Genomic DNA, 98,437 nt, shown 5'->3' with positions numbered 1-98,437 from the left:
TGTCCAAAGTGGGACATACTTTTATTCGCAAAGCGCTCTACATGCCTGCCATGGTGGCTTTGTATAAAACAACATGGGGCAAGGCTTTCCGCCAGCGTCTAGCGGCATCCGGGAAACCTCCCATGGTGATTATTGGTGCCATGATGAGAAAACTCATTCATGTCGCATTTGGCGTACTAAAATCCGGCAAGCCTTTCGATTCAAGCTTGCATTCTGCTTGACTCGGATAACAGTATCTACGCAAGTAGGCTCCACCCAGCACAGTTTTGTGTAAGTCCTACTATGCGAGCAATAAAATTTATCGTGAACTTGCCCACGAGCAATGCATGTTCACGCACGACCAATTTAACCTCACTTAGTTCAGGTCTGAAGCAGAAATAAATATTTCAGTTTTTTCAAATCAGACTGAACTTCCCGCTACAAATTTTCTCCAACTCCGCATATGTATTTCATTTGCTTCAATCAGTTTTCTAAGACCATTAAGTCATAACTAAGGCGCAATAGAATCTAAAACAGAACATAAGCCAGTACATAAAAAAACAAAATAATTTTGCTGGTGTGGAGCTCTCTTCGCCAGCGCAGGGACATCATGAATCCATCAAATAACAATCCAGTCGACACACATTCCTGGCTGCAGCGGGTAGTCTTGTTGCGTGTTGGCGAAGGGCGCGCTTTGTTATGGGCTGCGGCTTATTTTTTCTTTCTCCTATTGAGTTTCTATTTCCTGCGCCCGGTGCGGGAAGCAATGGGGATTGCCAAAGGCGTTGATAAATTGCCGTGGCTGATGACAGCAACGATGTTGGCGATGCTGGTCGCGAATCCTGTGTATGCGATGTTGGTGTCTAAGTTGGCGCGGCGACGCTTTATTCCTATCGTTAGTCATTTTTTCGCCGCAAATCTTTTGCTATTTGTGCTCTTGTTCAAGTTCTTGCCAGAACACGGAGGCGCTATATTAGGCTATGTGTTTTACGTCTGGTTGAGCGTGTTCAATTTGTTTGTTGTCTCGATTTTCTGGAGCCTGATGACTGATGTGTTCAATGAGGATCAGGGTAAGCGTTTATTCGGCATGATTTCTATGGGCGGGACCCTAGGAGCGATAGTGGGGGCGGCGACCACAGAGGCTTTGAGTCGCGGCAGTTGGGGTGTGAAGTTCGAGCCAGTTGGACTGATGGTATTAGCTTGTGTAGGTTTGGAATTGGCAGTGCTGTGCATGACACGTCTGGCAGCTAATTTTTCGTTGGAGAATATCAAGCAAACGGTGAGGGAGCCCGGACCTGATTTTCGTCAAGGTTTTCGTTCCATTATGCAGTCCTCTTATCTACAGATGATTTGTCTGTTTATCTTGCTTTTTGCTGTGACCTCGACATTTCTATATTTGATGCAAGCCGATATCGTAGCGCGCAGTTTTACCGACAATGCGATGAGAACGGCGGCTTTCGCCCGTATGGATTTATGGGGCAATGTGTTGACCTTAAGTTTGCAATTATTTGTGACTAGTCGCTTATTGCGCGGCTTGGGTGTATCGGGCGTTTTATTGATTTTGCCCCTGGTGACGATAACAGGATTCGGTGCCTTGCTGATTTGGCCTGGCTTTGCTGCGTTGGCGATCGTACAGGTGCTTAGACGCGGTTTGCATTATGCAGTTGATCGTCCTGCCCGTGAAATTTTATATATTAATCTTGGGCCAGATGAGCGTTACAAGTCCAAAGCATTTATTGATACTTTTATTTATCGTGGTGGTGATATGTTGGGCGTTTGGATACCCAGTCTGCTGACATGGCTGGCAATTCCTTTAGGATTAGTCGCGTTATCAACAGCGACCGTGTGGTTGTGGGTCAGTGCCGCTTTAGGGCGGAGTTTAAAAAGAAGATCATCAGAATGATCGTATGGTGTTTCCGGTGGAGACTTAAATTTAGGAGCTAATGATGTCTAATTCACGTCGTCAATTTATTCAAATGAGTGCTGCTGCAGGCGCGGCTGTTAGTGTCACAGGTTTAGCCAATGCTGCAGGTCTTGGTGCCGCATCTGCCCCATTTTCTGCGCCTTTTTCTGCAGCACAGCCAGCGACCGCACCTAAGCGGATCCTGGTGCTCGGAGGTACGGGATTTTTAGGCCCGGCAATCGTTGCCGTGGCAAGCGCCCGCGGTCATACACTGACCTTATTTAATCGCGGCAAGACCCGTCCCGGTTTATTTCCGAACATAGAAAAGCGCCAGGGTGATCGTGATCCGAATAAAGGCGAAGGTATTAAATCTTTAGAGAGCGGCGAGTGGGATGCTGTGATCGATGATTCTGGTTACTATCCGCGCATGGTCGCTGCCTCTGCGCAATTGCTGGCACCACGCGTCAAGCAATACATTTATATTTCTAGTATCAGTTGCTATAAAGAGCCAGTGCCTATGCATGGTGATGAAGATACGCCGCTGGCGGTGCTGTCGAATCCTGCCGTCGAAGAGATGGGCAAAAATTTTGAAAACTATGGTGGCTTAAAAGCCGCCTGTGAAAAAGCCGCTGAACAAGCGATGCCGGGCAAAACGACGATAGTACGTCCTGGCTATATTGTCGGGCCGGATGACCCTAGTGGTCGCTTTACTTATTGGCCAGTGCGCTTCGATCAAGGCGGTGAAATCGCGGTGCCCGGCGCGCCTACCGATCCTTTCCAAATTATCGATGTGCGTGATTTGGCAGAGTGGTTAGTGTTGATGGTAGAAACGCAAACGGTAGGCAAATTTAATGCACTGGGACCAGAGAAAACGATGCCGTGGGGACGTGTCATCGAAGCCTGCAAAAAAGCGACGAAAGCAACTAGCAATTTGAGCTGGATACCGAGCGAATTTATGGCGAAACAAACGGATATGGAATTCCCAATCTGGTCACCTTATTTCGGTGATACCAAGGGCTTCCACACTTTTAGCAATGCACGTGCGGTCAAGGCTGGTATGCGTTTCCGCCCGGTTGAGCAAACGGTAAACGATACGCTGGCATGGTATAAAACTCAGTTAACGGAAGAAAAAGGGCGCACCAAACTGGCTTTCAGTGCTGAGCAAGAAGCGACGATACTGAAGCGCTGGAAAGACGCCAAAGCTTAAATCAAGCTTGTTCAAATCTAGAATGCAAAATGAAAAGGACAGCGCCGATCAAAGAGGTCTGCGCTGTTTTTTATTTGGCTTCACGCAAGCACCACTTGCGTTTCAAATTTACTGCGCGAAATCGAAAAGAAACTACGCACATTGCGCACATTCGATTGCGTCGCAAATAAGCGATGTGCCAGTGCATGATAAGCCGCCATATCCGCCACCTGGATGATCACCACAAAGTCTGGTCCGGGCGAGACCCGATAGCATTGCTGTACCGCGATTTCCTTCGCAACCAATTGCTCAAACGCGATTTGATGTTCAGTCGCTTGATGATCGAGCGTGATTTCTACAATCGCTGTTAAACCAGCGCCGACTTTTTCTGGCGACAAAATTGCCACTTGCTTGGCGATCACACCTTCTTTCTTGAGACGATGTACGCGACGTAGGCATGTCGGTGGCGAAGCATGCACACGTTGCGCCAATTCTTGATTGCTGAGTGAGGCATCAAGTTGCAGAGTTTGCAATATGCGTTTGTCCAGTTCATCTAAGTTCGTCATAAAATTTTGAATTGATGTGATTAAAAATTCCACAAACTATAGTTAAGTGAAATTTTTAGTTGATATGATAGATTGATGGTCTATTTAAGCATTTTTACGAATATTTTGAAAGAAAATTTCATTCAGTCTGGATTAGCATGAGTGCTTATCAGTCAGTGGTGACTAAATTTTTCAATAGAGGTCTCTATGTGTGGCATCGTCGGCGCAGTAGCACAACGCAATATCACTCCCATTTTGTTAGAAGGCCTCAAGCGCCTCGAATACCGCGGCTATGATTCTTGCGGAGTCGCTTTGCATGTTGACGGCAAATTACAGCGCTCACGCAGCACCTCACGCGTCGCCGAATTGCAGGCGCAAGTTGAACAAACTGGCTTGGCAGGCTTCACAGGCATCGCCCACACCCGCTGGGCAACGCACGGCGCACCATCTTCAGCGAATGCGCATCCACACTTTTCACCTGATGGCGAGAACGCACGTATTGCGCTCGTTCATAACGGCATCATAGAAAACCACGAAGAATTGCGCGCCGAATTAAGCCGCGCTGGTTACGTGTTCCAAAGTCAAACCGACACTGAAGTCATCGCCCACTTAGTTGATCATTTATACAGCGGCGATTTATTCGACACCGTTCAACAAGCAGTTAAGCGCTTAACCGGCGCGTATGCGATTGCCGTATTCTGCCGCGATGAGCCACACCGCGTGGTAGGTGCACGTCAAGGTTCTCCTCTCATCGTCGGCGTCGGCAAAGGCGAAAACTTCTTAGCGTCGGATGCAATGGCGCTCGCAGGTACCACCGATCAAATTATTTATTTAGAAGAAGGCGATGTCGTCGATCTGCAATTGCAACGCGTGTGGATCGCCGATGTGAACGGCAAACAAGTCGAACGCGAAGTCCGCACTGTGCACGCCCACACTGGCGCGGCAGAACTCGGCCCGTATCGCCATTACATGCAAAAAGAAATCTTCGAACAAGCACGTGCATTAGGTGACACTTTGGAAGGCATCACCAACATCATGCCTGAGCTGTTTGGCGACAAGGCATATCGCGTTTTTAAAGACATCGACAATGTCTTAATCCTCGCTTGTGGCACCAGCTATTACGCAGGCATGACAGCCAAATACTGGATAGAATCCATCGCTAAAATTTCGGTCAACGTAGAAATCGCCAGTGAATACCGCTACCGCGACAGCGTGCCAAATCCCAAGAGCTTAGTCGTCACGATTTCACAAAGCGGCGAAACAGCGGATACGCTTGCTGCACTCAAACACGCCCGCGAACTCGGCATGCCACACAGTCTGACGATCTGTAATGTTTCCACCAGCGCCATGGTACGCGAATGCGAACTCGCCTACATCACACGTGCCGGCGTCGAAGTCGGCGTGGCATCGACTAAGGCTTTCACCACGCAACTTGCGGCACTATTTTTGTTGGCATTAACCTTGGCACAAAGCAAAGGCCGACTCAGCGAAACCGAAGAACAAGACCACATCAAAGATCTGCGCCATTTACCAGTCGCCATCACCGCGGTACTCGCACTAGAGCCACAAATCATCGCTTGGGCAGACGAATTCGCCCGCAAAGAAAACGCACTTTTCTTAGGTCGCGGTTTGCACTATCCCATCGCTTTAGAAGGCGCATTAAAACTCAAAGAAATTTCTTACATCCACGCCGAAGCTTATCCAGCAGGCGAGCTCAAACATGGACCATTAGCCTTAGTCACGAAAGACATGCCAGTAGTAACAGTCGCACCGAACGACACGCTCATCGAAAAACTGAAATCCAACATGCAAGAAGTCCGCGCCCGCGGCGGCGAACTCTACGTCTTCGCCGACGCCGATTCTCGCATCACCCCAAGTGAAGGGGTACACGTGATTCGCCTGCCAGAACACTACGGCATGCTGTCCCCGATTTTGCACACGGTGCCTTTGCAGTTGCTCGCGTATCACACGGCGTTGGCGCGGGGGACGGATGTTGATAAGCCTAGGAATTTGGCGAAGTCGGTCACAGTCGAGTAAGACCATATGCATAACTTTTTTGATTTTTTTTGTCTAAGTTAACTTTGCAAACGTCGAGTTCTTACATTGCGTTGATTCTATTTCTAAATTCATGATCCCTCAGTTATGCCTGTTAATAGAGAGGTAAAACAAAAAAGAGATAAATGAGATGCGGCTTACGAGATGCTTGGAACTTTGTTGATAGATTTTTAAGAATGTGTTAACTTCGTTTTTTGCTTTTAAACAAATTAGGTATGCCGTATGACCCAATGACACCCTGATTCTGTTTCTCATGCAATTGCAAAGTATGTGCAGAATTTGCCAACACAAAAACAAATTTTGCGCGCTTTTCAATCTTTCGGGATGTTGCGAACGCTAAGGCGATAAAGCACAAAAATAGTAGGCGATTGAATTGTCTGGTGATTAGAAGCAGTAAATGATGCTCGTTTGAATTAAATCAATTTATATATAAAAGTCGATTAGGGGAAACGGAATGAAGAATGCGGTACAAGATTTAGTAGTGAGTTTTTTCGGATTTGTCTCAAGTACACTCACAGCATTCTTACTTTGGAAAATAGAGGAAATATTGGGGTTTTCCATTTATTCTTTTAGCCTTTGGTTCATTATTCCTATAGGTGCAATTGGCTGCGGATTTCTTGCTGCTAGTGGCTATTATTTAGGATCTGTTCTGTTTGGCCATAGGCCAAGCAAGATGTTGATGTTCAATATGGTTCTGATTTCTATAAGTACATTTTTTATGGTGCATTGGTTTTCTTATGCATCCATTGAAATAGAAGGGAAGCTATTGAGCGACTATATTTCCTTAATCGACTATCTGAAATACATACTCCAGCACCAATCTATGGAGTTTAGAGTGCATGCTGTAAAAGTTGGCGAATCTGGGGAATTAGGAAGCATTGGTTTTTTCACTGCGTTTCTTCAAATCGTTGGGTTTGCAATTGGTGGCTTTGTAGTTTACGGATATCTTTCAAATCTTCCATACTGCACCAGTTGCGCAGTCTATCTAAAGTCGAAAATGAAAAATGTGCGTTACTTTGGAAGTGCTGACACTTTCGCAAAAATGTTCGATGAGTTGATAGACTATTTTAAAAATTCCGAATTGCAAAACGCAATCACATTGCATAAAAATGCTGGTGAGCCAGAACATTTTTCCGATGCCTATTTAATTGCAACGCTTCATCGAAAACAGTGTACTAAATGTCAGCAAAATTGGTTAAGCTTTTCTGCGCACAAAAAAAATGGCAATGAATGGAACGAGATAGAGGATGTAAAGGTTTCGAAATTTTATGCAGGTGAACTCCACGACTAAGTAAAAAGAGTCACAACGCCCTTATTCGTGGGGTAAATAGGCAATGACGATTGCGATGAATTCGATAAGAATTTCAATATTAATTGTCGACACCGAATGGATTCTAAGGCAAGCACCTGACATGACAGTCGGAAATGACAACGAAATAATGTTGAATATTTTGGCAGGTCGCATGTTGCTGCGTCACTCACTTTTACCTTATGTGGTTTAGCTATGGATGATTTACCGATAAAGTACAAATGCCCTGCTTGTAAGCAAGCGGTATTGAACCGGAGAGTAGGACACTGCTTATATTGCAGTGCCAACTTGCCTCTCGAGTTCCTATTTTCAAATGAGAAAATAGCACGCCTGGACGAAGAACAACGCAAACGAGATGAGCTAAGAAAATGGACGAACCCTGGGCAAACCGTCGAGCGCTCAGACGCTGTGGGCCGTTTCATTGAAGGCGCTGAGGTGATTGGCGATATTGGTGAACTATTTTGACTGGTTCGTATAAAATGTCATTCGTTATAGACGCCTCGCGTCGGTCAAATTAATCGGCTAAGTACATGAAAAATATTTCACCACTTTTAGTTCTCGCTTTGCTCTCCACCACGGTCATATCGTCGCCTGCGTGCGCCGCATGCCTCGATCCTAAAACATTGGTGTCCGGGTATCGTGTGCCGTTAGAAAGTGAGATACGCTCTAGTCAAGCAATCGTGATTGGTAAGCTTATAAAAACCTCTCCGCTACAAGAAGATCATGATGATCCGGACGGGGTCACGGCACACTTGCACACGATTCGTGTCGTTCGCCAACTCAAAGGCCATCTCCCAGCCGTCGTTACCGTCAGGGAAGAGAATGATTCCAGCAGATACACGATGCGCTCTGGAGAAAAGCATCTATTCTTTTTCACTAAATCTGGCAGCACTTTCCGCATAGATAGCTGTGGCAACTCGTGGCAATTGCCACAGGGGGCAGACGTATTGAAGCAAGTCGAGGCACAGTTGCGCAGTAAGTCAATGCACTCGAATAATTCATTCAAATCGAAGCCGCTTCCTAGCGCGTCTTAATTTGGGCGTTAGCGGTCATCAGTCAGGTCAGAAAAGGCAAATATCTCAAACGCAAGTAAGGAGGGTGATTTTTTCGAGAGCCGTAGTTTTCATACCTGCTTGTGTATTTCCTTTGATGAGACAGATTGGCATATTCAGGGCATATCTTCAGTAAATGATGTTGTACATAACTGTAATTTTGCCTCTGTTGGGATGTTCATTTTGCTGCGGTTTGCATAAGTTCATCTGATTGCACCGCGTGGTGCAACATTGCTTATGTTCTGAGTCGGCTGTGTACTGATACTTGTGAAGAAACGCCTTAATAAATAGACTTCCCCGTCAAATTGCAGTGTGGATCGCATTGCCTTTAAAGGACGACCAACCTGAACTGAAAGAAAAAATGACACCAAACTTACTCACCAGATTCGCAATTCGCTTACACGCATTTCGATGGTCTTTGCTTGCTGCAGCTTTGACGGGAATCGTAACTTTTTGGGCTGCAGTTTTTATATTTGTGATTCCCGGAAAAGTACGACTGGGGATGTTTGTCGGTATTGCTGCTCCTCCTATTTTTTTGACTTGGGCAGCTTTGTGTTGCGCGTTTTGGTTTCATCCAACACGTGGTTTTCTGCGATCAGACAATAGCGCGATGAGTCGCCTGCCCGTTAGTGCCGCCGCGGGAATACGCTGGTATGCAAGTATTTTTCTGAGTCTCTTTGTCGTGGCAAGTGTTCTTGTTCCGCTATTTGTGTTGACTTCGTTTTGACGTGAACTAGCGTCTTAGGTACGAACAGCAAAAGCGTATCCATATGAATGTAGTTTTCAAATTAGCGTCGAAAAAACAAAGTGAAGTTCCATGTTGAGCTTCACTTTGTTCCGCCGTAACCTACCCGTAGATTCAGACGATCCACAATCCTCTATCCAGCAACTGCAATTGCTGTCTAAGAATTTTCTTCAAACGATATAGTTGTGCTGGCCTACGTGCGCCAGCTGTTTTAAATTGACCTGGAATCGCTTCTAACAAATCCATCAAAGTGATTTTTCTGCGAAAGCTGACTTTGTTGAGTGACTTTCCCATCAAAAATTCATAGACGCGTTGTAGTTGCGGTAATGTGAATGTCTCGCCTGCGAGATAGCAGGGAAAAGATGATTATTGACTTTTGCTACGCAAGCGTGAAAGGGCTATTTCTATCGCGCCATTTCGAAACTGCGCCTTGGATCGGCATTAATGAGTGCCTTTGTTATACCTGCACAAGGGGGGTATAGCTAGAAAGAGTAAGTCGTGGTGCGGCTTCCCAGAGGACTGGCACTTTGTTGAAGGATTTTTAAGAATGTGTTAACGTCGGTTTTTTCACTTTAGAACAAGTCAAATGCCGATGAAGAAACCACCACGCTACTGGATCGAATATGCGGAAGATTGGCGAGATGAACCAATGGCTTATTGGGTACACATAGAAAAAGAAGGGACGACGTGGCGCGATTCGCAAGAATACGATCCGCCGGCGCCCAAACCAGAAGGCAAAAAAGGATTTCGTGTCTTGTGTGTGGAATTTTCTGATATGGTGTTTCGGTTTTCCTCTCGTGCTCAAATCGATGAGTGCGTTCGAGTGCTTCAAATGAAACCGTTGAAATCATCGGAGCGCCTGACAGTTTTGAGGGGCAGTAAAGCGGGACCGAATAGCAATTGGCTGAGTCGACTGCCCGCGCACGTAAAGGCACCAAAAAATCGGGAGCTAGTTGTCGAAAAACTTTTAAAGGTTGCACATGAAATTGGCATTTAACAAGACAGTCCAGTTCGCTCCACTTTGTTTCGCCGGACGCCCAAGCGCGTGTCTCTGAATTTTGCGTTAGCCATCATGAAAAATAATGTCGTCGCTATCGGCGAGAATGGTTTTTTTCAACTGTCCGAAGAACTGAGCAAGAAAGTTCGCGGAAGTGCGTTGGGATTTCACAAATCGTGGTGGAGAGATGTACAGTTTTTCAATCGAGATGGATATAAATACGTGGTTGAGAATGTAATGCCCGAGCGTCAATTAGGATCTTTTTCGAAATTGCTTTCTCAAACAATATACAACCCAACTTTATTATTCGAGTACAGCTATTCAAGAGTTGGAAAATATGAAGTTTCAGCTCTTCAAGCTGCAATCAGAAAAAGTGTCGAGAAGGATGAAGATATCTTCACTCAACTTATGGAGAAAGAAGAGCTTCTGCAGCTTTTGACAATGTCGAATGACTTTGACTCAATTGTGGCAATTTTGGTGCGTTGCTGCGAGGGAAATGATAATGGTTAACAAAATGGTCGATCGGACTGGTCGCAAAATGGCGAAGTTTTTTATTAATTTGTGTGCGGTCATCAGCTCGCCGTTACGTTATGCATCAAAATGCAGATAATCAAAGTGATCGTCGTAATCATTGGCCTAGTAGCCTTATTGGGCTTTGTGTCGCTGAATATTATTTGGGTAGTTGCCTATGGACGTTTCTTAAAGCATCTTAAATTGAACCATTACGAACATTGGAATACAGTCGGTTCTCCAACGCAGTTTGAAGATGAACCTCTGTATGGATCAGTCGGTTACGTAAGATATTTTTGGGGAAGAAAGTATGCTGAACTTGGCGATTCGGAACTAACTGGTTTGGGCGATAAATTGCTCGGTAAACAAAAGTTAATGCTTTTCTGTATTTTGGTCAGTGGCGTTTGCGTGGTAGTCGCATTGGAAGGCACAGGATAACCTTGACTAATGAAATGTCGCGCAAAGAAATGCCTAGCATGACATTCGTGACAGACGCGTGGGTTAGCGTTTCGCCCTATTTTAATAATTCGTTGGTGCAACACACAATTAAACGTTATGACTATCAAAGTTCAACCAATCGTTGGAGGTGAAACGGGAAGTCGTTCCACAGATATTGCGGAATTGACTCTTGGGGCATCTGGACTTCGGATCGTTATCCAGATTTTGGCAAAAGATGCTGAAGAGGAAGAATATTTAGAAGTACTTTTCACTCAAATGAGAGGCTTTCGCTTTCTGGATGAGGGTGATTTAATTCCATATTGGAGAAGTGGTGAAACCTCATGGCATGAAAACATCGTTTACGAAATAGAGAGCGGAGGTTGGATGATGCAAGAGTTACAGACCGAGGGGATGCTGATGGTAACTCACTCTTTCGGTGGATTCTCGGAATGGTTCATTGCTACGAGCAATGGATGCGTTAATGTGATCTCAAGAAATGCCCCGTTACTACGCAGGTTTTAGTGTCTGCTGTGTCGAAACATGACTTATTAAAATGACGCACGCAGTGGCACTTTTTTTAAATTTATGGATTGGCGCGCGCCTTTCAAATCAACTTTAGGCTTCAAGAAATGGCAGGCTTCCCGATTCCATTAGACTTTCCCTGAGCTAGCATAGTTGGGCACGAAGTGACTCAAATATGTATTGGGCGTCACCACGTTCGAATCAATTTCTACAAACGAAGCACAGAATTGGAATTGCTTAATAAGTGGGAAGAGGGAGCAGCAATCGACATCGAATCTGGATATGAGTTGAGTGGTTTGGACTTAAGCTTTTTAAGAACATCAAATGAGAATTTGGGCGAAAAAAGTGGTTGTTTGACCGCCTGCTTGGGCAAGTTGTTACTGCCTTTGAAAAATTACCCGACAATGAAATCATGTTCCGATTTTCAAATGGAAGTGAACTTAAACTTTTAACGGATAAGCAAGGATTTGAATCGTATCATTTGCATGTCGATGGCCAGTCAATTGATGTTACGAAGAGTTGGTGACTAACCCAACATGACTTTCGAAAATGGCGCGTGAATACGCTATACCTTAAATTTACTAATCGGCGTGCGTGCCTTTTAACTTTGCGTTACGTAGCATAGGTACAAAAAGCTAAAGCGTATCCATACAATTGTAGTCTTCAAATTAGCGTCAAAAAAACACAGTAAAGTTTATGTTGATCTTTACTTTGTTCCACCGCAAATCACCCGTCGATTCAAACGATTCACAATCCTCTATCCAGCAGCTGCAATTGCTGTCTAGAAATTTTCTTTAAGCGATATAGTTGCGCTGGTCTATGTGCGCCAGCTGTTTCAAATTGACCTGGGATCGCTTCTAACAAATCCATCTCTGTGATTTTTCTGCAAAAGCTGACTTTGTTGAGTGCTTCTCACATCAAGAATTCATAGACTCGTTGTAGTGCTGGTAATGTGAATGTCTAGCCTGCGAGATAGCAGGGAAAAGATGATTATTGGCTTGTACTACGCAAGCGTGAAAGGGCTATTTCTATCACGCCATTTCGAAACTGCGCCTTGGATCGGCATTAATGGGTGCCTTTGTTATACCTGCACAATGGGAGTTATAGCTAGAAAGAGTAAGTCGTGGCGCGGCTTCCCAGAGGATTGGCACTTTGTTGAAGAATTTTTAAGAATATGTTAACGTCGGTTTTTTCACTTTATAACAAGTTAAACATCATGACCACGTATTCAGATATTTTTGTGGAGGCATCGTCAGAACTTGACCTTCGGTCGTTTTCTTCTCAAGTGTTTGAGATTTTTGGAATTGCGGATTTTGAGGAAAGGGAAAGCTCCCATTATGTTGACGGGCACTACTTTCGTTCAAAGGCTGATGACCTCCAAATCAAAGTTACGTTTACAGATGACTCTGATTTGGATGGGTATCGTTTTTGGCTACCGATTTCTTCGACAAATGAGAGTATTGATGCTGCAGCATTAGCTGATACATATGCAAAAAAATTGTCTACTGCTGGATGGGCGGCTTTTGTACCTGCAAAAGACTGGAACCGTAAAGATTGGCTCGGCGAAGGGGTGCGCTATGATGTTTAACACGACGCTCGACCCGGAAACTGCGCATGATGGAGTTCCGATGTTCAGCATTTTTTCAATCACTTATTCTTCGGCTTTGGTGCGTTGCGCGCAGTTCCGATCAGCTCAGCGTTAAACGTCAAATGCCCTCACTCTCATGAATATCGTCCTATTTCCTTTCATGGTGCTCGCGGCTATTGGATTCATCCTCAGTCTCGCTGCACATCTTGCGTCGCTGACGGGCATCCAAGTTCCAGGCGGTGAAGCCGTTTGGAGCCTGCACATGGGAATCTTTGTGGTGTGGATTCCTACCGTACTGATATCTAGCCGCCTGACCAAGAACACAAATCAGCGCGACTTTTGGAAGGCAACGCTTGGCGGTTGCCCGCTTTGGATGAGACGCGCGCTGTATGGCATCTTCGCGTACGCCATCGTCAACTTTCTCTATTTCATGTTTGTGGCCAGTAGGCATGAAGCCGCCGGGTCGGAGATACGTGGCTTCTCAGGCCATTGGATGGTTTTCTATGGCGCTGCCTTTGCAACCATGTACTCTGTTCGTCGAGCACCGCATTTGCTGCGCGATAGGAAGTGCTCAAACGGCCACGCCGTCCCGCCTTCTGCTCAGTTCTGCCAAGAGTGCGGCATAAAACTTTTAAGCCCAAATGCCGACGCCTAACCCTTCAATCGAGAGGACGTCACCCGGCAAGCCGGGTGCCACCTCTCATTTCAAACGTTAAGTATTAAAGCTATGGCGAAAATTTCAATTGAAGACTTTGATCGGACGAAGCATCCGAATCACATGTGGTACATCGATAACGAGCAATTTACGAGGTATGAACATACGGGCGGGCTAACTCCATATAAAGTTTGCGTAGTCGAGGTTCGCGGTTTTCAGTTTATTTTTCATAGCTCTATGCAAGTTGAACTTTGTCTCGATTACTACTCAAGAAAAATTCACCCAAGTAGCCGTCTCCCCGTATATAAAGAAAATCTCGGTGGTGATCATTGGGAGACGCAGAGATGGTTCGAGAAACTTCCGCTTTTCTATCAGAAAATGCCAATCGCCAGAAAGTGATTGCAACCTTAGAGCGCGCACCCACCGAATATCGTCGCCAACCGGGAACAATCACTAGTACTAGAAAGCCCAATATTTGGTCTTGGGCTGGGAATGATACTTAATCAGATAATCGATCGGATTGGCCGCGATGGAGCTGTGTTCATTCTTTAATTTGTGGGCGGTCATCCTCTTTTCGTTATGCACTAATTCGCCGTGAGTGGGCGTAAACCAGCTCAAACTTTCAATAACTCAATCTAGGAATCAATTTAATGAAAATCGTTTCAGTCGTTACACTTACAACAGCACTGCTAATTACAGGATGTGCCTCGGTAGATATGGCATCAAAAGCAGAGTCGGCAAAAGCAAAAGAATTTAACCCACCTAGTCAAGGTAATGCTGGAGTCTACATCTATCGTAACAGCTTCGTTGGTAAGGCACTTAAGAAAGACGTATGGATTGATGGAAAGTGCATCGGCGAAAGCGCACCAGATGTGTTTTTTTATACGGAAGTTGAGGGCGGGAAAAACCATAAAGTTGACACCGAATCTGAATTTTCACCTAATACCTTTGAATTGAAGTTCGAGACCAATAAGAACTATTTTATTCGACAGTACATTAAATTGGGTGTATTTGTTGGTGGTGCGGGACTAGAGCAAATACCTGAAGAGCAAGGAAAAAAAGATGTCTCAATGCTTGAAATGGCAAAACCAGGCAAGTGTAGCGCGGCACGATAACTAAAAGTTTGGTGCCCAACTTGATATGACCATATGGTGGATCGAGTTGGGCGTCACCACGTTCGAATCAATTTCCACAAACGAAGCACAGAATTGGAATTGCTTGATAAGTGGGAAGGGGGAGCAGCAATAGACATCGAATCTGGATATGAGTTGAGTGGTTTGGACTTAAGCTTTTTAAGAACATCGAATGAGGATTTGGGCGAGAAAGGTGGTTGTTTGACCGCCCTGCTTGGGCAAGTTGTTACAACCTTTGAAAATTACCCAACAATGAAATCATGTTCCGATTTTTAAATGGAAGTGAACTTAAACTTTTAACGGATAAGCAAGGATTTGAATCGTATCATTTGCATGTCGATGGGCAGTCAATTGATGTTACGAAGAATTGGTGACTAACCCAACATGACTTTCGAAAATGGCGCGTGTACAAAGTCTTTTTTGCAATCTACAGATTGGCGTACCCGCCTTTCAATTCAACGTTAAGTGCTTGCCCATGAAATTGCGAACGTTCAAATTTTTTACTTTCACTTCCATCGTGGTGGTGTGCTTGATCGTGGTATTTGTAGCTAACGGTTTTTGTTTTATACCGACTTACGAAGCAATAGCAAGAATACCAAACTCCGATTCTCAATTGGTTTTGCAACTAGAACCTATGCACCCATATCTGGCTGAGTATAGACGTGCCCTAGTTCTTCGAACCAAAGGTGAGCCGGATCAGCACATTGAAATGCTTCCAGACTCAGGTGCTTACTCCCGCACCCAGCTTTATAAGCTTCCAGATGGTCGTTATGTTGTCCGTGGTTATTTTGATGCAGTGACGATTGATGTATCTAAACGCAGTTTAACTACTGAGCAAGATGGGCAAAGCATTGGCACTTATCTCGGTGCATTTGATCATATTGGTAATGGTGGCTGGCGTTTTATCGGCGCAAATCAAAGCGCTGAACTGTCACTAATTGCGGGTGGTAACTAATGAACGCACTTAACAAATCATTCGTGTGCGACGGCTGCATCGTCCCACAGCTCTAACGTTGGATATTCGAATGAAGTCACTGTTTTCTTGCATCTTCTTATCTATCGCAACGAGTGTTTTTGCGATGCCTCAGCTAGATGAAACCCCGCTAACGAACGAAGCAAAGTCGCGTTTCAAGGATACTTTGAGAGAGGCTTTAAGAAACAAAGACATCACGAGGAAACAATATTTCGAGTCTATTTCTTGGGTAGGGAAGTATCCATGTAAAGGGATAGATCGGCGTTTGAGTAAGGAACAAAAGATAGCGTTTGGTTCGATAATTGCGAAACTTGAAAAATATAATCAAGTTGAAGTCCTAGGGGTGTTTAGATATAACAACTGGCATATTATTTATATAGACAATCACGTTTCTGATGAACCATACATGTTTTATTCATCTAATCCGGTTTCATCGAAACGTGCTATTACATCTTGGAGCGGGGTCGCTACGATTTTCGAAACAACTGAAATAGAGGAATGGGTACTTAAAAATGCTCATGGTATACCGCGCCAATTGGCGAGTTGTTTCGCATGGTACGTGACTCTCAATAGCAATTAATTTAGAATCTTTATGTATGTCTAACAGGACTATGGACTGAAAACTACCGTCAATGACTGCTCCACTATTTCAATTTTCGGTGCCAGTGATCCCGACCACCTTTGTTGGGCATCTTGAAACGATATTGAACATGTGTGAGAGTTTTGTATGAAAATATTTACAAATGTATTGATTGCTATCCTGTTTTTTTGGGCGGGAGACGAGGCCGTAGCTCAATCTTACGATTTTCGGCAAGGGTACATTTTTGAACAGAAATTCGTCAAAAGAATATCCATTAGCCAAGCGGAGGAAGTAGCTTCTAGCTTCGGGTTTTTTGAACCGCTTATGTCCTGGGAATGGGGCGTTGAAAAAATTGCGGATCCGCACGTAAAACGAATTGGCAATAGACTTGTATTTGACTTCGATGGCAAGGGTAGTTTGAGCTTGCGCGATTACACTAGGAAAGCAACTAAAATAGCAGAAGGCGAGTTGCAGAAATTTGTATATATCAAAAGTGTACCGTTCTATCACGTTGTGGGTGTTTTATTTGGACATGATCAACCTGCATTTCTTCTAGTCTCGACAGTCGGTGAAAATATCTATTTCGTAGATACCCATTAAAGAGGCGGCACTATAAGCGAATGGCAAACAATATGATCGATCGAACTGACCGTGATATGGTTCAGAGTGTAGGTACAAATAGCTAAAGCGTATCCATACAATTGTAGTTTTCAAATTAGCGTCAAAAAAACACAGTAAAGTTTATGTTGAGCTTCACTTTGTTCCACCGCAAATCGCCCATAGATTCAAACGATTCACAATCCTCTATCCAGCAGCTGCAATTGCTGTCTAAAAATTTTCTTTAAGCGATACAGTTGCGCTGGCCTATGCGCGCCAGCTGTTTCAAATTGACCTGGGATCGCTTCTAGCATATCCATCTCAGTGATTTTTCTGCGAAAGCTGACTTTGTTGAGTGCCTCTCCCATCAAAAATTCATAGACGCGTTGTAGTTGCGGTAATGTGAACGTCTCGCCTGTGAGATAGCAGGGTAAGGACGAATATTGGCTTTTACTACGCAGGCGAGAAACGGCTGTTTCTAAAATGCTGCGATGATCGAATGGTAACGATGATGGCCGATCAACACTCACTAATTTGATATCGGGGTGAGCTGCGCTATTAATGACGTCGAAAGAAACCAGCGCGTAGTGAGCGATGGAAACCGACCATCCGCGCGGGTCGCGTGCTGGGCCAGAGAAGCTTGCCAGCTGTTCCAAATAGGGGGCATCAATACCGGTTTTTTCTTTGAGTACGCGCAAAGCTGCGTCCTGTACATCGCTATCTTCATTGCTGTGAATGAAGCCGCCGGGGAGGGCATTGACGCCTTTAAACGGTTCTCGATCACGCTTTAATAAGGCAACTTTTAGAACGCCTTCGTGCAAGGTGAGTAACACGATATCGACGGTGCAGATAATTTGGTTCACTTAAAACTCCATTAAATGGCGATGTACTTACATTCCTATTTGGTGAAAATCATTCACTAAAATCAAATGCACTTCGCTGAATTGGATTAACTCTTAATTCAATCTTTAATCTAAGTATCGCATGATTTAATCCAATAGTTTTGTGAAATTGTATTTGAAATTGTATTTGAAATTGTATTTGAAATTGTATTTGAAATTGTATTTGTAAATTTTTCTTAAGAAAGAAAATAAAGATACTTAGTTGCACAATTAAACTAAGTTAACTATAATAAATTCACGTCGATAGAAAAAAGTGAAAAGAAAATGTTTTTAAATTTATTTTTAAATTTGTTTTTAAAGCAGCTACACTTTGCTGATTTTAGAAAAAGGAATGAATTATGATTAACGCGGAAAACGCTTGTAGTCGCTATTTTTTGCCCAGCCTTCATCAAGAAGGTGAGTTACTCAAGCAGTTCGTCTTCGGCAGTGGAGAGCACCATGTGCAAGTTTTGGGACCGGCTAGCAGTCATGTTGAAATCATGTTTCGCTACAGCGGCGATCAATCAATCATTCAGCTTTTACTCTTGACCGACGCTTTGCGTCGTCACGGCGCGAAAGAAATCGATTTGACGATTCCTTACTTTCCAGGCGCAAGACAAGATCGCGTTTGCAATCGAGGTGAACCATTGTCTGCCAAAGTGTATGCCGACCTGATCAATCAACAACAGTATCGCCAAGTGACGGTTTTTGATCCCCACAGCGACGTTGTCGTTGCTTTGTTGAATAAGGTGCAGGTCGTCAAGAACCATCAATTTATTAGAGATGTCGTTGCTGAAATTGGCACAGATATTATCTTGGTTTCCCCAGATGCCGGTTCAAATAAAAAGATTTTCGAATTGGCCGCTCAACTGGGGGGATTGGAGGTTGTCAGAGCGGATAAGTTACGTGATGTACGCAATGGGTCGATTATTGGCACCGAAGTGTTTTGTGAGGATTTAGGTGGGAAAACGGCAGTGATAGTTGATGATATTTGTGCTGGTGGCCGTACCTTTATCGAGCTGGCAAAAAAACTAAAAACGAAGAATTGCCACAAAATCGTTTTGGCAGTATCGCACTATGAGGGCAGCGCGCAAGAAAGTAAGTTGTTAGAAAGTGGCATCGATGCGGTGTACACCACTAATAGTTTGAAAGATTTGGTCGCCACCGACTTTTTAAACGTAAAAAATATTTGGCAATACATTTCAGCATAAGCCAACAAAAGCTAGCACAAGGAGAACTCACATGAAATTAAATCCAGCCACCGCGATTGATGGTTACAAAGTCGATCATCGCCGTCAATATCCAGACAATACCGAAGTCGTGTTTAGTAATCTCACCGCCAGGACAACGCGTCGTGAATACACCGATCATGTTGTATTTTTTGGCCTGCAGTATTTCATCAAAAGCTTTTTGATAAAAAGCTGGGAAGATGATTTCTTCAAACAGCCAAAAGAAGAAGTGTTACGTCGCTTTGAACGTCGTATCAATAATTATCTTGGCCCAAATAATGTCGGTACAAAGCACATCGCCGACCTGCATGATCTCGGTTACTTGCCAATCAAAATCATGGCTCTGCCAGAAGGTTCAGTCTATCCATTAAGAGTTCCATGTCTGGTGATTTTCAATACGGATGAGCGCTTCTTTTGGCTGACCAATTATCTGGAAACGATACTTTCGACGAATGTGTGGGGCATGTGCACCAGCGCCACGACCGCACATGAGTATAAAAAAATTCTCACCAAGTATGCACTCGAAACTGACGGCAGCACAGAGTTTGTAAATTGGCAGGGGCATGATTTTAGTTTCCGTGGCATGTTCGGCGCTGAAGCCGCAGCAATGAGTGGTGCGGCGCATTTATTAAGTTTTACTGGCACCGACACGATTCCTGCAATTGATTTTCTAGAAGATTATTACGGTGCGAATAGCGACCTGGAATTGGTCGGCGGTAGTGTCGCGGCAACAGAGCACTCTGTGATGTGCGCAGGTGGCATGGACAATGAGTTGGAAACTTTCCGCCGCTTAATTCAAGATATTTATCCGGCTGGTATCGTCAGTATTGTGTCTGATTCTTGGGATTTCTGGCAGGTAATGACCGACTTCACTGTTAAATTGAAAGAACAAATTTTGGCACGCGATGGTAAGGTGGTTTTCCGCCCAGACACTGGTTGTCCTGTGAAAATGATTTGTGGTGATGCTGAAGCCCCGGCCGGTTCGCCTGAATATAAAGGTGCGATTGAGTGTTTGTGGGAAGTATTTGGCGGTAGCGAAACGGCAAAAGGCTACAAACTTCTTGACCCACATGTAGGATTAATTTATGGCGATTCAATCACAATAGAGCGTGCAATGGCAATTTGTGCAGGCTTGAAAGCGAGGGGCTTTGCCTCAACCAATGTGGTATTTGGCATTGGTAGTTATACCTATCAGCACGTGACGCGTGATACCGACGGCTTCGCGGTAAAAGCGACCTTCGCAAAAATTGCAGGTGAAAATCGCGAAATATTCAAAGCACCGAAAACTGGCGATGGTACCAAAAATTCCGCTAAAGGCTTAGTTGCAGTTTATAAAGATTCAGAAGGCGAGTTTTACCTGAAAGATCAGGTTAGCTGGAATAAAGTCAATGAATGCGAATTTGTGACTGTCTTTGAAAACGGAAAATTATTCAATGAAGTCACACTTGCGGAAGTTAGGACAAGATTGGCAAGCAATATTTAACTAAGGAATATATTGTCAATGCAAGCAACTACATTTTTTTCATAACATTTGCTGCGTTGGAAAGCGTGAGGCTTCATCTGTATACAGCGATTGCATCACAAGAGAGAAAATCAGACTTATGCGCACATTGATTACTGGATCAACCACGTGGACAGATGCCGTAGCGTTACGTCGTGAATTAAGTCAACTCTCAGCTACCAGTGTGATCGTAACAGGTGATACGCCAGGTGTTGATGCAATCGCAATCGCCATCGCGCAGGATCTTGGATTAGGTGTAGAGGCCATGCATAAATCAGCAGAAGATTATTGTCGCTATCCAGTCGATGGCTGGAAAGGGCTCAATGAAAGGATGCTCAAGACAGGTATAGACCTGGTGCTCGCATTTCATGCTGACTATGGCAAGCCAGGTATGGCGCGCGGAACGGTGCATGCGGTTGAACTGGCGCAACATGCTGGAGTTGAAGTGCGAATTTTTCTTGATTGATTGTGCGCCTTGGTGGATTAATAAATATAAAGACAGAGCATGATTATCTATGACATCAAATGCAGCGAATAAAAGAGGAAAATGTTTCGATCTTTGTAGTTCAGCATTAACTGACCGCGAGCCATGAAATTAGTAAAACTTGAAGAAGGTGTTTTTGAAATAGACGCATTCCTACCCGTAGAGGAATGTGATTCTCTGATTGCATTAAGTGAGGCGATTGGTTTCAAGCAGGCCGACGTGCAAACGCTGTCTGGCAGGCAGTTGCTTACCAATATTCGAAATAATGAAAGAGTTGATTATCTATCGAATACTCTGGCAAAGGTTTATTGGCAAAAGATAGCGGAATTAAATCTGCCCATTTGTGAGGGCAAGAATGCGATTGGAATATCGTCGAATTTTAGGTTTTATAAATATCAGCTAGGTCAAAAATTTAGCATGCATAGAGATGGTCGCCAAAGCATAGGCGAGAATGAGACTCTTTATACTTTACTGGTATATTTGAATGAGGATTGTATTGGCGGAGAGACTTTTTTTCGAGAAGGAAATCTAAAAGTTTTACTAAAAAAAGGATTGGCAATAATTTTTGAACATTCGCTCTGGCATCAAGGGGTTGACGTGAAAAGTGGTGTCAAGTATGTGTTGCGGAGTGATATTGTATATGGCGAGTAATTCTATGTGGATTCATTTGTGTACGCAGCTCGTGTATTTCAATCAAATCGAATCAACCCAAAGCCCATCAACACTTTTCATCTTCACGCAAAGTTAATACCCGCACACCATCGCTCGTGACCGCCACCGTATGTTCAAACTGCGCAGACAGTTTGCCATCAACTGTGACAACCGACCAGCCATCATCTTCCGTTTGTACTGCATTCCCGCCTTGATTGATCATGGGTTCGATGGTGAATACCATGCCTTCGCGTAAAAGTAGTCCTGTGCGTGGTTTGCCCCAGTGCAGTACTTCTGGTGCTTCATGCATTTCGCGACCTATGCCGTGGCCACAATATTCTCGTACGACTGAGTAACCATTTTTGCGTGCATGGGTTTCTATCGCAAAACCGATATCACCAAGGCGTGCGCCAGGTCGCACAGCTTTGATGCCTTTCCACAGAGCTTCGTGCGTTACTTGCACTAAGCGTTGCGCTGCTTTGGAGACTTCACCGACGAGATAAGTTTTGCTGGAATCTGCGATGTAACCGTGTTTTTCTAAGGTGATATCGAAATTCACAATATCGCCATTTTGCAAAACTTCAGTGGGTGAGGGTACGCCGTGGCAAACGACCTTGTTACGTGATGAATTTAGCGCATAGGCATAACCGTACTGCCCTTTACTCGCAGGGCGCGCTTGCAGTTCATGCACGATGTAGTGATCGACGATATCGTTGACTTCCATGGTCGACATGCCGATTAGATTAAGCTGATCGAGATGGTTAAACACACGTGCTAATAATTTTCCGGATTCCGCCATCAATACGATTTCTTCGGCTTGCTTGATGATGGTATTGCTCATGTCGCCGCAACCCTAAGTGCTTTGGTCTCGACGCCAGCTGCCTGCATTTCTTGCGCGATGATCTGATTAAAACTCATGGTCGGATTCATCTCGCACAACATCCCTACTTTGATCCAAAACGCCGCCTGCGCATTGATCGAACGACAGCCCACAGAGCTGGCTTTGCGCATTTGATCATGCAATTCGTCGTCGATGTTGACGATACCCATATGTTTTCCTTTTATCTGCACACTATATGAAACGTATATGAAGTATATATTCAATTTATGCCGATAGGCAAGCATTTGTCTTGGGCGGATTTCATCTGAGGAAGAAAATATCTTGGTGTGGGCTTGTGATTTATATAGGATGACGAATGTAACGATGCGAAAAATATCTTGTCGCTTCCTTGCTCAAAATCTTATGCATTTGTTTTTCATTGATAGAATGCGAATTAAGCTATCAGTCAGATATGTGTTCGCACTTCTTACTTCGTACTTCTTGCTTCCTTAGCTAGAACCCCATCACGCATCGCCTTGAGTCAGAATAGTTAGGAGAATTCTATGAGCAAACAAATTTACCTCAACCTCCCGGTCGCTGATCTTTCCAAATCCTTGGCCTTTTTTCAAGGCACTTGGGTTTGAAAATAATCCACAGTTTTCTAGCGAAAGTGGCGAGTGCATCGTCATCAGCGACGCGATTTTTGTTATGTTGTGTACGCGGGAGAGATTTCGGGATTTCACGCCAAAAACCATTTGCGATACCAGCACAGCAGTAGAAATGTTGATCAATCTTTGCTGTGAGAGCCGTGAGGAGGTCGATCGCCTTGTGGCTAAGGCGCTCGCAGCAGGAGGTACGACTTATGATCAGCCTGGGGACTTAGGGTTCATGTATTCACATAGCTTTGTTGATCCCGATGGTCATGGGTGGGGGCTGTTCCATATCAGTGCCACGCCTGGCTAGGAATGACGCGAGCGGTCAATCACTTGCGGTGCGCTGCCTAAGCATGGAATGCGGAATACAAAGACGTTGACGCTAGTAAGTACTGCTGGCGATTTTGCTCATTAGGTCAGATTAATACTCATGGAGGCAAGCATGCCAGTATCTGAAGTGGATACTCTCTTTACCGGCTCAATTCCACAGCTGTATGAAGAGTACATGGTACCTTTGATTTTTGAGCCTTACGCTCTTGATCTCGCAGCACGTGTCGTAGCCTTACGACCGTCAAGCGTGCTTGAAATTGCAGCAGGTACCGGTGTCGTGACCCGGCAGCTTGCCAATGGCCTAGCACCCGAAGTTCGCATCCTTGCGACGGATTTGAATCAGGCGATGTTAGATCGTGCTATTGCCATCGGTACAGCACGACCAGTGGAATGGCAGCAAGCTGACGCGATGCAGTTACCGTTCTCGGATGAGAGTTTTGATCTATTGGTATGTCAGTTTGGTGCGATGTTTTTTCCTGACAAGCCTAAGGCATTCGCGGAAGCTCGGCGTGTTTTGCGTCCGGGAGGTCGTTTCATCTTTAACGTTTGGGATGCGATAGAGCAGAATGAATTCGCTGAGGCTGTCACCTTCGCGCTACAGCAGATGTTTCCGGATGATCCACCGCGCTTCATGGCGCGCACGCCGCATGGTTATGCCGATACGGCAATCATCGCGCAGCATCTGAGTGAGGGAGGATTTGCTAGCGCACCGGTAATTACCACAGTCGCTTCAAACAGTCGTGCAGATTCGCCACGTATTCCCGCAATCGCGTATTGCCAAGGAACTTTGCTCAGAAGTGAAATTGAGGCGAGAAATTCTTCCGGTCTAGCTAACGCCACCACCGCTGCAGAAATGGAAATTGCAAAGAGGTTCGGGTATGGTGTGGTTGAAGCTAAGATACAGGCGCATGTCATTGTTATTGAACGATAACTGTGCGAGATCCAAAATGTGACAATTAAAAATAACGCGCCTTCACAGTCAATCAACAATGCACAATCCTCTAGTCAGTCGAACCGAATATCTGCCAAGCTTTAGCCTGTGCGGGCATTCGTTTCAAATGTCAATGTCGCAGTCAGAAAATGCCGTTCTATGCGCAAGCTTTTGGAAAAAATTTAATCAAGCCCTGACTGCAAATCGCTTAGCGCAAAGTGGGCATTGGAAAAAATACGCGCTGACTTACAGTGACGGTGCCGACTATCGCTATTTTTGCGGCATTCCTGCGCCTGCTGCAACTCCGCCCGGGTTTCAAATGATGCAGATTCCGGCAAGTCATTACCTCGTGTTTGAACACCGTGGCTCTACGCGAGGAATCGCGAAAACACTCTCCGACATATATCGACATTATTTGCCGAATTCTCACTATCAACATGAGCGTTCAATATTCATTCACTTTGAAAGATACGACCACCGATTTCGCTGGAATCATGCGGAATCCTTGATTGAAATTTGTTTGCCAATTTTCTTGGATGAATCGTGAGGATCGATGACACCATTTCAAAAATATTTATTGTTCTTCACCGCTGCCATTTGCTCGCTTGGAGTATTAAGAGTATTTTTTTCGGATTGGATTTTCTTTGAATTTCTATTTTTCGGCATCGTGATTGCGGCTGGAATAGTTGGATACTGGATCAAATGTCCGGATTGCGATACACCTGTCTCTTATGGTGGCGAAGTGTTGAGCATTAACAATGCCGCGACGTCTTTTTGACTCGCGTTGTCATCAATGTGGACGCAATCTTAATCAACATTAAGATTTTTTCTTCAATGGCCTAATCGCAGTTTGAGAATTTTTTGTAGTTCGATAGTGCTTACACTAGTTGTGAAATTTTTTTCGGTATTGTAAGTGATGCGGAGAGCCAAACATCTAAGATTGGATGGTATGAAATATTCAGAAATTCACTGGAAGTCATTTAATTTTCTAACTCGTCGTGTGATGGCGCTTAGTTTTATAGTGGGCGGCGCTATTTCAACGATGTACGGCATACCCAGCATCCTTCCTGGAGGAACGATATTGGTCGAAGGTGTTCCTTCTGATGACTTAGTGCTTCGATGGACTGTCGTATTGTTACCCTCACTTGTCGTTGTTCTTGGTATCGCTCTGTATAGAGTCGCGCCATCTGAACCGAAAAAGAAGTAAGTCGGACGTGAAAGTTAGGATGAATAAGCTGTCGAAAAATGTAACTCGATTCGCCCTTCCATTGCTTACAAAAATATTGCAAGTAACAAAATTTTGTGAAAGAGTCTTAAAGGATGATTGATGAAGTTCTTCTGAGTCAAGTCGCAACTGCGAAAAATAAACGACAACAATTAATATTTGCACCGCGAGACAATCCCAGCGAAGTGGAGCTAAGAAATGCGGCCGATACGCTAGGGTTTCATTTGCCAGAAAGCTACCTACAGTTTTGCATAGCATTGGGAATTGGTGATTTCGAAAATGAGCTTCGCATGTTAAATCCATCCGAACTTTACGCATTTGATATGCCCGGAGTGAAGTTCGACGGATTTATTGCCATATCTACCGATGATTGTGGAAACTATCTCGCTTTCGATCCTCGCGAGTCAGCCGACAATGGTGAACTCTCTGTCTATTATTGCTGCCATGATCCATTTGGATTTGGCATCGTTGCACCATCGTTCGGCAAACTGATTCAGGACTTGGTCGATAGGCGCTTTAAATATGGGGAACTCATAGAAGACATACCTTCGTTCATAGAAGTTGATTTACCTGACGTTCCGAAATCTAATAAACCTTGGTGGAAACTATGGTAGCGGAGAAATTCTTTTTTAACGAAAATGAATTCATAGGAATGGTTGACTGAAATTTTTTGATTGATCTCGAATTTATTTAGATGGTGTGAGATCAAAAATTTGGTGACCTCGCTCCGAAAACCTGACTTTAAAAGAACATGCTACGTTTAATACACAAAGTTATCTATTTGATTGGAGTGCTAACTGTACTCATGGCAGCGTATTCAGGTCTATTTTTCACTATTTCTCACGATATTATCTATCCTTACGAGCGTGAAAATTTTTTGAAACAACATATCTTTAGGCCAACCTATAACATCATTTTTTATCCGTTGCGATGGTTTGTAGCAAATGGATCTTCATTGAATGTTCAGCAATTAGAAACACATCATGGCCGACTCAAACTGACTAAGGCAGACGACGAGGATAAAGAAATGCGTTCCACGCAAATTGAGACTTTTGACGGAGCCGAAATTCATATTGGTTTTACAGGAAGTCAACGTGTACTGACACTATTCGATGAAGTAAATGCAGGTAAATTCGTAAAAATGACATTCGGTGTAGCTTTATCAAAGACGAGTGATAGCTTTATTAATCGTTTGATTGATATCGAAGTGATTGAATTAATCGACGATCCGCGCATAAAATTTGAGAAAAATTCAGAGGAGGACGATAAGAAGATACATCAGCTATTCAATGAGTTGAGCGGTAAATCTAAGGTGTGCGCAGATAAATTTATTCAAAATTATCAAGAGCTAGTACTGAAACATTGTGAGCAATCTGGCTATGCGGAAAGTATTGGTGGTGGTTGTTATCATATCGTCGGGCGTTCGTTACATACTGGTGTACTAAAGCATGTGCTCAAAGTTTGTGAAGTAGCAATAAATTAGTTGCCGAAAAAATGAATTGAAGGCTATTAATCCATTAATCCATTGATCAATGATTGGTCATCTTCGTTGTGGCGGAGTAGTATTTATTCTGCTTTATAAGATGGAGTGGTGATGAAATATTTTACAAAAGCCTGGTGGGAAAATGGCTGCGAAGATGCCCAGCAATTGTTTGCAGAGTACAACGCTTACTTAGAATCCATACAAGATCAATTGCCGAAAGAATTGATTCAATTTAATGAACTTCATACTCTGCATGATGCAGAAATAAAGCGTATCGCTTTTTCGCAAGTCGACGCTAAATTGAATATGGATTTTCTTGGTTGGGACTATGAGTTTCAATTTCCTGTCAGATATCATTTGCAGTTTCTTAGTGTTTCGCGATTCGAACAGATTTTCCCGCAAGCAGACTATGTTGAGCAAGAACTTGGCGATCTTGGCTATTGGGAATATGAAAAATTGTCTCAGGGAATTGAGATGCGTATGTTGTTTGTGTCTGGTGCTGAATTCATTGTTTTGTTTTCGGGGTTTGAGTTTTCGAGTTCTACACCTGAGGCTTGGAGAGATGGCTCGCATGTCTGAATGTAGATTAAGTATGAAATTCAATTGTCGGTTTGGTGTATTTTTGTTTGTGATGACGACAGCATGGTTTTTTGATACAAGTTCAGTGCAGGCTGAAAGCATCTGTTATGGAACGTCTGCAAAAGGGCGCCTAGAAGGAGGAAAGAAGATACCCGAGTCAGGAACTAACTTCACGCCGTATAGTTCAATCGGTGTATTGGCAGGCCGAACCTACGTTCATGCCAAAGTTGCGACCATCATCGAAATTGCTTATCAGTCTCTGAGAACTTCGGCACCTGATAAGAAATATGTGTACGGTGAGTCGGGGTGGGAGCATGGTGGGCGCTTGCGGCCTCACAGAACTCATCAAAATGGTTTGGCAGTAGATTTTATGGTTGCGGTTAAGAGCGCGTCGGGTCTTTCCATTCCACTACCAACCAGCATCGCGAACAAATTTGGATATGACATTGAATTTGATTCGTATGCTCATTACAAAGATTTAAGCATCGACTTTGAAGCAATCGCAGAGCATCTTTTTGCATTAAGCACCGCTGCATCAGATCAAGGTGTGAAAATTTCTCGCGTAATTTTCGAAAAAAGTTACCTCCCGAGATTGTATAAGACTAAGAGAGGTGATTGGATAAAACAGAATATCTCGTTTATGCAGGGGGAACCGTGGATTAGGCATGATGAACATTATCACGTCGATTTTGATATCCCTTGTCGTCCTTTGTCGGGAAAATAGCGTGTCGGAAAAATCTCAGTGATTGTTTTTGATTGTTGTTTATGGTGTTTCTTTATTTTTTCTGTCAATTGAGTTTCGCCTAAATATACATCGTAATAAATCCACTTCAAAAAATGTATACAGACTCCGCCACAGCCTACGAAGCACACGCACTAGCATTCATGCAAGCTCGCGATACATCGACAATAGGTGCGGATGTGATCAAAGCTTGGTGTGTCGGCTTACCACCCGGTGCAAGAGTATTGGAGCTCGCTTCTGGAGCGGGCTATCCAGTGACCAGCGTGTTGACCGAGGCTGGCTTGCGGGTGTGGGCGATGGATAGTTCTTCTACTTTATTGGCTGAATTCGCAAAGCGTTTTCCTGCGGTGCCAGTGCAATGTGCGAAAGTGCAGGATAGTGATTTTTTTGGTTTGGAATTTGATGTCGTAATTGCGGTGGGTTTGATGTTTTTGTTGAGTGAGGCGGAGCAGATTGCTTTGATTCATAGGGTGGGAAAACTGCTAGCGCCGGGTGGTCGTTTCTTATTTACTGCACCTGTCGCGTCGTGTAGTTGGGTTGATTTGACGACAGGGATACCATCATTATCCTTGGGACGTGCAGTTTATGAAAAATCTCTGAACGTAGCAGGTATGCGATTGCTACCTAGCCGGGTCGATGTTGGTGACAACCATTATTATGATGCCGAGAAAATCGGCGACTATAATTGATAGTCAGGCACTTGCGCAAGCCTGGCATTTTTTAAACAGAAATCTTAGATCACTAGGGAAATACTATGCATCTGCATAAGCACGGAAGCGGCACTTTACATTCACTCACTAAGCTTTTTCTTGGCATGTCGCTTAGTGTCGCTGCATCGAGCGTGCTGGCACAAGTCGATATCAAATTGCGCTTTGAAGCCGGACAAGGGCTAAAGGTCGAATACCATTTGCCACCGAATTGCCCGCAACTCAAATTTGAAAAAGATGGGCCGAGTGCGGCGCTGATACGCGTGAGCTGGAAAGCGGATAATGAGTGCTTTGTGTTAGACGGCGATTACTTAAAGGCACGTGAAACACCGAAGGCGGGCTCCGGCAGTTGCCGGGTTGCGACTTTCAGCGTGCCAGCCAACATCAATAAAGTAAGTGGTTATCCTGCTGCATTTCCTATGGGCGAGTTCTTGTATGCACATACTAGCAACTATCAGGTCGATACCCGATGTGGCGACATCAGCTATGAAATGATTGCGCCGAATATAGCTTTTGAAGGTCAGCAAGTAAGTACACAGGCGCGTATATCTCCAGCCAGCGAGATTAGTTTTCCTGTACTTTTTTCATCTAATCCTCTCGTGGTTGAACAGGGTGTTCTTAGCTATATCGATCCTACACTGTCGCCGCCGAATGTGGCACGCATAAAAGAAGTATCGCAAAAAACGATCTCTTATTTAAAAGACGCAATGCCCAAAGCGCGCTTTATGATGCCTATCATCGCCGCCGCTAAGCTCAAACATCCGGGTGATATAGGTTTCGATGGTGATGCGGGAAATGTATTGCGCTTGATTCTGTTTAACTGGCCAGATCAAGTGACGCCTGACACCAATACCTTAATCACTAAATTTGTTGCCCATGAATTTAGTCATCGTTTTCAAAAGAGAGATGAGGTTGATATTTATCCTATCAGTCGTGTGATTCACGAAGGCGGGGGGGAATATTTGCGTTGGTATACTTCACTGAAAATGGGTTGGATGAATCAAGAAGAAGCCGCCAATGACTTGGATGATGCCCTAAATCGTTGCCTGTTAGGGACAGAAAATAAGGCATGGCAAACTTTATCAGCAAGCTATGTGGGGGCACGTCAGTTGGAATATCGTTGTGGCTTAGCTGCGTATGCATTTGGCCTGGCAGCCCGCCAGAATCCAGCGCCAGCCATACATAACTTTGCTGAGTTTTATGCACATATACAGAACGGCGAGCGCCCAGATTTTTACGATGCGCTCGAATGTGGGAAGAGGCTTGATTGCCACCCGCAATGGTTACCGCAGCTATTTGCAAGCCGCACATCCATGGCAGAGGTCTGGCAAGAATTTGTGACTGCGACTGGCTTAGCACATTTAACGCCGCCAAATCAGAGTCAACTTGATGTCATGATGAAGAAAGCTTTCGGGATCTTGATGCGCGACGATTGCGGTGGGAGCAGCATGTTTGAAGCCAGCGATGGTTTAATTGTCGATGATTTGAAGACCTGCAAGTTACTTAGAAAGGGTATGAAAATAATCGGCGTTGAAGGACATAAGATTTTCGGCAATGCGAATAGCTTAACAGCCTATCTTGATGCCTGTCGTGCTAGAGGAAAAGTAAAACTGCAATTGGCTGAAGGTGCAGATGTGGAGCTTGAATGCAAAACGCTTTATGTGCCACAAAAATATTTCTATGCGGTCGATATTAAGAAGCTGCTGCAGCGATTGAACTAAACGCGTATTTAATATTTAAAGCGCTTAAATAAAACTAAAAATTTACTGATGAAAAACAACTCTGATTTTGTGCATTAGAAATGAATGAGAGGCACCATTACTTACAGTGCCTCCCATTGATCTAGTCACTTTTAATTACGTGCGCATTTATTTTACTGCGCACGACGTAATGCCTTAACAAACTTACGACTTTGCGCCGGTGTTTGTGCGGCCTGATCCGCCTGCCATTGCATCCATTGTTTTAGCGACATGGACAATTGCAAAGAATAGTCGAGTGATATCCAGGTTTTTTGAGCTGGATTTGGATACGCAGGTACACCGTCGCCCATCACATTTTTACCGGTAGGAGTGGTCATGTTGAAGGAAGTGCTCGCCATGACATTGGCAAAATAGATCGCATCCATTTCAGAGAACGTGACTCCATTATTTTCTGTAGCGACTGCACCACTGCGATCCAGGCCTTGGGTTTTTAAGCCATTCACCAGTGCGACTGATTGTTTTGTCATATCAGAGAATTGCGCCAATAATGGTGGTGTTGTGAAAGTCGAATCTGGAACCGATGCCGAACCGTGGCACGACATGCATGAACTATTAGCGTTGTCGGCAGGACCGTTTAAACGGTGGTTAGAACCTAAATGTCCCATGCGTTGCACAGTGCCTGTGCCGCCAAAGGAATTGAGTTCATCGACCACATCCCAAAAAATGACTTCTTCTTTAAATCCATTTTTGCGTGGATCTGCGGGAAAGTTGTAAGCCAATTGACCCGGTGGCGGTGTATCGTTGCCCCACATTAAGCCTAGCAGGCTCACGCGCTGCCATTGGTCTTTGACATTGGCTTTGCGACGACCATCAGCGACAAAAGTGCCGTACACCCAACCTGTGCCTTTGGCGCGTTTATCCGATACAGAAATATCAAATTGCATTAATTTGACGTCGTTCCATTTCGCGTAATTGCGTGGGCAGAGTTGTGATTGTTCCGCCATAGTCGCGTTGTCTGGCGTCGCACAAAAACTCGGGTCAGAAATATTCGCGTTCCAGCGCGGCATGTTTGCTAAGACTGGTAGTTGGTCAAGTGTTGCAGTATTGAATAAAGGTTTCGCGATAACGGAACCTTCATCAAAATGGATGTTGGCGCTAGGTACTTTTGCGGTGCCATCTTTTTGCCAGACTTGCCCCAAAGTATAGGCCGCTGTGGCATTGTAAATGGCGACTGCCCACATCGTAGTTGCCGCCGTGCCTGTGCCTGATTTAATTGAAAAAGTCACGGGTGCTTCACGTGTCAAACCATGGATAAATTCACGGCCACTGAGCGGATCATAGGTTTGAAACGCAATGTGATACCAAGGGCGCACTGGATTTTCGCAGACATCAAAATCGGTCTGTGCCGGGCGATTGACGTTGCCTGATAAGGCATAGTTGTAGACCAACCATGCATATTCTTTAGCGAGTTTGGCTTTCTTATCTTGGCTGGTGGCTGGATCAAACATGGCATCGAATTTCGCCGCGCGCCATGGTTGGTTTGCCTTGTCATCAACTGGTTGACGTGGATAGGCATCCGACAGTTTAAACACTGGGCCAGAGTAAGCACCGGTTGGTGCATTGCTAATGTCCTGACCTTGCCACATACCACTGAATTTTGGTGCGATGTCCTGCCAATAGCTAGGATAAGTGCCGGTGCAGGTGTTGGCTGATGTATTGGCTGGTTTTGTGCTAGGTGGGTTGGCTGCGAAGGCCAGGCCGGACAGACTTGCCAGCCCGAGTACGCTGACTTGAATGAGACGTTTCATAATTATTAGACTCCCTATATGGTTGTAGATTGTTTGCAGAAAAAGAAGCGATTGCGACACCGAGGCGTCGTATTCGCTTCGATTTATTCTTACTTCATTTGGTATCCGGAAGCGGCAGGCTCAGCACACGCAAAAATTCTGCGTAGACCGCGTCTTTGGAGGCGGCAACCGCGACTTCTATCGGCGCACCGTTTAGTGTGTCGACGACCAGACTCGCGGATTGATCATCTTCTTCATCCAACTCTTGCCACACGATGAGCTTGTAAATATCGGTCGTCACTAAAGACGGATCGGTAATGGTGCAAGCTGCTAGTGGATCCCAGAAGGAGAGATAAGTCCCAATCCCCGCTGCATTCGATGGGTAGGCTAATACTGCGCTGAGGAATTGTGCTTGCGGAGTATTGATGGCTTTCAGGTCGTCGACGAAGGATTGATCTAGCGGCACATCATTGGTCGCATTGAGTGCGATCAGACGAATTGGTACACCAAATTCAAACATGGTTTGCGCACCGAGCGGATCAACAAAAATATTCCATTCCGCGACCGTGTTGCGGTAAATAATATTGTCACCCAAGGTCGGTTCTATATTGCCCATCGCACCGGGTGAAATATAGCGAGGCAAGAGATTGCCACCCATCATGACAATTTGCTCTAGCCCGGAAAGGATTTTTTGTTTTAGCACATCATCACTTTGTGTAGTCAAAAATAGGTTGCCAAAATTAGTGCCGCCACCAATAGACAGTAGCGTGACTTTGTCATCATTGTTTAAGAAGAAATCACGTAACCAGGTTTGTGCATCATGAATCTGCGGTGTTGGATTGATGCCTGGGAATTCTGCTGCATAGTGATCATCGGCACCTGTGCGTACGTCGGCGGGAAACACATTGCTATAACGCATAGGCGCTTTTGCTCCGCGTAGCACTGGTAAGGACAAAGCATCTTTGCCGAACAGAGTGAGCAAGTTGGCGACATTCGCTACACCTTTATTCAGATGCACGGCACCACAGCCGGTGACTGAAATGGCGATAACTTCTACTTCGGGGTTTTGCATCAGGTACACAATCGCCATGTAGTCATCAAAATCGACATCGGTATCGATGATGACTTTTGTACGTTGTTTCATAGTTGTCCTTTTCTTTGGAAACGGGGAAGGCTTGGCACCGCGCATATCAGATATCAATCAATTCTGAGTGTGCGCAGTGCGGTCTGGTGCGGAGATCTATCAATCGAGAGACACGCCGATTTTGCTTATGGCCACAAGTAGCAATAAGTTTGGCTATTTGTCAGATTGACGTTCTTATCGTTGTAAATAAAACCGTTTTGGAAGGTGCTGGAAAAACCGCTTTGTGCGCAATTCGTGTGTACCCAATCAAAGCCGGAATTAGCGATGCCTTCGTTTTCTGAATACGGAACTTTGGAGGGATTGCCGCTGCACAAATACAGAGTTCCACCACCGACTATGCCTTTCGCATACGAAGCGGGAACGGTGTATTGATTTTTGTTGTAGTCATTCGCAAACACATTATCAATCGCGACGTCATACACATTGCCGTCTATCGTGGACGTGATTTCTATATGTGTATGCGAGAGTGGAATGCCTTTGAGTTTTTTGCCAGATTTATAGTTGGTCACTTGTGGGTAATCACTATTGGCAGGTGTGTTCACTGTGCCAGTCTGAAAGTAGCCACCAGCAGCCTGACACATCTGTTGATATTTTTGTGCATTAGATGAGAGCGCTTTGGCCGGTGTGGAAGTTTGCGCGATGGCGATATTGCTGGTGCCTATCAGGCCTAGCAAATTGGAAGAGACCAATAAGCTGGCTAATACTAAATTGGACTTGTTACGCATAGTAAATTCCTTTCGTCGTAAAGTTGAATGAAGTAAGTCTTTGTGTTTTCGAAATAGCAAAGTCTGTGCCAGTCGGATTTTTCGCAAAATAGCGACCTATCTGCGTCAATCTCGGAGAGATTTTGAAAATGTCGTAATTAGAAATATTGATTTACACGTATCAACGCGTGTCAATTTTCCGTTTACTCGTCATTTACCTGTAAGCCAGACTTGTTGTGTGCAATTGAGTGGAGGGGGACGCTTTGGGATAAGCGCTTACTGACAAATGATGCCGAGTTTTATTGCGATCACTGAGGTAACTTGCATGGAGTACGAATATGACTGGTGCGCTCTAGTTCATCCGACAATGTAGAAAATTTAACGGCTAAGGCTTACTTCAATCAATTGACCTGATTGAAAAATGGAAGATGCTTGATCGCGCGTAAGTTTTGTGAACATCTCGATGCAGATAGTAAGAAAGGTACTTACGGCACTGCATCTGGCTAGCGTATTTCTTATCGCAATTTTATGAAGACAGATTTTTTGTCGGATTGAGTGCGCTATCTTGTCGCAAGCGTTCAACGATCAAATCCAAAAATGATCGTACCCGCTGTGAGGCTTGGCGGCCTTCGCGATGAACAACGTGTACCGGTAATGGCGCTGGTTCATATTCAGGTAATACCGTTTTTAATTGGCCTGTTTGCAAATGCTCCGCGATTTGATATGACAATAAACGAGTTAATCCAAATCCGCTCAACGCTGCCGTTAATGCAGAATCATTGGTCGTGGTAATCATCCGTGCTTGTAGTCGTATTGACCGTTGTTCACCGTTTTCAATAAGCTTCCATTCCGGATAGGGCGTAACGCTGCTGGCGGAAATAATATGGTGTTGATGTAAATCAGTTGGCGAGACAGGAATACCATGTTGTTGGAGATAGCCGGGAGCGCCACAAATCACGCGTCGTACCTGACCTACCCGAATTGCTTGCATACTGGAATCCGGCAACTCCCCGATCCGGATAGCGATGTCGATACCTTCATCGACTAGATTGACGATACGGTCTAAGAACATACAAGACGCGCTCACTTCGGGATAGCGATGTAGATATTCTGTGACGATGGGCGTCACGTACTTGCTGCCAAATAATACCGGGGCAGTGATGCAGAGACGTCCGCGCGGCGCTGTGTGCATGCCACTGACCGACTCATCTGCGTCGACCAATTCAGCCAGTATGCGCCGACAGTCTTGTACATAACGTTCACCGGCTTCAGTGACCCTCACCGTGCGCGTGGTGCGCGTGAGCAGACGCAAGCCTAAGGCGGTTTCCAATTCATTCATTGCACGCGTTACAGCAGGTGGTGACAGATTGAGTTTGCGCGCCGCCGCAGCGAAGCCCTGAGTGTCAACCACAGCGACAAACACGCTAATTAAGTGAAATTTGTCCATGTATTTACCTTGAGATCGCTTAATTATTCCGAAAATTGGAATAGTGAATTAATTTTAGCAGTGATTCTAATCGATTGAATAAATAAATATAGTACAGACATTCGCTGAGCCAAATGAATTTACTCCGGTAACCAGGCGATGAGGTTTTTCAATTTCTTATTTTATTTATCATGGAGATCATCATGTCCCGTATCACAATTCCTACCACCGAAAATACTCTGGAAGCCGCCAAACCTATGCTCGATGCTGTGCAAAAACAATTAGGGATGGTGCCAAATCTGATGAAGCTGCTCGGACAGAGTCCAGCCGCACTAGAAGCTTATTTGTCGCTCAATGGTGCACTCGCTAAGGCGTCGATCAATGTCGCCTTACGTGAGCGGATTGCACTTGCTGTTGCGGAATACAACGCCTGTGATTACTGCCTGTCCGCCCATGATTATTTGGGGCGCAATGTGGCGCGTATCAGTGATGCTGAGATCGCTGCCGCACGCGATGCGCGCTCAGAAGATGCTCGCACCGAAGCGGCATTGAAGTTTGCCATGCGTGTTGCGCAATCTCGCGGGCAAGTTAGCGATGCAGATTTGGCGAGCTTAGGTTTAGCAGGATTTGATCAGGCTGCGGTGCTCGAAATCGTCGTGACGGTGGCATTGAACGTGTTAACTAATTATGTCAACAATGTTGCTCACACCGATATTGATTTTCCGGTAGTGCATGCGAAGGCTGCTTAATCTTTTTTTGAAAGTAGGAACGTCGCTAGTCTGCAATGCTCACGCGCCAGGTGTTGCGTGATTCACTTTGCAGGCTCGCGTTGACTTTCACTATTTTTTTCACGCATTTAAGTTTTGATTTTTCGTTTTTTCAAAATTTTTGAAATGATTTAGGAGCTCACATGAATCTCGATAATGCGGTAGAAACCCACGCACAATGGAAAACCAAACTGCGTACGGCGATTGCTAAGCGTCAACAACTCGACTTGCTTAGCTTATCCAGAGATGATTGTTGCGAATTAGGGCAATGGTTACATGGTCCTGGCAAAGTCAGTTACGGGCGCTTATCGGCACATGGGGATTGTATCCACAAGCATGTGGTATTTCATCGTGAAGTCGCCAAGATTGCAAAGGCTGTCAACACCCAGCAATTTGAATTAGCAGAGACAATGTTGAATGCGGGCAGTGCTTATACTCAGGCTTCGAGTGCGCTCAGCGTATCGTTTTTGCGCTTACGTAAGGAAGCGGGTATTTAATTCCAAGATCGTTTAAGAATAGGTACTGATATGAGGACGCAATATGAGGAAACAATACGAGTACACCAGTGACATTGCATTTACGTCCAGCGTGAAAGCCCTGCAAGCACGCAAAGGTTCGCGCCATGCTTATGCGCGCATGGAGCAAAATGGTTCGTGGGAATCGACGGTGACAAGTCAATTGCGTGATTTCATTGCCATGCAAACGAGCTTCTATATGGCGACTGCCAACGCGGATGGGCAACCATATATACAGCATCGTGGCGGCCCGGCGGGCTTCCTGCACGTGTTGGATGGGCATCGCTTGGCATTTGTTGATTTCAGCGGGAACAAGCAATTTATCTCGCAAGGTAATCTCGCCGAAAATCCCCAAGTTCATTTATTCTTGATGGATTACGCACATAGGCAACGCATCAAAATTTGGGGAGAGGCGACCGTGATTGAAGACGATCCTGCACTGCTCGCCAGTTTGATGCCGGAGAATTATTCCGCGAAACCAGAGCAAGTCGTTGTGATACGTATCAGCGCATGGGATGCGAATTGTCCGCAGCATATTCCTATGCGCTTCGATGCGGTTGACGTAAAGAAAGCTCTGGATGCAAAAGATCTGGAGATAGCGAGACTCACACAAGAACTGGTGATTTTGCGGAGCAATTGAATGAAAAGAATGAATTGAGAGAATTGAGCGAATAGGGCGAATAGGGCGAATAGGGCGAATAGGGCGAATGCGCCGTCAGTGTGAGCCAAGAATTTTTCGCGAAAAATATTCTCTCATTTGTTGATCTAATTTGTCGATATCGTCAGTTCAATTTTTTTCTGCCGTGTCTTCAGCATACAGATGCATAATTTCCAGCACTGCTGGCAATTGCGTAATAAAAAGATCGACCAATTCTGGATCAAAGTGCTTCGTTTTTTCTTTCTGTAATAAGTCGACTGCTTCTTCCACAGTCCATGCTTTCTTGTAAGGCCGTACCGAGGTCAGCGCGTCGAATACATCGGCGATTGCGACGATACGTGCTTCAATCGGGATGGCTTCGCCCGCGATTTGATGTGGATATCCAGTTCCATCGTATTTTTCGTGATGGTGAAGCGCGATGGTGTACGCCATTTGTAGTAGGGGAGAGTCGTGTTCGCCCAAAATTTCCGCACCCATTAGCACATGCTTTTGCATGAGCCGCCATTCTTCTTCGTCGAGTTTTCCAGGTTTTAATAATACTGAATCTGGCGTGCCAATTTTGCCTATGTCATGCATGGGAGCGGCATTAAATAATTCTTCGGCATAACGTGCACTGTATCCTGCCGCCAGTGCCAGGATGCGGGCATAGTGACTCATGCGTATGACATGCAGGCCAGTTTCATTATCACGATATTCGGCGGCACGTCCCAGACATTGAATGATTTGCAGGCGAGTCTTTTGTAATTCATCGGCGCCTACCAGAGATAAATGGGTTTTGACCCGTGCTTTCACGATAGCAGGGCTGATAGGCTTGGTGATGTAATCGACCGCGCCCACATCAAAACCAGCAGACTCATCGCTCGCTTCACTCAAGGCGGTGACGAAGATCACCGGTATGGCTTTGGTTGTTGGGTTCTCTTTGAGTAACTTGCAAGTTTCCAGACCAGTTAGGCCGGGCATCATGACATCGAGCAAAATCAGATTTGGCAATTCATCTTGTGCCAGTTTTAAAGCCTTTTCACCGTCGAGTGCAAAGAGAAGGCGATAGTCTTCATGCAGTACCTGACGCAAGATTTGTAAATTGGTAGGCGCGTCATCGACGATCAAAATTTTGGGACGTTCGTCTGCTAAGTTCATTCCGCGTTTCCTTCCTGATGATAGTGATGCTGTAAGTCGTTAACCATTTGTCTGGCGGCGTCAAAATCAAATGAATTAACGATTTGATCAAGTGCCTTAAAATCAGCCGTAGGCAATAATTTGGCGAGTTCGGCGAGAACGGTTTCGGCCAGTTCGCCGTGCGCTAAAGCGCCGTCTAAGTCTTGTAGGAGCTTTAGCAAACGCGCAGAGTCTATCGACGCACTGGTCAAATTAGCTTGCGTATCGGGAGTATCAATTTCGCCTAGCGTTTCGGCCACATTGATCATTTCATCGGCTAGTTTGTTTAATAGAGACGGGAGTTCAGTGTGATCGCTGGCGCTCAATACAAGTTCAATCGTATTGCTGAGATTGCTGATTCGCGCTAAGGCGAGATTGCCTGCCGCGCCTTTTAACTTATGGATTTGCTCCGCCAATTCTCCGTGCTTATCGAGTAATTTTCGCATACGCGGTACGGCGTCCCGAAAGCCACTTAAGAATTGACGAATGGCTTCCCGATGACGTTGTTCACTACCCCATAAATTGTGCCCCCGACTCCAGTCGATTACTGAGCCATTTAGTTGATAGAGTGCGTGATTGTGGTTGTGATTTTTTGCATCAATTTTGACTTCGATGTTGAGTAAGCGCGCGATCTCTTGTGTCAAGCGCAGCAGGTCGATAGGTTTGTGTGCAAAACCATCCATGCCCGCAAGTTTGGCAGCTTTGACATCTGCTTCTAACACACTGGCAGAAAACGCGATAATCGGTGTTGGCGCGAGTGCTTTTTGCTCCTCTAAGATCCGTATCATCTGACTTGCTTCTAATCCATTCATGACCGGCATTTGCACGTCCATTAAGATAATGTCGAATTCGTCATCAGTGAATTTTTTCACGGCCTCTGCACCGTTACGCGCTGTGCACAGATTGTGACCCAGACGGCCTAGCATGACCTGTAATAGTTCCAGATTCTGCGGTACATCATCTACCGCCAGTATGCGTAATGGCGGCAGATCGATCATCGCTTGTTCGTCACTCGCCAGTACGACATTGCCAATTTGAAGAGGTAGTTCAACGTGGAATTGACTTCCCACGCCGACTTCGCTTTCCACCCAAATTTTGCCATCCATTAATTCAATCAATTGGCGTGCGATAGTGGTGCCCAGACCTGTGCCGCCAAAGCGCCGGCTCATGGAGGCATCGGCTTGCGCGAAGGGATCGAAGATGTGGCTGAGGCGATCCGCGGCGATTCCTATCCCGGTGTCTTGCACGACCAAATGTACGCGATCCTCTTGCATAGCCAACTGCAGCAGAACTTGCCCTTTTTCGGTAAATTTGATGGCGTTGCCGAGCAGATTTAAAAGTATCTGTTGAATCCGCAGTGCATCGCCCTGAAAATATTCTGGTACTGATTCCGGGTAATCGAGAACCAATGGCAGTGATTTTGCTTGTGCATTAATACGTAGAGTAGCAAGTACCTGCATGCAAACTTCACGTAATGAGAAATCGCGAATTTCCAATTCGACTGCGCCATGTTCTAGCTTTGCAGTGTCAAGAATATCGTTCAATAGACTCAACAAGGAACGCGCAGAATTTCTCACTGTACTCAAATGACGACGTTGCGTGTCATTCACCGGTTCGCTCAGTAAGACATCCGTGAAACCCAATATCGCGTTCATCGGCGTACGAATTTCATGGCTCATATTCGCGAGGAAAGTATTTTTCGCAGCTGCTGCGTTTTCTGCCTTGGCTTTCGCTTCGCGCAGATCCTGTTCCATCATATGACGTTCGGAAAGATCGCTGGCAAATTTGATGATCTTGTACGGCTGTCCATCGGGGTCAAAAATGGGATTGTAGCTGCCGTGTATCCAGATCTCTTTGTGATGTTTACCAAAGCGATGAAATTCACCCGAAGTGTAAATGCCTTGCCGCAGATTTTTCCATAACTGTTGATATTCACTTGAGCTGGCATCCTGCGTAGAACACAGCAAGGAATGATGATAACCAACCAATTCGTCGAGGCGGTATCCGGTAATATTTAGGAAATTAGCGTTGGCCTGTAAAATCGTGCCGTTCAAATCAAATTCTATGACTGCCAAGGAACGCCCAATGGCATTCACTACGCCTTCAAATTCAGCGTTGCGACGTTTGCTATCGGTGATGTCTATGATGACGCCATCTATCCATTCTATGACGCCATTGCTGCCGACGACACCGCTGGCGCTTTCAGAAACCCAGTGCTCTTTGCCACCACGATCTATGATGCGATATTCGATCGCATACGCCTGCTTCGTATCCAACATTTCCCGAACGCCGCGCGTGGCACAATCTTGGTCTTCGGGATGCACCAATTCTAAAATGGTTTTTCTGCCGGACATAAATTCTTCCGGTGGCCAGCCAGTCAAACGTTCGACTGCATCACTAATAAATATTTTGCTCCAACTGTCATCATTGCGACAGCGAAATGCAATACCAGGCAAATTGCCTATCAACGAGCGATATTGCCGTTCGCTGTTGCGTAAAGCTTCTTCCATTTTTTTACGCTCACTGATGTCCGTGATAAAACCCACGTATAGCATTTCATTGTGAACGGCTGCTTCGCCGAGTGCGAGACGGAGTGGAAAGTGTTGACCATCTTTGCGCCGACCTGTTACTTCACGCCCCGAACCGACTAGCTTTGCGTCGCTACTACGTAGATACGCCAGTCCGTCAGCTGGTCGTGGAAGACTTGAAGAGGTCAGTGCAGGTTCGGGTATCAGGAAGCGTATATTTTCTCCGATGGCTTCGTTGGCGTACCAACCGAAAATGCTTTCTGCGGCACTATTGAAAGCGCGAATAATGCCTTGATGGTCGATAGTGATAATGCCGTCGACCGCGGTTTCGACAATCGTGCGCATGCGTTCTTCATTTTGTACCATGCGCTGATAAATGCTGCGATACCGTAATAAGATATTTCCCGCCACCGTAATGAGTATGGCCAGCGTCGTAATACTTGCGATGGATAAAGCTAGATTGAAATTGGATACTGGCCCAATGCCTGGTTCAGCGTTGTTGATGAAGCGGGTGGCAGACATACCTGTGTAATGCATGCCGGAAATCGCGATTCCGAGTACTACGCCGCTGACTACATTAATTTGTCCTTGGCTGAGGCGTTGATGCGCAGTCAGTCGAAAACGCAGCCATAGGGCGAGTACAGACAAGCTGACCGCAAGAATAATCGACACGCCAAAAATCCATGGTTCAAAACGCAGGGTCAAAGATTGGTGAACCGCCGTCATTCCACTGTAATGCATGATGCCAATACCCGTACCCACGGATACGCCGCTGACGATGAGTTGCCAGCGGGTGATTTTGTCTTTTGCGATCAATAACAAGGCGACCCATGAAGCCAGGAAACTTGGCAACATCGAGGCCAAAGTGATGGTGGGATCGTATCTGACGGTACTACAAACACTAAACGCCAGCATCCCGATGAAGTGCATGGACCATACTCCTGATCCCAACACGAAGGCACCTGAGAGTAAATAGATTTGGTGATTGAAGGGGCGCTTTTCTATGCGTGCCATGCCTGCCAGTTGAAATGCCATAATCCCAGCTAAGACGGCGACAAATAATGACAGTGCCACTAGCGGGTGATCATAAGTGCCGGTGAGTAAGGGGAGCGCCTGGCTGTCGCTTAGAAATAGTTGGTCAAGTCGCATAATGAGCTTTTTTAGGGAATTGAATGGCGGCCTTGCGGCTTGTTTCCTGACTGGTCGCAGATGAAAAAGCTTGCGTTGGAGCAATCGATTCTAGACCCTTCATACTGAACTCGCAACAAATCTTGACGGTACATAGGAACGAATGCGAGCTCGAAACTATGGTTGAAACCGAGACAGAAATTAGGGACTCAATTAGGGAATCAATTAGGGAATCAATTAGGGAATCAATTACGGAGTCAAAATGCGTATATTTCACAATGCAGTTTGAATTGAAGATATTAATAGCAAAACAAAAATAAAAAAAAATACGATGTGGCGTGGCCAGTCATCACTTCGATGGCGCTACACCTGGAATTTTAGAGTAATTGCTCTATTATCGATGGTGCTGCATCGTTCTGAGCTTGGCGGCTCTGGTGTGAAGATGTGATTGGATGCTTTAAGAACCTAGATACTGTCTGGCCTTGCAGCGTAAGGATAATTTAAAGAATAGATGAAAACCGTTATACTTCGGCCTGCAATAAATTCAGGCATAAAAGCGCCGTGTGTTTGGTGTTTCTTTGATGACGAGCAGCACTGTTATGCCAAGTCTCAATGCCAATCAACATAGTAAAAAGAATAAATAGTATTTGAATTTGTTGATGCTTATTGAAGCTTAATAGAGCTTAATAGAATTTATTAGAGCTTCTTGAAACTCATTGAAATATAAAAAAACAACAAGTGACAAAAATAATTGCGATCTATCGATTGAACTTGGTGACGATATAAGATCACAAACAATCTGTCGCAAAGTCAGTAACAAGCATTCATGATCAACTAAACAATTGTGTGTTTAGTTGATTTTTTTTATTAAGTACATAGTAAGTACAAATCAAGTGCAGGTAAGCAATCAATGAAACCATATCTCGTAGGCATCACTGGGGGAAGCGGCAGTGGTAAAACCACTTTCATCAATTCTCTGCTGGCCTCCATGCCGGCGGACAGTGTGGCGCTGCTGTCGCAAGATAATTATTACAAGTCCATCGATCAGCAATCGCAAGATGAGAATCGCATAGAAAATTTTGATATTCCTTCTTCACTCGACCTTGAAAAATTTTATCAAGACGTGCTGCGTTTGCGTGATGGTCAGAGTTTGCAGATCAAAGAATATACGTTTAACAATGCGGAAGTTGAACCGAAAATTTTCCATATTCCTGCCGCACCTATTGTGCTATTAGAAGGTATTTATGCACTGCATAATCCCGCACTGTATGACATCATCGACTTGAAAGTATTTATCGATGCGGAAGAGCATCATCGCCGCTATCGACGCGTACAGCGTGATGCAGTCGAGCGCGGCTATGATCAGGATGATGTGATTTATCGTTTGAGTAATCATCATCAACCCGCATTTGAAAAATACATTTTGCCGCATCGTAGTAATGCCGACCTCGTGATTCCGAATAATCACGGTTTCGATAAAGGCTTAGAAATGTTGAGTGTGTTTTTGCAATCAAAAATTGCCAGGCTGGCTTAACTGAATAAATGTGAGAACAATGCTATGAAACCGCAGATCGCCGTTGTTGGTAGTATCAATATGGACTTGGTCTTCAAGACGCCGCGTATGCCGCTGCCGGGTGAAACTTTGATGGGACATAGCTTTCATCAAGTCCATGGTGGCAAAGGTGCGAACCAAGCGGTTGCAGCAGCGCGCATGGGCGCAGACGTCCATTTCGTCGCTTGTGTTGGTGATGATGTAAACGGCAAAAGTTGCCTGCAAGCGCTCGCGCAAGATGGCATTCGTCTCGATCACATACGCGCGATTGCCAACACGGCAACCGGCGTAGCGGGTATCTTGCTCGACGATGCGGGGCAAAACTGTATTGTATTAACAACTGGGGCGAACGCGCTGCTCAATGAGTCCGACATCGCAGGTGCCAGCAACACTATTGCTCAAGCGAAGCTGTTATTATGCCAATTGGAAACGCCTCTAGACACGGTGGCGCAGGCGATTAATAGCGCAAAGCAAGCTGATGTCAAAGTGGTACTCAATCCCGCTCCGGCGCAGGCTTTAAGCGATCAGATTTTGGCGCAAGTCGATTATCTGGTGCTGAATGAAACCGAAGCTGCTGAATTGAGTGGTGTGGCTGTGACGAATGTGGAAAGTGCTGCCGTAGCTGCTGCAAAATTGCAACAGCGCGGTGCTAGCGTAGTGTTGCTCACCTTAGGTGCTTTGGGGATGTGGGTTGCTGCATCGGACAGTAGTTATTTTTTGCCAGCATTTAAAGTCGAGGTAGTCGATACCACGGCGGCTGGCGATACTTTCGTCGGTAGCTTTGCTGTTGCTATCGCAGAAGGACAAGATTTACGTGCCGCATGTATGTTGGCACAAAGTGCTGCGGCTTTAGCCGTGACAAAATTTGGTGCGCAGACTTCGATTCCCTTGCGGGATGCGGTCGAGCGCCAATTGCATAATACGTAATACCGAATCTGTAGTGTGGAATACCCAGGGCCTGTTGATATATATTTTAGTCAAGCGTTTCACTCAAAACGCAGGATGGCAAGGCGCATCTCGCCGCTGCGGCTGGCTGCCCCAGCAAGAGATGCAACGCTGTCCATCGTGCGTTTTGAGCGAAACCCTTCGGGAATGGCTCAAATGGGCACATGGCGTTGTTGCAATCTGCTTATAGTGCTCGCACTACAGCGCAGCTTGCGCCTAGCCCTGTGCCCATTTGCGCGCATTCGCTTGACTAAAATATATGTCGACAGGCCCTAATATACCTAAGGCTTAATATGTGAAAGCCTTTATAATTTCGCGTTTGTGCGTAATCACTATCAATCACTCATCATTCGTGCTTGGTAGATTATATAAACAATCAACCCACAAGGTTGAGCACGCGGAACCAGCGAATTAAGCTAATCAAGCGATTCAGGAGCTATTCAAAAATGAAATTGAGATCATCACTTCTCGTCGGTTTATTGTTGTCACTTTGCGCAAGCGCTTACGCCGATCAGCCTAAGTACGCCCTGATTTACGACGCCGGTGGCAAATTCGATCGCTCCTTTAATCAGTCAGCTTATGAAGGAGCTGAACGCTTCAAAAAAGAAACTAAAATTTCTTACATCGATGTACAAGTAATGAGCAATGCGCAAGGCGAGCAAGTGTTGCGCAATCTGGCACGTAAGGGCATAGACCTGATCGCTGCGATTGGTTTTACCCACGCACAACAAGTGCAGACCGTGGCGAAAGAATTCCCGAAAACAAAATTTGTCGTCGTCGATGGCGTGGCGAATGGTGCGAACGTCAGCTCAATTTTATTTAAAGAGCAAGAGGGTTCTTACCTAGTCGGCGTGGCGGCAGCGATGGCGTCCAAGTCAAAAAAATTAGGCTTCATCGGCGGCATTGATATTCCTTTGATTCGTGCCTTTGTTTGTGGTTATACGCAAGGTGCGAAATCGGTCGATGGCAAAGTAGACGTTGCACAAAACGTGGTCGGTACCACGGCCACCGCATGGAATGATCCAGCGAAAGGTAGTGAGCTGGCGCGCGCTCAGATGGAGCGTGGCGTAGACGTTATTTTTGCAGCGGCAGGTGGTAGCGGCATGGGCGCACTGCAAGCTGTTAAAGAAAAAGGCAAGATGGCGATTGGTGTCGATTCCAATCAAAATTATTTATTCCCGGGCGTGATGCTGACCTCAATGGTAAAGCGCGTGGATAACGCGATTTACGATAGTTTCATGCAGATGAAAAATGGCACCTGGAAAGCAGGTGTGTCTAATTTGGGCCTGAAAGAAGGCGGCGTGGATTGGGCACTTGATAAAGATAATCGCAGCCTGATTACACCAGAAATCGAAAAGCGTGTGAATGCAGCAAAACAAGATATCCTGAACGGTAAAGTCAAAGTCATCGACTACCGCGAAGCGAGTCGTTGCCCTCTATAAAAAACTATGTAAAGCCGCAGATTGCTCAGTTTAATTTGACGCTGCGGTTTTGCTTTATCCACTTCTATTTCCTTTGACGCTGCTTCTGTAAAACTCAGGTCAGGCAGCATCGTCAGCGGGAAGCTCCTATCAAATATGAGAATATGCCCAACGCAGTAGAATTTCGCCAAATTTCAAAGCGCTTCGGTAAGGTGTTGGCTAATGATGCCGTCAGCTTCGCGATTGCGCGCGGCTCGATACACGGCATTATCGGAGAAAACGGTGCTGGTAAATCGACCCTGATGAGTATTTTGTATGGCTACTATCAGGCCGATACCGGTGAGATCCTGATCAATGATGAAGTGCAAACCATACGCAATAGTCATGCTGCAATTGGACTTGGTATAGGCATGGTGCATCAGCATTTTATGCTGGTTGAAGATATGACCGTGTTGGACAATATTATGCTGGGTATGGAGGGTGGTTTCCGCCTGCGTTCACAGCGTGTGCACATCGCTGCCGAGCTTGCCCAGTTATGTGCGGATTACGGCTTGGCCATCAAACTCGATGCGCGCATTAACACTCTGTCGGTTGGCGAACAACAGCGTGTAGAAATCCTCAAACAACTGTATCGCAATGCGAATATTTTGATTTTGGATGAGCCGACTGCCGTTTTGACGCCGCAAGAAGCAGAAGCTTTATTCGGCATCTTGCGCCTGTTTAAACAGCAGGGCAAAACGGTGATTTTGATCACCCACAAATTGCCGGAAATTTTGGCAATTACGGACGAAGTTACGGTGATGCGTGCTGGCGGCGTGGTCGCTGCGTTACAAACCGCGCAGACCAATCAAGAAGATCTCGCGTTCAAAATGGTAGGGCGCAGTGTCGCCACAGAACTACCACGTCAAGCTTTGAGTGCGGGTGCAAATGTATTGCAGGTACAAGGCCTGAGTTTGCAAAATGCGCAGGGCGTGCATTTATTGAGCGATTTGAATTTCACCGTGCAAGCTGGTGAAATTCTTGCCATTGCGGGTGTTTCTGGAAATGGTCAATCTGAACTCTTGGAGATTTTGGCCGGTATGCGCAATCAGCCTGGCGACAAGATCAGTGGCAAAGTGCAGATCCACGAAACCTCATTAAGCTTTGCCAAAAAAGATCCCAGACTCGCTGCCAAGCTGCGTAAATTGGGTGTGGCGCATGTGCCAGAAGACCGCTTGCGCGATGGCGTGATCAAAGATTTTCCAGTGTGGGAAAACATCTTACTAGGTCAACAAAGCGAGCAAATTTATTTAGACAAGAAAAAATGTGTCGCGCTCAGCGATGCCTTGCTACAGCAATTTGAAGTCCGACCATTAGATTCGCATTTGCGTCTGTCCCAACTCTCTGGCGGCAATCAGCAAAAAATCGTCTTGGCGCGTGAAATTGCCGCACGTCCTACCCTGATGCTGGTCGGTCAGCCGACTCGCGGTGTGGATATCGGCACCATACAACGCATACATACAGAATTGCTGGCATTACGCGATGCTGGTGTGGCGATACTCTTAGTCTCAGCCGAGCTGGAAGAAATCCGGGCTCTGGCTGATCGTATTTTAGTGATGTCGGGCGGACGTATGACGGGCGAATTGAATATCGCTGATTACGACACCACGCGCATAGGTTTGTTAATGGGTGGTTTGCACAAATGAATTCAGATTTGCCTCGCTGGGCGACCAATGTCGCTCTCCCCATGTTGAATTTGCTGTCGGCGATGTTGGTTGCCGCTGGTGTGATATATCTGCTTGGAGAAAGCCCGACTGAAGCGCTAGGCATCATGCTACGCAGCGCTTTAGGAAATGTTGAAGGATTCGGCTACACCTTGTTTTATGCCACCACCTTTATCTTCACGGGCTTGTCGGTATCGATAGCAATGCAAGCAGGTTTATTTAATATCGGTAGTGATGGTCAGATGTATTTAGGTGGCCTGGGTTTAACTTTAGTCATGCTGCAATTCGATGCCAGTTTGCCGACATGGATCTTGATCCCATTGGCATTGACGGGTGCCGCAGTATTCGGTGCAGCCTGGGCATTTATCCCCGGTTATTTGCAAGCCAAGCGCGGCAGCCATGTGGTGGTGACTACCATTATGTTTAACTTCATCGCCGCTTCTCTGATGAACTTTATCATCATCACTTACATGATCCCGACTGGTGAGCAAAATCCGGCGAGCCGTGTGTTTGCGGAAAACGGCTGGTTGCCGCGTTTGAATTCTCTGGTTCCGGCTTTAGGCGACACGCCTTTGAATTTGACTTTTGTCTTTGCTGTGGTTTGTCTGTTTGCTTATGGCTTGATCGTTTGGCGCACGCGTTGGGGCTATGCCTTACGCGCAGCAGGCAAGAGCGCACATGCGGCCCAATATGCGGGGATTTCAATCGCTACCGTCATCATCGTAACGATGTTGGTGTCCGGTGCATTCGCTGGTGTTGCTGCGATGAATACGCTGGCGGGTTCTATGCATTACTTGAGTCTCAATTTCACTAGCGGCGCGGGCTTTATCGGGATCGCCGTCGCGTTGATGGGACGTCAACATCCGGTCGGTATTTTTATGTCGGCATTGTTGTTCGGCATCTTGATTCAGGGCGGTTTTGATTTGTCTTTAGAAAAGTCGAATATCCCAGCCGAAACCTTCGTCTTTATTCAAGGCTTAATTATTTTGTTCTGTGGCGCGATGGAAAATATGTATGCGCCAGCACTATCGCGTTTGCTGAATGCAACGCATCCGCTGACCAGAAAGTGGGGCAAGCATGTTTGATGATTTTCAATTTTCCACGATCTTAGTGGCGACCTTAGTTGCGACCCTACGCAGTGCTCCAGTGCTGTTGTTTGCGGCCTTTGCAGGTGTGTTTGCCGAGCGTAGCGGCATCATTGATTTGGCTTTAGAAGGCAAAATGCTGGCATCGGCTTTTGTCGCAGCGGCTTGTACTTACGCTACGCAAAATCCTTATATCGGTGTGGCAGCCGGGATGCTGGTGTCGTGCTGCATCGTCCTCTTGCAGGGTTACGTCGCGATTAATCAAAAAGGCAATCAATTGGTGTTCGGGATTGCGATCAATATTGCGATGTCAGGGCTGACTTTCGTATTGGCGCAATACTTCTTTCAATTGGGTGGACGCAGTCCTGATTTGGGTGCGGCACGCTTCGCGGTATGGAATTTCCCCTTTGCCGATTGGTGGTCGACGATACCTGCTTTGAATTGGTTGCTCGGCAAATTCTTGGGTGGACATACTATCCTCGTGTATCTGGCTTTCGCGCTCATCCCTTGTTTGCACTGGCTAATTAATCACAGTCGTTTTGGTTTGCGTTTACGTGCGGTTGGCGAGAATCCACATGCGGCAGACGCGGCGGGTATCAATGTCGCCCAAACTCGCTATTTGGCTTTGCTGTGCGGTGGTGTTTTGTGTTCATTGTCGGGCGCGTATTTGGCGATTGTGCAGAGTGGATTTTTCTTGCGCGATATGTCGGCTGGCAATGGATTCCTCGCTTTGACGGCCATGGTGTTTGGTAATTGGCGACCATTGCAAACCGCACTCGGTTGCCTGATGTTTGGCTTCTTCGCTGCTTTGCAAATTCAGATGGAAGGCGTGGCTTTCCCTGTGATTGGACAGATCCCGGGTTCATTGATACAGATGTTGCCATTTGTGGTGACGGTGGTGGTGTTAGCGGGTGTGATGGCGAAATCCGTGGGGCCGAAAGCACTGGGTGTACCGTTTGTGAAATCGCGTTAGGGCGACCTACATTATAAATTGATGTTATGCCTGGCACTTTCATAGAAAACCCCTCAACGCCGAGACGCAGAGGCGCGGAGAAAATCAAACGAAGAGGAGGCAAGTGGATCAAAGATTTCCTCGGCACTCCTCTGAGTCTCGGCGCCTCGGCGTTGAGGTGTTTTGATATTGTCAACCGAGCCGCAAATACAGGCTTGGCTTGAGTTTAATGAGCAATGCGATAGGGTGAGTGCATAAGTTTAGTTCTCAGTCTAGGTTAGCAAAATTTTGAGTTTTATATTGCGAGACGACTATGTCACATAAAGTTATTTTCGATACCGATCCGGGTGTAGATGATGCGATGGCGCTGTACTTCGCGATGGCGCATCCTGCGATTGAGGTGGTCGGTATCACCACCACCTTTGGCAATGTGACGGTACCGCAAGCCACCGCGAACGCCTTGTATCTGACGCGTTTGGCTGGGGTGAAAATTCCGGTTGCTGAAGGTGGCGCTATGCCTTTGATGAAGGTTGCGGGCAAACCGCCGGGCTTTATTCATGGCGATGATGGCTTGGGAAATTTACCAACACGTTTAGCCCACTCAGGGCAAGCAGAAACGATTTCCGCAGCAGAATTTATTGTGACGATGGCGCGCCAGTATCCGGGTGAAATTACGCTGGTGGCGGTTGGTCCTTTGATCAACTTAGGTCTTGCATTGAAGATGGAACCGCAACTGCCTAAGCTGATTAAACAAGTCGTATTGATGGCAGGAACGGTGATAGAGCCGGGCAATGTTTCGCCGGTGGCGGAAGCGAATGTATGGAACGATCCGCATGCAGCAGATTTGGTATTTAGCGCAGGCTGGAAGCTGGCGATGGTGGGACTCGATGTGACACATAGGGTGATCTTGGAGTCCGCTTATTTTGCGGGCCTTGCGCAACATCATCAACAACATCCGGCGATCACAACACTCTTACATGCGGTGAATTTTTATTGCGACTTTTACCAAGCTGCCAGACCTGATTTGGGACATGCTTGCTATTGTCACGATATTCTGGCCTTCGTGTATTTAGTGGCGCCAGAACTGTTTCAAACTCAGGATGGTCGTGTGCGAGTACAGCTAGATGGTTTGGGCAATGGTCAGACCATGATGGACAGGCATGCCGGCGCATTGGCGTACGCACAATCCGGGTGGGAAGCGCATAGACCGGAAACGCGGGTTTGTCTGCAAGTTGACACGGCGCAGTGTCTGGCACTGATTGAATCTACTTTAGAAGCAGATTGGTTACGCAAGCCGCTGGTGTCGTGATCTAGTAAAAAGTTTTTTGGAAACTCTAAGATTAAATCAAAAAAACCTTCAACGCCGAGACTCGGAGGCGCAGAGATGCGCAGAGGAAAATCACGACATGTTCGCTTTTTCTTCGATACTAAGTTTGATGCGGAATGAGAGTCGAAATGAGAGTCAAAGAGTATTGATTTTCCTCGTTGTTAAGGTTTTTCTCTGCACCTCGGCGTCTCAGCGTTGAGGGGTTTGAATTAATAGAGACACACTTAAATCATATTAAATAGTTTTAAACATATTGAGGAGTCAGCGATGTTGATTACACCTGTCGATTTTACTAGCCCAACAGCGGCCAAAGATTTTGCTGAAAGCTTGCATAACACCGGGTTTGGTGTGCTGACCAATCATCCTTTGTCGCAGCAATTATTAAATGCGGTGTACGAAGAGTGGTATGGCTTTTTTCAAAATGAAGCCAAGCATCAATATGCTTATGATCCGCAAAAGTACGATGGTTATTTTTCACCCGCAGTATCCGAAACGGCCAAGGGTAATACCAAGCGTGATTTGAAAGAGTTTTATCACATCTATCCGTGGGGACGTTATCCCTCAGAAGTATCGGATGCCGCACGTCGTTATTACGAAGACGGTGCTGCATTGGCGGCGACGCTTTTGCAATGGGTGGAAGAGTACACTCCCGCCGCTGTGAAGGCGAAGTATTCCATGCCTTTATCTCAGATGATTACGGGTAGCGAACAGACGCTTTTGCGCGTACTACATTACCCGCCTTTGAGCGGTGATGAAGAGCAGGGGGCAGTGCGTGCTGCCGCTCATGGCGATATTAATTTACTGACGATTTTACCTGCCGCGACTGCTGCGGGTTTGCAAGTGGTAGGCAAAGACGGTGCATGGCATGATGTGCCCTGTGATTTTGGGATGCTGATTGTCAACATCGGCGATATGTTGCAAGAAGCCTCGGATGGCTACTATCCATCGACCATTCATCGCGTGCTAAATCCGACTGGTGCAGAGGCAAAAAAATCACGCGTTTCCTTGCCATTATTTTTGCATCCACGTCCTGATGTGGTCTTATCAGAACGCCATACCGCCGGATCGTATTTGACCGAGCGCTTACAAGAATTACATTCTAAAGTTTAAATTATTCGTGTGGAAAACCACAGTCGCGCGCCTTTTGCGCCGTATTTGAATAATTACTCTAATTTAAAAACCTGACTGTCATCAAGTGGCAGCAAAAGTAAGGTGAAATAGGAAGGCTTTGCTCAAGAAATGCAGATGTTATGCAACGAGTAAATAAAGGTATTGGAAGAGGCAGTAGATTTTTTATTATTAAGAAATGACGCCATAGTCAGAGTCACACTCAGACAAAAAAAAATGGCACAACAGATTTAAACAAACGAAGCTAGGAGCTATGAATGAAGCAATCAATGAAACAAGTTGGTCAATCCGCAAATAAAATCCCGTCACGAGTAAAGGTACTTGTCATTGCGTGTCAATTGACATGCCTTGGTATGTCGAGTGCTTATGCACAGACTCAAAGCAAGGAAAAAACTGAATCAAACGAACCTATTAGTTCTTCACAAATTACCATCACTGGTAAAAAAGTCGGCATGGGTTTGATGGTGCAAGAAAACACACCAAAAGCACGCAGCACGATTACAGCAGAAGAGTTGGCGAAACAACGTCCAACTGGTAATGCGTATGAAGCTTTGGAGTTGATGCCAGCAGTGAACAGCTATAACTACGATGCAACAGGTTTGTTTGGCGGTGGTTTGACTTTACGTGGTTTTAATAGCGATCAGATCGGCGCGACGATCAATGGCGTACCAGTCAATGACTCTGGTAGCTTCGCTGTGTACCCACAAGAATATGTGGATCAAGAAAATACTTGCACACAATTTGTGACCCAAGGCTCGACTGACGTTGACTCTCCACAAATCGGTGCGACGGGTGGTAACTTCGGTATCACGACTTGCGATCCATCCAAAACAAAACGTATTCGTATTGCACAAACTTTGGGTCAATTGAATTTGTCCAAAACTTATGTGCGTTACGACACAGGTTTGCTAGAAGGTACAAATACGCGTTTCTTTATTTCCGCTTCTCATGCACAAGCAGATAAATGGAAAGGTCAAGGCGGTGCGAATCGCGATCATATCGATACTGGCTTCCGTACCGACTTTGATAAATTCAATTCCATCAGCGGTACGATTTTGTACAACCGCGCGATTAATCAAAATATCAGTTCTTACAGCTTAGCTGATTTGGCTAAAAATGGTTACTACTACGATTACGCCACAACTTTCGTTGGTCATGCGGCTGCAACACCAGGTAAAGCCGGTAGCGACACCAACTCGACAGTTGCAGATGCTTACTACCAATTGACTAAGAATCCATTTGAAAACGTGATCGCTTCTGTCACTGGCAAAATGCGCATCGGTGAAAATACCGACATCAAAGTCATTCCTTATTTCTGGTATGGCTATGGTACAGGTGGTAATCAACAACGTTTGCAAACAGAAAGCGCATTCTTAAACAAAGCAACGGGCAAACTGACTGCTGGTGTTGATCTGAATGGCGACGGCGATACTTTGGATAAAGTTATCGTGGCTAACAGTAGCGTGACACGCACACATCGTCCTGGTGTGACAGCGTCAATCACCCATACAATCGGCGATCACCAAATCTTGGGTGGCTTCTGGTATGAGCGCGCTACGCATGAACAATTTGGCCCTATGGTTGCTGTCGATGCAGCTGGTAATCCTGCGGATAGTTGGTTGAAAGAAGGCCGTATTATGCGTCCAGATGGCACACCATTCCAATCTCGTGACTGGAAAACGATCAGTGCTTCTAGTCAAGTATTCTTGCAAGACACTATCAGTATGATGGACGATAAGTTGTCGATCAATGTCGGTGTACGCGCACCAAACATGAAACGTGACTTCACGAATCGTGCGAACGAAGGTACTAACTCTGGCGTCGATTATCGTATTGAAAAATCTTACTCTGAAATCTTGCCGCAATTGGGCGCACGCTATCAGATCGATAATAACAACCAAGTCTTCTTCAGTTTAGCGAAGAACATGAAAGCACCACCAAACTTCGTGTATTCCACAACGAATAACGTAGTGATTGTGAATGGCGGACCTACATTGCCAGTTGACGTGAAAGCAGAAACTTCTACCAATATCGATTTGGGTTACCGTTTGCAAAGCGATCAATTGACTGCGCAAGCGACTGTGTATTCAGTTGATTTCCGTGATCGTCAAGCCACAGCATATGACCCAGTTCTGAATCTGAGCAGCTTGACCAGCGTCGGTAAAGTGAAGACTTATGGTTGGGAATTAGAATTGGGTAATACACCAGTGAATGGATTCTCATTCTATGGTTCTATCGGTTACGCCAACAGCGAAATCAAAAACGATCTGATCGTCAGCAAAACAGCGACTTTGCCAACTTCTGGCAAGCAAATGACTTTGACACCAGAATGGAAAGCTGGCTTGAGCGCAATGTATGAAACTGGTGCGTTTTACACACGTGTCAAAGTGAAATACACAGGCGAGCAATGGGCGACCATGACCAATGATGAATTGGTTCCTGCGTACACCTTGGTTGGTTTGGACGTTGGTTACCAGTTCCCTAACCTGAGCTGGATCAGCAAGCCAACTTTGCGTTTGAATATCAGTAACTTGACGAACAAACAGTATCGCAATCCATCGAGCTTTAACATCACGAATGCAAAAGTGTATGGTACTGCGACAGCGAAGAATGTGTTCTACTATATGGGTGCACCACGCTTCGCATCTGTGACTTTGTCAGGTGATTTCTAATCGGAGCAATTCGATAAATACAATTGTGGTGTGTAGTGTCGAGTTTTCCGACTCGCACTGCATCACCAACATTGAATTTCTAGAGATGCTCCCGCATAAAAATACTATGATGATTTAGTAGCTCATCACTCTGGACTTATCACTGTATTTTTATGCAAGCGAACTTTTGGTCTGCAACATTGGTCTATAAATGTTGCAGACTTTTTAGTTTAGGGTTTAGGCAAAATCATTTTTGCGTCGTTGTGTTGTTGTTTCGTCGACAGAATGATTTTGCGTAAGCCCAGAGGTTTTAAAAAATAAACTTTTTTAAAGCATCGTTTTCCTCATTGTCTATTTCAGCGTGTTTGCTAAGCCTAATTATGAATCTTTCGCATCGTCCCTGGTTAACATTAGTCCGCACTACGTTTAGCCTGAGTTTGTCTTTAGGTCTACTCGCATGTGCCACACCGCAGCGTCAGCCTGTCGTGGTCAATCTGGTGGCGATTAATGATTTTCATGGCCATCTTGACCAAGAGAAATTTAGCCTGACACGTGCCGCAGATCCTAAGCCGGTGCAAGTTGAAGGGGGCGGCATAGAAGTGTTGGGTAGTTATTTACAAGCCTGGCGCAAAGAAGATAAAGATTTGGTGTTTGTTGGTGGCGGTGATTTGATCGGTGCTAGTCCTGGCATCTCTTCTTTGTTTGCCGATGAACCTACCTTACAAGGATTGGGACGTTTGGGATTGCGCGTCAGTGCATTAGGCAATCACGAATTTGACCATGGCATCCAAGAATTGCAGCGTCAAATCAAAGGCGGTTGTGATTCACCGCGGCCAGATCGTGCCTGCAAATTTGATGGCGATTTTAAGGGCGCACAATTTTCCTATATCGCCGCGAATGTGATGGGTAAGCTGAGTGGCCAGCCGTTTTTCCCCGCTTATCACATAGAACAAGTGAAGGGCGTAAAGATCGGTTTTATCGGCGCAGTATTGCGCGATACGCCGATGATGGTCGCGAGTGAAAAATTAAAAGATGTGAGTTTTATCGATGAAGCCGAAGCGATTAACCGGACTATCCCTGGACTCAAAGCAGCGGGTGTGACGGTGTTCGTCGTCTTGATTCACGAAGGTGGAACTACGACCGAAGCTTTTGATCAGCCAGCTTGTTCACAATTAAAAGGCCCTATCGTCAATATCGTGAAGCGCCTTGACCCTGCAATCAAATTGATCGTCAGCGGACATAGTCATACCGGCTTTATGTGTCAGGTCGACGGGCGAACCGTGACACAGGCTCAAATGTACGGACATTTATTGACGCGTATTGCCTTGACGTTGGACGGCAATAGCCATGAAGTCATGCAGATTGATACTAAGAACGTAGAGATGACGCCTAGTCAATTAGCCGTGCCTGCCGAGTTATCGACATTGATGGAGCAAGCGCGTAAAGGCAGTGATGCCATGATCAACCAGCCGGTCGCGCGTTTGGCTGTATCGACGCTCAGTCGCAAATTGAATGAGGCTGGCGAATCGCCAATGGGGAATGTGGTCGCTGATGCACAACTAGCGGCAGTCAAGAATTTGGGTGCGCAAATCGCTTTTATGAATAACAAAGGCATACGCGGCAATCTGGAAACTAAGCAAGACAATATCAGCACCTACGGACAAAATTCCACCGTACTGCCGTTTGGTAACACGCTGGTGTTAATGACATTGACAGGCGCGCAAATTCGCACTTTACTGGAACAGCAAATGTGGCTGGACGATGAGTCACCCGATGGCAGAAATGTCTTGCAAGTGTCGGATGGATTCAGCTACACCTGGGATAGGAAACGTCCGGTCGGAAAACGTGTGCTGGCTGAGACCGTGAAGTTAAACGGTGTTGCCATCGACGATCAGGCCGAGTACAGAATCGTTGCCAATAATTTTATCGCAGGCGGTGGCGATCGATTACCTATGTTTGTTGAGGGAAAAAACAAAGTCGATACCGGCTTGAAAGATATTGATGTATTCATGCAGTATATTAAAGCCAAGGATCACGCAGGTACACCAGTGGGTAGTTCGAATCCAGCTGGCCGCGTGCAGAGACTCAACTAAGCGCAAACTAGGCACAAATTAAGAATCAAACAAGAATCAACTAAGCGATAAGAAAGTTAACCATGAAGAAAATAAAGTTATTGATTTTGTTGAGTGCCGTAATGGCGTCGTCCTTCGCCTCTTTTAGTGCCTTTGCATCTGGTGATGAAGGCCATAAAACCGTAGGCGCGATCGCCGATCGTTTACTCAAAGGAACGAACGCAGGAGCGCGCGTGCAAGCTTTATTGCAACCGGGCGAAAGCCTGCAATCGCTTTCTATCTGGGCAGACTGCGCGAAGGGCACTTTCTGCGGTCCACAGACCTCAGAAATGGTCGCCTTCACCATACAAAATCCTGCGCATGCCGCTTACCATTACACCAATACTCCGGTGCAGAATAAAACCTATGTCGCGGGTGGTGTCGGTACTACAGATCACGATATCGTACAGACGCTTAAGCAAGCCATCGCGGTATTGCAAGGGAATGATACGGAAGTGACTAATCCACACCGTTTTAGTCCACGTCAGGCCTTGCTGATGATTGCGCATTTGGTTGGCGATATTCATCAGCCTTTGCATGTAGGTGCGGCTTATATCAATAGCGACAATCAATTTGTCACGCCGACTAGCAAACAACAAGTTGATGGCGTAACGATGTTTGATCTGCAAGGCGGGAATAATTTACTGATCGAAGACAAGGCTACGTGGACAGCACGCGATCTCGAAAATTACAAACGCGATGAAGCAGCAGCGAAAGCAGCGGGAACTGATGCCGATAAACCAAAACGCGTCGGCAAGCCTTTGCATTTGTATTGGGATGTGACGGTGGTTGAAAACGTGATGCGCAATTTGGGCGTACGTTCAGTTGCGGAATTGACGGAAAAAATGTTGGCAGCGCCTGCACCAGTCAGCGCTAATTCGGGTGATCCAGTGACTTGGCCAGAACAGTGGGCGAACGAGGGCTTGGTGAATGCCAAAGTCGCTTATGCCGATATCGTTGCGACGGAAAGAATTAAAGTGACCAGCCGTCGTGGTGTCGAGTTTTCATCTTGGTACACGACTCTGCCAGCAAACTATATTGCCAGCAGCACCGAGATTACCCAGAAACAATTGCAAGTTGCCGGTTATCGTTTGGCCGCATTGTTGCAAAAAATTTGGCCGTAATTTTAAACACGTGCCGTAGTGGTCAAAGCCATACAGGAAATAGAAAGTACGATCATGAAAAAAATCATATTGGCGTTTAGCTTAGGAGTCTTGTCCGCATCGGCCTTGCCTGTTCTGGCTCAAGATAAGAATCATACAGCGCAGAAAAATCTGCAAGCGACACGTCAATATTATGCGAAGTTGGTGAATCCATCCTCACCGCAATTAGCGGAATTAACGATGTTGATGACCATGATGCCCAAGGGCGGTGATATTCATCATCATTACTCTGGCGCGATTTATGCTGAGACTTATCTGGATTGGGTTGCGCAAAAAGGCTACTGCATTTATCGCGATAGCGACACCAATCTCAAGCAAGAAAAATTTAAGGTAGAGACACGCACCGCGCAGATCAATGAAGCGAATAAATCTTGCCTGAAGGTCGATGCGATTCGCAAAGATAATGCCATGTATCGCGAATTAATGTCGGCCTGGTCAGTGGTTGATTTTGATAATCATGGACATACACAACTGCCACCGGATCAACACTTCTTTAACACCTTCGGCTATTTTTCATCCATCGCCAAATATTCAACGAATCTTGGTTTGCAGATTTTGAAGCAGCAAGCCAAGAATGAAAATATTCAATATCTGGAAACCATGTTGCGCAGTGCGCCGGTGACCGAAAACGCTGAATTTGCCGCGCGCCTTGATGCTTTGACTTCCACCAGCAGCGTTGCCGATATGCAGCAAGCATTTGCTCAGTTTGCCGATTTTTTGGCGCAAGATAGTGCGACACAGAAAAAAATTACGGACTTCATCAAAGAAGCAGAAGCTGACGCCGCAGGGATAGATGATGCTGATTTCAGTTTGCGGTTTCAAACCTATGTTTCGCGCAATAGTCCGGCATCGAAAGTGTTTTCTAGTTTGTATTCGGCCTTTGCCGCCAGTCAGGCTAATCCGCTCATCGTCGGTGTGAATATTGTTGGCGCTGAGCATGCTTTGATTGCTTTGCGTGATTACCAATTGCACATGCAAATGTTCGCTTTCTTAAAGCAACGCTTTCCTACCGTTCGTTTGTCTATCCATGCGGGTGAACTCGCGCTGGGTATCGTCGCTCCTGAGCATTTGCAAAGCCATATACGCGATGCTGTACAAATTGCGGGCGCAGAACGAATCGGGCACGGCGTTGATATCATGCACGAAGCGCGCCCAGATCAATTGTTGGGTGAACTGAAAAAACGCAATGTTGCTGTTGAGATTAATTTGAGCAGCAATAGTTTTATTCTCGGCATTCCAGCACAAGCACATCCGGTGACGATGTATATGCGGCATCAGGTGCCGATTGTCATCAGCAGCGATGATCCCGGTGTTTCCAGAAATAATATCAGTCACGAATATATGTTGTTTGCCAGTCGTTATCAACCGTCTTATGACACGTTAAAGAAGACGGTCTACAATAGTATTCGCTATTCTTTCTTGAGCCAGCAAGATAAGGCTCAGCAAGTCAAATTGTTGGACCAACGCTTCCTGCAATTTGAGGCTGCGGCGGCGAAGTTGGCACAAGCTGCGCAAGTAAAATTCTAAGAGAATTAGTTCGGCAAGAGATGGGTAAAAGTTAGGCCAAGTCTTTTTGCACTTGCGCTTCAATTTGTGTCCATTCTTCTTCGCTGAACAAACGCGAACGCGTATGAAAAGCTTTGCCACTCGCACCTTCCAATGAAAAAGTGCCGCCGTGGCCGTCAATCACATCGAGTATCAATTGCGTATGCTTCCAGTAATCGTATTGCAATTTACCGATGTAAAAAGGCACGCCGTTGAGATCGCCTAATTTGATATCGTAAGGGCCTATTGTTAAATCGCTAGGCAGGTAACAGTTGGCTGCACTATTGTCGCAACAACCGCCAGATTGATGAAATAGGATCTCGCCATGCTCGGCTTTGAGTTGCGCGATCAGTGCATAGGCTGCCGGAGTGGCGATGACACGATCTACCATAATTCCTCACGCAAAATGACATCTCTTTGGAGTTAAGGTGCGCAGTAGGCTGCTGCCAACTGCGCCACTTATTACTGCTAGTTTTAAATTAGAAGAAACCTAATTTGTTTTCGCTATAGCTGACCAAAAGATTTTTAGTTTGCTGATAGTGATTCAACATCATCTTATGATTTTCACGACCGATGCCGGATTCTTTATAACCACCGAAAGCAGCATGGGCTGGGTAGGCGTGGTAGCAGTTGGTCCAGACGCGTCCGGCTTTGATCGCGCGTCCCATGCGATAGGCAACATTACCATTTCGACTCCACACGCCAGCACCTAGGCCGTACAGCGTGTCGTTGGCAATCGCGAGTGCTTCTGCTTCATCTTTAAAAGTCGTGATGGCTAACACCGGTCCAAAAATTTCTTCTTGAAAGATGCGCATTTTATTGTGACCTTTAAACAAGGTCGGTTGCACGTAATAGCCGCCTTCCAAGTCTCCACCCAAATGTGCTTGCGCGCCGCCAGCCAATAATTCCGCGCCTTCAGCGATACCTAATTCGAGATACGACATGATCTTGGTCAGTTGCTCTTTCGATGCCTGGGCGCCCATCATGCTTTCGGTGTCCAGAGGATTCGCATGTTTAATTGCAGCGACACGCTTTAAGACGCGTTCCATGAATTTGTCATAGATGCTTTCTTGGATTAGAGCGCGTGATGGGCAAGTGCAAACCTCACCTTGATTGAATGCGAACAGGACCAGACCTTCGATGGCTTTATCGAGGAAGGCATCGTCGGCATCCATGATGTCAGCGAAGAAGATATTCGGTGATTTTCCACCTAACTCTAGCGTCGCTGGAATCAGATTGTTCGCCGCAGCTTGCGCAATCACGCGACCAGTAGAAGTCGAACCGGTGAATGCGATCTTGGCGATACGTTTGCTATTAGCCAGTGGCATACCGGCTTCACGGCCATAGCCATTGACGATATTTAATACGCCCGGTGGCAATAAGTCGGCGATCAATTCGGTCAGAATCAATAAAGAGATCGGTGTGGATTCTGCTGGTTTCAACACGACGCAGTTACCTGCACCCAAGGCCGGTGCCAGCTTCCAGGCAGCCATCAGGATAGGAAAGTTCCATGGAATAATCTGACCGACGACACCTAAAGGTTCGTGGTAATGGTAAGCAACAGTGGTTTCATCGAGTTCCGACAAGGCGCCTTCCTGTGCCCGCACACAGCCCGCAAAATAACGGAAGTGATCGACGGTTAAGGGAATATCTGCGTTCAGGGTTTCTCGTATTGCTTTGCCATTGTCGACTGATTCTGCGTAGGCTAATAGTTCTAGATTGGCTTCTATCTTGTCGGCGATTTTATTCAGAATATTCGCGCGTTCGGTGGGGGAAGTTTTTCCCCACGCATCGGCTGCGGCGTGGGCTGCGTCGAGTGCGAGCTCGATATCTTCGGCACTGGAGCGTGCGGCCTGTGTATACACTTTGCCACTGATGGGAGTGATGACGTCAAAGTACTGACCTTTCACTGGCGCGGTCCATTTGCCACCTATGAAATTGTCGTAACGAGATTTGTATTGAATGATGGCGCCTGTGGCACCTGGTGCTTGGTAGATCAAGATGGTCTCCTGTTGTTGATTTATGGTAGATCGCAACCTGTTCATCGCGCCTATGGGCAATGCGATTAGCATGGTTGTTGCCATCACTATTTGCAATTGCCATGCCATGTCCTTGAGAGATTTTGCGGAAGGTTTTTTGCTGCGTTGCAACCTACTATGTGAATCCGTAGTGAGTGACAATAATTCACGTTTTTGTTGTCGCATCCGAGAGCCCAATGCCATCTTCATGCGACACATTCCTGCTAAGATGCAAGACAGTTGTTTGTTCCAGATCGCCACAAATAGTGACAGCTGTAACAATTTGAGACAGGTCAAATCCAGTTGATTTTCAGAGAATTAATATGCCGTGTTCAGGCACAGTCAGGAAGATGGCAGTAGACTATGTCAACGCTTTTTAATTAGTGATCGTCACACTTTTTACTTCGGTGCCGTGACACCACAGGAGTTACTTCATGCGTCAACACGCTATTCTCACAGCGCCCCATTTAAAGCAGGCACGCTTGCAATTTGTTGAACGCGGCATTCGCCCTGAAACAGGTGTCGAATTACGCGTGGCGCAATCGTGGCAACGGAGTATGTCTGCCGGCCTTTCACCCTTGGGTGGAGTCGATTGTGCAGATAATCTGAGTGTTGGCAATTTGCGATACGCGCGCGACCTTAACCATGAATTAATCAGCCATTCTGAGCCCGTCATAGAGTATCTGTTTGAACAATTGCGGCACAGTCATAGCATGGTGATATTGGCGGATGCGCAAGGGGTGTTGATGCATACCATGGGGGATCTAGACTTCTTGAGTAAGGCGGACAAAGTTGCATTGAAGTGCGGTGCAAGTTGGGCAGAAAATCAGCGTGGTACGAATGCGATAGGTACAGCGTTGGCGGAAGCGAGTGAGATAGAAATCAATGGCGCTGAACATTTTCTGGAACCGAATGAATTCCTCACTTGTGCTGCAGCGCCTATCTTGTCGGCGCAAGGTCAATTAATGGGCATCTTGGATATTTCAGGCGACCATCGCAGTCGCCATCCGCATACGCTGGGTTTGGTCACGACTGCAGCTCAAATGATAGAAAATAGCCTGGTCTTGAGTGCATGCCAGCATCAGATTTTGGTGCAATTACACACCAGTGCAGCTGGCATAGGTTCGGTCGCTCAAGGCGTGTTAGCCTTTTCTGAGGATGGTTGTCTGGTGGGAGCGAACCGACGTGGATTAGCTTTATTAAAATTACGTTATACAGATATCGCAGCGACCCGATGGGAACACTTATTTGAACAAGACTTTGAGGCACTGTTAGCGCGGCAACTGCGTTTGGCTGGACGCGCAGAAGCGGTTTTTTGTCGTGATGGAACTTGTTTGTTCGTACAAATGCATAGTCAGAGCAGAGGGCGCCAGGCGATGACTGTGAGTGTGCAGTCAACACAAACGCAGCCTTTACGAAGCGCTCAGTCAATTCAAAGCGGGCAAATCGATGCTCGTTGGCAGGCAGCCTCAGAAAAAGCCCGTAAGCTCATTGATAAGGCGATACCTTTGTTAATTACTGGGGAGTCTGGTGTCGGCAAAGAAGTGTTTGCACAATCGGTACATCAGGCCTCTGCGCGGCGAGACAAGGCTTTTGTAGCGGTCAATTGCGCTGCTATTCCAGAACATCTCATTGAGGCTGAATTATTTGGTTATGTGGCTGGGGCATTCACCGGCGCCGCGCGTCAAGGTGCCGCAGGTCGCCTGCGGGAAGCGCATGGCGGAACTTTGTTTTTGGATGAAATTGGCGATATGCCATTCAGTTTGCAGACGCGATTATTGCGTGTATTGCAAGAGCGCCAAGTAATCCCCTTGGGTAGTAGTGTCGCGATCGCGGTGGATTTTAATTTGATTTGCGCGACCCATCAAAATCTCAAACGCAATATAGAGCAAGGACGTTTTCGCGAAGACTTGTTTTATCGAATTAATGGCTTGAGCTTGAATTTGCCAGCCTTGCGAGAGCGTAGCGATTTCACGGCTTTGTGTGCCAGTTTATTGCGGGAATTTTCGCCGGTGCAGATCGACATTGCCATTGATTTATTGGCTGCGATGCGAGTGTACGCGTGGCCAGGCAATCTGCGTCAACTCAGTCATGTACTGCGCGCGGCAGTGGCATTGATGGATGAAGAGCAGTCGTGCATCAGTTGGGAGCACATAGGCGATGAGCTGGCCGCAGAGTTGCGTAATGCAAGTAAGGGGAATCCGCGATTGGAGAGTGCGGCGATCGCTGAGCTAGAGCGAAGAGACGCAGTGGAAATAACAGGGAAGATTGGAGAAACGCCAACGCAGATACCGCAAAATGCTTGGATGAACTCGATGCCACAGGAGGCAAAGTCACCATCGAAGGCACAGAATTTACAGGAAAATGCAAGACAACTGATTCAGCAAGCTTTGCAGAATACAAATGGCAACGTGTCAGCAGCAGCGCGATTGCTGGGAATCAGCCGCCAAACTCTTTACCGAAAATTGCAAGGACAGTGATGATTGCTGCCAGTGATAATCATTAATTGAGGCGCACTAATTGAGGTCTACCAAAGCAGCACCAAGAAGTACATGCATACACGAGACAATGCCGTGACATATGATGTGAAAACCCTCACTCATAGCGAAGTCATGTGCTCCACAACTCGCCCATTTAGAACGAACGCAGCATGACAGATGAGTAAGGGAAGATCACAGACGCCAGCTAAAACTATTTTGCTGACGTCCATGGATCACTACTAATTACATCTGATCTGGCATGCGGAACTTATCTCGGCGATCACCCATTAAGTTGCGGATTTCGCGAATACTAAGTCCAGACTCTTCATGCATACGAATCAACAAAGACGGACCTACAGGCAAAATTTTATGACGGATTTTACTAATCACTGGCGGCGCCACTTCCAATGCGCGTGACAGTGCAGCATCGTTTTTAATGCCCAGAGTTTTGATTAAAGTATCAAGTAGATTGTTTGGATCGTATTGAAACTCTTCGGACAGAGGGATATCGAGGATATTAGCCATGGAATATGATGAATCCTATGTAAATGGTTTAAACAAAAAACTTTGACTTCTGAGTAGATTTTATAAGTTGAGTTTGTGCTTGTATATTGCACTTTAGGGCAATAAGCTTGTGCGCCCTAAAGAGTTCTTGGTACGTGAACTACTACGACGACGACTTGTGAATTTGCTTACTTCAATGTATTCAAGTAACGTCAATAATTCAAGGTAAATTATTATCGAACTTGTTTTTTTAAGCTAAGCACTTGGCTTGTCAGTTCATAGTGTCATAGAAGAAAGCTAAATTACTTCTATGACCATATACAGCATTGTAGGGGAATTTGGTTTAGGCAAATGTGAAAAATTGTCTCGTGATTTTGCCATGCGTTAAAATCATGCCGCTTTTTTAGGTTGCTTGAGCTGATTTGAACAGGTTTAGCTCTCACTTACTCCTGTTGGTGCTCGATACGGTGACCTATATGAAGACTTATACAAAGACGTATGTGGAGATTTATATCGGGAGTAGACTTGGGGAACGTCCTTGCAGAATATCTTCTGTGCGGATATGTACTGCCGCTTTCGATTCTGGGTGCGTAAGAATATAAAAAGTATTCGTCTTAATTGCTGATATGACGTGGTTGGCGACTTGTTGCGCTGGGATACCTGCTTCGACAGCTTTGGTAATGGCCGCGCCGGTTTTCAGGCTAACGGTTTCTAATTGTTCCAGCTTGCTACGGTCTTGCGCATCGCGATGACGTTCGGAATCGGTAATGCGGGTCTTCACCCAGCTAGGGCAGAGCACGGAGACACCGATTTTCGATTTGCGTAGGGTCAGGTCGTGATACAAACCTTCGCTCAAAGTGACTACCCCAAATTTACTGACATTGTAGGCAGCCAATGCTGGCTCGGATACCAGGCCGGCGAGTGAGGCAGTATTGACGATGTGTCCTTCTTCGCCCTTGGCCAACATACGTGGAATAAAAGCCCGCAGTGCGTGAGTCACGCCGTACAGATTGATCCCCATGATCCATTCCCAATCCTTGGCCGTGGTTTCCCAGGCGGATTTGGTAAAAGCGACGCCAGCGTTATTCACTAGTAGATGTACATTGCCAAATTCGGTAAATGCACGTTCTGCCAAAGTCAGGATCGCGCTTTCCTGTGCGACATCAGTCACTACGCCGATAACCTCACTGCCAGCCTCACGAATTTCGGCGACGGTTTTGTCCAGCGTCTCGGCACTAATGTCGGCTAACACTAATTTCATTCCTTCTGCAGCCGCAGCGAGCGCTATGGCTTTTCCTATGCCTTCTGCCGCGCCTGTGATGACGGCAACTTTGCCTTTTAAGTCCTGCATTTTTCTCTCCAATAGGTATTTGTTTTGATGTATTGATGTTGAATGTTAGTGGATTAACGGTAGCTCACTAACGGTAACTCACTAAGTCTGCCCGTTGGTGTATCTCTAAATGAGCGCTGCTATTCAAATAGTTGAGGCTGATGCGAGAGTTGCCCATGCGCAGTTTGCTGAAGCCGCTGTTTACTAAGCTGGCATTTAAATCAAAAATACGCTGATCACTAATGCCGAGCACGTCCTGAAGTAGTGCAGAGATGATGCCGCCCGAAGTGAAGATCCAATAATTTTCTTGCTCATCGCTTCCTTCTATCAGCCGCAGTAAAGCTAACCGACAACGCCGTTGAAACTGCACCCAGCTCTCGCTGTAGTCGTCATGTTCGCCACCAATCCAGCGATTGACTGCCGCGGTGAACATGTTCTGAAACGCACGTCGCGGATGTGGATGATGGTTGATGGAAAGTTTCAAAGCCCGAAAGTCGGCAAACTCAGGATGGCTCCTGAGCAAAACTTCTTGATGATCAAATTCATCGAAGCCGGGATCAACTATCCAATCCGTTTCTGGAAAATCGCTTGGCGAATTTCTAAATTGTTGCAGGCACTGTTGCGCAGTTTGATAGTGACGGCGGTTGCCACCCATTACTACTCGATCAAGCTGTTGTCCGCTTTGTTTGAACCAATCACCTAACAGGCGCGATTGTTCTTCGCCTAGCGGCGACAATTGATCGTAATCGTCAGCATCAAAGCTGGCCTGACCGTGCCGGATTAAATAGATATGGCGCATGGATCTGCCAGACTTATAAACTCGATGCATTGATCAAACTCAGGCAACGTTGTTCCAGATAATTGCAGAACTTGCCAAAGCTAGCAAAGGCGGGATTGGTGCTTTGTCCATGGAAATAGCGGTAGTAAATTTGCTGCACGATCACAGCTAAACGGAATAGTCCAAAGATGGCGTAAAAGTCAAAATTGTCGACGCGATAGCCAGTCTTTTCGCCGTAATAATCGATGACTTCTTGGCGAGTCAGCATTCCTGGCAAATGTGTAGGTTGGCGGCGTACCGATTGGAACACCGCATCGTCATCGGCCTGCACCCAATACGCGAGCGTATTTCCTAAATCCATTAAGGGATCACCGAGTGTCGCCATTTCCCAATCGAGCACGCCTATGACTTCGGTGGGGTTGTCGGGATTTAAAACGACATTATCAAAACGGAAGTCATTGTGGATTAAACAGGTGGCGAGATCTTGCGCTGGCATTTTGTCCTGCAACCATTGCATCACGCTTTCAAAGTCGCCGACATCCTCGGTTTTTGCTTGACGATAACGCTCAGTCCAACCCGACACCTGGCGCGCTACATAGCCCGCACCTTTGGCAATCGATGCCAACCCTGCTTGTTGGTAGTCGATTTGATGTAGCTCTATCATTTTGTCGATGACGTTCAGGCACAGTCTGCGTGTATCCTCTGTCGTCAACACTAAATCCTTGGGCAGATTCTGGCGCGGAATAATGCCATGCAAACGCTCCATCACATAGAAGTCGCAATCCATTACGGCGGGATCACTGCAAGTCGCGATCACTTCCGGTACATAGCGATAAACCGGTTTTAGCGCACTCATGATCTTCGCTTCGCGCAGCATGTCATGTGCGGATTTGGCCCTATGTCCAAACGGTGGGCGGCGCAAGATTAAATCACGTTCTGGATAACCCAATAGGTAAGTGAGATTGGAGGCGCCACCGGGGAATTGTTGTATCGCCGGTTCGCCTTGTAACGTGGGTAAATGCTGGCGAATAAAGGCAGTGATTTTCTCGCTATTGAGTTCTTCACCAGCGCGTACGCTGGCTGCTGCATCGAGTAAGTTAGGCGTAGTCATCTTGTGATCAGTTTTATACTTTATAAAGAGATGCCGAGGCGTTTGGCTTGTTGCTTTAATTCTAGTTTTGCGATCAAGCCGCGATGCACTTCATCCGGACCATCAGCGATACGTAGTACACGTGCATACGCATATAAAGCTGTCAGGGGGAAATCATCGGATAAGCCCGCGCCGCCGTGGATTTGCATCGCCGCATCGATGACTTGCGTGGCGACATTCGGTGCAATCACTTTGATTTGTGAGATCTCGCTCATCGCGCCTTTGACACCGACGGTGTCCATCGTCCAGGCTGCTTTTAAAGTCAGTAATCTCGCCTGTTCAATTGCCATGCGTGCATTCGCGATGATGTCGGCATTGCCACCGAGTTTGGCTAGGGGTTTGCCAAAGGCGACGCGGCTCAAGGCGCGCTCACATAATAGTTCTAAAGCAAACTCCGCAGCACCGATTGCACGCATGCAATGATGTATCCGCCCCGGCCCTAAGCGCCCTTGGGCGATTTCAAATCCACGACCTAAGCCACCGATGATGGATGACAACGGCAGGCGCACATTGGTAAAACTGACTTCGCCATGCCCGTATGGTTCATCCAAGGTGTGGAACACGGGAAGCATGCGTTCTATCTTGACGCCCGGTGTATCTAAGGGAACGAGTATCATGGAATGCTGTTGATGCTTATCCGCGCCTTGGTCGCTCAGTCCCATAAAAATCAACACTTTGCAATTCGGATGACCGATACCAGAACTCCACCATTTGCGCCCGTTCAGCACTACTTCATCACCTTCCAAGACCGCGGTGGCAGCCATGTTGGTGGCATCGCTGGAAGCGACGTCGGGTTCAGTCATGCAAAATGCGGAGCGGATTTCACCCGCCATCAAAGGCTTGAGCCAACGCTGCTTTTGCTCGTCTGATCCGTATTTGACCAGCACTTCCATATTCCCCGTATCGGGCGCATTGCAATTGAAGACTTCAGGCGCGATCATCGATCGACCGGTGATTTCCGCTAAAGGTGCGTAATCGACATTCGATAGACGGGCACCATCTTCAGGTAAAAACAGATTCCATAATTCGGCTGCTTTCGCCTTGGCTTTAAGTTCTTCTATGACGGGTGGTTGCTGCCACTGTGTCCAGTCAGCACCACCCCGTAATTGCGCGGCATAGGTTTTTTCCGCGGGAATAATATGGTCTTGCATGAAAGCTCGCATACGAGCGATCAGGTCAGTGGCTGTGTCGGAGTGGGCGAAATTCATAGGGGACTTTCGAGTCAGGGAGCGAAGAGCTCAAAATTGTGACGGTAGCTTACGATCTTGCGGATAATTATTCAAATGAATGATTTGAATATGACATAATTCATTTTATGCATATATCTCGTACTGATTTGAATTTGTTTGTGGTGCTTGACGCGATTTACAGTCAAGGCAATATCACACGCGCCAGCCAGACTTTGAATCTCAGTCAGCCAGCGCTCAGTCATGCCTTGGCGCGCCTGCGAGCCATGTTTGATGATCCCTTATTTGTGCGGCAAGGGGTATCTATGGTGCCAACCCCTTTTACGCGTGGCATCATCACGCAAGTGCGTCAAGGTTTGCAGCTGTTTGAAGCGAGTTTGCAAACCGAGCAAAGCTTTAATCCAGGACAGACGCAAAGAAGCTTTCATCTGGGATTGCGCGATGTGTTTGAAGCGACCATCTTGCCACCTTTATTGCAAAGAATTAGCGAGCAAGCCCCGGGTATTAGTATCGCCAGTGTACGGGTAGACCGGCGTGAAATTGAATCCGCACTCAGTAGTGGTAATCTCGATATGGTGCTGGAAGTGCCAATACCACTGACAGGCAATATCCGTCAGCAACGCGTATCGCGTGATCGCTTAATTGTGCTATCGCGCAAGGGACATCCACAAATGCCGAAGAAAAAGAGTTTGCCACTTGAGCTTTCAACTTATTTGCAGCAAAGGCATGTATTGGTGTCGTCGCGCCGTCAAGGTATGGGTTTGGAAGATTTTGAATTGAATCGCGAGGGTTTGCGACGACAAATCAGCTTGCGCTGCCAACATTACTTTGCCGCCTGTCGAGTTGTTAGTGAAACTGATTTGCTGCTGACTATGCCTGAACAATATGCAAGCATTGCGAATGCGCAATTTATGAACCGGATCGACTCTTTTCCTCTTGCAACTCAACCAATAGATGCGCATCTCTATTGGCATGTGAGTGCTGAAAATGACCCAGCGAATGCTTGGTTACGTGAACAATTGATAGAACTAATGCAGCGACGCTGAATCTTGGAGCGAAGCAGAATGGAAGAGTAAAAACGTGGTGTTTGGATATTCTTTGATTTGTACACTACGATAAAAGACAAGTGCTGGTGTAAACTTGCTGTTGTACAGAAATAAAGAATAAAAAAGATAGGACTTACGCAAAACAGACGCTAGCGTCGTTGCAATCGCCTCGCCGTACAGTTGTACTGTCTTCGGCGACGCGCCTAGCTAGCGCAGTTTTGCGTAAGTCCTAAAAGATTAAGATTGACGTAAAACAGACACTGTCGTCCTTGTGTTCGCCTCGCCCCCGATTTAAGCATTCGAAGGCAGGCTCTTGTTAGCGCAATTTTGTGCCAGTCTTAAAGAATAAAGATAATAGTTCGCGATGTTTTCTTATGATCGCGATAACTAGAACCAGGTGACATGATGAATAAAGTAGTAATTCCTATTAATAGTATTAGTGCCCAGCCAGAGCAAGGTACGAGCAAACAACGCAAGCGCGAAGCGCCAAAAGGACGTCGCGTTGATCCGCAAGCCTTGGCTGAAGTGCAGACCTTGCTCGGTGATGCGCCGCGCACGGCGGATTTGCTGATTGAGCATTTGCATAAAATCCAGGATCACTACCAAGCCTTATCGGCTGCACACTTAGCAGCCTTGGCACAAGAATTACGACTGGCGCAAACCGAGGTGTATGAAGTTGCTACTTTCTATCATCACTTTGATGTGGTCAAAGAAAACGATGCTATGCCAGCGCCATTAACGATTAGAGTTTGCAATAGTTTGTCTTGTGAAATGGCAGGCGCACAAAGTCTGTTAGATAAACTGCCAGCCATACTCGGCACCGAGGTGCGCGTACTTGCCGCACCCTGCATAGGTCGTTGTGAGCAAGCACCGGCCGTGGCGGTAGGGCAATACGCTATCGCGCAGGCGGATCTCGCTAAGGTGGAAGCCGCAGTGCAAAACGGGCAGGTGCGTGCGGAAGTTGGTCAGTACACCAATTACGCCGCGTATCAGGCGCAAGGTGGTTACGCGCTGTTAAAAGAATGCATGAGTGGTCAACGTGAATTAGAAAACGTCTTGCAGACTATGGAAGATTCAGGCTTGCGCGGACTCGGTGGTGCGGGTTTTCCCGCCGGACGCAAATGGCGCATTGTTGGTGCCGAGGCTGGGCCGCGTTTGATGGCGGTGAATATAGATGAAGGTGAACCGGGGACGTTCAAAGACAGGTTTTATCTCGAGCGTGATCCTCATCGTTTCTTAGAAGGCATGCTGATCGCTGCTTGGGCGGTGGGTATTGCAGATATCTATATTTACCTGCGCGATGAATACCATGCTTGTCGCACTCTGTTAGAGCAAGAGTTGGCGTCATTAATCGCAAATACGCCTATCCCCAATTTGCCGACAATACATTTGCGACGCGGAGCTGGTGCGTATATCTGCGGTGAAGAATCCGCGATGATAGAGTCGATAGAAGGCAAGCGCGGCATCCCACGTTTGCGCCCGCCGTATGTGGCGCAAGTTGGCCTATTTGGACGTCCTACGTTAGAGCATAATTTCGAAACCTTGTTCTGGGTACGCGATATTTTGGAAAAAGGTGGTACTTGGTTTAGCGCGCAAGGGCGCAATGGACGTAAAGGCTTGCGCTCATTCTCGGTGTCTGGGCGCGTAAAAAATCCGGGTGTAAAACTGGCACCGGCAGGTGTCACGATACAAGAATTAATCGATGAATATTGTGGTGGCATGGCAGATGGCGAAGTATTTTATGCTTACTTGCCCGGTGGTGCCTCAGGCGGTATTTTGCCTGCTAGTATGAATACGATTCCACTCGATTTTGATACCTTGCAACCCTACGGTTGCTTTATTGGTTCAGCCGCCGTAGTGGTTATGTCTGAACGTGACAGCGCAGTGAATGCAGCACGTAATCTGATGCATTTCTTCCAGCATGAATCGTGCGGCCAATGTACGCCATGTCGTGTTGGCACCGCGAAGGCTTCGGTGCTGATTGCGCAAGATCAATGGGATCTGCCTTTGTTAGCCGAACTCTCTACCGTGATGCGCGATGCTTCGATTTGCGGTCTGGGACAAGCGGCGCCAAATCCTGTCGATTGTGTGGTTAAGTATTTTCCGCACGAACTCCACGCAACACATAAGTGAAGGCACGAGACCATGAATGCAATTACCCGTAGCCAGATGGCAGAGATGGATGTCCCGACTGTGAGCTTTAGCCTGAACGGCAAAGAAGTCACAGCGCGCAGCAATGAATTACTGATAGAAATCGCCAAGCGTGAGGGCGTCGAGATTCCGCACCTGTGCTACCGCCCCGGTATGGAAAGCGTCGGCAATTGCCGCGCTTGTATGGTAGAGATCAATGGTGAACGCGTGTTGGCACCAAGTTGCTGCCGTCATCCTTCCAACGGCATGCAAGTCGTAACTGATAGCCCACGCGCAGTCAGTGCGCAAAAAATGGTGCTGGAATTACTGCAAGCGGATATGCCAGAAACCAGCTATACCCGTCACAATGAAGTCGATCACTGGTCAGAAAAATTACAAGTTGGTAAACCACGCTTTGCTGCTTCGGCTGCATCAGCAGACCGTATCCCAGTCCCGCAAGATGCCTCGCATGCAGCGATCACGGTGAACCTCGATGCCTGCATACAATGTACACGCTGCGTGCGCGCCTGTCGCGATGAGCAAGTGAATGATGTGATTGGCATGGCCTTCCGTGGCGATGCCGCCAAAATTGTATTTGATATGGATGACCCTATGGGCGCATCGACTTGCGTCGCCTGTGGTGAATGTGTACAAGCATGTCCGACCGGCGCTTTGATGCCTGCGCGCGATGCGGCCTTGGCCGTACCTGACAAACAAGTGGAATCGGTCTGTCCATATTGTGGCGTCGGTTGCCAACTTACTTATAACGTCAAAGACAATCACATACTCTTTGTCGAAGGTCGTGATGGGCCAGCGAATCATGCGCGTTTGTGCGTGAAAGGCCGTTATGGTTTCGATTACGCGCATCATCCGCACCGTTTAACCGTGCCTCTCATTCGTCGCCCGGAAGCCAAAAAAACCGGTGATTTTGTGATGGACCCGGCGCATGTGATGGACATCTTCCGTGAAGCCAGTTGGGAAGAAGCCTTGGCATTAGCAGGCGGCAAGCTTAAACAGATCCGCGACACCAAAGGCAAAAAAGCCTTAGCAGGATTTGGTTCTGCCAAAGGCAGTAATGAAGAAGCTTACTTATTTCAAAAACTGGTTAGGGTCGGTTTTGGCAGTAATAATGTCGATCACTGCACGCGCCTGTGCCATGCCTCATCCGTTACTGCTTTGCTAGAAGGCATAGGTTCGGGTGCGGTATCGAATCCCGTGATGGATGTGACCAAAGCCGAAGTCGTGATCGTGATTGGTGCAAATCCGACGGTGAATCATCCAGTGGCGGCGACTTGGATCAAGAACGCAATAGAAAATGGCACTAAGCTGGTGGTGATGGATCCGCGCAAATCTGATCTGGCACGTATGGCACATCGCTATTTGCAATTCAAACCCGATACCGACGTCGCGCTGCTCAATGCCATGATGCATGTGATCGTGCACGAGAATTTGGTCGATAAAGATTTTATTGATAGTCGCACCATAGGCTATGCAGAATTGGAAAAAAATGTCGCAGGCTATAGTCCAGAATTGATGGCGCCGATTTGCGGTATAGACGCAGATACCATCCGCGATGTGGCACGCTTATATGCGACTTCAAAAGGCTCGATGATTTTGTGGGGCATGGGTGTGTCGCAACACGTGCATGGCACCGATAATGCGCGCTGCTTGATTGCGCTGGCTTTGATGACGGGGCAAATCGGCAAACCGGGCAGTGGCTTGCATCCATTACGTGGGCAAAATAATGTGCAGGGAGCATCTGATGCGGGCTTGATACCGATGATGTATCCCGACTATCAACGCGTTGATAACGCGGCGGCACGCGCCCGTTTTGAACAGGCCTGGCAATTACCCGCCGATACTTTAGATCCGCAACCAGGTTTGACCGTAGTCGAGATCATGCACGCGATTAAACGCGGTGAAATTAATGGCATGTACATCATGGGTGAAAATCCGGCGATGTCTGATCCTGATGTGAATCATGCACGTGAATCTCTCGCCGCACTCGATCATTTAGTGGTGCAAGATATTTTCTTGACCGAGACCGCCTATTTGGCGGACGTGATTTTGCCAGCTTCCGCTTTCCCCGAAAAAACTGGCAGCTTTACGAATACTGATCGCTTAGTGCAAATGGGACGTCAGGCGATTGATCCACCGGGACAGGCGAAGCAAGATTTGTGGATCATCCAACAAATGGCGCAACAACTTGGCTTGGATTGGCAGTATCCGAATGTGGGTGCCGTATTTGATGAAATGCGTCATACCATGCCGAATATCGTGGGCATCACTTGGGAGCGTTTGGAGCGCGAACATGCGGTGACTTATCCATGCCGTAAAGAAGGTGATGCAGGTGAATCGGTCGTGTTCACCAAAGAATTTCCACGCGAAACAGGACGTGCGCGTTTCGTTCCGGCTGATATTATTCCTGCCGACGAACGCCCTGATGCAGATTATCCTATGGTGTTGATCACGGGTCGTCAACTTGAGCACTGGCACACCGGCAGCATGACACGCCGCGCTGCAGTACTCGATGCCATCGAGCCCGATCCCGTCGCCTTGGTGCACCCGCTTGATCTAGCGGCTTTGGGTGGCCAACCCGGTGACATCATTACCATTACTTCGCGTCGTGGTGAAGTCAGTTTATATGCCCGCGCCGACGATAGTTCACCACAAGGCGCAGTGTTCGTTCCTTTCTGTTACTACGAAGCCGCGATCAATAAGCTCACGAATGCTGCGCTCGATCCGTATGGGAAAATCCCTGAGTTTAAATACTGCGCGATTAAAGTTGTGCTGGGTGGAACGGAACCAGCGCAGGGCAGCTATGGTGGTGGTCAGGTGTTGGCGAAGCTAAATGCTCCCTCTCCCGCGAGCGGGAGAGGGTTGGGGTGAGGGTGATTCAGCATGTGCGAAGTATTCAAAGTCAAAAATCAGTAAGACAATTATTCCGAACTATATTGGATATTAAGGAATGACGACGATGTACCGCCCGCGATTATCCTCTAGTAGCATCCACCTCACGCAAGACGTCGAGGTGATGGATGAACGCGGGCGCAGTTCAGTGATTGCGATCCCCGCAGAACGACCATTGACGGTGTATGTTGATAAGCGCGAACTGGTGACTTTGATGACTTTGGGGTCGAATCCCGAAGCATTGGTGTTAGGCTATTTGCGGAATCAAAGACTGGTGCGCAACTTGGATGAAATCATGTCGGTGCAAGTCGATTGGTCGGTCGATGCGGCGGCTGTGACCACGCGTCATGGTATTGCGGATATTCAAGAACGTACTGCCAAAAAAGTGGTCACCACCGGTTGTGGTCAAGGCTCAGTGTATGGTGGCTTGATGGATGAAGTTGACACCTTGGTTTTGCCCGCTGACGCAAAATTAAAGCAATCGGTGTTGTACCGGATTGTCGAAACCATACGCACCCAACAATCGGTCTATAAACGCGCAGGCTCGGTACATGGTTGCGCTTTATTTTCCGATAGTGGCGAGTTGCTGTACTTTATTGAAGACGTAGGTCGGCACAATGCCGTTGATGCGATTGCGGGCTTGATGTGGTTAGACGATATTGCGGGTGGCGATAAAATCTTTTATACCACGGGCCGCCTGACTTCCGAAATGGTGATCAAAGGCGCGCAGATGGGTATTCCATTTTTGCTGTCGCGCTCTGGCACTACGCAAATGGGGCACATGGTCGCGCAAAAACTCGAGATGGCCTTGCTGGCACGCTGTAGTGGCAAACACTTTTTGTTGCTGAGTGCAAAACATCGATTGATTTACGAGCCCCATTTGATTGACGCCGCGCTCAAGCTGGCTTGATATTGCGGTGGAACTTACGCAAAATTGATGTCGAACTCAAGAATTAATCGCGTCGGTAGGGTGCGCCATGCGCACCGAATATGGTTAATGTGTGTGGTGCGCACGGCGCACCCTACGAAATGAAGCTCTGGTCAGCGCTTTTTTACCTAAGTCCCGAGAATATATTTAGTTAAAATTTATCGAAGTCATAAATTTAATTGCATTGATCTATCGGTCTTTGCTCTTTAGAATCAAATCCATCGCAGTTTTGAACTTGTTATTGAACTTGTTTTCAACCTATCCTAGGAGATTGATATGACCAACGAAGCAAAATGCCCCTTCAACCATGGTGCAGCTAAGCACGCCGTCGCCGCAGGCGCACCGACTAATGCAAGCTGGTGGCCGAATCAACTTAAATTAAATATTCTGCACCAACATTCACCCAAGTCGAATCCTATGGGCGAAGACTTTGATTATGCAAAAGAGTTTAAGTCGCTTGATCTGAATGCGGTGGTGCAAGATCTCAAAGCCTTAATGACGGACTCGCAAGATTGGTGGCCTGCTGACTGGGGTCACTACGGCGGTTTGATGATACGTATGGCATGGCATGCAGCCGGTACTTATCGGGTATCCGATGGTCGTGGTGGTGCCGGTACAGGTAACCAACGTTTTGCGCCTTTAAATAGTTGGCCAGATAACGGCAATCTAGACAAAGCACGTCGTCTGTTATGGCCGATTAAACAAAAATACGGTCGCAAAATTTCTTGGGCGGATCTGTTCATCTTAGCGGGTAATGTCGCGCTGGAATCCATGGGCTTCAAGACCTTTGGTTTCGCTGGCGGTCGTGAAGATATTTATCAACCAGAAGAAGATATCTACTGGGGTTCAGAAACCGAATGGTTGGCAACGAGTGATAAAGCGAATAGCCGTTATGCGGGCTCCAGCGCAGGTAAGCGTGATTTAGAAAACCCTTTGGCCGCGGTACAAATGGGTTTGATTTATGTGAACCCAGAAGGTCCAGACGGCAATCCCGATCCAGTCGCATCTGGTCGCGATGTACGCGAAACCTTCGCACGGATGGCGATGAATGATGAAGAAACGGTGGCCTTGGTCGCAGGCGGTCATACTTTCGGTAAAGCACACGGTGCTGGAGATCCGTCTTTAGTCGGAGCAGAACCAGAAGCCGCAGATATCGCAGAGCAGGGCTTAGGTTGGATCAATAAATTCGGTTCAGGCAAAGGTGTGCATACAACCACGAGCGGCATCGAAGGTGCTTGGAAGCCGAATCCTACGACCTGGGACAACGGTTATTTTGACATGCTGTTCGGTTACGAATGGGAATTGACGAAGAGCCCGGCAGGTGCGAAACAATGGGTGGCGAAAGATTGCAAAGCAGAGCATTTGATTCCAGACGCACATGATCCATCGAAGAAGCATCCGCCGATGATGACTACAGCGGACTTGTCGCTGCGGTTTGACCCTGCTTATGAAAAAATCGCCCGTCGTTTCCATCAAAATCCCGCCGAATTTGCCGATGCATTTGCACGTGCTTGGTTCAAATTAACGCATCGTGATATGGGGCCTGTAGCACGCTATTTAGGCGTATTAGTGCCGAGCGAAACATTAATCTGGCAAGACCCGATTCCTGCGGTGAACCACGCCTTGATGGATGCACAGGATATCGCTACATTGAAAGCAAAAGTGTTGGCCTCTGGCTTAAGTATTTCTCAGTTGGTGAACACGGCATGGTCATCCGCATCGACCTTCCGTGGTAGTGATAAACGTGGTGGTGCTAATGGTGCACGGATACGCTTGTCGCCACAGCGCGATTGGGAGGCAAATCAACCGCTGGAATTACAAAAAGTGTTGGCGACTTTAGAAGTAATCCAACAAGAATTCAATGCAGCACAATCAGGCGGTAAAAAAGTCTCTTTGGCAGATTTGATTGTCTTGGCGGGTGCAGCGGCGATTGAAGCTGCAGCAAAAAAAGCGGGGCAAGACGTGCAAGTGCCGTTCACACCAGGGCGTATGGATGCTGCGCAAGAGCACACCGATGTGGAATCATTTGCCGTATTAGAACCAGCAGCCGATGGTTTCCGTAACTATGTGCGTGCAGGTTTTGAAAAACATGCGGCTGAGCTCTTGATCGACAAAGCGCAATTGCTCAATTTAAGTGCGCCAGAAATGACTGTATTAGTCGGTGGTTTGCGCGCCTTGAATGCCAACACAGGTAAGACACAGCACGGTGTATTTACCAAGCGACCAGAAACCTTGAGCAATGATTTCTTCGTCAATCTGCTTGATATGAATACCAAGTGGCAGCCGTCCGGCACAGCAGGCGTGCTCGAAGGTCGTGATCGCCATACTGGTGAAGTGAAATGGACGGGCACCACAGTCGATCTGGTGTTTGGTTCCAATTCACAATTACGCGCTTTGGCCGAAGTCTATGCCAGCAGCGATGCGCAGCAAAAATTTGTGCATGATTTCATCGCGGCGTGGAATAAAGTGATGAACGCGGATCGCTTCGACTTGGTGTGATTAGTAGTTAAGAAATCTCTTCTCTTCCATTAAGGAGAATCGTGAAAAGTGGGACGATGTAACCCCATAGGCGCTAACCAAAATTAAGATATAGTGCGAAACTGCAGACGGACTCGGTTTTCTCCTTCCCCCTATCAATTGTATGGGGAAGGTCGGGATGGGGATGGGTTTTAGTCGGATAATTGACGACATTTCTTGCTCAAATCAAACCCATCCCCACCCTAACCCGCCCCTTGAAGGGGCGGGGACATAATATCTACGCAGCTTACCGCTAATTTTGATGTTTGGTTAGCACCTATGGGTGCAACCTGCGCCGCCAGAGCGGGGCGCAACCGAGGCCGAACTATGTGCGGCGCGGGTTGCACTCGCCCTACAAATATAGACCTACGCTAACTAATAATTTCGGCGTATCTTGTTCAAGCGCCTTGCTTCATGATTTCGAATGCATGCTATTAGTCGCCATCTATTTCAAACCGTGAAGGTAAAGGCAATAATCCCAGCAAAGTCTCGCGGATTCGTAACAACTGCGGATCATCCGATGCCGCATTGTCGCTAGTGTCATTGATGCAGAAAAACGCCAGTTCACCAAAACGCTCACCTAAGTCTTCAAACTGTTGCGCCGCATCGGCATCGCCGCTGCAAATATAGCGATACTCAATTTCCCGTAAATGCGCGAGGCCACGATGTAACATCCAGCGCGGCACCAAATCGGGCACGATCGGCGGTCGCTGCCAGTCTCTAAATACGGTTTGCCTGACTTGCTCAAATAACTCTGGCGCTTCTTTTTCCAACTCTAGCAATACACTTTTCAGCATGGGACGCGGTGCATGGGCGAAGATGCGATGCACATGTTGATATTGCGGGTAACGTTGTTGCAGCCATTGCTTGGATAAAATAGACGCGTTGACTAAGGCGGTTTCATCTTTTTGCAATGCGCCATAATCAGGCACATGCATTTGTTCTTTGAACACCGCAACCCCATGTTGACCAAACCAATTTTCCGCAGACACAGGCGCACCAAAAAATACATCGTCGTTAAGGTAAATAAACTTTTCGGATAAATTCGGTATGTGATGTAAATAGGATTCGATATGGCCAGAATCAAATACTGGCAAGGCAGACGCTGGAATGATGCTGGTATGGTCAATCAGCGTCATCCCAGCGCAGCAATTGAGCCAGTCTGGCCTTTGGCCGTCCGTGACCAAATAGATGTGCCCATGCTCGGGGAAGAATTTTTCTAAGGCGCGTAAGTTGAAGCGTAACTCTTGGTTATCGCGATAACGTCCTGCGACATCTCCGTAACGCGCCAGCTTTTCTCGCTCTACATCGTTGGAGTTCGTCAACGCATCTTGACGCTTGGCGCGCCAAACTGGATCTGCGCCATCCACCCATAGATAGACAATATCAATTTTGTGTTGAGAGTGATTCACAGCAGCGAGCAGTTGGGTTGATAAGCGTGTTTTTTAGAAACTTCATGTAGTGCGACTGTGGGCATTTACCCGATACAAATTGTGTTTATACAGCGATGGAAGCACAACAACAGACCCCGCACTCTACCTGAAAACGCAGATGCAAGTCGCCTGTAGGCCATTGCTACAACAACTGAACCGAATCATGAACCACAATTTCTCGCAATCATTGTGAATTTGAGGTAGTCCGACTATGCTAGACATCTCTTATTCACAGCTTCGTGAGCCTCAATTATGAAATTACTTCGTCGTCAGTATTCTCTCACTGCGCTATGTTCGGGTTTGCTACTGACTGCTTGTGCAGCTACCGTTTCGGCGCAAACAATGCCAGTTGGTGCAGATGTCAAACTTTGGCAGCAAGCGCTCAAAATTCATCGTTCTGCCATTATTGTTGATGGCCATAACGATATTCCCACGCCCTTAGTCGATGAAGACTTTAATCTGGCGACGAATTCGGTCGGTGTCTGGCACAAAGATGGCGATCCTTTCCATACGGACTTAGCGCGTATCAAAGCGAGTGGCGTGACTGCTGAATTTTTTTCTATCTACGTTTCAGGCGATACGCTTAAAACGGGCGGTGCTATGCACAGAGCGATGGATATGATCGATAGTCGCAATCGGGAAGTTGAGCGTCATCCCCAAGCATTGTCGGCATGCACCACAGCCGCTGAAATTCGCCAGGCAAAAAAACAGCAAAAGACTTGCGCGATGATGGGTATAGAAGGTGGTTACGTGATAGAAAATTCGCTCTATGCTTTGCGTAATTTTTATCGACTTGGTGTACGTTACATGACCCTGACGCACAATGTCTCCCACGCTTGGGCAGATGCCCACAATGATGTCCCCAAAAATAATGGACTCAGTCCATTTGGAAAAGACGTCGTGCGTGAAATGAATCGATTAGGAATGTTGGTCGATATCTCGCATGTCTCAGAAAAAGTCATGAACGATGTACTCGACATATCGACCGCACCAGTCATCGCATCGCACTCCGGAGCAAGAGGTGTCAACGATCACACGCGTAATGTTCCCGATGCTGTGTTAAAACGGCTGGTAAAAAATGGCGGTGTAGTGATGATCAATTTCTTCCCGGTTTTCTTAGATGCCAGAACGCAGGCGGAATATCAACAACGCGATACGAAGCTCAAAGCGGAATTAGAGGCCTTACAAGTCCAGTTCAAAGATAATCCAGAAGCCAGAGCGCTAGCAGAGCGCCAATTGTACGCAGCACACCCTATCTATATCGGTGACTACACCCGCATCGTTGATCATATCGATCACATCAAAAAAATCGCTGGCATAGACCACATTGGCATCGGTGCTGATTACGATGGTATTCCTATGCTGCCTAAAGGTATGCAGGGAATGGAAGATCTGGTCTTGGTCAGCTATGAAATGTTGCGCCGTGGTTACACCGAGTTTGAGATTAAACAAGTCTTAGGCGAAAATTTCTTACGTGCTCTGTCGAAAGCCGAAAAAGTCGCCAATATCCAGAATCGCAAGATTAGTGGTGAGGGGAGCCTCAGTAAGTTGAAATAAATGAGTTGAAATAAATGAGTTGAAATAGGTGAGTTGAAATAAGTGAGTTGAACTAAGTTGGTTGAATAAGTGAGTTGAAATAAGTCGCAAGGAGTTCGCTACGCAAGTCTAAGGAAATCTGGCGGTAAGTCTTTAATAGGTAGAGAAATGGTTGCGAATATCGATGTCACCCTCAAAGATTTTTTGGAGCATAAGCTGGGCATACACCATTCACATCTGGCTGGTGTGTCCACGGTTTTACAATGGATAGTGTTGTTGGGCATCGTGCAAGTCGTTTCCTACTTTATCCCTACTCCAGAAAATTACTATGGCATGGAACACTATTTGGTGTTGCATACGACCATGGAAATTATCTCCATTTTTATCTCATTAATGGTATTCGTCGTCGCGTGGAACTCCAGAGATAGCGGCTACCCACATAGCTTGACGGTGTTATCCAGCTTGTTTTTTGTGGTGTCGTTTTTGGATCTATCGCATACGCTTTCCTATCCGGGAATGGCGAAGTTTTTTACTGAAAATGACACCAATAAATATCTAAATTTTTGGATGGCTGCGCGATTTATCGCGACCTTGGGATTGCTGACTTTCGCCTTGCAATCTTTTGAACGCATGACGAAGCGTTCAGTGAAGTATGTGATGTTTCTGTCGGTGTTGACGGCGTCCGTCGTGTTTAGCTGGTTGGTGGTTGTACACGAAGACTATTTCCCGATTTGGTTTATCCCGGGGTCAGGGCTCACTCCACTTAAGAAAGACCTAGAATACCTAATTATTGCATTGAACATCGTCACCGCTGTGATTCTGTGGAAAAGACTAAAGTCACCGCAAGTGTTAGACATCAGCCTAGTGTGGGGGGCTGTTTGCGTGATGGCGATGGGAGAATTCTTTTTTACTTTATATACGACTAAAACCGGCGCCTACAATGTGCTCGGTCACCTATATAAAGTCATTGCCTATATCTTGATCTATCGAGCAGTGGTTGTGGAATCGATAGAACGGCCTTATCGCGAACTAGAGGCCTCACAACAAAATCTGGAATTAACGGTGACTGCGTCAAATACCGGTCTATGGGACTTGAACTGGATCACCAAAGAAACGATGTTTTCTGCTGTGTGGAAGCAGCAAGTTGGGTATGCCGCGCATGAATTGGCGAACCACTACGATACTTGGCTGATGTTGCTACATCCCGACGATAGACAAACTGCAGTGGATGTTTTCGAGCTTTTCATGAATACGCCATCGATGACGAAATATGAAAATGAATTTCGATTGCGACATAAGGATGGAAGTTATCGCTGGATTTTTTCCCGTGGTGAAAAAATCAAAGCTAACAACGGTGCGGTAGAAAGAGTGCTAGGTTCGCATACCGATATCACCGCCAGAAAAATAGAAGAGGGTCGTTTCCGCAGCGCAGTCCAAGCATCACCGAATGCGATGATTATGGTGAATGCCAAGGGCATTATTGTGCTCACCAATTCGCAGACTGAGAGTATGTTTGATTACACCGACGGCGGTCTGGTCGGCTTACATCTCAATAATTTGGTGCCAAGCGCAGTACAAGACAATCATCAACGCAATTTTGAAGAGTATATGCAAGCGCCTGAAGATCGTGCCATGGGGCAAGGTCGCTTGTTATTTGCCCGACGTCGTAATGGCGATGAGTTTCGGGTAGAGATAGGCTTGACCCCAATTGCCGCGCAAGACGGTAATTATGTTCTGGCATCGGTGGTCGATATCACCGCCAAGATAGAAGCGGAGCGCCGTATTGAGAAGCTGATCAATTACGATTTATTGACTGAATTACCGAATCGCCAGCTAATGATGGATCGCATGCAGCATGCGATGACTGCTGCTCAACGCTCAGGTTCACGTCTGGCTTTGCTGTACATGAATCTGGATCGCTTTAAGCACATCAATGACACCTTAGGTCACAATGCTGGTGATGCTTTGTTGATAGAAATTGCCAAACGATTGACATCAATTATCAAACCTACTGATACCGTTGCCCGTATCGCTGGCGATGAATTTGCGTTGGTATTAGAAGACGTGAATGAAGATGAAGTTGCGCGCATGGCAGGGAAGGTGTTAGAGGTCGTCGCAAAAGGATTTTTGTTTGAAGGCCAGGAAGTCGTGTTGACGCCTTCGATAGGCATTGCAATGTTTCCGCAAGATGGTGCCGATGGCGAGAGTCTGTTCCTTAGTGCAGACACTGCGATGAATAAAGTCAAAGAAGACGGTCGCAATGATTTCCGTTTTTTTGCCAAAGCTATGCAACAACGCACGACACGTATGCTGCAATTAGAAAGTGCCATGCACTATGCGCTTGAGCGAAATCAGTTCCAATTGGTATACCAACCGCAAATGACTATGGATGGTAAGACCGTGATCGGGGTAGAGGCTTTATTACGGTGGACGCATCCTGAACTTGGATTTATTTCACCCGCCGAATTTATACCTTTAGCAGAAAGCAATGGGCAGATTATTCCGATAGGTGCGTGGGTTTTGCGTACCGCCTTATTACAGTTAAAGGCCTGGATCGAGGTTGGCCTCAAGCCCATGATTATGGCGGTGAATTTATCTGCGATCCAATTCCGCCACCCCAATTTACAAGGTGTAGTTACGGGCATCTTAAATGAGGTTGCTTTGCCACCGGAATACCTGGAACTCGAATTGACTGAAAGTGTCGCGACCGCCGATCCTGTGAATGCAATCGCCGTCATGAATGAACTTCATAGTTTGGGCATACGCTTAGCAATTGATGACTTTGGTACGGGCTATTCGTCCTTGAGTTATTTGAAAAAATTTAAAGTCTATAAGCTCAAAATCGACCAATCATTTGTGCGCGACATTGCCACAGATTCAGACGATAGAGCGATTGTGAGTGCGATTATTCAAATGTCGAAAGGCTTGGGATTTAAGACCATCGCTGAAGGCGTCGAGACCCAAGCGCAATCAGATTTCTTGATGGCGCAAGGCTGCGACGAATTTCAAGGCTATATATTTAGTAAACCTTTGCCCGCAGAGCAAGTACTAGAATTAATCCGTAAGCATCAAAGCAGGGCATGACAAATTCCAAGAGCCGAATTACCATAGGCGCTTCATTCTGAAAATTTAGCTGAAAACTTAGAGTTGAACTGTTCGCCAATCAAGCTTATGAAACTCATTGCCAAAAAAAACGCACCGACCGATAAATATGATCAACTTAGTTTTGTCAGAGCCGATGGTAGTAGCAGCCAATGCAGCATGCCAAGACAGGGCATCTTGCCGCATGATTTGATCCACTATGTTGTGGAGTCCGCATTGCCGTTTGAATTTGGTTTTCTCAGCTTAGTCGCTCGCGGCGCAGATCCGACGTTTGTGATGGAAAGCGTGCATGATAAAAGCAATGCTGAATTTACTAGTGACGTTACTGGTGACGTGACCGCGGATGTCACTGCGGAAGCTGTGCAGGTAGAAGCCATCGTCGAAGCTTTGCAAACGCAATTATGGGCAGGCGAGTTCGATACTGAGATGTTTATCTACGCCTCCGATATGGCTTGTAGCGCAAGGAACACGGCGCCCTATTCATTTGCCGAGGTAGAGCCCAAAACTGCCTTATTTCAACCAGCACTGGCTTTAGCCAAAGAATGGGCCGCAGTCGATTTTTCGTCTACCTTGGCCTTAAATTTTAAGTAAAATTTTAAATAAACAACATCGTTCAAAAAATTTGAACGATGTCTTCAAAGCAGCTCAGCCAAGACGGTTTTTGTTCGTAGCATAATTCTTCCATCGCATCAGCCTTAGTTCTAAAGCTAAACAAGCTGATGCGCCTAACTGGAGATCAACATGCTTACTTTAAGAAAATCACAAGACCGTGGCCACGCCGATCATGGCTGGTTAAAAAGCCAACACAGCTTTTCCTTCGCCAACTATTACGATTCTGAACATACAGGTTGGGGCAATTTACTAGTCATCAATGAAGACCGTATTGCGCCGGGCACTGGCTTTGGAACACATGGCCATCGTGATATGGAAATCATTAGCTATGTCTTGTCTGGTGAGCTTGCACACAAAGACAGCATGGGCAATGTGAAAGGCATTCCACCTGGTGACGTGCAACGCATGAGTGCAGGGACGGGTGTGCGCCACAGCGAATTTAATCACGCTGAAGGTCAACAAACCCATTTCCTGCAAATCTGGATACGCCCGAAGTTGTTGAACGTCGAGCCAGGCTATGAACAAAAAACCATACCGGCCACCAGCAAGCGTGGCGCATTAAGTCTGGTCGCCTCACCCGATGGTGTGGGAGATTCAGTATCCATGAATGCCGATGCAGCGCTTTATGCTGGTTTATTTGATGGAGCAGAACAAGCAGAAATCAATTTGAACCCCGCACGCAAAGCCTATGTGCATCTGATTCGCGGTGAGTTAAATGTGAATGGTCAACAATTAAGTGGTGGCGATGCTCTACTGATCGCAGACGAAAGTCGCTTGCAGTTAAGTCAGGGTAAAGATGCCGAAGTATTGGTCTTTGATCTGGCTGCGTAGTTTTTACAATCAAGCAGCATGAATTGCCTATTGGCTTATTAGCTTTGAATTGAGCCAAAAACGTCGGGCCTCGCTTTTTCCTCTCCCGCAAGCGGAAGAGGGTGAGGGTGGTTCGGAATTAGGAACATTATTAAGAAATGCAATGCAGTAATGCGAATTCTTCCGAGCGATATTCGAGTTCGGTTCGGAAGAATAGCCACAAAATAGCAATCAACATTACATCAGTCGATCACTCACTAAAAGGAAATATCATGTTTAATCAATTACAAAATCCCTTAGCCTTCGCAGGACGCCTCTTAATCGCCGCTTTATTTTTACCGGCAGGGCTCGCCAAAATCACCGGCTTTGCTGGCACGGTAGGCTACATCGCTTCCGTCGGCTTACCTGCACCAACACTAGCAGCAGCGGCGGCAGTCATACTTGAAATCGGTGGCGGCATCGCGCTGCTCGTTGGCCTCGGAACTCGCTACGCTGCGCTGGCACTTGCCTTCTTCACCTTGGTCGCTTCCTTCATCTTCCACGCCTATTGGGCAGTACCAGCAGATCAGACTTATGTCACGCAATTGTTATTCTTCAAAAACATTGCCGTCGCTGGCGGCCTGATGGCAATCGCAGCATTCGGCGCCGGTGGCTGGAGTCTGGATGCACGACGTGGGGCTTGATTGAATTTGCGGTGGGTTTGGCCAAGCACCGCCGATCAATAGTAAAGAATGATTAGTTATCAAACTCATCCCCACACTAACCCGCCCCTTGAAGGGGCGGGGACATATTATCTATCCGGCTTACCGCTAATATTGAGGTTTGGTCAGCGCCTATGAGGTTGCATCCGCACCAAGAGATTATCTAAGCTAACGTCTGTGAGCCTAAATTTAGTTGAAATCAACCGCGAGAAAAAGTTCGGCTAACGCGATCCAGATGTGCCCGCATGGCTTGTTTCGCACCATTCGCGTCATGCGCAGCAATTGCTTCTAAGATGGCACGATGATCGAGCAGAGTTTGCTTGCGTAATTCTTCAGTCTGAAAATGTTCCTTCAACTTGTGCCACAAGCTGCCGCGTTGATTCCATAAATATTCAATCACACCAACCAAGGCACTATTGCCAGTCGCGCGGGCAATCGCCAGATGGAAATTTCTATCAGCCATTTCATTTTCATTGCGATTGTCATGATGGCGTTCCATTTCTAATACCGCTTTTAAAATCGCATCAATAGCAGAGTCGGTTGCATTTTTGGCTGCGATTGCAGCGACTTCCGATTCGATGAGGCGACGTGCAGAAAGGACTTCAAACGGGCCAGGGCCTACTTCTAAGACATCAGCTTCGGCTTTTGCCTGCTCACTCACATAGACGCCAGAACCACCACGAACCTCAACGATGCCGCCTAGCTCCAAGGCGATCAATGCTTCACGTAATGAAGCGCGGCTGACGTTGAGTTTGCTGGCTAAATCACGCTCAGATGGCAGGCGCTCACCAGCGGCGATGTTTTCTTCTTTGATCAGTTGTTGAATGCGGGCGGAAACGACGCGATACAAGCGTGGTTCAGGGGCGAGAGTTTCGACTGCAGCAGCAACTTTTTTCATTGAATCTTAGGAGGTAAGAGAAGTAGAGGGGGGATAAAAATGACAAGGTTTATTCTAAATTGGTCTGTCCAATGTCGCAAGCCATGTCGTCGTCTTGGAATGTCAATTTCCTACGAAATCCGACGATAGGCCCGGTTTTATTCCCATTGTGCCGTGTCTTCTCCGATTAATGCGGATTGGCGACCCAGTTCTTGGTGTCGTTTAACATTTTCTTCAAACTTGCCTGGTCGTAGGTTTTACCCCGGCTTAGCACCAGATAAATATCCCGTGTGGCTTGGATATTCTTTAAAGGGTTAGCATTTAATACTAATAAATCCGCTACTTTATTTTTACTGATACTGCCATAGCGATCTGATTTGCCCAGTAGTCGCGGGCCAGCGAGCACTGCACTTTGCAAGGCCTGTGCTGGCGTTAATCCATACTTCACGTATAGAGCAATTTCATCATGCAAAGCGATGCCGGGATAATCAAATGAATTGAGAAATCCGGCATCGGTACCGGCGATAATGCTGACACCTTCTTGCGCCAGAATCGGCAGTAAAGAAGCGGATTTTCAAACAGCGCATGACGCGTTTTAATCGCCTCTGCATCGTCTTGTGCAGCCCGTTGTACGCGCCAGTCATACGTCGCGCGCAAACCTTTGCCTATGTATTGCAGATAGTCGTCATGGCTGTGATCGTTTTGATCGAGGTAAGCCGTGACGTAGGAGCCATATAGCGTGGGCACAATCGCAGTTCCCGCCGCAGCCATACGTCGAAAGGCAGCGCGCGCCGTCGCTTCATCATAACTGGCAAGACTGCGCTTCATCGCTTCTTTGCTGGTGATTTTTCCTTGCGCCACCGCCTCGGTTAATGCTGCTTCTTCCGGCGTTGCGGCACGTAACAAATAGGATTGATGTTCTATGCTGCTCAAGCCTGCGGCAAAGACCTGATCCAAAGTGAGTTGCACAGGAATATGCGCAGAGCTAGCCATGCCTCGCGCTCTGACTTGCTTCAAGCTTTCCAGATAGATGGCAGGAGTCATGGTGTTCTCTGTGATCTTCACAAAATCCACTTGTTGTCCTTGCAGCTTATCGAGTGCCGCACTGACTTCTTCGGCCGTACCAACTTCGATTGTTCCTTTCCATAAAGGCTTATAACCTTCTAATTTGGCACCTGAAGTAAAAATCGTTGGCCCCGACATTTCACCACTCGCAATCTTGGCGCGCCAGTTCAATACCGTATCGGATAAGTCGCCAGCACAATCATGCACGGCAGTAATTCCATGCGCCAGATACAGTGGCAAGAGGTGTTTATTCTCCTCAATCAGTTCTGCTCCACCACCAAAATGCACATGGGTATCCCACAAGCCCGGCATCACATATTTACCGCGCAAATTCACCGTGTGCTTAGGGGCGTAGCGACTCAAGTCTTTTTGATCAACCACCGCCAAAATGCTATCGCCACGGATTAACACCGTTTTACCAAGCAAGGTCCGGCCGCCAGCGACATCAATGATGCGGGCACCAGTCAACGATAAATCAGCGGGAATTTTGTCTGCGGCAAGTAGGTTTGTACTGAGACTAAGTGCCACAAAAAAAGTAGACAGTATTTTGAATTTGAACATATGCGCAGCGTGCTAAGTGAGTGGGGGCTATCATAGGAACTAAGATCGTACTGAATGAGCAGAATCAATATCCCGGATCTTGATTTGAGCTCTTGCGAGAAATTCTTGTCACTGGTTTGACATTGATTTGCCAATTGAGTTGCATCGTGCCGCTGTCGTGGATGCTGACTTGTTTTCCTGATTCACCTGCCGTCATCCCCATACCAGGATGCCAAATGCGCATTTGATAGTCGCCTTCAGGTAGCCCTTCGATCACGATCGTGCCATCCGCTTTCGACTTGCCAAAATAGGGCGTGTCAGCGACATAAATATACCCAAGCATCCAATCGTGAATATTACAACCAAGAACAACGATGCCGGGTTTGTCTAGTGTCACTGGTGCGGCAGATTTGCCTGAATAGAGTTGAATTTCGAAGGACTTAGCCGGTGAAAATGAATATACGTGGTGACGCACATTATCTTTGTTAGGGAAAAATATTTTTGATCCTGCGACCACAGGTTTGACATAGGGCATAAACTCTTTATCAATCTGATCGACGACCTCATCCTTAGGTTTGAGTCGCGGCATTTTGGCAGGATCGACGGGAGTCAGTAATAGCACTGCATCTTCTACTGGTTTCGCTTGTTGGTCTTTGACGTTGACGCGAATCTCGCCTGCCTGCGCCAAACTTGAAAGACATAAGCAAATGATCGCCCAGCTCTTGAGCTTCAATATGTGCATGGCATTTGTCCTTAAAATTGATTTTTTAAAATTGGTAGCTAGCACTGAGGGCAAGTACATGACGTTGATAGTTTGTGCCCCTTGGAATTGTGGTCCAGTGTTTTTGAAGATTGACATTGACCGACCAGTTGCTGTCTATGCCGTGCGTGAGCCCAGCCGATAAAGTTTGCGTGCTGCCGTCTAAGCGATAGATATCTCGATTCGCACCAAAACTATTGTCGGGACGAATCGCACGGGCGATCGCGTAGATGTAAGCGACGTCCGCTTTGGTCGTGACTAAGACATCGCCCCGACGGATGGCGTAGCTAATATTCCAGATGCTTGATTCATTTTGGGCGAAATCAAGATTGAGTTTGTAGACACGATTGCTCGTCTCAAATGTTGTGCCAGGGACGTAGTATTCGACGCGCTCTTGATGATCAGCGTGGTTTTTTTCTGTAGTGACTGAACCCCAGAGATTGAAGCTTGCAGAAAGGCGCTTGCTGGCTTTGAGTTCGATTTGATGCGATGTCGCATTACGTTCTTTATCGCGAAACGCTTGACGTTCCAACCCGAATCCCAGACTCACACTAGGCGCGTAAGGGCCGATGCCAAATTTATTCTTTCCATTGATTTGTAAGCCAGCACCAGAACGGCTCAATCCCGTGAGCTGATTGAAGCTTTCATTCGATAGCTTGGCAGCATACGAAAAATTGAAATTGCTGTCGTCGATAAAGTGCTGTTGGCCTATGCTAAAACTTGTCATCAGACTGCTATCGCTAACGATATAAGGCCGCTTTGCATTTCCGAGATTGCTGTCATAACGCAAGCGCGTATCGAATTGCGCGAAATTGTCGGCTTGTGCCGTCGTTGCACTAGCGATTAGGAGTAAAGTCGCGACGGGTAAGAACCTGTGTTTATGAAGAGACATGGTCGGTACCTGCTGGTAGATGAGGATGCGCTGAAGGGCTAAATTTCCAATTTGAATTTTGTATCCATAGCATTAATTTTTCAGGCGCCAATGGCCTGCTCACAAAGTAGCCTTGGATGGAGTCGCAACCCATGGCCATTAAAGCGTCCCAGGTTGCCTGATTTTCCACACCTTCGGCGATGACCCGTAGACCCATATTGTGGCCTAAATCGATAGTTGATCGCACGATGGTGGCATCGTCGGGATCATTCTCCATATCGGTAATGAAGGATTTATCGATTTTGAGTTCATTTACCGGTAATTTTTTCAGATAGGCGAGTGAAGAATAGCCAGTGCCAAAATCGTCAATCGACATGTGAAGACCACTTTGTCGCAATTGATTCAGCACATGCATCGCCCCTTTGGGGTCGGTCATGATCGCGCTTTCGGTAATCTCAAGGCTAAGCCAGTCGGGTGAGGCATTGTGCGTTTGCATCAACTGCGCAAATTTTGCTGGGAGTTTCGCATTCAACAAATCACGCGCGGAAATATTGATGGAGATGGATAAGGGAAGACCGATTGTCTGCCAAGCTGCGCGTTGCTCTAGCGCGCGTTCGATGACCCATTCAGTGATTGTTGCGATAAATCCTGTGCTTTCAGCAAAAGGAATAAATTGATCCGGAGGAATGACGCCGCGTTTTGGGTGTATCCACCGAATCAGTGCTTCAACTTCGCTAATCGTATTACTTCGGAGATCTACTTTAGGTTGATAGTAAAGTTGAAGTTCATTGTGCTCGATTGCGTGTTTGAGTTCCGCCATCAAAGATAAATTTTGTTGTGTCGTGCTTTCCAGACTCGGGTCGTACAGCGCAAAGCCGCTATTGCCGCGTTTTGCGGTGTACATCGCTAATTCAGCGTGACGCAATAGCGCATTAAAATCTGCACCATCGGTCGGAAATTGCACCACTCCAATACTGCCACTGGCAATGAGTTGATGACCTTCTAAAGAAATCGCCTGGTCGAGTGCCGCTAGGATCAGTTGCGACAATTTGATCGTCTCGTCTTGATCTATCGTTGGGACAAAGATGCCGAATTCATCGCCGCCAAGACGGGCGACCAGAGTCCGGTTTTGATCCAGTGATGCTTGTAAGCGACGAGAGATTTCTTGTAATAACAGGTCACCGATATGATGTCCTAGGATATCGTTAACTTCCTTAAATCGATCTATATCAATCAGCAGAATAGAAAAAGTAGTCGCTTGCCCAGACGGATAGTTAATTGCCTCTGTGACCGCTATATTGAAAGAGGTGCGGTTGGCAAGCCCGGTCAATCGATCGCGATAAGCGAGTTCGCTGATCTTCTCTTCGCGACTCGCAATACCTTTAGACATGTTTTGAAATGCAGTCGCAAGTTGTCCGACTTCATCATCTCGCGCTACGACCATCGCTTGAGAATAATGTCCTGCTTCGATGTCTTGTGCGACCAGACTTAAATCCACTAAAGGCTTGGAGATATTTCGTGCAATTTTGTATCCCGCAATCAAGGTCGCCATCAATGCAAAAAGCCCAAGTGCAGTCAGAATCCAACGCAAATTAAATAGTGGTGCTAGCGCAACATCTAGCGATTGCTGCAAAACCGTAATCGCTTGTGTGCCATCATCGATTTTCAAATGATCAATTCGCGCCAGATAGGCTTCGTTAGCGAGTGTTAACACCTTCGTGCTGGCTCCGGAAGTTTCGGAAATTTTTCTCAGATCACTGGACAAATCTGTAGCCCGATTGGCACTCAGGGTGGTGGCGAGTACGTTTAAGCGTTCTTGTCCTGAGATTGGGGTTAAGAAAGAAACCTCTAATCCAGTCAGATCTTTGAGATTTTTTGCGAATTTGTCATCGATCACAAAGCCTAATGCAAGCCAGGCAACGGGTAGCGGTGCCATGACAGGAACGACGATTAATTGATAAAGCTTGCCATCCAACATGACGATAGACGTGGTTTGCCCATGTTGTTCGGCGCGCTTGATCAACTCTGGAAAGGGAAATTTTTGATCGGAAGAGTTACTGCGGAAGGTATCAGCGATCAAGCGATTATCGGGGGCGACCAACATCGAGATGTCAGCATTAATTCGTCCACCATGATTGAGCAACACAGAAACAATCGTATTGTGATCACCCGTCGCCGTTGCTTTGATAAACGCAAAATCGGAGGTCAGGATACCGGCCGACTGCGAAAGCCGTTTGATATTGTCTTTTTGTATGGAATTAAAAAGCCGTTCGCCCGCCAATAAATTATGCTCAACCGCCTCATTCGCGCTCTGAGAAACCACGCTATTCACCACTGCCAGCTCGACGATCAACACCATCGACAGCAAGACAGAAAAAGCAAAGATGATCCGTGTATGCAGTTTGCGAATACGTATCATGTTAATCCCGATAGCGGCAAAAAGAGATAGTTCCGAATAAGTCACATGACTTAATGCAAAGAAACATCATAGCGCACTATTTGTGGGTAACAAAGGGAAGCTGTCGCGGGCGTGGTGTGTTGGATAAAAATGGGTGGGGAAAAGCAGACGACAAAAAACATGTAAGAAAATTTTGACGTGAAAAAAATGGCTTCGATTTCCTTAATGATTACGTTCAGGATTAACGTAAGTCGACAACACTACTTGGGAGCGTAGTACTCAAAATACCCTCTTACATTAGTTGAGCCACGCGCCTTCACCGTGCTGTTTCCCTTCTCAATATTTTCTTCATTTAATATTTTTTGAAAATACTCGGCGCCACGAATATTGTTGTGTTCCGAACTTGCCACGTTTTCTTGTTTTTCGTTGTTTGCATTACTTCGATTGATTGAAAGAAGTCGATCAAGATTTCTAGCCAAGATTCGTTTGATTGTTGAAGTATCATAAATCTTATTTTCTACTGCATACTTGCATGCCTCTTCAAAGCGAACTGATCCATACTTTTTTTCCAGAGATTTGATTGCATTTATGAATCGATACCATCATCAATGGACATTAAGGTAGCCAACCCGCTTTGCTTCATCATTCAGAAATTTCTAATCCAAAAGGATCGTCCTGCGCTAAAGCAAGCTCAAGACGTACTGTATATCTACGATACTATCGAACTTTTCGGAGCGTTACTTGAAGAATTCCATGATACTTGGGAGAGGCGCGTTAGCCCCGACTTAAGTAAGAAGTTGAAGGATACCGTTCTGAAGTTGAGTGAAAGCACATTCTCGAACGTCAATGACGTAATTCGAGACGCGGCACGCATTCCACAAAATCGCAAACTTTTACCGGAGCAGATACAACAGACATGCCAGTTGGCATTTGAGATCATTTTTAATAAATAGCTCAATCGTGAATTAGACTAGCGCATCTGCTATTCGTAACAGTGCTTCCTTCGCACCCAAAGGAATACTGATATCTCGATGCAAGCCAACTTCAGATTCTGATGGATTAATTCTTATGAGAGGGCAATCAAGTCCTTCGCCAAAATGCCTTGCACTTGGAATCGCTGTGCCAGCGCCAATTTCTATTACCACTGGACGTGATGCGCGGGCGAACCATGTCAAAAGGCTGGATTGTGATTGTGCGTACCGGTGGCCTTCAAATTCCCAGTCTCCAAACATTAAAATATTCGGTCTGGCTAAAACATCGCAAACCGGACAGCGCGGTAAAGGTGAAATTAATATGCAGTTGGACTCATCAACGATAGGCTGAAATTCATCTGCGTGCCAAGCTTCATTCCCTCACTGATCCATGCATTGCAGCATGTGAATTGACCCATGACATTGCGTGATATGACGTGACTCAAACCCCGCTTTTGCAAATTGGCCGTCGACATTGCTGGTGAAGTGTCGCAAGCCTAGCGGCATCTGTTCTGCTAGCTTCAACAAGCACTGAAAGCCCTCATGCGGAATCGTATTGCGATAAAGCTGCAAGCGATGCCCATAGAAACCCCAAGCCAATTCTGGGTGTCGTTGAAATGCTTTGGGGTTTGCGATTTGAGTGAAGTTGATTCCCAAGTTGCCGAGAGCAGGGTAGGCGTTCCAGAAACCGTTTTCGCCGCGGAAGTCTGGTAGACCCGAGTCTATACCCATGGCTGCACCGGAAGTAATCACGAGGGCATCTGCTTCGCCGATTAGATCTGTTGCATAAGTGAGCGTACTTTGAATAGACTGGGAAATATTTTTATGCATAAGGGTAGATATTCTAAATTCTATTTTGCAAAAAATTCTACGTGTTAAGATTTTCTATATTGTTAATTTAGTTTAGGAATAAATATAAATGAATCTTCCATTTTCTCCAGCAAGTAACAGTCCGAATTCTGTACTAGCACTGTTTTTCTTAGCGCTAGCATTCGCCAGTGGATCATTCGCGTCCAGTTTTGCCGATGAGCTTTTTAGGAGCCATCAATATAATGCCCATCGACAAAACATTGATGAAGTAAAAAGGTTACGCTGGGATTTGACTAATTGCATTTCGAAGCTAAATGGCGATGATGATATGCCATGTGATGAAGTGCATATAAATAAAAATTTGAAGTCGAAGACTCAAGTTTTGCTTTGGCAAAAACGAATCGACGATATAAATGATCATATATTGGAACTGCAAAAATTTACAAGCACGCCACCGAACAAAATAAATTACTTCGTAAGAAATCCTGAAACCGGATTTCAGTTGAGTTTATTATTCACCTTCATATTTTCGGCCTTCGGTGCGGTGAAACTATGGCAATGGGGGAAAGTGCAGGCAAAATCTGAAAAATCAATTAATCTTGAGAACCAGAAAAAAGAAGCTGAGCTTATTTTATTAAATAAAAATATCGCGGTTTTTGATCTACGATTTGAGATAGAGAAAGAACTTAAAAAAATGGAGTTGGTAATTCAACGTGAAAACTTGAAGAAACTCAAAAATGAAAAATATCACACGGTGGTGCGCAATGGGAATTAAGCGGTTGTAATCATCAAAGTTTTTTTGAGTCTAAAAGACTGTCGATACTGCGCAGCGACCGTACCTTCTTTTCCTATGGGCTAAGGTTAGAGAGGAAGTGATTAGTTCTTTAGCGAAACTATGAATTCTTCGCGTTACATTGCATTCAATGCCACGTATGCCGAATGCAGTGTCCGTATTCCACTAATTTTCAAAAAGGGGAAAAGGTTTTGAATGGCTTGTTATATTCTCATTAGAGCCCAGCCTGCTGCGTTTGTATCTCTTTGAGCGTACGACCAGTTTCATCTTTCCATTCGGTACGACCATTAGCGCTGCGCCCTAAAATAATTGCTGCAGCGGTGGATGGGCTAGAAAAACTGTAGTCCTGTTTGAAGACATAGCAATCGCCGACTCGCTGCAATACTTCGTTGGCGATTAAGTCTTGACGTAGATCGACAATGCCGTGCATTTGTTGCTGCATAGATGCAGTGAGTTCGACACTCGCTTGCGAATTCGCCTTCACGACAAAGCCTTGATTGGATTCATATCCCTGCGCTTTTAAACCCTTGCCGACACAGTTCAAAAGCGTTATGTCCGCAACGCGAATGTCGGTTGCGCGTGTCATTTCAAAAGCAGATATACCCAAGACAGGCAACATGCTCAACATATGATCGAGAAACACCAACATGTCTGCGCGGTCTGCTTCTGATAGCGTAGGTTCCGTCTCAGATTTGATATTTTCCAAACGCATACGCTTTGCGTCTTTGGCACGTTGGATCAATTGCGATTCAAGAAACTGCACGTGCGCTTTATTGAGCTGACCAGAACCTGCGACAAAAAAGACTGCCCGTGTCCAAAAATCTTTATTGCTGAAATGGTTCTCCATTCTCGGTCTTACTGGATCACCTTCGCCTATATAAATCATCTCGCCATCACCATCAGGGCGCGGGCCAAGCAAAAGATAGACACCCGTTTGCGCAAACTCTTCACGTTGTTTTATGGTCGGTAGCAAAGGCCGGGGGAACACAATCGCTTTGCCTATCCAATTGCTGCGTTCGACGATGCGCAGGCCGTCTGGGTCGCCGGTGGCTACGAAGATTTTTAGGGAGAATGGTTGGGACATGGATGAGTTTCTTCAGATTTTAAGTACTATAAGTGCAACATGGTGACATTTGTGATTAAATGGAAATAGTTATTTATTTCAATGGCTTACAGATTTTCGATACAAAATAGTAGGTTTGTAATTAATTAAAATTAGACCTAGATTGGCGCACGCTTAACCTATCATTTCGATGTCTGTTTGGCATTCTAGAGCGCGAACAGCATTCGTTGTAACAGCGATATTTTCAATAATTCCACTTGTGATTTAACGCTGCTTTGCTATAATTCTGCTCAAGTGGATTGGGGGTTCCTGGTCGGCGTCTAAGCCTCGGTGAGTTTCATCGGGGCTTTTCGCTTTATGGCTGTGGGTAAATTTTCAAACCCCAGTTTTCAAATCCTTCGCCGACGTTCTCTCTGCCGCCATCACAATAGAATTTTTTCTTCAGCACATCAAACGCACGATTGTCTTGTGTAGGGCGAAGGAAGCGCATGCCGATTGGGCGAGCAACTAAGTCTGCGAGTTGCAATCCTGTTGAATTCACTTTTTTATCTGCAAAAATGATGTTGAACGGGAGTGGAATGTTCAGGCGATTCTCGCCGTCGCAAGTACGGCGAAATTCTAATTCGAGTTCATTGTCTTCTTTTGGTCCTCTGCGCTCCACCACGACGTGCGTGGTAGCGCCATCCTGATTCTTTTCCTGTAAAAATTCATAGAGGGTTTCAAGGCAGAATCCAAGCGCGAGGTGATATGGGTTGGTCTCTTGTCCGACCTTATTTTTTAATTCCGTTTTATCGATCACACAGCTAACCAAAATAAAATTGCTGGCATCGATAATGTTTGTTAACTCATTCAGAAACGCATGTTTGTGCGCACGACTTTGGAAAAAATTAAAGTTCCCTTTTTCTTTGCGTATCTCGTTTTCATGCAAGACAATAAGATCGTGACCGAAATGATTAAACTTAAATTTTTCTAATGCCGGTACGACAGTTTCGCAATAGTAGCGTTTGTGGAAGATGCAAAATGCCAAAACAAAAACGGG

87 protein-coding genes and 3 pseudogenes (1 of these 90 only partly in view) are annotated in these 98,437 nt (G+C 46.4%); 60 read left to right on the top strand and 30 right to left on the bottom strand.

Annotated elements, in window-relative coordinates; translation table 11 throughout:
- The 3 genes and pseudogenes from H8K55_RS07355 to H8K55_RS07345 form a co-directional block, all read left to right on the top strand.
- Positions 1-221: pseudogene (locus H8K55_RS07355) on the top strand (IS110 family transposase); the annotation flags it as partial.
- Positions 222-589: 368 nt separating this feature from the next.
- Positions 590-1,882: an NTP/NDP exchange transporter gene (locus H8K55_RS07350; RefSeq protein ID WP_186941424.1), complete on the top strand. Its 1,293-nt coding sequence runs from the start codon at positions 590-592 to the stop codon at positions 1,880-1,882.
- A gap of 43 nt (positions 1,883-1,925) precedes the next feature.
- Positions 1,926-3,089: an NAD-dependent epimerase/dehydratase family protein gene (locus H8K55_RS07345; RefSeq protein WP_186941423.1), complete on the top strand. Its 1,164-nt coding sequence runs from the start codon at positions 1,926-1,928 to the stop codon at positions 3,087-3,089.
- Positions 3,090-3,169: 80 nt separating this feature from the next.
- On the opposite strand, the gene H8K55_RS07340 is transcribed toward H8K55_RS07345, so the two are convergent.
- Complete coding sequence (locus H8K55_RS07340) at positions 3,170-3,634, bottom strand: Lrp/AsnC family transcriptional regulator (protein ID WP_186941422.1); 465 nt, start codon at positions 3,632-3,634, stop codon at positions 3,170-3,172.
- Between the two features lie 186 nt (positions 3,635-3,820).
- Between H8K55_RS07340 and glmS the strand changes: the two genes are divergently transcribed.
- From glmS to H8K55_RS07315, 5 genes are all read left to right on the top strand, one after another.
- On the top strand, positions 3,821-5,650 hold the full coding sequence (gene glmS / locus H8K55_RS07335; protein ID WP_186941421.1) for a glutamine--fructose-6-phosphate transaminase (isomerizing): 1,830 nt from the start codon (positions 3,821-3,823) through the stop codon (positions 5,648-5,650).
- Between the two features lie 472 nt (positions 5,651-6,122).
- Positions 6,123-6,959 (top strand): hypothetical protein, encoded by an 837-nt coding sequence (locus H8K55_RS07330; protein WP_186941420.1) that lies wholly within the window; start codon positions 6,123-6,125, stop codon positions 6,957-6,959.
- Between the two features lie 213 nt (positions 6,960-7,172).
- Complete coding sequence (locus H8K55_RS07325; RefSeq protein WP_186941419.1) at positions 7,173-7,442, top strand: hypothetical protein; 270 nt, start codon at positions 7,173-7,175, stop codon at positions 7,440-7,442.
- Between the two features lie 65 nt (positions 7,443-7,507).
- Positions 7,508-8,011: a hypothetical protein gene (locus H8K55_RS07320; RefSeq protein WP_186941418.1), complete on the top strand. Its 504-nt coding sequence runs from the start codon at positions 7,508-7,510 to the stop codon at positions 8,009-8,011.
- Between the two features lie 379 nt (positions 8,012-8,390).
- Positions 8,391-8,756 carry a hypothetical protein gene (locus H8K55_RS07315; RefSeq protein ID WP_186941417.1) on the top strand — a complete coding sequence of 122 codons (366 nt, stop codon included), beginning with the start codon at positions 8,391-8,393 and terminating at the stop codon, positions 8,754-8,756.
- A 132-nt stretch (positions 8,757-8,888) separates the two neighbouring features.
- Here the strand turns inward: H8K55_RS07315 and H8K55_RS21790 are convergent.
- Positions 8,889-9,116, bottom strand: a pseudogene (locus H8K55_RS21790) (NrtR DNA-binding winged helix domain-containing protein); the annotation flags it as partial.
- A gap of 250 nt (positions 9,117-9,366) precedes the next feature.
- Between H8K55_RS21790 and H8K55_RS07305 the strand changes: the two are divergent.
- The 4 genes from H8K55_RS07305 to H8K55_RS07290 all read left to right on the top strand — a co-directional run bounded on the left by H8K55_RS07305 (position 9,367) and on the right by H8K55_RS07290 (position 11,241).
- Positions 9,367-9,771, top strand: a complete 405-nt coding sequence (locus H8K55_RS07305; RefSeq protein WP_186941416.1) for a hypothetical protein — start codon at positions 9,367-9,369, stop codon at positions 9,769-9,771.
- Between the two features lie 75 nt (positions 9,772-9,846).
- Positions 9,847-10,281 carry a hypothetical protein gene (locus tag H8K55_RS07300; RefSeq protein ID WP_186941415.1) on the top strand — a complete coding sequence of 145 codons (435 nt, stop codon included), beginning with the start codon at positions 9,847-9,849 and terminating at the stop codon, positions 10,279-10,281.
- A 90-nt stretch (positions 10,282-10,371) separates the two neighbouring features.
- Complete coding sequence (locus H8K55_RS07295; protein WP_186941414.1) at positions 10,372-10,719, top strand: hypothetical protein; 348 nt, start codon at positions 10,372-10,374, stop codon at positions 10,717-10,719.
- A 117-nt stretch (positions 10,720-10,836) separates the two neighbouring features.
- The gene (locus H8K55_RS07290; RefSeq protein WP_186941413.1) at positions 10,837-11,241 is read left to right on the top strand and encodes a hypothetical protein; all 405 of its coding nucleotides are present in this window, start codon (positions 10,837-10,839) and stop codon (positions 11,239-11,241) included.
- A 747-nt stretch (positions 11,242-11,988) separates the two neighbouring features.
- Here H8K55_RS07290 and H8K55_RS22280 read toward each other — a convergent pair.
- Positions 11,989-12,138 (bottom strand): annotated as a pseudogene (locus H8K55_RS22280) (NrtR DNA-binding winged helix domain-containing protein); the annotation flags it as partial.
- Positions 12,139-12,457: 319 nt separating this feature from the next.
- Between H8K55_RS22280 and H8K55_RS07285 the strand changes: the two are divergent.
- From H8K55_RS07285 to H8K55_RS07250, 7 genes are all read left to right on the top strand, one after another.
- Positions 12,458-12,829 carry a hypothetical protein gene (locus H8K55_RS07285; RefSeq protein ID WP_186941412.1) on the top strand — a complete coding sequence of 124 codons (372 nt, stop codon included), beginning with the start codon at positions 12,458-12,460 and terminating at the stop codon, positions 12,827-12,829.
- Between the two features lie 136 nt (positions 12,830-12,965).
- Positions 12,966-13,484, top strand: coding sequence for a zinc ribbon domain-containing protein (locus tag H8K55_RS07280; RefSeq protein WP_186941411.1), 519 nt, complete (start codon positions 12,966-12,968; stop codon positions 13,482-13,484).
- A 650-nt stretch (positions 13,485-14,134) separates the two neighbouring features.
- On the top strand, positions 14,135-14,599 hold the full coding sequence (locus H8K55_RS07270) for a DUF2846 domain-containing protein (protein WP_186941409.1): 465 nt from the start codon (positions 14,135-14,137) through the stop codon (positions 14,597-14,599).
- Between the two features lie 93 nt (positions 14,600-14,692).
- Positions 14,693-14,893 (top strand): hypothetical protein, encoded by a 201-nt coding sequence (locus H8K55_RS07265; RefSeq protein ID WP_186941408.1) that lies wholly within the window; start codon positions 14,693-14,695, stop codon positions 14,891-14,893.
- Positions 14,894-15,014: 121 nt separating this feature from the next.
- On the top strand, positions 15,015-15,572 hold the full coding sequence (locus tag H8K55_RS07260; RefSeq protein ID WP_186941407.1) for a hypothetical protein: 558 nt from the start codon (positions 15,015-15,017) through the stop codon (positions 15,570-15,572).
- Positions 15,573-15,642: 70 nt separating this feature from the next.
- Positions 15,643-16,170: a hypothetical protein gene (locus H8K55_RS07255; RefSeq protein WP_186941406.1), complete on the top strand. Its 528-nt coding sequence runs from the start codon at positions 15,643-15,645 to the stop codon at positions 16,168-16,170.
- A 147-nt stretch (positions 16,171-16,317) separates the two neighbouring features.
- Positions 16,318-16,770 (top strand): hypothetical protein, encoded by a 453-nt coding sequence (locus tag H8K55_RS07250; protein ID WP_186941405.1) that lies wholly within the window; start codon positions 16,318-16,320, stop codon positions 16,768-16,770.
- Between the two features lie 194 nt (positions 16,771-16,964).
- On the opposite strand, the gene H8K55_RS07245 is transcribed toward H8K55_RS07250, so the two are convergent.
- Complete coding sequence (locus tag H8K55_RS07245) at positions 16,965-17,630, bottom strand: NUDIX hydrolase (RefSeq protein ID WP_186941404.1); 666 nt, start codon at positions 17,628-17,630, stop codon at positions 16,965-16,967.
- Between the two features lie 377 nt (positions 17,631-18,007).
- Between H8K55_RS07245 and prs the strand changes: the two genes are divergently transcribed.
- The 4 genes from prs to H8K55_RS07225 all read left to right on the top strand — a co-directional run bounded on the left by prs (position 18,008) and on the right by H8K55_RS07225 (position 21,513).
- Positions 18,008-18,859, top strand: coding sequence for a ribose-phosphate diphosphokinase (gene prs, locus H8K55_RS07240; protein ID WP_186941403.1), 852 nt, complete (start codon positions 18,008-18,010; stop codon positions 18,857-18,859).
- 31 nt (positions 18,860-18,890) lie between these two features.
- Complete coding sequence (locus tag H8K55_RS07235) at positions 18,891-20,360, top strand: nicotinate phosphoribosyltransferase (protein ID WP_186941402.1); 1,470 nt, start codon at positions 18,891-18,893, stop codon at positions 20,358-20,360.
- A 118-nt stretch (positions 20,361-20,478) separates the two neighbouring features.
- Positions 20,479-20,844: an SLOG family protein gene (locus H8K55_RS07230; RefSeq protein WP_186941401.1), complete on the top strand. Its 366-nt coding sequence runs from the start codon at positions 20,479-20,481 to the stop codon at positions 20,842-20,844.
- Between the two features lie 123 nt (positions 20,845-20,967).
- Positions 20,968-21,513, top strand: coding sequence for a 2OG-Fe(II) oxygenase (locus tag H8K55_RS07225; RefSeq protein WP_186941400.1), 546 nt, complete (start codon positions 20,968-20,970; stop codon positions 21,511-21,513).
- 67 nt (positions 21,514-21,580) lie between these two features.
- On the opposite strand, the gene map is transcribed toward H8K55_RS07225, so the two are convergent.
- Positions 21,581-22,342: a type I methionyl aminopeptidase gene (gene map / locus H8K55_RS07220; protein ID WP_186941439.1), complete on the bottom strand. Its 762-nt coding sequence runs from the start codon at positions 22,340-22,342 to the stop codon at positions 21,581-21,583.
- Positions 22,343-22,350: 8 nt separating this feature from the next.
- Positions 22,351-22,563 (bottom strand): ParD-like family protein, encoded by a 213-nt coding sequence (locus tag H8K55_RS07215; protein WP_186941399.1) that lies wholly within the window; start codon positions 22,561-22,563, stop codon positions 22,351-22,353.
- Between the two features lie 865 nt (positions 22,564-23,428).
- Between H8K55_RS07215 and H8K55_RS07210 the strand changes: the two genes are divergently transcribed.
- The 10 genes from H8K55_RS07210 (at position 23,429) to H8K55_RS07165 (ending at position 30,704) form a co-directional block, all read left to right on the top strand.
- Positions 23,429-24,247: a class I SAM-dependent methyltransferase gene (locus H8K55_RS07210; protein WP_186941398.1), complete on the top strand. Its 819-nt coding sequence runs from the start codon at positions 23,429-23,431 to the stop codon at positions 24,245-24,247.
- A 58-nt stretch (positions 24,248-24,305) separates the two neighbouring features.
- Positions 24,306-24,794, top strand: coding sequence for a GyrI-like domain-containing protein (locus tag H8K55_RS07205; protein ID WP_186941397.1), 489 nt, complete (start codon positions 24,306-24,308; stop codon positions 24,792-24,794).
- A 6-nt stretch (positions 24,795-24,800) separates the two neighbouring features.
- On the top strand, positions 24,801-25,025 hold the full coding sequence (locus tag H8K55_RS07200; RefSeq protein ID WP_186941396.1) for a hypothetical protein: 225 nt from the start codon (positions 24,801-24,803) through the stop codon (positions 25,023-25,025).
- 171 nt (positions 25,026-25,196) lie between these two features.
- Positions 25,197-25,454: a hypothetical protein gene (locus H8K55_RS07195; RefSeq protein ID WP_186941395.1), complete on the top strand. Its 258-nt coding sequence runs from the start codon at positions 25,197-25,199 to the stop codon at positions 25,452-25,454.
- Between the two features lie 113 nt (positions 25,455-25,567).
- A complete protein-coding gene (locus tag H8K55_RS07190; protein WP_186941394.1) occupies positions 25,568-26,086 on the top strand; it encodes an SMI1/KNR4 family protein in 519 nt (172 codons plus the stop codon).
- Between the two features lie 191 nt (positions 26,087-26,277).
- Positions 26,278-26,955, top strand: coding sequence for a hypothetical protein (locus H8K55_RS07185; protein WP_186941393.1), 678 nt, complete (start codon positions 26,278-26,280; stop codon positions 26,953-26,955).
- 111 nt (positions 26,956-27,066) lie between these two features.
- Positions 27,067-27,534, top strand: coding sequence for a DUF4085 family protein (locus H8K55_RS07180; protein ID WP_186941392.1), 468 nt, complete (start codon positions 27,067-27,069; stop codon positions 27,532-27,534).
- Between the two features lie 52 nt (positions 27,535-27,586).
- A complete protein-coding gene (locus tag H8K55_RS07175; protein WP_186941391.1) occupies positions 27,587-28,258 on the top strand; it encodes a penicillin-insensitive murein endopeptidase in 672 nt (223 codons plus the stop codon).
- Positions 28,259-28,371: 113 nt separating this feature from the next.
- Complete coding sequence (locus H8K55_RS07170; RefSeq protein ID WP_186941390.1) at positions 28,372-28,965, top strand: class I SAM-dependent methyltransferase; 594 nt, start codon at positions 28,372-28,374, stop codon at positions 28,963-28,965.
- Between the two features lie 65 nt (positions 28,966-29,030).
- Positions 29,031-30,704 carry a hypothetical protein gene (locus tag H8K55_RS07165; RefSeq protein ID WP_186941389.1) on the top strand — a complete coding sequence of 558 codons (1,674 nt, stop codon included), beginning with the start codon at positions 29,031-29,033 and terminating at the stop codon, positions 30,702-30,704.
- Positions 30,705-30,856: 152 nt separating this feature from the next.
- Here the strand turns inward: H8K55_RS07165 and H8K55_RS07160 are convergent, their stop codons facing one another.
- From H8K55_RS07160 to H8K55_RS07145, 4 genes are all read right to left on the bottom strand, one after another.
- On the bottom strand, positions 30,857-32,491 hold the full coding sequence (locus H8K55_RS07160) for a hypothetical protein (protein WP_186941388.1): 1,635 nt from the start codon (positions 32,489-32,491) through the stop codon (positions 30,857-30,859).
- 94 nt (positions 32,492-32,585) lie between these two features.
- Positions 32,586-33,614 (bottom strand): nucleoside hydrolase, encoded by a 1,029-nt coding sequence (locus H8K55_RS07155; protein ID WP_186941387.1) that lies wholly within the window; start codon positions 33,612-33,614, stop codon positions 32,586-32,588.
- A 125-nt stretch (positions 33,615-33,739) separates the two neighbouring features.
- Entirely contained in the window at positions 33,740-34,339 is a 600-nt protein-coding gene (locus H8K55_RS07150; RefSeq protein ID WP_186941386.1) for a hypothetical protein, read from the bottom strand.
- A 505-nt stretch (positions 34,340-34,844) separates the two neighbouring features.
- Positions 34,845-35,765 (bottom strand): LysR family transcriptional regulator, encoded by a 921-nt coding sequence (locus H8K55_RS07145; RefSeq protein ID WP_186941385.1) that lies wholly within the window; start codon positions 35,763-35,765, stop codon positions 34,845-34,847.
- Between the two features lie 182 nt (positions 35,766-35,947).
- On the opposite strand from H8K55_RS07145, the gene H8K55_RS07140 reads away from it, so the two are divergent.
- The 3 genes from H8K55_RS07140 to H8K55_RS07130 all read left to right on the top strand — a co-directional run bounded on the left by H8K55_RS07140 (position 35,948) and on the right by H8K55_RS07130 (position 37,666).
- Positions 35,948-36,493 carry a carboxymuconolactone decarboxylase family protein gene (locus H8K55_RS07140; protein ID WP_186941384.1) on the top strand — a complete coding sequence of 182 codons (546 nt, stop codon included), beginning with the start codon at positions 35,948-35,950 and terminating at the stop codon, positions 36,491-36,493.
- 161 nt (positions 36,494-36,654) lie between these two features.
- Positions 36,655-37,008 (top strand): CZB domain-containing protein, encoded by a 354-nt coding sequence (locus H8K55_RS07135; RefSeq protein ID WP_186941383.1) that lies wholly within the window; start codon positions 36,655-36,657, stop codon positions 37,006-37,008.
- Between the two features lie 43 nt (positions 37,009-37,051).
- Complete coding sequence (locus tag H8K55_RS07130; protein ID WP_186941382.1) at positions 37,052-37,666, top strand: pyridoxamine 5'-phosphate oxidase family protein; 615 nt, start codon at positions 37,052-37,054, stop codon at positions 37,664-37,666.
- Positions 37,667-37,813: 147 nt separating this feature from the next.
- On the opposite strand, the gene H8K55_RS07125 is transcribed toward H8K55_RS07130, so the two are convergent.
- Together H8K55_RS07125 and H8K55_RS07120 are read right to left on the bottom strand one after the other, a co-directional pair.
- Positions 37,814-38,821, bottom strand: a complete 1,008-nt coding sequence (locus H8K55_RS07125) for an HD domain-containing phosphohydrolase (protein ID WP_186941381.1) — start codon at positions 38,819-38,821, stop codon at positions 37,814-37,816.
- Entirely contained in the window at positions 38,818-42,516 is a 3,699-nt protein-coding gene (locus H8K55_RS07120; RefSeq protein WP_186941380.1) for a PAS domain S-box protein, read from the bottom strand. The genes H8K55_RS07125 and H8K55_RS07120 overlap by 4 nt, the downstream gene beginning before the upstream one ends.
- Positions 42,517-43,405: 889 nt before the next feature.
- Between H8K55_RS07120 and H8K55_RS07115 the strand changes: the two genes are divergently transcribed.
- The 12 genes from H8K55_RS07115 to H8K55_RS07060 all read left to right on the top strand — a co-directional run bounded on the left by H8K55_RS07115 (position 43,406) and on the right by H8K55_RS07060 (position 60,060).
- Positions 43,406-44,029, top strand: a complete 624-nt coding sequence (locus H8K55_RS07115; RefSeq protein WP_186941379.1) for a uridine kinase family protein — start codon at positions 43,406-43,408, stop codon at positions 44,027-44,029.
- A 24-nt stretch (positions 44,030-44,053) separates the two neighbouring features.
- Positions 44,054-44,974 (top strand): ribokinase, encoded by a 921-nt coding sequence (gene rbsK, locus H8K55_RS07110; RefSeq protein WP_186941378.1) that lies wholly within the window; start codon positions 44,054-44,056, stop codon positions 44,972-44,974.
- A gap of 464 nt (positions 44,975-45,438) precedes the next feature.
- The gene (locus tag H8K55_RS07105) at positions 45,439-46,434 is read left to right on the top strand and encodes a BMP family lipoprotein (RefSeq protein WP_186941377.1); all 996 of its coding nucleotides are present in this window, start codon (positions 45,439-45,441) and stop codon (positions 46,432-46,434) included.
- A gap of 143 nt (positions 46,435-46,577) precedes the next feature.
- Positions 46,578-48,098, top strand: coding sequence for an ABC transporter ATP-binding protein (locus tag H8K55_RS07100; RefSeq protein ID WP_186941376.1), 1,521 nt, complete (start codon positions 46,578-46,580; stop codon positions 48,096-48,098).
- Positions 48,095-49,201, top strand: coding sequence for an ABC transporter permease (locus tag H8K55_RS07095; RefSeq protein WP_186941375.1), 1,107 nt, complete (start codon positions 48,095-48,097; stop codon positions 49,199-49,201). Before H8K55_RS07100 ends, H8K55_RS07095 begins: the two co-directional genes overlap by 4 nt.
- Positions 49,194-50,174: an ABC transporter permease gene (locus H8K55_RS07090; RefSeq protein WP_186941374.1), complete on the top strand. Its 981-nt coding sequence runs from the start codon at positions 49,194-49,196 to the stop codon at positions 50,172-50,174. Before H8K55_RS07095 ends, H8K55_RS07090 begins: the two co-directional genes overlap by 8 nt.
- A gap of 292 nt (positions 50,175-50,466) precedes the next feature.
- Complete coding sequence (locus H8K55_RS07085; protein ID WP_186941373.1) at positions 50,467-51,462, top strand: nucleoside hydrolase; 996 nt, start codon at positions 50,467-50,469, stop codon at positions 51,460-51,462.
- Between the two features lie 285 nt (positions 51,463-51,747).
- Positions 51,748-52,590, top strand: a complete 843-nt coding sequence (locus H8K55_RS07080) for an isopenicillin N synthase family dioxygenase (RefSeq protein ID WP_186941372.1) — start codon at positions 51,748-51,750, stop codon at positions 52,588-52,590.
- Between the two features lie 275 nt (positions 52,591-52,865).
- A complete protein-coding gene (locus tag H8K55_RS07075; RefSeq protein ID WP_230408517.1) occupies positions 52,866-55,280 on the top strand; it encodes a TonB-dependent receptor in 2,415 nt (804 codons plus the stop codon).
- Positions 55,281-55,639: 359 nt separating this feature from the next.
- A complete protein-coding gene (locus tag H8K55_RS07070; RefSeq protein WP_186941371.1) occupies positions 55,640-57,352 on the top strand; it encodes a bifunctional metallophosphatase/5'-nucleotidase in 1,713 nt (570 codons plus the stop codon).
- Between the two features lie 62 nt (positions 57,353-57,414).
- On the top strand, positions 57,415-58,494 hold the full coding sequence (locus tag H8K55_RS07065; protein ID WP_186941370.1) for a S1/P1 nuclease: 1,080 nt from the start codon (positions 57,415-57,417) through the stop codon (positions 58,492-58,494).
- A gap of 54 nt (positions 58,495-58,548) precedes the next feature.
- Positions 58,549-60,060, top strand: coding sequence for an amidohydrolase family protein (locus tag H8K55_RS07060; RefSeq protein ID WP_186941369.1), 1,512 nt, complete (start codon positions 58,549-58,551; stop codon positions 60,058-60,060).
- 31 nt (positions 60,061-60,091) lie between these two features.
- On the opposite strand, the gene H8K55_RS07055 is transcribed toward H8K55_RS07060, so the two are convergent.
- Both H8K55_RS07055 and exaC read right to left on the bottom strand, forming a co-directional pair.
- A complete protein-coding gene (locus tag H8K55_RS07055) occupies positions 60,092-60,469 on the bottom strand; it encodes a DUF779 domain-containing protein (protein ID WP_186941368.1) in 378 nt (125 codons plus the stop codon).
- 88 nt (positions 60,470-60,557) lie between these two features.
- Complete coding sequence (exaC, locus tag H8K55_RS07050; protein ID WP_186941437.1) at positions 60,558-62,078, bottom strand: acetaldehyde dehydrogenase ExaC; 1,521 nt, start codon at positions 62,076-62,078, stop codon at positions 60,558-60,560.
- 452 nt (positions 62,079-62,530) lie between these two features.
- On the opposite strand from exaC, the gene H8K55_RS07045 reads away from it, so the two are divergent.
- Positions 62,531-64,576 (top strand): sigma-54-dependent Fis family transcriptional regulator, encoded by a 2,046-nt coding sequence (locus H8K55_RS07045; protein WP_186941367.1) that lies wholly within the window; start codon positions 62,531-62,533, stop codon positions 64,574-64,576.
- Between the two features lie 243 nt (positions 64,577-64,819).
- Here the strand turns inward: H8K55_RS07045 and H8K55_RS07040 are convergent, their stop codons facing one another.
- From H8K55_RS07040 to H8K55_RS07020, 5 genes are all read right to left on the bottom strand, one after another.
- The gene (locus H8K55_RS07040) at positions 64,820-65,101 is read right to left on the bottom strand and encodes a hypothetical protein (protein ID WP_186941366.1); all 282 of its coding nucleotides are present in this window, start codon (positions 65,099-65,101) and stop codon (positions 64,820-64,822) included.
- 487 nt (positions 65,102-65,588) lie between these two features.
- Complete coding sequence (locus H8K55_RS07035; RefSeq protein WP_186941365.1) at positions 65,589-66,431, bottom strand: SDR family NAD(P)-dependent oxidoreductase; 843 nt, start codon at positions 66,429-66,431, stop codon at positions 65,589-65,591.
- 67 nt (positions 66,432-66,498) lie between these two features.
- A complete protein-coding gene (locus H8K55_RS07030; RefSeq protein ID WP_186941364.1) occupies positions 66,499-67,209 on the bottom strand; it encodes a histidine phosphatase family protein in 711 nt (236 codons plus the stop codon).
- A 13-nt stretch (positions 67,210-67,222) separates the two neighbouring features.
- Positions 67,223-68,299: a phosphotransferase family protein gene (locus H8K55_RS07025; protein ID WP_186941363.1), complete on the bottom strand. Its 1,077-nt coding sequence runs from the start codon at positions 68,297-68,299 to the stop codon at positions 67,223-67,225.
- 20 nt (positions 68,300-68,319) lie between these two features.
- Positions 68,320-69,546 carry an acyl-CoA dehydrogenase family protein gene (locus tag H8K55_RS07020; RefSeq protein WP_186941362.1) on the bottom strand — a complete coding sequence of 409 codons (1,227 nt, stop codon included), beginning with the start codon at positions 69,544-69,546 and terminating at the stop codon, positions 68,320-68,322.
- A gap of 107 nt (positions 69,547-69,653) precedes the next feature.
- Here H8K55_RS07020 and H8K55_RS07015 point away from each other — a divergent pair, with 107 nt between their 5' ends.
- The 5 genes from H8K55_RS07015 to katG all read left to right on the top strand — a co-directional run bounded on the left by H8K55_RS07015 (position 69,654) and on the right by katG (position 79,038).
- Complete coding sequence (locus tag H8K55_RS07015; protein ID WP_186941361.1) at positions 69,654-70,571, top strand: LysR family transcriptional regulator; 918 nt, start codon at positions 69,654-69,656, stop codon at positions 70,569-70,571.
- 405 nt (positions 70,572-70,976) lie between these two features.
- The gene (locus H8K55_RS07010) at positions 70,977-72,704 is read left to right on the top strand and encodes an NADH-ubiquinone oxidoreductase-F iron-sulfur binding region domain-containing protein (RefSeq protein ID WP_186941360.1); all 1,728 of its coding nucleotides are present in this window, start codon (positions 70,977-70,979) and stop codon (positions 72,702-72,704) included.
- 12 nt (positions 72,705-72,716) lie between these two features.
- Complete coding sequence (fdhF, locus tag H8K55_RS07005; RefSeq protein WP_186941359.1) at positions 72,717-75,590, top strand: formate dehydrogenase subunit alpha; 2,874 nt, start codon at positions 72,717-72,719, stop codon at positions 75,588-75,590.
- An 88-nt stretch (positions 75,591-75,678) separates the two neighbouring features.
- Positions 75,679-76,521 (top strand): formate dehydrogenase accessory sulfurtransferase FdhD, encoded by an 843-nt coding sequence (locus tag H8K55_RS07000; RefSeq protein ID WP_230408516.1) that lies wholly within the window; start codon positions 75,679-75,681, stop codon positions 76,519-76,521.
- Positions 76,522-76,815: 294 nt separating this feature from the next.
- Complete coding sequence (katG, locus tag H8K55_RS06995) at positions 76,816-79,038, top strand: catalase/peroxidase HPI (protein ID WP_186941357.1); 2,223 nt, start codon at positions 76,816-76,818, stop codon at positions 79,036-79,038.
- 452 nt (positions 79,039-79,490) lie between these two features.
- Here the strand turns inward: katG and H8K55_RS06990 are convergent, their stop codons facing one another.
- On the bottom strand, positions 79,491-80,468 hold the full coding sequence (locus H8K55_RS06990; RefSeq protein ID WP_329605005.1) for a Stealth CR1 domain-containing protein: 978 nt from the start codon (positions 80,466-80,468) through the stop codon (positions 79,491-79,493).
- Positions 80,469-80,741: 273 nt separating this feature from the next.
- Between H8K55_RS06990 and H8K55_RS06985 the strand changes: the two genes are divergently transcribed.
- From H8K55_RS06985 to H8K55_RS06965, 5 genes are all read left to right on the top strand, one after another.
- Positions 80,742-82,046, top strand: coding sequence for a dipeptidase (locus tag H8K55_RS06985; RefSeq protein ID WP_186941356.1), 1,305 nt, complete (start codon positions 80,742-80,744; stop codon positions 82,044-82,046).
- A 147-nt stretch (positions 82,047-82,193) separates the two neighbouring features.
- Positions 82,194-85,109, top strand: coding sequence for an EAL domain-containing protein (locus tag H8K55_RS06980; protein WP_186941355.1), 2,916 nt, complete (start codon positions 82,194-82,196; stop codon positions 85,107-85,109).
- Positions 85,110-85,196: 87 nt separating this feature from the next.
- Complete coding sequence (locus tag H8K55_RS06975) at positions 85,197-85,718, top strand: hypothetical protein (protein ID WP_186941354.1); 522 nt, start codon at positions 85,197-85,199, stop codon at positions 85,716-85,718.
- A gap of 150 nt (positions 85,719-85,868) precedes the next feature.
- The gene (locus tag H8K55_RS06970; protein WP_186941353.1) at positions 85,869-86,570 is read left to right on the top strand and encodes a pirin family protein; all 702 of its coding nucleotides are present in this window, start codon (positions 85,869-85,871) and stop codon (positions 86,568-86,570) included.
- A 251-nt stretch (positions 86,571-86,821) separates the two neighbouring features.
- Positions 86,822-87,232 carry a DoxX family protein gene (locus H8K55_RS06965; RefSeq protein WP_186941352.1) on the top strand — a complete coding sequence of 137 codons (411 nt, stop codon included), beginning with the start codon at positions 86,822-86,824 and terminating at the stop codon, positions 87,230-87,232.
- 217 nt (positions 87,233-87,449) lie between these two features.
- On the opposite strand, the gene H8K55_RS06960 is transcribed toward H8K55_RS06965, so the two are convergent.
- From H8K55_RS06960 to H8K55_RS21770, 8 genes are all read right to left on the bottom strand, one after another.
- Positions 87,450-88,148, bottom strand: a complete 699-nt coding sequence (locus H8K55_RS06960) for a FadR/GntR family transcriptional regulator (protein WP_186941351.1) — start codon at positions 88,146-88,148, stop codon at positions 87,450-87,452.
- Positions 88,149-88,314: 166 nt separating this feature from the next.
- Complete coding sequence (locus tag H8K55_RS21780) at positions 88,315-88,653, bottom strand: amidohydrolase family protein (RefSeq protein WP_329605007.1); 339 nt, start codon at positions 88,651-88,653, stop codon at positions 88,315-88,317.
- Positions 88,572-89,720, bottom strand: coding sequence for an amidohydrolase family protein (locus H8K55_RS06955; protein ID WP_230408515.1), 1,149 nt, complete (start codon positions 89,718-89,720; stop codon positions 88,572-88,574). The genes H8K55_RS21780 and H8K55_RS06955 overlap by 82 nt, the downstream gene beginning before the upstream one ends.
- Before the next feature lie 97 nt (positions 89,721-89,817).
- Complete coding sequence (locus H8K55_RS06950) at positions 89,818-90,474, bottom strand: methylamine utilization protein (protein ID WP_186941350.1); 657 nt, start codon at positions 90,472-90,474, stop codon at positions 89,818-89,820.
- 25 nt (positions 90,475-90,499) lie between these two features.
- Entirely contained in the window at positions 90,500-91,384 is an 885-nt protein-coding gene (locus H8K55_RS06945; protein ID WP_186941349.1) for a hypothetical protein, read from the bottom strand.
- On the bottom strand, positions 91,371-93,782 hold the full coding sequence (locus H8K55_RS06940; protein WP_186941348.1) for a bifunctional diguanylate cyclase/phosphodiesterase: 2,412 nt from the start codon (positions 93,780-93,782) through the stop codon (positions 91,371-91,373). The genes H8K55_RS06945 and H8K55_RS06940 overlap by 14 nt, the downstream gene beginning before the upstream one ends.
- A 944-nt stretch (positions 93,783-94,726) precedes the next feature.
- Entirely contained in the window at positions 94,727-94,993 is a 267-nt protein-coding gene (locus tag H8K55_RS21775) for an SIR2 family NAD-dependent protein deacylase (protein WP_230408514.1), read from the bottom strand.
- 120 nt (positions 94,994-95,113) lie between these two features.
- Positions 95,114-95,563: an SIR2 family NAD-dependent protein deacylase gene (locus H8K55_RS21770; protein ID WP_230408513.1), complete on the bottom strand. Its 450-nt coding sequence runs from the start codon at positions 95,561-95,563 to the stop codon at positions 95,114-95,116.
- Positions 95,564-95,651: 88 nt separating this feature from the next.
- Between H8K55_RS21770 and H8K55_RS06925 the strand changes: the two genes are divergently transcribed.
- Entirely contained in the window at positions 95,652-96,317 is a 666-nt protein-coding gene (locus tag H8K55_RS06925) for a hypothetical protein (protein ID WP_186941346.1), read from the top strand.
- Between the two features lie 232 nt (positions 96,318-96,549).
- On the opposite strand, the gene H8K55_RS06920 is transcribed toward H8K55_RS06925, so the two are convergent.
- Entirely contained in the window at positions 96,550-97,419 is an 870-nt protein-coding gene (locus H8K55_RS06920) for a GIY-YIG nuclease family protein (protein ID WP_186941345.1), read from the bottom strand.
- Between the two features lie 334 nt (positions 97,420-97,753).
- Positions 97,754-98,437 carry the 3' portion of a DUF3800 domain-containing protein gene (locus H8K55_RS06915; protein WP_186941344.1) on the bottom strand. The gene runs 174 nt beyond the window's last position, so 684 of the gene's 858 nt are visible here — the last part of the coding sequence; the start codon falls outside the window, past its right edge; its stop codon occupies positions 97,754-97,756.

Source organism: Affinundibacterium flavidum (assembly GCF_014284175.1).
GTDB lineage: Bacteria > Pseudomonadota > Gammaproteobacteria > Burkholderiales > Burkholderiaceae_D > Undibacterium > Undibacterium flavidum.
Note: the sequence above shows the minus strand (reverse complement) of the source record. Positions and strands in the feature narration are given on the sequence as shown.

Excerpts from the sequence above, each read along its gene's own strand:
- H8K55_RS07205 (WP_186941397.1), top strand. The coding sequence starts at position 24,306 with ATGCACAATCCTCTAGTCAGTCGAACCGAATATCTGCCAAGCTTTAGC.
- glmS (WP_186941421.1), top strand. The coding sequence starts at position 3,821 with ATGTGTGGCATCGTCGGCGCAGTAGCACAACGCAATATCACTCCCATT.
- H8K55_RS07090 (WP_186941374.1), top strand. The coding sequence starts at position 49,194 with ATGTTTGATGATTTTCAATTTTCCACGATCTTAGTGGCGACCTTAGTT.
- H8K55_RS07340 (WP_186941422.1), bottom strand. The coding sequence starts at position 3,634 with ATGACGAACTTAGATGAACTGGACAAACGCATATTGCAAACTCTGCAA.
- H8K55_RS07010 (WP_186941360.1), top strand. The coding sequence starts at position 70,977 with ATGAATAAAGTAGTAATTCCTATTAATAGTATTAGTGCCCAGCCAGAG.
- H8K55_RS07155 (WP_186941387.1), bottom strand. The coding sequence starts at position 33,614 with ATGAAACAACGTACAAAAGTCATCATCGATACCGATGTCGATTTTGAT.
- H8K55_RS07040 (WP_186941366.1), bottom strand. The coding sequence starts at position 65,101 with ATGGCTAATATCCTCGATATCCCTCTGTCCGAAGAGTTTCAATACGAT.
- H8K55_RS07100 (WP_186941376.1), top strand. The coding sequence starts at position 46,578 with ATGCCCAACGCAGTAGAATTTCGCCAAATTTCAAAGCGCTTCGGTAAG.
- H8K55_RS06965 (WP_186941352.1), top strand. The coding sequence starts at position 86,822 with ATGTTTAATCAATTACAAAATCCCTTAGCCTTCGCAGGACGCCTCTTA.
- H8K55_RS07185 (WP_186941393.1), top strand. The coding sequence starts at position 26,278 with ATGGCAGCGTATTCAGGTCTATTTTTCACTATTTCTCACGATATTATC.
- H8K55_RS07330 (WP_186941420.1), top strand. The coding sequence starts at position 6,123 with ATGAAGAATGCGGTACAAGATTTAGTAGTGAGTTTTTTCGGATTTGTC.
- H8K55_RS06925 (WP_186941346.1), top strand. The coding sequence starts at position 95,652 with ATGAATCTTCCATTTTCTCCAGCAAGTAACAGTCCGAATTCTGTACTA.
- H8K55_RS07325 (WP_186941419.1), top strand. The coding sequence starts at position 7,173 with ATGGATGATTTACCGATAAAGTACAAATGCCCTGCTTGTAAGCAAGCG.
- H8K55_RS06985 (WP_186941356.1), top strand. The coding sequence starts at position 80,742 with ATGAAATTACTTCGTCGTCAGTATTCTCTCACTGCGCTATGTTCGGGT.
- H8K55_RS07305 (WP_186941416.1), top strand. The coding sequence starts at position 9,367 with ATGAAGAAACCACCACGCTACTGGATCGAATATGCGGAAGATTGGCGA.
- H8K55_RS07115 (WP_186941379.1), top strand. The coding sequence starts at position 43,406 with ATGAAACCATATCTCGTAGGCATCACTGGGGGAAGCGGCAGTGGTAAA.
- H8K55_RS07280 (WP_186941411.1), top strand. The coding sequence starts at position 12,966 with ATGAATATCGTCCTATTTCCTTTCATGGTGCTCGCGGCTATTGGATTC.
- H8K55_RS07290 (WP_186941413.1), top strand. The coding sequence starts at position 10,837 with ATGACTATCAAAGTTCAACCAATCGTTGGAGGTGAAACGGGAAGTCGT.
- H8K55_RS07295 (WP_186941414.1), top strand. The coding sequence starts at position 10,372 with ATGCAGATAATCAAAGTGATCGTCGTAATCATTGGCCTAGTAGCCTTA.
- prs (WP_186941403.1), top strand. The coding sequence starts at position 18,008 with ATGATTAACGCGGAAAACGCTTGTAGTCGCTATTTTTTGCCCAGCCTT.
- H8K55_RS06950 (WP_186941350.1), bottom strand. The coding sequence starts at position 90,474 with ATGCACATATTGAAGCTCAAGAGCTGGGCGATCATTTGCTTATGTCTT.
- H8K55_RS07070 (WP_186941371.1), top strand. The coding sequence starts at position 55,640 with ATGAATCTTTCGCATCGTCCCTGGTTAACATTAGTCCGCACTACGTTT.
- H8K55_RS07015 (WP_186941361.1), top strand. The coding sequence starts at position 69,654 with ATGCATATATCTCGTACTGATTTGAATTTGTTTGTGGTGCTTGACGCG.
- H8K55_RS07170 (WP_186941390.1), top strand. The coding sequence starts at position 28,372 with ATGTATACAGACTCCGCCACAGCCTACGAAGCACACGCACTAGCATTC.
- H8K55_RS07120 (WP_186941380.1), bottom strand. The coding sequence starts at position 42,516 with ATGCGACTTGACCAACTATTTCTAAGCGACAGCCAGGCGCTCCCCTTA.
- H8K55_RS21770 (WP_230408513.1), bottom strand. The coding sequence starts at position 95,563 with ATGCATAAAAATATTTCCCAGTCTATTCAAAGTACGCTCACTTATGCA.
- H8K55_RS07025 (WP_186941363.1), bottom strand. The coding sequence starts at position 68,299 with ATGACTACGCCTAACTTACTCGATGCAGCAGCCAGCGTACGCGCTGGT.
- H8K55_RS07030 (WP_186941364.1), bottom strand. The coding sequence starts at position 67,209 with ATGCGCCATATCTATTTAATCCGGCACGGTCAGGCCAGCTTTGATGCT.
- H8K55_RS07285 (WP_186941412.1), top strand. The coding sequence starts at position 12,458 with ATGACCACGTATTCAGATATTTTTGTGGAGGCATCGTCAGAACTTGAC.
- H8K55_RS07165 (WP_186941389.1), top strand. The coding sequence starts at position 29,031 with ATGCATCTGCATAAGCACGGAAGCGGCACTTTACATTCACTCACTAAG.
- rbsK (WP_186941378.1), top strand. The coding sequence starts at position 44,054 with ATGAAACCGCAGATCGCCGTTGTTGGTAGTATCAATATGGACTTGGTC.
- H8K55_RS07065 (WP_186941370.1), top strand. The coding sequence starts at position 57,415 with ATGAAGAAAATAAAGTTATTGATTTTGTTGAGTGCCGTAATGGCGTCG.
- H8K55_RS07230 (WP_186941401.1), top strand. The coding sequence starts at position 20,479 with ATGCGCACATTGATTACTGGATCAACCACGTGGACAGATGCCGTAGCG.
- H8K55_RS07045 (WP_186941367.1), top strand. The coding sequence starts at position 62,531 with ATGCGTCAACACGCTATTCTCACAGCGCCCCATTTAAAGCAGGCACGC.
- H8K55_RS07225 (WP_186941400.1), top strand. The coding sequence starts at position 20,968 with ATGAAATTAGTAAAACTTGAAGAAGGTGTTTTTGAAATAGACGCATTC.
- H8K55_RS06980 (WP_186941355.1), top strand. The coding sequence starts at position 82,194 with ATGGTTGCGAATATCGATGTCACCCTCAAAGATTTTTTGGAGCATAAG.
- H8K55_RS07095 (WP_186941375.1), top strand. The coding sequence starts at position 48,095 with ATGAATTCAGATTTGCCTCGCTGGGCGACCAATGTCGCTCTCCCCATG.
- H8K55_RS07300 (WP_186941415.1), top strand. The coding sequence starts at position 9,847 with ATGAAAAATAATGTCGTCGCTATCGGCGAGAATGGTTTTTTTCAACTG.
- H8K55_RS06975 (WP_186941354.1), top strand. The coding sequence starts at position 85,197 with ATGAAACTCATTGCCAAAAAAAACGCACCGACCGATAAATATGATCAA.
- H8K55_RS07105 (WP_186941377.1), top strand. The coding sequence starts at position 45,439 with ATGAAATTGAGATCATCACTTCTCGTCGGTTTATTGTTGTCACTTTGC.
- H8K55_RS07080 (WP_186941372.1), top strand. The coding sequence starts at position 51,748 with ATGTTGATTACACCTGTCGATTTTACTAGCCCAACAGCGGCCAAAGAT.
- H8K55_RS06920 (WP_186941345.1), bottom strand. The coding sequence starts at position 97,419 with ATGTCCCAACCATTCTCCCTAAAAATCTTCGTAGCCACCGGCGACCCA.
- H8K55_RS06960 (WP_186941351.1), bottom strand. The coding sequence starts at position 88,148 with ATGAAAAAAGTTGCTGCTGCAGTCGAAACTCTCGCCCCTGAACCACGC.
- H8K55_RS07255 (WP_186941406.1), top strand. The coding sequence starts at position 15,643 with ATGAAGTCACTGTTTTCTTGCATCTTCTTATCTATCGCAACGAGTGTT.
- H8K55_RS07250 (WP_186941405.1), top strand. The coding sequence starts at position 16,318 with ATGAAAATATTTACAAATGTATTGATTGCTATCCTGTTTTTTTGGGCG.
- H8K55_RS07260 (WP_186941407.1), top strand. The coding sequence starts at position 15,015 with ATGGCGCGTGTACAAAGTCTTTTTTGCAATCTACAGATTGGCGTACCC.
- H8K55_RS07055 (WP_186941368.1), bottom strand. The coding sequence starts at position 60,469 with ATGGTAGATCGTGTCATCGCCACTCCGGCAGCCTATGCACTGATCGCG.
- H8K55_RS07350 (WP_186941424.1), top strand. The coding sequence starts at position 590 with ATGAATCCATCAAATAACAATCCAGTCGACACACATTCCTGGCTGCAG.
- H8K55_RS07200 (WP_186941396.1), top strand. The coding sequence starts at position 24,801 with ATGACACCATTTCAAAAATATTTATTGTTCTTCACCGCTGCCATTTGC.
- H8K55_RS07315 (WP_186941417.1), top strand. The coding sequence starts at position 8,391 with ATGACACCAAACTTACTCACCAGATTCGCAATTCGCTTACACGCATTT.
- H8K55_RS07320 (WP_186941418.1), top strand. The coding sequence starts at position 7,508 with ATGAAAAATATTTCACCACTTTTAGTTCTCGCTTTGCTCTCCACCACG.
- H8K55_RS07130 (WP_186941382.1), top strand. The coding sequence starts at position 37,052 with ATGAGGAAACAATACGAGTACACCAGTGACATTGCATTTACGTCCAGC.
- H8K55_RS07135 (WP_186941383.1), top strand. The coding sequence starts at position 36,655 with ATGAATCTCGATAATGCGGTAGAAACCCACGCACAATGGAAAACCAAA.
- H8K55_RS07035 (WP_186941365.1), bottom strand. The coding sequence starts at position 66,431 with ATGCAGGACTTAAAAGGCAAAGTTGCCGTCATCACAGGCGCGGCAGAA.
- H8K55_RS07125 (WP_186941381.1), bottom strand. The coding sequence starts at position 38,821 with ATGAACTTAGCAGACGAACGTCCCAAAATTTTGATCGTCGATGACGCG.
- H8K55_RS07180 (WP_186941392.1), top strand. The coding sequence starts at position 27,067 with ATGAAATATTTTACAAAAGCCTGGTGGGAAAATGGCTGCGAAGATGCC.
- H8K55_RS07210 (WP_186941398.1), top strand. The coding sequence starts at position 23,429 with ATGCCAGTATCTGAAGTGGATACTCTCTTTACCGGCTCAATTCCACAG.
- H8K55_RS21775 (WP_230408514.1), bottom strand. The coding sequence starts at position 94,993 with ATGTTTGGAGACTGGGAATTTGAAGGCCACCGGTACGCACAATCACAA.
- katG (WP_186941357.1), top strand. The coding sequence starts at position 76,816 with ATGACCAACGAAGCAAAATGCCCCTTCAACCATGGTGCAGCTAAGCAC.
- H8K55_RS07175 (WP_186941391.1), top strand. The coding sequence starts at position 27,587 with ATGACGACAGCATGGTTTTTTGATACAAGTTCAGTGCAGGCTGAAAGC.
- H8K55_RS07345 (WP_186941423.1), top strand. The coding sequence starts at position 1,926 with ATGTCTAATTCACGTCGTCAATTTATTCAAATGAGTGCTGCTGCAGGC.
- H8K55_RS06945 (WP_186941349.1), bottom strand. The coding sequence starts at position 91,384 with ATGTCTCTTCATAAACACAGGTTCTTACCCGTCGCGACTTTACTCCTA.
- H8K55_RS07075 (WP_230408517.1), top strand. The coding sequence starts at position 52,866 with ATGAAGCAATCAATGAAACAAGTTGGTCAATCCGCAAATAAAATCCCG.
- H8K55_RS07140 (WP_186941384.1), top strand. The coding sequence starts at position 35,948 with ATGTCCCGTATCACAATTCCTACCACCGAAAATACTCTGGAAGCCGCC.
- H8K55_RS07270 (WP_186941409.1), top strand. The coding sequence starts at position 14,135 with ATGAAAATCGTTTCAGTCGTTACACTTACAACAGCACTGCTAATTACA.
- H8K55_RS06970 (WP_186941353.1), top strand. The coding sequence starts at position 85,869 with ATGCTTACTTTAAGAAAATCACAAGACCGTGGCCACGCCGATCATGGC.
- H8K55_RS07020 (WP_186941362.1), bottom strand. The coding sequence starts at position 69,546 with ATGAATTTCGCCCACTCCGACACAGCCACTGACCTGATCGCTCGTATG.
- H8K55_RS07060 (WP_186941369.1), top strand. The coding sequence starts at position 58,549 with ATGAAAAAAATCATATTGGCGTTTAGCTTAGGAGTCTTGTCCGCATCG.
- H8K55_RS07215 (WP_186941399.1), bottom strand. The coding sequence starts at position 22,563 with ATGGGTATCGTCAACATCGACGACGAATTGCATGATCAAATGCGCAAA.
- H8K55_RS07085 (WP_186941373.1), top strand. The coding sequence starts at position 50,467 with ATGTCACATAAAGTTATTTTCGATACCGATCCGGGTGTAGATGATGCG.
- H8K55_RS07150 (WP_186941386.1), bottom strand. The coding sequence starts at position 34,339 with ATGCGTAACAAGTCCAATTTAGTATTAGCCAGCTTATTGGTCTCTTCC.
- H8K55_RS07160 (WP_186941388.1), bottom strand. The coding sequence starts at position 32,491 with ATGAAACGTCTCATTCAAGTCAGCGTACTCGGGCTGGCAAGTCTGTCC.
- H8K55_RS07190 (WP_186941394.1), top strand. The coding sequence starts at position 25,568 with ATGATTGATGAAGTTCTTCTGAGTCAAGTCGCAACTGCGAAAAATAAA.
- H8K55_RS07195 (WP_186941395.1), top strand. The coding sequence starts at position 25,197 with ATGAAATATTCAGAAATTCACTGGAAGTCATTTAATTTTCTAACTCGT.
- H8K55_RS07235 (WP_186941402.1), top strand. The coding sequence starts at position 18,891 with ATGAAATTAAATCCAGCCACCGCGATTGATGGTTACAAAGTCGATCAT.
- H8K55_RS07000 (WP_230408516.1), top strand. The coding sequence starts at position 75,679 with ATGTACCGCCCGCGATTATCCTCTAGTAGCATCCACCTCACGCAAGAC.
- H8K55_RS07145 (WP_186941385.1), bottom strand. The coding sequence starts at position 35,765 with ATGGACAAATTTCACTTAATTAGCGTGTTTGTCGCTGTGGTTGACACT.
- H8K55_RS06940 (WP_186941348.1), bottom strand. The coding sequence starts at position 93,782 with ATGATACGTATTCGCAAACTGCATACACGGATCATCTTTGCTTTTTCT.
- fdhF (WP_186941359.1), top strand. The coding sequence starts at position 72,717 with ATGAATGCAATTACCCGTAGCCAGATGGCAGAGATGGATGTCCCGACT.